The 113298-nt window shown below is 67.7% G+C and carries 102 protein-coding genes and 1 pseudogene (2 of these 103 running past the window's edge); 54 read left to right on the top strand and 49 right to left on the bottom strand.

The window, feature by feature from the left end:
- The 3 genes from C3E99_RS14510 to C3E99_RS14500 all read right to left on the bottom strand — a co-directional run.
- Nucleotides 1-9 carry the 5' portion of a primosomal protein N' gene (locus C3E99_RS14510; RefSeq protein ID WP_067186228.1) on the bottom strand. 2160 nt of this gene lie to the left of the window's left edge, so the window shows 9 of its 2169 coding nt (coding positions 1-9); it begins with the start codon at nt 7-9; its stop codon lies off the left edge, out of view.
- 229 nt (nt 10-238) lie between these two features.
- Entirely contained in the window at nt 239-1342 is a 1104-nt protein-coding gene (locus C3E99_RS14505; RefSeq protein ID WP_067187186.1) for a PepSY-associated TM helix domain-containing protein, read from the bottom strand.
- 16 nt (nt 1343-1358) lie between these two features.
- Nucleotides 1359-3563, bottom strand: coding sequence for a TonB-dependent receptor (locus tag C3E99_RS14500; protein ID WP_067186226.1), 2205 nt, complete (start codon nt 3561-3563; stop codon nt 1359-1361).
- Between the two features lie 143 nt (nt 3564-3706).
- On the opposite strand from C3E99_RS14500, the gene C3E99_RS14495 reads away from it, so the two are divergent.
- Complete coding sequence (locus tag C3E99_RS14495) at nt 3707-6022, top strand: patatin-like protein (RefSeq protein ID WP_067186224.1); 2316 nt, start codon at nt 3707-3709, stop codon at nt 6020-6022.
- A gap of 30 nt (nt 6023-6052) precedes the next feature.
- On the opposite strand, the gene dnaJ is transcribed toward C3E99_RS14495, so the two are convergent.
- The gene (gene dnaJ, locus C3E99_RS14490; protein ID WP_067108657.1) at nt 6053-7171 is read right to left on the bottom strand and encodes a molecular chaperone DnaJ; all 1119 of its coding nucleotides are present in this window, start codon (nt 7169-7171) and stop codon (nt 6053-6055) included.
- Between the two features lie 120 nt (nt 7172-7291).
- Nucleotides 7292-9208: a molecular chaperone DnaK gene (dnaK, locus tag C3E99_RS14485; RefSeq protein WP_067186222.1), complete on the bottom strand. Its 1917-nt coding sequence runs from the start codon at nt 9206-9208 to the stop codon at nt 7292-7294.
- 153 nt (nt 9209-9361) lie between these two features.
- Here dnaK and C3E99_RS14480 point away from each other — a divergent pair, with 153 nt between their 5' ends.
- Entirely contained in the window at nt 9362-9871 is a 510-nt protein-coding gene (locus tag C3E99_RS14480) for a copper chaperone PCu(A)C (protein ID WP_067186220.1), read from the top strand.
- 39 nt (nt 9872-9910) lie between these two features.
- On the opposite strand, the gene C3E99_RS14475 is transcribed toward C3E99_RS14480, so the two are convergent.
- Nucleotides 9911-10375, bottom strand: a complete 465-nt coding sequence (locus C3E99_RS14475) for a vgr related protein (RefSeq protein ID WP_067186218.1) — start codon at nt 10373-10375, stop codon at nt 9911-9913.
- A gap of 117 nt (nt 10376-10492) precedes the next feature.
- Between C3E99_RS14475 and C3E99_RS14470 the strand changes: the two genes are divergently transcribed.
- The 4 genes from C3E99_RS14470 to C3E99_RS14455 all read left to right on the top strand — a co-directional run bounded on the left by C3E99_RS14470 (nt 10493) and on the right by C3E99_RS14455 (nt 17079).
- Nucleotides 10493-11002 (top strand): RNA polymerase sigma factor, encoded by a 510-nt coding sequence (locus C3E99_RS14470; protein ID WP_067186216.1) that lies wholly within the window; start codon nt 10493-10495, stop codon nt 11000-11002.
- Nucleotides 10999-12057, top strand: a complete 1059-nt coding sequence (locus tag C3E99_RS14465; RefSeq protein ID WP_067108671.1) for a FecR family protein — start codon at nt 10999-11001, stop codon at nt 12055-12057. The genes C3E99_RS14470 and C3E99_RS14465 overlap by 4 nt, the downstream gene beginning before the upstream one ends.
- 80 nt (nt 12058-12137) lie before the next feature.
- A complete protein-coding gene (locus C3E99_RS14460; protein WP_076077110.1) occupies nt 12138-15473 on the top strand; it encodes a TonB-dependent receptor domain-containing protein in 3336 nt (1111 codons plus the stop codon).
- A gap of 250 nt (nt 15474-15723) precedes the next feature.
- Nucleotides 15724-17079, top strand: coding sequence for a DNA recombination protein RmuC (locus C3E99_RS14455; protein ID WP_067186214.1), 1356 nt, complete (start codon nt 15724-15726; stop codon nt 17077-17079).
- A 121-nt stretch (nt 17080-17200) separates the two neighbouring features.
- On the opposite strand, the gene C3E99_RS14450 is transcribed toward C3E99_RS14455, so the two are convergent.
- The 8 genes from C3E99_RS14450 to C3E99_RS14415 all read right to left on the bottom strand — a co-directional run bounded on the left by C3E99_RS14450 (nt 17201) and on the right by C3E99_RS14415 (nt 24088).
- A complete protein-coding gene (locus C3E99_RS14450; protein WP_067186212.1) occupies nt 17201-17914 on the bottom strand; it encodes an META domain-containing protein in 714 nt (237 codons plus the stop codon).
- A 152-nt stretch (nt 17915-18066) separates the two neighbouring features.
- Nucleotides 18067-18882, bottom strand: a complete 816-nt coding sequence (locus tag C3E99_RS14445; protein WP_404950384.1) for a TrmH family RNA methyltransferase — start codon at nt 18880-18882, stop codon at nt 18067-18069.
- A gap of 220 nt (nt 18883-19102) precedes the next feature.
- Nucleotides 19103-19381: an HPr family phosphocarrier protein gene (locus tag C3E99_RS14440; protein ID WP_067108681.1), complete on the bottom strand. Its 279-nt coding sequence runs from the start codon at nt 19379-19381 to the stop codon at nt 19103-19105.
- On the bottom strand, nt 19378-19782 hold the full coding sequence (locus C3E99_RS14435; protein WP_067187185.1) for a PTS sugar transporter subunit IIA: 405 nt from the start codon (nt 19780-19782) through the stop codon (nt 19378-19380). Before C3E99_RS14435 ends, C3E99_RS14440 begins: the two co-directional genes overlap by 4 nt.
- Nucleotides 19783-19820: 38 nt before the next feature.
- Entirely contained in the window at nt 19821-20759 is a 939-nt protein-coding gene (gene rapZ, locus C3E99_RS14430; protein WP_067186209.1) for an RNase adapter RapZ, read from the bottom strand.
- Nucleotides 20756-21202: an HPr kinase/phosphorylase gene (locus C3E99_RS14425; protein ID WP_067186207.1), complete on the bottom strand. Its 447-nt coding sequence runs from the start codon at nt 21200-21202 to the stop codon at nt 20756-20758. The genes rapZ and C3E99_RS14425 overlap by 4 nt, the downstream gene beginning before the upstream one ends.
- Nucleotides 21203-21759: 557 nt before the next feature.
- Nucleotides 21760-23373 carry a sensor histidine kinase gene (locus C3E99_RS14420; protein ID WP_067112302.1) on the bottom strand — a complete coding sequence of 538 codons (1614 nt, stop codon included), beginning with the start codon at nt 23371-23373 and terminating at the stop codon, nt 21760-21762.
- Nucleotides 23374-23377: 4 nt separating this feature from the next.
- The gene (locus C3E99_RS14415) at nt 23378-24088 is read right to left on the bottom strand and encodes a response regulator transcription factor (RefSeq protein ID WP_067112304.1); all 711 of its coding nucleotides are present in this window, start codon (nt 24086-24088) and stop codon (nt 23378-23380) included.
- Nucleotides 24089-24338: 250 nt separating this feature from the next.
- Between C3E99_RS14415 and C3E99_RS14410 the strand changes: the two genes are divergently transcribed.
- Nucleotides 24339-25940, top strand: a complete 1602-nt coding sequence (locus tag C3E99_RS14410; RefSeq protein WP_067186205.1) for a phosphoenolpyruvate carboxykinase — start codon at nt 24339-24341, stop codon at nt 25938-25940.
- A gap of 7 nt (nt 25941-25947) precedes the next feature.
- Here C3E99_RS14410 and C3E99_RS14405 read toward each other — a convergent pair whose 3' ends face one another.
- The gene (locus C3E99_RS14405) at nt 25948-26433 is read right to left on the bottom strand and encodes a hypothetical protein (RefSeq protein ID WP_324787680.1); all 486 of its coding nucleotides are present in this window, start codon (nt 26431-26433) and stop codon (nt 25948-25950) included.
- On the bottom strand, nt 26430-26876 hold the full coding sequence (locus C3E99_RS14400) for a hypothetical protein (RefSeq protein ID WP_076077104.1): 447 nt from the start codon (nt 26874-26876) through the stop codon (nt 26430-26432). The genes C3E99_RS14405 and C3E99_RS14400 overlap by 4 nt, the downstream gene beginning before the upstream one ends.
- Before the next feature lie 187 nt (nt 26877-27063).
- Between C3E99_RS14400 and C3E99_RS14395 the strand changes: the two genes are divergently transcribed.
- The 6 genes from C3E99_RS14395 (at nt 27064) to C3E99_RS14370 (ending at nt 35765) form a co-directional block, all read left to right on the top strand.
- Complete coding sequence (locus C3E99_RS14395; RefSeq protein WP_207797322.1) at nt 27064-27765, top strand: Crp/Fnr family transcriptional regulator; 702 nt, start codon at nt 27064-27066, stop codon at nt 27763-27765.
- A gap of 350 nt (nt 27766-28115) precedes the next feature.
- A complete protein-coding gene (locus C3E99_RS14390; RefSeq protein ID WP_067186200.1) occupies nt 28116-28469 on the top strand; it encodes a hypothetical protein in 354 nt (117 codons plus the stop codon).
- Between the two features lie 32 nt (nt 28470-28501).
- The gene (locus C3E99_RS14385; RefSeq protein WP_067186199.1) at nt 28502-30751 is read left to right on the top strand and encodes a nitric-oxide reductase large subunit; all 2250 of its coding nucleotides are present in this window, start codon (nt 28502-28504) and stop codon (nt 30749-30751) included.
- Nucleotides 30748-31953, top strand: coding sequence for an NnrS family protein (locus C3E99_RS14380; RefSeq protein WP_082737361.1), 1206 nt, complete (start codon nt 30748-30750; stop codon nt 31951-31953). Before C3E99_RS14385 ends, C3E99_RS14380 begins: the two co-directional genes overlap by 4 nt.
- Before the next feature lie 196 nt (nt 31954-32149).
- Nucleotides 32150-34477 carry a glycosyltransferase family 4 protein gene (locus C3E99_RS14375; protein ID WP_083675164.1) on the top strand — a complete coding sequence of 776 codons (2328 nt, stop codon included), beginning with the start codon at nt 32150-32152 and terminating at the stop codon, nt 34475-34477.
- Nucleotides 34478-34568: 91 nt separating this feature from the next.
- Nucleotides 34569-35765, top strand: a complete 1197-nt coding sequence (locus C3E99_RS14370) for a glycoside hydrolase family 130 protein (RefSeq protein WP_442800474.1) — start codon at nt 34569-34571, stop codon at nt 35763-35765.
- A gap of 551 nt (nt 35766-36316) precedes the next feature.
- Here the strand turns inward: C3E99_RS14370 and C3E99_RS14365 are convergent.
- Complete coding sequence (locus C3E99_RS14365) at nt 36317-37093, bottom strand: Crp/Fnr family transcriptional regulator (RefSeq protein WP_104959985.1); 777 nt, start codon at nt 37091-37093, stop codon at nt 36317-36319.
- A gap of 474 nt (nt 37094-37567) precedes the next feature.
- Entirely contained in the window at nt 37568-37864 is a 297-nt protein-coding gene (locus C3E99_RS14360) for a plasmid stabilization protein (protein WP_076077100.1), read from the bottom strand.
- A gap of 272 nt (nt 37865-38136) precedes the next feature.
- On the opposite strand from C3E99_RS14360, the gene C3E99_RS14355 reads away from it, so the two are divergent.
- The 3 genes from C3E99_RS14355 (at nt 38137) to C3E99_RS14345 (ending at nt 40234) form a co-directional block, all read left to right on the top strand.
- A complete protein-coding gene (locus C3E99_RS14355; RefSeq protein WP_104959984.1) occupies nt 38137-38784 on the top strand; it encodes a DUF4142 domain-containing protein in 648 nt (215 codons plus the stop codon).
- A gap of 159 nt (nt 38785-38943) precedes the next feature.
- The gene (locus tag C3E99_RS14350) at nt 38944-39765 is read left to right on the top strand and encodes a Crp/Fnr family transcriptional regulator (RefSeq protein WP_076077097.1); all 822 of its coding nucleotides are present in this window, start codon (nt 38944-38946) and stop codon (nt 39763-39765) included.
- Nucleotides 39766-39799: 34 nt separating this feature from the next.
- Nucleotides 39800-40234 carry a CBS domain-containing protein gene (locus tag C3E99_RS14345; RefSeq protein ID WP_076077095.1) on the top strand — a complete coding sequence of 145 codons (435 nt, stop codon included), beginning with the start codon at nt 39800-39802 and terminating at the stop codon, nt 40232-40234.
- A 15-nt stretch (nt 40235-40249) separates the two neighbouring features.
- On the opposite strand, the gene C3E99_RS14340 is transcribed toward C3E99_RS14345, so the two are convergent.
- The 3 genes from C3E99_RS14340 to C3E99_RS14330 all read right to left on the bottom strand — a co-directional run bounded on the left by C3E99_RS14340 (nt 40250) and on the right by C3E99_RS14330 (nt 43243).
- Nucleotides 40250-40981 carry a hypothetical protein gene (locus C3E99_RS14340; RefSeq protein ID WP_076077094.1) on the bottom strand — a complete coding sequence of 244 codons (732 nt, stop codon included), beginning with the start codon at nt 40979-40981 and terminating at the stop codon, nt 40250-40252.
- Nucleotides 40982-40997: 16 nt separating this feature from the next.
- Entirely contained in the window at nt 40998-42209 is a 1212-nt protein-coding gene (locus tag C3E99_RS14335; RefSeq protein ID WP_076077092.1) for a toxic anion resistance protein, read from the bottom strand.
- A 74-nt stretch (nt 42210-42283) separates the two neighbouring features.
- Nucleotides 42284-43243 (bottom strand): bile acid:sodium symporter family protein, encoded by a 960-nt coding sequence (locus tag C3E99_RS14330; protein ID WP_076077091.1) that lies wholly within the window; start codon nt 43241-43243, stop codon nt 42284-42286.
- A gap of 316 nt (nt 43244-43559) precedes the next feature.
- Here C3E99_RS14330 and C3E99_RS14325 point away from each other — a divergent pair, with 316 nt between their 5' ends.
- The 4 genes from C3E99_RS14325 (at nt 43560) to C3E99_RS14310 (ending at nt 46989) form a co-directional block, all read left to right on the top strand.
- Nucleotides 43560-44216 (top strand): 5'-methylthioadenosine/S-adenosylhomocysteine nucleosidase family protein, encoded by a 657-nt coding sequence (locus C3E99_RS14325; RefSeq protein WP_076077089.1) that lies wholly within the window; start codon nt 43560-43562, stop codon nt 44214-44216.
- Between the two features lie 95 nt (nt 44217-44311).
- On the top strand, nt 44312-46144 hold the full coding sequence (gene typA, locus C3E99_RS14320) for a translational GTPase TypA (RefSeq protein WP_104959982.1): 1833 nt from the start codon (nt 44312-44314) through the stop codon (nt 46142-46144).
- 95 nt (nt 46145-46239) lie between these two features.
- Entirely contained in the window at nt 46240-46653 is a 414-nt protein-coding gene (locus C3E99_RS14315; RefSeq protein ID WP_067186181.1) for a hemerythrin domain-containing protein, read from the top strand.
- A 75-nt stretch (nt 46654-46728) separates the two neighbouring features.
- Nucleotides 46729-46989 carry a DUF3297 family protein gene (locus C3E99_RS14310; RefSeq protein WP_067186179.1) on the top strand — a complete coding sequence of 87 codons (261 nt, stop codon included), beginning with the start codon at nt 46729-46731 and terminating at the stop codon, nt 46987-46989.
- A 31-nt stretch (nt 46990-47020) separates the two neighbouring features.
- Here C3E99_RS14310 and C3E99_RS14305 read toward each other — a convergent pair whose 3' ends face one another.
- The 3 genes from C3E99_RS14305 to C3E99_RS14295 form a co-directional block, all read right to left on the bottom strand.
- Nucleotides 47021-47587, bottom strand: a complete 567-nt coding sequence (locus C3E99_RS14305) for a CHAP domain-containing protein (RefSeq protein ID WP_067186177.1) — start codon at nt 47585-47587, stop codon at nt 47021-47023.
- 190 nt (nt 47588-47777) lie between these two features.
- Complete coding sequence (locus C3E99_RS14300; RefSeq protein WP_067186174.1) at nt 47778-50132, bottom strand: putative bifunctional diguanylate cyclase/phosphodiesterase; 2355 nt, start codon at nt 50130-50132, stop codon at nt 47778-47780.
- Nucleotides 50133-50237: 105 nt separating this feature from the next.
- The gene (locus C3E99_RS14295; RefSeq protein ID WP_067186173.1) at nt 50238-51998 is read right to left on the bottom strand and encodes a fatty acyl-AMP ligase; all 1761 of its coding nucleotides are present in this window, start codon (nt 51996-51998) and stop codon (nt 50238-50240) included.
- Nucleotides 51999-52221: 223 nt separating this feature from the next.
- Between C3E99_RS14295 and C3E99_RS14290 the strand changes: the two genes are divergently transcribed.
- The 4 genes and pseudogenes from C3E99_RS14290 to C3E99_RS20135 all read left to right on the top strand — a co-directional run.
- Nucleotides 52222-52752 (top strand): RecX family transcriptional regulator, encoded by a 531-nt coding sequence (locus C3E99_RS14290; RefSeq protein ID WP_234002490.1) that lies wholly within the window; start codon nt 52222-52224, stop codon nt 52750-52752.
- Between the two features lie 44 nt (nt 52753-52796).
- Complete coding sequence (locus C3E99_RS14285) at nt 52797-53243, top strand: DUF192 domain-containing protein (RefSeq protein ID WP_082737481.1); 447 nt, start codon at nt 52797-52799, stop codon at nt 53241-53243.
- Nucleotides 53244-53333: 90 nt separating this feature from the next.
- On the top strand, nt 53334-53720 hold the full coding sequence (locus C3E99_RS14280) for an NADH:ubiquinone oxidoreductase subunit NDUFA12 (protein WP_067111910.1): 387 nt from the start codon (nt 53334-53336) through the stop codon (nt 53718-53720).
- Nucleotides 53721-53884: 164 nt separating this feature from the next.
- A pseudogene (locus C3E99_RS20135) lies at nt 53885-54121 on the top strand (DUF2155 domain-containing protein); the annotation flags it as partial.
- Between the two features lie 44 nt (nt 54122-54165).
- On the opposite strand, the gene aat reads toward C3E99_RS20135, so the two are convergent.
- Nucleotides 54166-54951, bottom strand: coding sequence for a leucyl/phenylalanyl-tRNA--protein transferase (aat, locus tag C3E99_RS14270; RefSeq protein WP_082737480.1), 786 nt, complete (start codon nt 54949-54951; stop codon nt 54166-54168).
- Nucleotides 54948-55781, bottom strand: a complete 834-nt coding sequence (locus C3E99_RS14265; RefSeq protein ID WP_067186168.1) for a class I SAM-dependent methyltransferase — start codon at nt 55779-55781, stop codon at nt 54948-54950. The genes aat and C3E99_RS14265 overlap by 4 nt, the downstream gene beginning before the upstream one ends.
- Before the next feature lie 79 nt (nt 55782-55860).
- Between C3E99_RS14265 and C3E99_RS19845 the strand changes: the two genes are divergently transcribed.
- Entirely contained in the window at nt 55861-56046 is a 186-nt protein-coding gene (locus C3E99_RS19845; protein ID WP_148650926.1) for a hypothetical protein, read from the top strand.
- Nucleotides 56047-56494: 448 nt separating this feature from the next.
- On the opposite strand, the gene C3E99_RS14260 is transcribed toward C3E99_RS19845, so the two are convergent.
- The 6 genes from C3E99_RS14260 to C3E99_RS14235 all read right to left on the bottom strand — a co-directional run bounded on the left by C3E99_RS14260 (nt 56495) and on the right by C3E99_RS14235 (nt 63418).
- Nucleotides 56495-57988: a CpaF family protein gene (locus C3E99_RS14260; protein ID WP_067113816.1), complete on the bottom strand. Its 1494-nt coding sequence runs from the start codon at nt 57986-57988 to the stop codon at nt 56495-56497.
- Nucleotides 57989-58464: 476 nt separating this feature from the next.
- Nucleotides 58465-58722, bottom strand: coding sequence for an ATP synthase F1 subunit epsilon (locus tag C3E99_RS14255; RefSeq protein ID WP_067112951.1), 258 nt, complete (start codon nt 58720-58722; stop codon nt 58465-58467).
- Between the two features lie 108 nt (nt 58723-58830).
- A complete protein-coding gene (atpD, locus tag C3E99_RS14250; RefSeq protein ID WP_076077081.1) occupies nt 58831-60372 on the bottom strand; it encodes a F0F1 ATP synthase subunit beta in 1542 nt (513 codons plus the stop codon).
- 14 nt (nt 60373-60386) lie between these two features.
- A complete protein-coding gene (locus C3E99_RS14245; protein ID WP_076077079.1) occupies nt 60387-61262 on the bottom strand; it encodes a F0F1 ATP synthase subunit gamma in 876 nt (291 codons plus the stop codon).
- A 56-nt stretch (nt 61263-61318) separates the two neighbouring features.
- Complete coding sequence (gene atpA, locus C3E99_RS14240; RefSeq protein ID WP_076077076.1) at nt 61319-62848, bottom strand: F0F1 ATP synthase subunit alpha; 1530 nt, start codon at nt 62846-62848, stop codon at nt 61319-61321.
- Nucleotides 62849-62851: 3 nt separating this feature from the next.
- Complete coding sequence (locus C3E99_RS14235; RefSeq protein ID WP_076077074.1) at nt 62852-63418, bottom strand: F0F1 ATP synthase subunit delta; 567 nt, start codon at nt 63416-63418, stop codon at nt 62852-62854.
- Nucleotides 63419-63683: 265 nt separating this feature from the next.
- Here C3E99_RS14235 and C3E99_RS14230 point away from each other — a divergent pair, with 265 nt between their 5' ends.
- Nucleotides 63684-64373: a dienelactone hydrolase family protein gene (locus tag C3E99_RS14230; RefSeq protein WP_104959981.1), complete on the top strand. Its 690-nt coding sequence runs from the start codon at nt 63684-63686 to the stop codon at nt 64371-64373.
- A gap of 18 nt (nt 64374-64391) precedes the next feature.
- Nucleotides 64392-64868: a DUF6790 family protein gene (locus C3E99_RS14225; protein ID WP_104959980.1), complete on the top strand. Its 477-nt coding sequence runs from the start codon at nt 64392-64394 to the stop codon at nt 64866-64868.
- 180 nt (nt 64869-65048) lie between these two features.
- Here the strand turns inward: C3E99_RS14225 and C3E99_RS14220 are convergent, their stop codons facing one another.
- Nucleotides 65049-65297, bottom strand: a complete 249-nt coding sequence (locus C3E99_RS14220) for a type II toxin-antitoxin system Phd/YefM family antitoxin (protein WP_104959979.1) — start codon at nt 65295-65297, stop codon at nt 65049-65051.
- Between the two features lie 31 nt (nt 65298-65328).
- Entirely contained in the window at nt 65329-66864 is a 1536-nt protein-coding gene (locus C3E99_RS14215) for a S1C family serine protease (protein ID WP_076077066.1), read from the bottom strand.
- A gap of 99 nt (nt 66865-66963) precedes the next feature.
- Between C3E99_RS14215 and C3E99_RS14210 the strand changes: the two genes are divergently transcribed.
- The 9 genes from C3E99_RS14210 to C3E99_RS14170 all read left to right on the top strand — a co-directional run bounded on the left by C3E99_RS14210 (nt 66964) and on the right by C3E99_RS14170 (nt 79112).
- Nucleotides 66964-67434: a DUF1203 domain-containing protein gene (locus C3E99_RS14210; protein WP_104959978.1), complete on the top strand. Its 471-nt coding sequence runs from the start codon at nt 66964-66966 to the stop codon at nt 67432-67434.
- On the top strand, nt 67431-68465 hold the full coding sequence (ada, locus tag C3E99_RS14205) for a bifunctional DNA-binding transcriptional regulator/O6-methylguanine-DNA methyltransferase Ada (RefSeq protein ID WP_076077063.1): 1035 nt from the start codon (nt 67431-67433) through the stop codon (nt 68463-68465). The genes C3E99_RS14210 and ada overlap by 4 nt, the downstream gene beginning before the upstream one ends.
- Nucleotides 68462-69232: an isocitrate lyase/PEP mutase family protein gene (locus tag C3E99_RS14200; protein ID WP_104959977.1), complete on the top strand. Its 771-nt coding sequence runs from the start codon at nt 68462-68464 to the stop codon at nt 69230-69232. The genes ada and C3E99_RS14200 overlap by 4 nt, the downstream gene beginning before the upstream one ends.
- Before the next feature lie 623 nt (nt 69233-69855).
- On the top strand, nt 69856-70314 hold the full coding sequence (locus C3E99_RS14195; RefSeq protein ID WP_076078161.1) for a hypothetical protein: 459 nt from the start codon (nt 69856-69858) through the stop codon (nt 70312-70314).
- On the top strand, nt 70311-71126 hold the full coding sequence (locus C3E99_RS14190) for a ferredoxin--NADP reductase (RefSeq protein ID WP_067186150.1): 816 nt from the start codon (nt 70311-70313) through the stop codon (nt 71124-71126). The genes C3E99_RS14195 and C3E99_RS14190 overlap by 4 nt, the downstream gene beginning before the upstream one ends.
- A 181-nt stretch (nt 71127-71307) precedes the next feature.
- Nucleotides 71308-71688 carry an OsmC family protein gene (locus C3E99_RS14185; RefSeq protein ID WP_076077057.1) on the top strand — a complete coding sequence of 127 codons (381 nt, stop codon included), beginning with the start codon at nt 71308-71310 and terminating at the stop codon, nt 71686-71688.
- 77 nt (nt 71689-71765) lie between these two features.
- Nucleotides 71766-73127: a PAS domain-containing protein gene (locus tag C3E99_RS14180; RefSeq protein WP_234002488.1), complete on the top strand. Its 1362-nt coding sequence runs from the start codon at nt 71766-71768 to the stop codon at nt 73125-73127.
- A 232-nt stretch (nt 73128-73359) separates the two neighbouring features.
- Complete coding sequence (locus C3E99_RS14175; protein WP_082737357.1) at nt 73360-78081, top strand: NAD-glutamate dehydrogenase; 4722 nt, start codon at nt 73360-73362, stop codon at nt 78079-78081.
- Nucleotides 78082-78200: 119 nt separating this feature from the next.
- A complete protein-coding gene (locus C3E99_RS14170) occupies nt 78201-79112 on the top strand; it encodes an ATP-grasp domain-containing protein (protein WP_234002487.1) in 912 nt (303 codons plus the stop codon).
- On the opposite strand, the gene C3E99_RS14165 is transcribed toward C3E99_RS14170, so the two are convergent.
- Complete coding sequence (locus C3E99_RS14165) at nt 79082-79315, bottom strand: ribbon-helix-helix domain-containing protein (protein WP_104959976.1); 234 nt, start codon at nt 79313-79315, stop codon at nt 79082-79084. The two genes, C3E99_RS14170 and C3E99_RS14165, sit on opposite strands and share 31 nt — an antisense overlap.
- 113 nt (nt 79316-79428) lie before the next feature.
- Between C3E99_RS14165 and C3E99_RS14160 the strand changes: the two genes are divergently transcribed.
- The gene (locus C3E99_RS14160) at nt 79429-80187 is read left to right on the top strand and encodes a helix-turn-helix domain-containing protein (protein ID WP_104959975.1); all 759 of its coding nucleotides are present in this window, start codon (nt 79429-79431) and stop codon (nt 80185-80187) included.
- A 43-nt stretch (nt 80188-80230) separates the two neighbouring features.
- On the opposite strand, the gene phbB is transcribed toward C3E99_RS14160, so the two are convergent.
- The 7 genes from phbB to C3E99_RS14125 all read right to left on the bottom strand — a co-directional run bounded on the left by phbB (nt 80231) and on the right by C3E99_RS14125 (nt 87985).
- Nucleotides 80231-80953 (bottom strand): acetoacetyl-CoA reductase, encoded by a 723-nt coding sequence (phbB, locus tag C3E99_RS14155; RefSeq protein WP_076077047.1) that lies wholly within the window; start codon nt 80951-80953, stop codon nt 80231-80233.
- A gap of 101 nt (nt 80954-81054) precedes the next feature.
- Nucleotides 81055-82515: a DUF1963 domain-containing protein gene (locus C3E99_RS14150; RefSeq protein ID WP_104959974.1), complete on the bottom strand. Its 1461-nt coding sequence runs from the start codon at nt 82513-82515 to the stop codon at nt 81055-81057.
- A 97-nt stretch (nt 82516-82612) separates the two neighbouring features.
- A complete protein-coding gene (gene hemH / locus C3E99_RS14145) occupies nt 82613-83605 on the bottom strand; it encodes a ferrochelatase (RefSeq protein ID WP_076077044.1) in 993 nt (330 codons plus the stop codon).
- Nucleotides 83602-85890: a xanthine dehydrogenase family protein molybdopterin-binding subunit gene (locus C3E99_RS14140; protein WP_076077042.1), complete on the bottom strand. Its 2289-nt coding sequence runs from the start codon at nt 85888-85890 to the stop codon at nt 83602-83604. The genes hemH and C3E99_RS14140 overlap by 4 nt, the downstream gene beginning before the upstream one ends.
- Before the next feature lie 54 nt (nt 85891-85944).
- On the bottom strand, nt 85945-86547 hold the full coding sequence (locus tag C3E99_RS14135; protein WP_076077039.1) for a hypothetical protein: 603 nt from the start codon (nt 86545-86547) through the stop codon (nt 85945-85947).
- A 25-nt stretch (nt 86548-86572) separates the two neighbouring features.
- On the bottom strand, nt 86573-86995 hold the full coding sequence (locus C3E99_RS14130) for a CoA-binding protein (RefSeq protein WP_076077036.1): 423 nt from the start codon (nt 86993-86995) through the stop codon (nt 86573-86575).
- Nucleotides 86996-87985 (bottom strand): Mrp/NBP35 family ATP-binding protein, encoded by a 990-nt coding sequence (locus tag C3E99_RS14125; protein ID WP_076077033.1) that lies wholly within the window; start codon nt 87983-87985, stop codon nt 86996-86998. It abuts the gene before it with no gap.
- A gap of 93 nt (nt 87986-88078) precedes the next feature.
- On the opposite strand from C3E99_RS14125, the gene hflK reads away from it, so the two are divergent.
- From hflK to C3E99_RS14095, 6 genes are all read left to right on the top strand, one after another.
- Nucleotides 88079-89245 (top strand): protease modulator HflK, encoded by a 1167-nt coding sequence (gene hflK / locus C3E99_RS14120; RefSeq protein ID WP_104959973.1) that lies wholly within the window; start codon nt 88079-88081, stop codon nt 89243-89245.
- Nucleotides 89245-90096, top strand: a complete 852-nt coding sequence (hflC, locus tag C3E99_RS14115) for a protease modulator HflC (protein WP_076077031.1) — start codon at nt 89245-89247, stop codon at nt 90094-90096. Before hflK ends, hflC begins: the two co-directional genes overlap by 1 nt.
- A 140-nt stretch (nt 90097-90236) precedes the next feature.
- Nucleotides 90237-91736, top strand: coding sequence for a trypsin-like peptidase domain-containing protein (locus C3E99_RS14110; RefSeq protein ID WP_076077029.1), 1500 nt, complete (start codon nt 90237-90239; stop codon nt 91734-91736).
- Between the two features lie 121 nt (nt 91737-91857).
- Nucleotides 91858-92226, top strand: a complete 369-nt coding sequence (locus tag C3E99_RS14105) for a VOC family protein (RefSeq protein WP_076077028.1) — start codon at nt 91858-91860, stop codon at nt 92224-92226.
- Nucleotides 92227-92837: 611 nt separating this feature from the next.
- On the top strand, nt 92838-94433 hold the full coding sequence (locus C3E99_RS14100; RefSeq protein ID WP_076077026.1) for a helicase HerA-like domain-containing protein: 1596 nt from the start codon (nt 92838-92840) through the stop codon (nt 94431-94433).
- 61 nt (nt 94434-94494) lie between these two features.
- Entirely contained in the window at nt 94495-95781 is a 1287-nt protein-coding gene (locus C3E99_RS14095; protein WP_076077025.1) for a cytochrome P450, read from the top strand.
- A gap of 154 nt (nt 95782-95935) precedes the next feature.
- Here the strand turns inward: C3E99_RS14095 and C3E99_RS14090 are convergent, their stop codons facing one another.
- Both C3E99_RS14090 and queF read right to left on the bottom strand, forming a co-directional pair.
- On the bottom strand, nt 95936-96346 hold the full coding sequence (locus C3E99_RS14090) for an acyl-CoA thioesterase (protein ID WP_076077023.1): 411 nt from the start codon (nt 96344-96346) through the stop codon (nt 95936-95938).
- A 69-nt stretch (nt 96347-96415) separates the two neighbouring features.
- The gene (gene queF, locus C3E99_RS14085) at nt 96416-96886 is read right to left on the bottom strand and encodes a preQ(1) synthase (protein ID WP_067110738.1); all 471 of its coding nucleotides are present in this window, start codon (nt 96884-96886) and stop codon (nt 96416-96418) included.
- A gap of 180 nt (nt 96887-97066) precedes the next feature.
- Between queF and C3E99_RS14080 the strand changes: the two genes are divergently transcribed.
- The 4 genes from C3E99_RS14080 to C3E99_RS14065 all read left to right on the top strand — a co-directional run bounded on the left by C3E99_RS14080 (nt 97067) and on the right by C3E99_RS14065 (nt 101715).
- Nucleotides 97067-98401, top strand: coding sequence for a hypothetical protein (locus C3E99_RS14080; protein WP_158682317.1), 1335 nt, complete (start codon nt 97067-97069; stop codon nt 98399-98401).
- Between the two features lie 177 nt (nt 98402-98578).
- The gene (gene sseA / locus C3E99_RS14075; RefSeq protein ID WP_067110746.1) at nt 98579-99421 is read left to right on the top strand and encodes a 3-mercaptopyruvate sulfurtransferase; all 843 of its coding nucleotides are present in this window, start codon (nt 98579-98581) and stop codon (nt 99419-99421) included.
- A gap of 171 nt (nt 99422-99592) precedes the next feature.
- Nucleotides 99593-100798: a cystathionine beta-lyase gene (metC, locus tag C3E99_RS14070; RefSeq protein ID WP_076077020.1), complete on the top strand. Its 1206-nt coding sequence runs from the start codon at nt 99593-99595 to the stop codon at nt 100796-100798.
- A complete protein-coding gene (locus C3E99_RS14065; protein WP_076077018.1) occupies nt 100795-101715 on the top strand; it encodes a mechanosensitive ion channel family protein in 921 nt (306 codons plus the stop codon). The genes metC and C3E99_RS14065 overlap by 4 nt, the downstream gene beginning before the upstream one ends.
- Before the next feature lie 20 nt (nt 101716-101735).
- On the opposite strand, the gene ppa is transcribed toward C3E99_RS14065, so the two are convergent.
- Both ppa and C3E99_RS14055 read right to left on the bottom strand, forming a co-directional pair.
- Nucleotides 101736-102272, bottom strand: coding sequence for an inorganic diphosphatase (ppa, locus tag C3E99_RS14060; RefSeq protein WP_067110754.1), 537 nt, complete (start codon nt 102270-102272; stop codon nt 101736-101738).
- A 105-nt stretch (nt 102273-102377) separates the two neighbouring features.
- Entirely contained in the window at nt 102378-104315 is a 1938-nt protein-coding gene (locus C3E99_RS14055) for a M61 family metallopeptidase (protein WP_076078159.1), read from the bottom strand.
- Between the two features lie 94 nt (nt 104316-104409).
- Between C3E99_RS14055 and hisS the strand changes: the two genes are divergently transcribed.
- The 6 genes from hisS (at nt 104410) to C3E99_RS14025 (ending at nt 111780) form a co-directional block, all read left to right on the top strand.
- Nucleotides 104410-105663, top strand: a complete 1254-nt coding sequence (gene hisS, locus C3E99_RS14050; protein ID WP_067110757.1) for a histidine--tRNA ligase — start codon at nt 104410-104412, stop codon at nt 105661-105663.
- The gene (gene prfA, locus C3E99_RS14045) at nt 105663-106730 is read left to right on the top strand and encodes a peptide chain release factor 1 (RefSeq protein WP_076077017.1); all 1068 of its coding nucleotides are present in this window, start codon (nt 105663-105665) and stop codon (nt 106728-106730) included. The genes hisS and prfA overlap by 1 nt, the downstream gene beginning before the upstream one ends.
- A 117-nt stretch (nt 106731-106847) precedes the next feature.
- The gene (gene prmC, locus C3E99_RS14040; RefSeq protein WP_076077015.1) at nt 106848-107675 is read left to right on the top strand and encodes a peptide chain release factor N(5)-glutamine methyltransferase; all 828 of its coding nucleotides are present in this window, start codon (nt 106848-106850) and stop codon (nt 107673-107675) included.
- Between the two features lie 257 nt (nt 107676-107932).
- Entirely contained in the window at nt 107933-108721 is a 789-nt protein-coding gene (locus tag C3E99_RS14035) for a DUF4167 domain-containing protein (protein WP_076077013.1), read from the top strand.
- 75 nt (nt 108722-108796) lie between these two features.
- The gene (locus C3E99_RS14030) at nt 108797-110215 is read left to right on the top strand and encodes a DUF4139 domain-containing protein (RefSeq protein ID WP_076077010.1); all 1419 of its coding nucleotides are present in this window, start codon (nt 108797-108799) and stop codon (nt 110213-110215) included.
- Between the two features lie 74 nt (nt 110216-110289).
- Nucleotides 110290-111780: a DUF4139 domain-containing protein gene (locus C3E99_RS14025; protein ID WP_234002486.1), complete on the top strand. Its 1491-nt coding sequence runs from the start codon at nt 110290-110292 to the stop codon at nt 111778-111780.
- 3 nt (nt 111781-111783) lie between these two features.
- On the opposite strand, the gene C3E99_RS14020 is transcribed toward C3E99_RS14025, so the two are convergent.
- On the bottom strand, nt 111784-112161 hold the full coding sequence (locus C3E99_RS14020) for an acyl-CoA thioesterase (RefSeq protein ID WP_076077007.1): 378 nt from the start codon (nt 112159-112161) through the stop codon (nt 111784-111786).
- A complete protein-coding gene (locus C3E99_RS14015) occupies nt 112151-112459 on the bottom strand; it encodes a hypothetical protein (protein ID WP_076077006.1) in 309 nt (102 codons plus the stop codon). The genes C3E99_RS14020 and C3E99_RS14015 overlap by 11 nt, the downstream gene beginning before the upstream one ends.
- A 127-nt stretch (nt 112460-112586) precedes the next feature.
- Between C3E99_RS14015 and C3E99_RS14010 the strand changes: the two genes are divergently transcribed.
- Nucleotides 112587-113012 carry a CBS domain-containing protein gene (locus C3E99_RS14010; RefSeq protein WP_067110775.1) on the top strand — a complete coding sequence of 142 codons (426 nt, stop codon included), beginning with the start codon at nt 112587-112589 and terminating at the stop codon, nt 113010-113012.
- Nucleotides 113013-113027: 15 nt separating this feature from the next.
- On the opposite strand, the gene C3E99_RS14005 is transcribed toward C3E99_RS14010, so the two are convergent.
- Nucleotides 113028-113298 carry the final stretch of a lipopolysaccharide biosynthesis protein gene (locus tag C3E99_RS14005; protein ID WP_082737352.1) on the bottom strand. The gene runs 1253 nt beyond the window's last position, so the window shows 271 of its 1524 coding nt (coding positions 1254-1524); its start codon lies beyond the right edge, outside the window — the gene reads right to left on this strand; it ends in the stop codon at nt 113028-113030.

Raw genomic sequence — 113298 nt, 5'->3', positions numbered from 1 at the left:
GCGGGTCATCTGTGGGGAGGATATAGGGCGGCCGGTAAAATAGGAAAGCGGACGCGGCTCCGCGTGAACCGAAATCTCTGCGCCTCTGCGCGAATCCTGGAGCGGCGAACCATGATCTGCACCGTTCGCCCTGAGCTTGTCGAAGGGCCGTTCTTTCTCTTTGGCGCCGCAAGAAGAACAGTGCTTCCCCCGGACTTGATCCGGGGTCAGCACGAACGAAAACAGCGGTGATCCAGATTTAACGCGCGGCGTTTTGGAAAGCGGCTAACGCCGCTTCCTTCACCCGCGGTTTCGCCGGCTTCGAGCGCCGGAACCAGAAGGTCCAGACCGCGAGGCTTCCCAGCATCGTCATCGACAGGCCCGAGATCGTCAGGACGAGCCGCCACAAAAGGCCGCCGACCTTGCCCGAATGGATCGGATAGGCCTTGTTGAACGCCTGCGCGCCCGCGGGCATCGCGAGCGCGTCGCGCGCGCCGAGCAGCTTGCCCGTCGCAGCGTCGAACCACAGGGTCGAGCGGCCGTTGGGCAACCATTCGGCCTGCTGGCGCATCCGCAGCATGATCGGGCCGCCGTCCTTCGCGGGCAGGCTGAGGATGCGGAACTCGGCATCGGGGAAGCGGCGGCGCGCCTCGCCCAGCATTGCCGCGTAATCGGGCCTGGCGGCTAGGGGGCCGCCCTGGTATTTCGGCGGCTTCATCGCCCTGGCGGCTTCGGCGGGCGAGCCGAAAGGCGCAATCATCGCCATTGCGAAAGGCTGAAAGATCATCATCGTGCCGGTGACGACCGACAGCAGCAGCAACGGTGCGACGACGATGCCGAGGTCGCGGTGGTGCATGACGATCGCCGGCCGGCTCATCCGTTTCGGCCACAGCCGGAAGCGGAAGGTGCGGCGCGTGCGCCACCACAGGATGACGCCCGAGAGGATGAAGAACAGGCCGCACAGCCCCGCGGTGCCGATCACCCATTCGCCGGTGTCGCCGGTGAACAGATGATGGTGGAAATCGAAGATCCACAGCTCGGGCCGCTCCCACTGGCTCGCCCACTGCGTAGCGACTCGCCCCGTCTGGTCGGCGTAGAGGCCGGCGCCGTCGCCGAAGCGCGCCTGGTGCAACCCGAAGCCGTCGCTGGCATAGATGATGCCCTGCGGCGCCTGCGGCAGCGCCATGATCCGCTCGGTCGCGGCGACGGTGCTCGCAAGGTCGGTACGCAGCGGATCGCCGGCATGCGCGACGCCGATCCACGCATATTTGTGCAGCAGGATGGTGCCCGACAGGCCGAGCAGCGCCAGCACGAGGCCGATCAGGCCGCCGGTCCAGCGGTGCAGCGTGTCGAGCAGTTTCATCATCGGTGGGCCATGCCTAGAAACGATAATCCCAGCCGAGCGTGAAGGTACGTCCGCGGCCGGCGAAGTTGAAGAAATTGTCCGTCGGTCGCTGGGTGTCGCTCGCATAGCTGATATATTGCCGGTCGAACAGATTCTGCACCGCAAGGCTGATGCCGCCGAGCCGGGTCTGATAGCGCAGGATGGCGTCGGTCAGATTATAGCCCTCGAAATCGTTGCGCGCGTCGCGGCCCGGCCCCCGGAAGGTGCGCGCGAGATAGAATTGCGTCTGGACGCGCGCGGACAGCGGGCCCTTCGCATAGGCGGCGGCAAGGTTGAGCCGGTCGGGCGAGATGTTGGCGCCGTCGAGGTCGGTGTCGACCGCCCCGTCGCCGTCATTATCGAACCGGCCTTCGATATGCGCATAGCCCGCCGACAGCGTGAGCCCGTCGATCGGCATCCGCACTGCCAGGTTGAGTTCGAGCCCCTCGATCTCGACGCGCTGGCGCACGACGTCGAAAATGCCGTCGGGACGCGCGATCAGAAGCTGCCCCTTGGTGCTCGTCGACCAGAAATAGGTCGCGGTCGCGTCGAGCGGTCCGCGCTTCACCTCGACCCCGATCTCGCGGTTGTTCGAGACGATCGGCGCGATATCGAGATAATTGTCGATATCGACCCCTGTCCTGCTCACCGCGCGGGTGATGCGGCCGACGTCGGGGACGGTATAGCCCTCGGCATAGCTGGCATAGGCTCGGATGCCCGGCGTCGGCTCGACGATCAGGCCGCCGTTGACCAGAACGTCGTCGAAGCTCGGGCTGCCGCCCCCGACGTCGACGCCGCCATAGGTCGAGGGACCGCAAGGTCCGGTCGGCACCGCCGGGGGCGTGGGGCACGCGACGAAGGTGTTGGCGGCGAGCGTGTGATAATCGGCAATGCTGATCTTCACATCCTCATAGCGCGCGCCGCCGGCCAGACGGACGATGCCGTCGAACAATTTGAGGTTCGCCTGGCCGAAGGGCGCGAAGCTGCGGAACCTGGTCGGTGGCACCCATGCGCGATTCGTGGCGATCAGCCGCTGCTCGCTTTCGTCCCACAGCGCGTCGAAGCCCGCGATCAGCGTCAGTGCCTCGAAACCCGGAACCGCGCGTTCATAGCTGATTTTGGCGCCGACCTTGCGGCTGCGGTTCTGCGACTGGTCGAACAGCGTGCCGACGGGCGCGATCACCGGGTCCTGAAAGCTGGCGATCGGATTGGGTTCGCCGCCGAACGTGTCGCGGGTGCGGTTCCAGAACAGCTGGCTGACGAAATTGCCGCCGCCCAGTTGCGGGTCGGTCAGCGACAGCGCGACGCTTTCGGTCCGGCTTGCGGCGGGAACGCCCGGCGGCGTTCCGCGCGTCTGGGTGGTGGGGATGCCCCCCGCTTTGTTGCCCGCGACCGGCGCATAGTCGCCGTCGCCCTTCATCTCATAGCGGCTGGCGATCAGGTCGAGCCGCATCGTGTCGGTGACGGCATAGCCGAAGCGGCCGAAGAGCGAGAGCGTCTTCGAATCCATCGTTTCGCCCTGCGTCAGGTTGATGCCGACCGGACGTCCCTCGCCGTCGCGAAAGATGCCGCGGATTTCATAGGCGGCACCGACCGTGGCGTCGAAGCGTCCCGCCTTGTACTGGACGAGCCCGGCCGCCTTGCCGCCCATGCCGGCGCCCGAAAATTCGTCGTCGGCGGTGCCCTGGAGCAGGAAGCGGCCGGACACGCCGTCGGCCTTCGGCGCGCCCACCGTCACCTGGTTGACGATGCCGCCGGTGCCGCCGATCCCCTGCAACGCGTTCGAGCCGTAGATGACCTCGACCCGGTCGATGAAGAAGCCGTCGATCGTGAAGCCGTCGCGGCTGCCGTCGCGCAGCGGGTTCGACTGCGGAATGCCGTTGATCGCATAGAGCGGCGCGCGCCCGCGCAGCGTTTCGCCGGCGCCCGACAATTTCTGCCGGGTGGGGGAGAAGCTGGGGGTCAGCGTCGCCACCGCGTCGGCGATCGACCCCGAAATCGCGATCTGCTGCTCCAGCGCCTGCTTGTCGATCAGGTCGATCGTCAGCGGCAGCGCGTTGGGCGGCAGGACGGTGCGCGCCGCGGTGACGATGATGGCCTCGTCGGCGTCGGCGCTGTCGGGCGCTGCGGCACTTTGGGCATGGGCGGGCGACGAAAGCGCGGTGCAGGCCAGCGCTGCGGCGAAATATCTGCGATTCATTCTTGGCTCCTGTTCCGGATGCGCTGCTAATGCGAGCCATTCGCAGACGCAAGGGCAAAGCAGGATCGGTGCCGCTTCGGTTCGCTTTCGGACCCGGTGTGGAAAATTCGCCACAGTGCGCAAAGCGCGCTATCACCGCCGCCATGCGCGAGAAGGAACTGCGTTTCGCCCTGATCTGCTATGGCGGCATCAGCCTTGCCGTCTATATGCACGGGATCACCAAGGAGATATGGCGCCTCGCCGCGGCGTCGCGCGCCTTTCACGACGGCACCGACGCCGCCGGGTCGGGCGTCGTCTATCGCGAGCTGCTCGCCGCGATCCAGGAGAAGAGCGGGGTGCGGCTGCGCGTGCTCGCCGACATCGTCGCGGGGGCCAGCGCGGGGGGGATCAACGGCGTTTTCCTGGCGCGCGCGCTCGCCGAGGGCCTGTCGCTCGATCCGCTGACCGAATTGTGGCTCGACGATGCCGATGTCGATCGCCTGCTCGACCCCGACGCGCGGCCGCTGTCCGCCGCGACCAAATTCTGGGCGGTGCCGATCGCCGGCTGGGCGATGAAGCGGCGCGGCAATGTGATCGACCGCACCGTGGGCGGGAGCGCGCAGGACGAGGTGCGCGCGAAGCTGTCGCGCTTCGTGCGCGCGCGCTGGTTCGAACCGCCCTTTGGCGGCGCGATCTTCTCCAACCTGCTGCTTGACGCGTTCGACGCGATGGACAAGGCGCCGCGCGGCCCGACGCTGGTTCCGGCGGGGCAGCCGGTCGACCTGTTCGTCTCGGCCACCGATTTCGCGGGGCACAGCATGCCGCTGGCGCTCAACAGCCCGCCGCGCGTTACCGAGCAGGAGCATCGGCTGGTGATGCATTTCCGGCAGGACGGGCGCATGGGCAAGCGGCTCGACGATGTTCCGGGCCTTGCCGCGGCGGCGCGGGCGACCGCCAGCTTTCCCGGCGCCTTTCCGCCCTTCACGCTGCGCGAACTCGACGGCGTCCTTGCCCAGCGCGGCATCGACTGGCCGCACCGCGACGCTTTCATCAAGGTGCAGCTTCCCGCCGGCAGCGAAGCCGATCCCGCCGATCGGGTGCTGATCGACGGATCGGTGCTCGCCAACGCGCCCTTCCGCCCGGCCATCGCCGCGCTCAAGCAGCGGCCGGCGCGGCGCGAGATCGACAGGCGCTTCGTCTATATCGACCCCAAGCCCGATTATCGTTCGATCCGCTTCGGCCGGCACGGCGAGCCGGTCGAGGGCGCCGAAAAGCGGCTGCCGGGCTTTCTGACGACGATCCTGGGCTCGCTTTCCGAAATCCCGCGCGAACAGCCGATCCGCGACAATGTCGAGGTGATCGAGAGCATGTCGCGGCGCATCCGCCGCATGCAGCATATCGTCGACGCGATGAAGGTCGAGGTCGAGGAACAGGTGGCGGCGCTGTTCGGCACCACCTTCTTCCTCGACAGCCCGACCCCGGCGCGCCTCGGCAAGTGGCGCGCCAAGGCGCAGACCGAAGCGGCGGCGCGCGCGGGCTTCGCTTTCGCGCCCTACGGCCACCTCAAGCTGTCGGCGGTGGTCGAGGAACTGGTGGCGCTGGTCGAGCGGTTGGCGCCCTCCGAAGGCGCGATCCACCGCGCGCGGCGGCGCGAAGCGCTGTGGGAGGAGGTGCGGCGGCGCGGGCTCGACCGCATCTCGGGCAAGCGCGGCGCGGGGGCGAGCGGCGACGCCATCGCCTTCTTCCGCATCCACGACCTCGGCTTTCGCATCCGGCGGCTGCGCTTCCTCGCGCGCGAGCTTGACGCGATCGAGGCGACGCGCGACGCGCCCGACCCGGCGTGCGAGGCGATGCACGAGGCGATCTTCGCCGCGCTCGGCCTCTATCTGGAGCGCGAAGGTGACAACTGGCTCGCCGACCTCGACGTCGCCGAGGATGCCGGGATGGGGGAATGGATCGACGCGATCGGCGACCGGCGCGACCTCGTCGACGTCGATGCCGAGACCGACGAGCTGATCGCCGCGGCGCTCGCGGCGCTGCCCAAGGACGACCGGCGGACGATGCTGCTCGCCTATCTCGGCTATCCCTTTTTCGACATCGCGACGCTGCCGCTGCTGCAGGGCGAGGGATTCGACGAATTCGACCCGATCAAGATCGACCGCATCTCGCCCTCCGACGCGACCGCGATCCGTCCCGGCGGTGCGGCAGCGATGCTAAAGGGGATCGAGTTCAACAGCTTCGGCGCCTTCTTCAGCCGCGCCTACCGCGAGAACGACTATCTGTGGGGGCGGCTCCACGGCGCCGACCGCCTGATCGACATCGTGGCGTCGAGCGTGACCGGCGACGGCGCGCTGACGAGCGAGGAACTGGCGGCGATCAAGCGCCGCGCCTTCCACGCGATACTCGACGAGGAGGACGGCCGGTTGCCGCGGGTGCAGGCGCTGGTCGACGAGATACGGGGAGAGATCGGAGCCATCTGAGCCCTTCCGCAAGAGGAAGGGACAGGATGATCATTCGGTCAGGTCGTCCCACATTTCCTTGATGCGGCCGAAGAAGCCCTGGCTCGCGGGGCATTCGTCGCCGGTCTCGGTCTCGCGAAAGGCTTCGAGCAGTTCCTTCTGCTTCGCGTTGAGCTTCGTCGGCGTCTCGACGTCGATCTGGATGACGAGGTCGCCGTTGCCGCGGCCGTTGAGCACGGGCATGCCGGCGCCGCGCTGACGCAACTGCTTGCCCGACTGGATGCCGGCGGGAATGGTGATGTCGTGCTTGCGGCCGTCGAGGCCGGGGATAGTGATGCAGCCGCCGAGCGCCGCCGTGGTGAAGCTGATCGGCGCGCGCGTGAACAGCGTCGTCCCCTCGCGTTCGAACAGCCGGTGCCGCGCGATGTGGAGGAAGATGTAGAGGTCGCCCGGCGCCGCGCCGCGCGCACCCGACTCGCCCTCGCCCGACAGGCGGATGCGCGTCCCTTCGTCGACCCCGGCGGGGACGTTGACGGTCAGCGTCTTGCGCCGGTCGACGCGGCCCTCGCCATGGCACTGGTCGCACGGATCGGTGATGACCTCGCCCGATCCCTGGCAATGCGGGCAGGTGCGCTCGACCATGAAGAAGCCCTGCTGCGCGCGCACCTTGCCGTGGCCGCCGCACGTCGTGCAGCGATGGGTCGAGGTGCCGGGCCGGGCGCCCGATCCGTCGCACGCATCGCAGCGCGCCGCGACATCGACCTGAATCTCGCGCACGCAGCCCGAAAAGGCGTCCTCGAGCCTGATTTCCATGTCGTAGCGCAGATCGGCGCCGCGCGCCGGGCCGCGCTGCTGCCGCCCGCCGCCGCCGAAGGCCGAACCGAAGATCGATTCGAAGATGTCGCCGATGTCGCCGAAATCGGCATGGCCGCCGAAGCCGCCCTGCGGCATGCTCTTGCCGAAACGATCGTAGGCCGCGCGCTTTTGCGGGTCCTTCAGCACCTCATAGGCTTCGTTGATCGCCTTGAAGCGCGCTTCGCTGTCCTGGCACCCCGGATTGCGGTCGGGGTGATATTTCATCGCCAGCTTGCGATAACTCGCCTTGAGCGTCGCATCGTCGGCGGTCCGCTCGCATTCGAGCAGTTCATAATAATCGATGTCGAGCGACATGCTGCAAAGCCCCTTACTTCAACCCGTCGCCCCGGCGAAGGCCGGGGCCGCTATCGGTTCGGCGGAGCCTTGCCGGGAGCGATGCCGGCCTTCGCCGGCATGACGGGTGAAGCCCATTCCTTACTTCTTGTCGTCCTCGACTTCCGAGAATTCGGCGTCGACGACATCCTCGTCGGCCTTGGCGCCGTCCGTATCCGGGCCGGCCTCGGCGCCGGGCGACGCCGCGGTCTGCTGTTCCTTCTCGTAGATCGCCTGGCCCAGCTTCATCGCGACCTGCGCGAGCGCCTGCGCCTTTTCGGTCATCGCGGCGGCATCGCCGCCCTCGACCGCCGTCTTGGCTTCGGCGACCGCGGCCTCGATCTCGGACTTCAGCCCCGCATCGACCTTGTCGCCATGCTCTTCGAGCTGGCGCTCGGTCGTGTGGATCAGGCTTTCGGCGTTGTTCTTCGCCTCGGCCGCCTCGCGACGCTTCTTGTCCTCTTCGGCGAACTGTTCGGCGTCCTTGACCATCTGGTCGATGTCGGCATCCGACAGGCCGCCGCTGGCCTGGATCTTGATCTGCTGTTCCTTGCCGGTGCCCTTGTCCTTCGCCGAGACGTTGACGATGCCGTTGGCGTCGATGTCGAAGGTCACCTCGATCTGCGGCACGCCGCGCGGCGCCGGCGGGATGCCGACGAGATCGAACTGGCCGAGCATCTTGTTGTCGGCCGCCATCTCGCGCTCGCCCTGGAAGACGCGGATCGTCACCGCCGACTGATTGTCGTCGGCGGTCGAATAGACCTGCGACTTCTTGGTCGGGATGGTGGTGTTGCGGTCGATCATGCGCGTGAACACGCCGCCCAGCGTCTCGATGCCCAGCGACAGCGGCGTCACGTCGAGCAGCAGCACGTCCTTGACGTCGCCCTGCAGAACGCCTGCCTGGATCGCGGCGCCGATCGCGACCACCTCGTCGGGGTTGACGCCGGTGTGCGGTTCCTTGCCGAAGAAGTCCTTCACCACTTCGCGCACGCGCGGCATGCGGGTCATGCCGCCGACCAGCACGACCTCGTCGATGTCGCTCGCGCTGACGCCGGCGTCCTTGATCGCCTTCTTGCACGGTTCGAGCGTCCGCTTGATCAGCTCTTCGACCAGCTTTTCGAGGTCGGCGCGGGTGATCGTCTTGACGAGGTGCTTCGGCCCGTTGGCATCGGCGGTGATGAAGGGCAGGTTGACCTCGGTCGACTGCGCCGACGACAGTTCGATCTTCGCCTTTTCGGCGGCTTCCTTGAGCCGCTGGAGCGCCAGCTTGTCGCCGCGCAGGTCGATGCCTTCGTCCTTCTTGAAGCCGTCGGCCAGATATTCGACGATCTTCGAGTCGAAATCCTCGCCGCCGAGGAAGGTGTCGCCGTTGGTCGACTTCACCTCGAACACGCCATCGCCGACTTCGAGCACCGAAATGTCGAAGGTGCCGCCGCCGAGGTCATAGACCGCGATCGTCTTGTTCTCCGACTTGTCGAGCCCGTAAGCGAGCGCGGCCGCGGTTGGCTCGTTGATGATACGCAGCACTTCGAGACCGGCGATCTTACCGGCATCCTTGGTCGCCTGCCGCTGCGCGTCGTTGAAATAGGCCGGGACGGTGATCACCGCCTGCTCGACCTTCTCGCCGAGATAGGATTCGGCGGTTTCCTTCATCTTCTGAAGGATGAAGGCCGAAATCTGCGACGGCGAATAATCCTCGCCGCCCGCGCGGACCCAGGCGTCGCCGTTCGCGCCCTTGACGATGTTGTAGGGAACGAGTTCCATGTCCTTCTTGGTCATGGGGTCGTCGAAACGGCGGCCGATCAGGCGCTTCACCGCGAAAATCGTGTTTTCGGGATTGGTGACGGCCTGGCGCTTCGCCGGCTGGCCGATCAGCCGCTCGCCGTCCTTGGCGAAGGCGACGATCGACGGCGTCGTGCGCGTGCCTTCGACATTTTCGATAACCTTGGGCTTGCCGCCCTCCATGACCGCGACACAGCTGTTCGTGGTGCCGAGGTCGATCCCGATCACTTTGGCCATAATCTCAACGTCCTTGTTGCTTCTTCGGCGCCCTGATGCGGCACGCCTGATGTTCGTCTGATGGGCGCGATATAGGTGCGCTGATCCTTGGCACAAGGGTTTCCAGAGCGTATCTGGGACAGGAAATTGCAGCTTTTCGGGAGTCCGCACATCATGAAAGCCCTTGCCATCGCCGCGCTTGCCGCCGCCACCTTCGCCATCGGGGGGTGCCAGGAAAATCTTGGCGCCGGTCCGCAGCTCAATGTCGTCTCCGGCTATATCCAGATGGGCGCGACCCCCGATCGGCCCGCGGTCGGCTATTTCACCGTCGAGGGCGGGCCGCAGCCGGTCGAACTGGTCGCGGTGACCGCCGACCTCGCGCAGCGCGTCGAGATGCACGAAAGCGTGCGCGAGAACGGCGTGGTGACGATGAAGCCGCTCGCGAGCGCCGCGGTGCCCGCCAAGGGCAAGCTCGAATTCAAGCCCGGCGGCAAGCATCTGATGATCTGGCACATCAACGGCGCCGCGGTGCGCGCGGGCAAGCTGCCGATGGCCTTCGTCTTCACCAACAACAACAACGACCGCATCCTGTTCGACATGCCGATCAAGCCGGCACCCGATGCCGGCGCGGCGAACCATGACGGCATGGACCATGATGCGGGCGAAGGCGCCGCGAAGAAGTAGTCCCGGCCGCCTTCCGTTTCGCCGAAGGGCCGGCCCGGATCAGGCGGTGCCGAACGGCAGGATGCTTTCGAGCGTTGCGAGCGGCGGTGCGCCGGGAACGACGAGCTTGTGGCGAAGCAGGAAGGTGTGGCGGACGATTTCCGCCTGCTGCTCGATCCCGTAGCGCTCCAGTTTCCAGCCGGGCTTGATGGTGTAGCTGTACCGGCAGAATGGGTGTCGGCGCAGGACGAGGTTCATGCCGTGCTGGAACTGCCAGACGTGAACCAGTTCGTGGATCAGATGCCCCTGCCAGCCGAGCGTGGCATGGGCGAAACAGTCGCAATAGCCCGGTCCCTTCGGGTGGAAATGGATGCGGCCGCGCGGGGCCATCGTGATCCGGCGCGGCTGGAACGGCCACCATTTCCGATGGACGATGCGAACGGCGTCGAGATCGAGCGCATCGCCGAACATGCCCTGCGCCATCGTGCGTTCTGCGTCGGTCAGCGGTCGTCCCTCGTCCAGCATGGCGCCACCATAGAGGCAAATGGACGGGAGGAAAGACGGTGTGCGCCGCGTCCCGATTTTTCGGGGCGCCAACTTCCCACCCATGCGTCATATAGACAGGGGAGGAAGAATTAGCGGATGGCTGCGGAAGCTGCCTCTGATCTGGAACGCTTGAGCCGGAAGTTCCGGCCGGCCCTTGTCGCGTTTTTCTCGCGGAGAATATCGAGCCATGCCGAGGCCGAAGACATGACGCAGGAAGTGTTCATCCGCCTGGCCCAGACGCAGACAGACCATTTCGATTCCACCGAGGCGTTCATCTTTCGCATCGCGACGAACCTGCTGCGCGACCGCTCGCGCCGCGACCGCGTGCGCAATGCCTACCGCCAGTCCGTCGAGCAGGATGATGCGGGCGAGGTCGATCCCCTCGACCCGCACCGCATCGCCGCCGCGCGCGAAACCATCGGCAAGCTGTGGGCGGCGATCCAGGCGCTGCCCGAGCCGACCCAGCAGATTTTCATCCTCTACCGCGTCGAGAATATGGACAAGCAGACGATTGCCGACAATTTCGCCTATAATGTGCGGACAGTCGAAAAGCATATTTCTCGCGCGCTGGTCTTTCTCGCTCGCCGGGTAGGGGGAAGGCCATGATCCATTCGGCAGACGACGACATGCCGCTCGCCCATGAGGAGCAGGCTGCCGAATGGTGCTGGCGCATCGCCGATCGCGCCCTGAGCGAAAGCGAGCGCGACGAGTTCGATGCATGGCTCCGCGCGGATCCGCGTCACCGCGAGGCGTTCGACGAGATGGTAACGGTCTGGAAAGGCACCGACGCCATCGCCGAGATGCCGGGCTTCCTCTCGCTCCGCGCCAAGGCGCTGACGACGATGGAAGCCGCGCGCGGCGCGGGCGATCCGCGATCTGGCTGGCGCAGAAGCCGACAGCGCGTTCTCGCCCTTGCGGCGGTTCTGGTGCTGATGGTGATCAGCGGCGCATGGTATCTGGCGAGCGGCCCCGACGTCTATGCCACCGGCATCGGCGAGCGGCGCGTCGTTCGGCTCGACGACGGGTCGCGCGTGTCGCTCGACGCGTCGAGCCGGGTCACGGTCGCCTATTCGGGCGACAGGCGCACGCTCGTCCTCGAACGCGGGCGCGCGAAATTCGACGTGGCGAAAGACCCGCTGCGTCCCTTCACCGTCACCGCCGGGCAAAAGACGGTGGTCGCGACCGGCACGGCATTCAGCGTCGAACTGCTGCGAGACCAGATGCGCGTCCTGCTCTACGAGGGCCATGTCGCGGTGCTGGCGCATCCCGCGGGTCAGGCGCGGGCGCCAGAGCGCATCGGCGGACGTACCGACGCGGGATCGCGGCTCAGGCCGGGGCAGGAACTGACCCTGATTCTGTCGTCGGGCGCGGCGAGCATCGCTCCCGCCGACGCCGTTCGGTCGCTGTCGTGGGAGGGCGGACGGCTGACCTTCATCGACGAACCGCTGGCGCGCGCGGTCGAGCGCGTGAATCGCTACGCCGACACGCCGATCGTCGTCGGCGACGCGACGGCGGGCGGCTATCCGGTCAACGGCGTGTTCGACGCAGGCGACACCCGCGGCTTCATCAGCGGCGTGACCGCGATCTTCCCGGTTTCGGCCCGCGCCGAGGGCGGCAGTATCCGGCTCGATAGCGCGGCAAGGGCCGCACCGGAAAAATAGAGGGGCGCAAATCCGGCGGCCGTGCGTCTCATTTTACAGGGGGGCGTGAATCGACCCCTCGTAACTTGGGGGAGTATCTCATGTCTTTCAGGCCGCACCTGCTGTCCGGGCTTGCCACCGCCGCTATCGTCGTTTCCGCCCTTCCGGCGCCCGCCTTTGCGCAACAGGCCGTCGCGTTCGACATCCCGGCGCAGGACCTTGGCGGCGCATTGCGCGCCTTGGCGCAGGCCAGCGGCATTCAGGTTGTCTTCGATGGCGCCGCGCTGCGCGGCAAGCGCAGCCCAGCCTTGAAGGGTAGCTATTCGGTCGATGCCGCCCTGACGGCGTTGTTGCGCGGCAGCGGGATGAGCGCGCATCGCAATGCCGAGGGTGTGTATGTGATCGCTCGGGCCGCGGCGGAAAACAACAGCGCCGAAGGCTTCCGGCCCGAGGAAATCGTCGTCACCGCGCAAAAGCGCAAGGAGGCGGTTCAGGACGTTCCGATCGCCATTTCCGCGTTCAGCGAAAAGGCACTCGAGGAACAGAAGATCGAAGGCGGCTTCGACCTGCTGAAAGCGATCCCCAACGTCACCTTCTCGAAGAATAATTTCACGGGCTATAATTTCTCGATCCGCGGCGTCGGGACCAAGGCGGTGTCGGCGACGACTGACCCCGGCGTTGCCGTGGCGTTCAACAATACGACGCTGATCCACAATCGCCTGTTCGAGCAGGAATATCTGGACGTCGAGCGGGTCGAGGTGCTGCGCGGACCGCAAGGTACGCTCTACGGTCGCAATGCGACCAGCGGCGTCATCAACCTGATCCCGCGCCGTCCGAAAATGGGTGTGTTCGAAGGGTCGATCAAGGGCGAGGTCGGCAACTACGATACCAAGCGCCTGAATGCGACCCTGAACGTCCCGCTGGTCGGCGACGTGCTCGCGCTGCGCCTTGCCGGGTCGATGACGACGCGCGACGGCTTCGACTATAACGACACCACGAAGAACCGCATAAACGGCCGCGATTTGTGGACAGGCCGCGCATCGCTCGCATTTGAACCGGAGCCCTGGTTCCGGGCCAATCTGATCTGGGAACGCTTCAACGAGGATGACAATCGGTCCCGCACCGGCAAGCAGCTTTGCCATCGCGACGATGGACCGACGCATGTCGGCGGCGTCGATCTGGCCGACAATGTGAATGTGTATACGGGCGTGGAAATCCGTCGTGCCTTGTTCGGTCAGGGATGTAAGCCCGGCAGCCTCTTTGATGACGCCGCCTTTGGGACGCCCAATGGTTTATCGTACGGCTTCATTCTAGGTGCGGTGGGCCTGAAGGATGCTGGAACCGGCCTTGGATTTTTGAATGCCGAACAGAGCGGAGGATTACAGGCCATCATCCAACCGGTTGATCCGTACGGTGGGCTTATGCAGAATCGTGACCTGCGCGTGATCAACTCGATCCGTGATCCTCGCTACCGTGCAAAGGCCGATCTTCTCCAGTTCAACTTTGACATTGACTTCACGCCCGCTCTGACCTTCACTTCCCAGACGGCGTACAATGAAGATAAAACTTATTCATTTCAGGATTACAATAGATTTAATAGTTTTCCTGTCTTCACAAATACGTCAAATTTAATTCAGCATACTGGGGAGCCAAGTCAATATCGTGACTTGGCTCCGGGAGGAATATTCTGCGATCCGCAGGTGGGATGTACTGACAAGGTGGCCGGTTTTGATATAAGCCAAGCAAAATCAAAGCAGTTCAGTCAGGAACTTCGCCTACAGTCATCATTTAATGGGCCTTTTAACTTTAGCGCAGGCGTCAACTATACCCATTTTAAGACTGTAGATGACTATTATGTCATGTACAATGTGTTGACGGCATTGGCTTGGGGGCCAGGGTTTTTCTCGATCCCGGACCTTGCAACTCCGTGGGATCCAGCCGTGTGCCCCGGATCCAATACGATAGGCGGCCCCGCGGTTTCACCATCCGATCCGCTAGCGACTTGTCCTTATGTTGATCCAAATCCTGTTGATAGCATTGATGGGAATGGCCACAATTACTTTCGATCCAAGAATCCCTATAGGCTTGCATCTTCAGCGATTTTTGGCGAGGCCTATTGGAATATCCGCGACGATCTGAAGCTGACAGCCGGTTTTCGCTACACGGATGACCGCAAAACATTCACGCCGGTTCCTTCGCAGGCCTTGCTGGCAAGGTCGATGTGGGCAGGTGGAACGGTCTCCTCTGGCTATCCGGAACTCGCACCCATCAAACAGACTTGGCGCGAGTGGACGGGCAGGATAGGCCTCGACTGGAAACCGGAACTAGGTTTCACTGACGATACCATGCTCTACGCCTTTTATTCCCGTGGTTACAAAGGGGGCGGAGCAAACCCGCCGAGCCCCGGCTTCGCAACTGGGGAAGAGTTTCTAGCTAACGCTTTGGCTGACGGCGTTAATCCACTAGTTCTCGATTTTTATACGGGTATGTATCCTGTATTGACTCTTAATTCCGTAGAATATGATTCGACATTTAATCCAGAATTCGTGAACTCTTTTGAAATAGGTGCCAAGAATACGTTGCTAAATGGCGCGCTGACATTCAACGCTACGGCATTCCTATACGACTATAAAGATTATCAGGTTTCGCAAATTCGGGACCGTACGGCTGTAAACGAGAATTTCGACGCCAAGGTATGGGGTCTGGAATTCGAGACGGTGTTCGCGCCGACGCGGAATCTGCGGATCAATGCCAATCTTGGCTATCTCCGCACAAAGATCGGCAAAGGTGAGAGCTCGATCGACATCATGAACCGCACGCAAGGCAATCCCGATTACACTTTGGTCAAGCCGTGGATGCAATTGCCGTCCAACTGTGTCGTTCCGACTCATGTCGCAGCGGAATGGGCGCGCGCGCGTTCCGGTCTTATGCAATATTATGGCCTGTGCGGCGGCGTCAGGGGCCTGATCGCCGGATTCTTTCCTCCGGTCATCACGGACCCTGCCTTTGGCGGCACCGAATATGATCCCGCCAACTATCCCGAACTGAATGGCGGCGCTGGTCTCCGGGCCGACTTGAGCGGCAACGAATTGCCCAACGCACCCCGCTGGACGGCCAACATCGGCGCTCAATATACGATCGACTTCGATGCCGACTGGAGTGCGACCCTTCGGGGCGACGCTTATTGGCAGGCCAAAAGCTGGCACCGCGTCTATAATCTCGACCCTTATGATCGCCTGAAAAGTTGGTCTAACGTCAACATTTCGCTGCGCGTCGATGGGCCCGAGGATCTGACGTTCGAAGCTTATGTGAAGAATGTCTTCAACAAGTCGCCGATCACCGACGCCTTCCTGAACTCGGACGATACGGGCCTGACGACCAACGTCTTCACGCTCGATCCGCGCGTCATCGGGTTCAGCATCGCAAAGAAATTCTGACGTCCTCTCCACCCACCACTGGGGGAAACCTTGGGTCGATGCCTCCTTGCTCCCGGGCAAGCATCGGCCCAGCTTTTTTGGGAGGGCCGACGGGATATGGGCTCTCGCGCCCGCCGAGCGTGCCGATCGGCGGTGCGGCGCGGGTGGAGGCCTGTCGGGCGGTGCTGCCGTTCGGGCCGATGCGTTGATCGGAGCCGGCTGCCGCCGAAACCTCTGGCCAAAGGCGCAGCGTTCATTCTATGTTCCGTGCATGGATATGCTCTCGCTGATCGCCGCTCTTGTCGCGCTCGTCCTAGGCGCTCTGATCGGCTGGTTGTTTGCCGGGCGGCAGGCGGGGGCGCTGCGGGCCGAGCGTGACGGGTTGGCCGAGCGGTTCAAGATCGCCGTGACCGACCTTGCCGCAGAGGCCGACGCGCGCAAGGCCGCCGACCTGCAATTGTCGGCGCTGCTCGCCGAGCAGAAGGCGCGCGATGCCGCGCATGACGCGCAGATCGCCCAGCTTCGCGAGGCGCAGGCGGCACTTACCGCGCAGTTCCGCGAGGTTGGGCAGGCGATGCTCGGCGAGGCGCAGAAGGCGTTCCTCGAACGCGCCGAGGCGCGCTTCCGGCAGAGCGAGGAAAGCGCGGGGCAGAATCTGAAGGCGCTGCTGTCGCCCGTCCACGAGCGGCTCGAAAAATATGAGCGGGCGGTGACGAAGGTCGAGGCCGACCGGCAGAGCGCCTTCGGCATCCTGCAGGGGCAGATCGAATCGATGCGCGCGCAGAACGAGCGCGTGTCGAGCGAGGCGGCGAAGCTGGTCAACGCGCTGCGCAACGCGCCCAAGGCGCGCGGCCGCTGGGGCGAGCAGCAGCTTCGCAATGTCCTCGAAAGCTGCGGTCTTTCCGAACATGCCGATTTCCAGACCGAGGTCAGCGTCGCCGACGGCGAGGGCGGGCGGCTGCGCCCCGACGTGGTGGTGCGGGTGCCGGGCGGGCAGAATCTGGTCATCGACGCCAAGGTGTCGCTCAACGCCTATCAGGACGCGTTCGGCGCGGTCGATGAGGGGGAAAAGACGGCGCATCTGGCGGCGCACGCCGCGGCGATGAAGGCGCATGTCAACGCGCTCGGCGCCAAGGCCTATTGGAACCAGTTCGACGACACGCCCGACTATGTCGTGATGTTCGTCCCCGGCGAGCATTTCCTCGCCGCCGCGCTCGACCAGGATACGGGGCTGTGGGACTATGCGTTCGAGCGCAAGGTGCTGCTCGCGACCCCGACCAACCTGATCGCGATCGCGCGCACCGTCGCCGCGGTGTGGCGGCAGGAAAAGCTCGCGGGACAGGCGCGCGAGATCGCGGCGCTCGGCAAGGAACTGTACGCGCGCATGGCGACGATGGGCGGGCATATCGCGCGGGTCGGCAAGAATCTCGACCAGGCGACGGGCGCCTACAACGCCTTCGTCGGCAGCTTCGAATCGCAGGTGCTGACGCAGGCGAAGCGTTTCGAGGCGCTCGATATCGAGACCGGCGGCAAGGAAATCCCGACGCTGCCGGTCGCCGAACAGGCCGCGCGCCCGCTCGCCAAGCTGGCGGCAGCGCCGAACGCGGTGAACGACGCGGGCGAATGAGTCGCCATTGCTGCGTAGGCGGCATGTCGGCTTGGAGGCGCATGCCCGACCGGCATCGCTCCCCCGATCCCCGATCCCCGCTCGCCAACGGGGCGATGGTTCGGATTTTACGCCCGCGGTTCTATATCGCCCGCTTGAGCACGGCCGTCTTGCCGTCCCTGCCGGTCAGCACCATCGTGCCGTCCGCCGGGAAATCGACGCGCACCGGCGCCTCCATCAGGGCGAAGAAGCCGCGTTCCTGTTCCATCGCGGGGCCGGGGCAGGCCATCAGCGTTGCCGCGAGTCGCCCCGCGGTCAGCATTCCGTCCTTGACCGAATAGCTGCCGCCGAAGCGGTTGCAGCCGGCGCTGCCGCTCATCCGGTCACCGTCGAATTGCAGCTCGGCCGGCCGGTCGCCGGCGATCGCGACGCCGCCGATCGACACGAAGGTCCAGTGGGTGCCGGCCAGTTCGCCCGGCGGCAGGATCGCGCCGCCGCAGCCCTTCACCGTCTTGCCGTCGGCGGTCACCGTCACCGTGTCGCGATAGCGCCGGTCGCTCATCCCGTCGCTGCACGCGGCGTGGGCGACGTCGACCGTCAGGCGTGGCGTGACATAGCGTTCGCCGCCCGACGACGCGCGCGCGCCGGGGTTCGGCACGACGATATTCGTATCGCCGTAATCGCCGGCATAGTTCAGCCTTTCGGGGGTGATCTCCAGCGTCCAGCCGGGCTCGGTGCCGACCGCCATATAGGCGCCGGCGGGCGGCGGCGCATCGCCGGGCGCCTGCGGCGTCCCGGTGGACGCGCAGGCGGAGAGGGCGAGGGAAAGGGCGAGCAGGGGCAGCGTTTTCGTCATGGTCGTCTCCAGGAACGCGTTCGTGTCGGGTGGAGCCGGGATAGTCCGCGTCCTGTTCGGCACGCGCCCCGGTTCCGCTCGACTCGAACGGAAAGGCGGGCGTCTAGTTGCATGGGACTGGCGCTTTTCTGAACGATCCGGCCAAGCGCCGTTCATCTTCGCCGCTGGTTCAGCACCTCATAGGCCATCACCGCCGCGGCGACCGCGGCGTTCAGGCTGTCGGCCTTGCCCAGCATCGGCATCTTCACGCGCACGTCGGCGGCGGCGGCATAGGCGGGCGGTAGCCCCTGCGATTCGTTGCCGATCAGCAGGAAGGTCGGCGCGGCATAGCGCACCGCCTGATAATCCTTGCTGTCGTCGCCCAGCCAGGTCGCGACCAGCTCGCCGCGGCCGGCGCGCAGCCAGGGCAGGAATTCGTCCCAGCGCGCCTGCACCAGCCGCTGGGTGAAGATCGCCCCCATGCTCGCGCGCACCGCTTCCACCGACCAGGGATCGGTGCTGTCGTCGAGCAGGATCAGCCCGCCCGCCCCGACCGCATCGCCGGTGCGCAGCATCGTGCCGAGGTTGCCGGGGTCGCGCAGCCGCTCGGCGACCAGCCAGATCGGCGCGGCGTCGCGGTCGATGTCGGCCAGTGCGGTCTGCGGCTCGGCATAGATGCCGACGACGGTCTGCGGATTGTCCTTGCCGGAGAGTTTGGAAAGGATCGCGGGCGTCGTGTCGATCACCTCGCCGCCCGCCGCCAGCGTCGCCTCGACCAGCGCCTTCGCCAGCGGATGCCCGGCGGCGCCTTCGTCGGCGAGGAACAGCCACTGCGGCAGCACCCCCGCCTCGCGCGCCTCGGTCGCGATCCGCAGCCCTTCGGCGAGGAAGAGGCCTTCGGCGCGGCGGTGCCGTTTCTCGCGCAGCAGCCGCATCCGCTTGACCAGCGGGTTGGAGAGACTTTCGATGCGGGAACGGCGAGTGGTCAACGATGGACGTCCCTTAGAGCGTGATAATGTTTGGATAAACCATGTCGTGTCCCCGCGTAGGCGGGGACCCAGAGTGATGTGGCACCGACCTTGACTCTCCCCGCTTCTGGACTCCCGCCTGCGCGGGAGCACTCGGCTTTGCAAGCTAAGATAATCATGCCTCAGGGCACGCAAACTTTTATATTCGCTCGACACGAACGGGAATGCGGAATGGCGCCCGTCAATCCTCGCCGAAGCTGTCCTTGACGAGGCCGACCAGCTTGAGCAGCGCGGTGTCGGCGCCATCGCCGCTAGTGTGGATGGTGATGCTGTCGCCTTTCGCCGCGCCGAGCATCATCAGCCCCATGATCGATGTGCCGTTGACGCGCGATCCGCCTTTTTCGACCTCGACCGTCACGGTTTCGGGCAGGCGGCTGACGAAGGTGACGAACTTGGCGCTGGCGCGCGCGTGGAGCCCGCGCTGGTTGGTGATCTCGACGGTCTCCGACGCTTCGCTCATGGCCCCACTCCCAGCATTTCCGACGCGACGGAGATATATTTCTGGCCGGCTTCCTTCGCCGCGATCACCGCGGCGCGCAGGTCCATCGCCTTGCGCGCGCTTTCGAGCCGGATCAGCATCGGCAGGTTGACCCCCGCGATCACCTCGGTCCGCCCCTGTTCGAGCAGGCTGATCGCGAGGTTCGACGGCGTGCCCCCGAACAGGTCGGTCAGCATGATGACGCCGCGTCCCTCGTCGACCTTGCGGATCGCCTCGGCGATTTCCTTGCGCCGCATTTCCATATTGTCGTTGGGGCCGATGCACACGGTCGCGATCGCGCGCTGCGGGCCGACGACATGCTCCATCGCCGTCACCATTTCCTCGGCGAGCCGGCCATGCGTGACGAGGACCATACCAAGCAGCGGCAGCGCTTTATCGGTGGGCATGAAATCGACGACCCTTATGCTTGTCCGCCGGATGCGGGAGATGCGGGCGGGGGCTTGCCCTCAAGCCCATCTTGCGGGGCGGAGTCAAGGTTGCGGTGGGTGACGGTCGGAAGGTGGCCCGCGGCCTGCAGCGTCCCGGCGACGCGTTCGGCGACATGGACCGACCGGTGGCGCCCGCCGGTGCAGCCGAAGGCGATGGTGACATAGCTCTTCCCCTCGGCGCGGTAGCGCGGCAGCAGCGTCAGCAGCAGCGTCTCGATCTGCGACACCGTCGCCTCATAGGCGGGGTCGGCGGCGACATAGGCGGCGACCGCGGGGTCGAGCCCGGTGCCGGGGCGCAGCGCCGGGTCCCAGTGCGGATTGCGCAGATAGCGCATATCGAAGACGAGATCGGCGTTGCGCGGCAGGCCGCGCGCGAAGCCGAAGCTCAATATGTTGAGCGCCGGTTCGTTGTCGCCGTCGTCACCGAACCGGTGGCGGATCTCTTCCTGCAGGTCGTTGCTCGAATAATTGGTCGTGTCGACGACATGCTCGGCCCAGCGACGCAGCGATTCCATCATCTCGCGCTCGCGCGCGATGCCGTCGGCGGCGGGGCGATCCTCGGCGAGCGGATGGCGGCGGCGCGTCTCGGAAAAGCGGCGTTCAAGTTCGGCGCCCGCGCAGTCGAGGAACAGCGTCTGGATGTCGCGCCCGCCCGCGGCGCGCAGGTCCTTGATATGACGGACGAGCAGCGAGGGGCGGAAGCCGCGGCTGCGGCTGTCGATGCCGACCGCGAGCGGCCGGTGCGCCTCGCTGCGCTTGACCGGCGCATCGATCAGCGGTTCGAGCAGCGACAGCGGCAGATTGTCGACCACCTCCCAACCGAGGTCCTCGAGCACCTTGAGCGCGGTCGACTTGCCGGCGCCCGCGAGGCCGGTGACGAGCAGCAGGCGCGGTTCGGCCGGGGCGGTCATGCCGGGGTCGCCAGGCGGTCGAGCGCGAGCATGACCTTGATCGGTGCCGACGCCTCGAAGGCCGAAAGCCGCAGGGCGGGCAGCGGATGGCCCGCGACCGTCTCGACCTCGCCCGGGTTGGGCATGCGGTCGTAGCGGTCGGCCAGCCGTACCGCGAGCGCGAGCGGCACCGGCGCGGCGAAGGGCTGTTCGACGATGCCGATCCCGCGCACCTCCAGCTTGCCCTCCAGCGCCTCGGGCGGCCGGCACCACAGCGCGCCGTCCTGGCGCCAGACGTCGCAGCGATCGTCGGCGACCAGCCGCGCGCCCCGGTCGATCAGCCGTAGCGCGAGGTCGGACTTGCCCAGCCCGGACGGGCCGAGCAGCAGGATGCCGCGGCGCCCGGCGGCGACGCAGCTCGCATGGATGTTGACGATCTCTGGCACGGTCCGGCTCGAAAGCATCGCCTAGGCTTAGCTGCGGCGGGGTAGGGTAGCAAGGGCGGCAAACCGGCGGGTAGCGGGTTTGCGCCAACTCTGGATTGCCGCGTCGCTTCGCTCCCCGCAATGACGATTCCAACGCATGGCATCAGGCTTTATGGTCCTTGGGGATTCGGCGTTCGGCGCACCGCCTCATCCGTTCGTCATGCTGAACTCGTTTCAGCATCCATGACCGGACGTTGCCCTTTGCGCCGCCTTTCAGGCGAGGGCAGACCATGGACCACCGGATCGGGTCCGGGGCAGGCTCTGAAACAAGTTGGCACATATGTCCTTCAGGCAAGTCAGGCGCCGTTCCCCGGCGAAAGCCGGGGTCCAGATGGCACAGCGCTGCCTCGCATGGACCCCGGCTTTCGCCGGGGAACAGTGACTTGTCGAAAAGGGATCATTGCCAGACAAGTTCAGCGTGACGGAAGGGAAAAACCGTGCCGAAACCCGAATCCCCACAGATTATAACGAACAAGTTCGCAGGCCTCGCTGCCCCTCCCGCTTGCGGGAGGGAAGATTGGTGAATGCCGCCGGACTCAGGCGACCGTTTCGTTTCCGTCGCCGGCCGGCAGGGTGATCAGCAGGCTCGCGCCGCGCCGGCCGTCCTCGCGGTCTCGCGCGGCGATGGTGCCGCTGTGACCCTCGATGATCGTGCGCGCGATGGCGAGACCCAGCCCGCTGTGGCGGCCGAAGGCCTCGCCATCGGGGCGCTCGCTGTGAAAGCGGCGGAAGATCGCCTCGCGCTGCGCCGGATCGATGCCGGGACCGTCGTCGTCGACGCGCACATGCACCTCGTCGCCCAGCCGCGTCGCGGCGATGCAGACGAGACCGTCCGGCGGCGAGAAGCTGATCGCATTGTCGATGACATTGTCGATCGCGCGTTCGATCCGGTGTCCGTCGCCCATCACCATCGTCGTGCCGCGGCGTGGGCGCGCGAAGGCGATGCGCGGCCCGTTCGCCTTCTGTCCGTCCGCCCCCTGCTCGGCGCGCGCGGCGCGGCCCGCGAGCATCGATTCGATCATCAGCCCGATGTCGATCGGCTCGAAATGGGTGCGCGAAAGCTGCGCGTCGATGCGGCTCGCGTCGCTGATGTCGGTGACGAGCCGGTCGAGTCGGCGCACATCCTCGTCGGCGATGGCGAGCAGCTGCGCGCGCTGTTCGTCGGTCCGGACGCGGCCCAGCCCCTCGATCGCCGAGCGGACCGAGGCGATCGGATTCTTGAGCTCGTGCGTTACGTCGGCGGCGAAATGCTCGCCCGCGTCGATGCGTTCGCGCAGCGCCTGCGTCATGTCGCTCAGCGCGCGGGCAAGGGTGCCGATCTCGTCGCGGCGGCTCGGCAGGCGGGGGACGACGACCTCGCGCGCGCGGCCGAGGCGGACGCGCACCGCCGCGCGCGCCAGCCTGCGCAGCGGGCGGACGATCGTGCGCGCCAGGAACAGCGACAGCAGCACCGATGCGACCAGCACCATCGCCATCACCACCGCGAGGCGGAAGCGTTCGGCGCGCACGGTGCGCGTGATGTCGCGCGCGTTGAGCGTCATCAGCATCACCTCGGGCGTTTCGAGGTCGACGACGCGCGTCGCGCTGAGCAGCGGCGTGCGTTCGGGCGCATAGCGGAACCGCGTCGCTTCCACTCCGCTGCGCAGCGCTTCCACCACCTCGGGCCACGCAGCGGCGCGATCGTCCAGCGGCTCCTCGAAATCGGGATAGGTCGGCGCGCCGACGATCCAGTCGATGCCGCGGTCCATCGCGCGCGCGGCGTCGCGTTTCCACGGCTGCAGTTCGGGGTCGCGCAGCGTATAGGTCGGCGGGGCGTGCGCGAAGCTGTCGTCGACCTTGCGCCCCGCGGCATCGTAGAAGCGCAGCCGCGATTCGGTCGCACGGGTGAATTCGCCGATCAGCCGCTGGCGCTGGTCGGGGCGCGCCGCCTCGAGCGCGCTGTCGAGCATCGCGAGCTGGTCCTCCATCACCGCGATGCGCGTGTCGACCAGCCGGGTGCGATAGGTGTCGAGATAGAAGAAGCCGCCGGCAAGCAGCGCGACCGCCAGGATGTTGACCGCCAGGATGCGCGTCGTCAGCGACCAGCGCGCCGACCAGACGAGCGGCGCCTCTTCCTGCTCGGCTGCGGATGCCTCCTCCGACCTGCGCATCGCCCTAAGCATCGTCGGAGAAGCGGTAACCCGCGCCATAGAGGGTTTCGATCGCGTCGAATTCGGAATCGACCTCGCGGAACTTGCGGCGCAGGCGCTTGATGTGACTGTCGATCGTGCGGTCGTCGATATAGACATCGTCCTGATAGGCCGCGTCCATCAGCTGGTTGCGGCTGCGGACGATCCCGGGGCGGCTGGCGAGCGTTTCCAGGATCAGGAATTCGGTGACGGTCAGCGTCACGTCGCGCCCGTCCCAGCTCACCTTGTGACGCGCCGGGTCCATCGTCAGCCGCCCGCGCGAAATGGGTTCGGCGACCGGCTCGTCGTCGGCGCCGGCGCTGCTCCGGTTGAGTTCGACGCGGCGCAGGATCGCGCGGATGCGCGCGATCACCAGCCGCTGCGAAAAGGGCTTGGCGATATAATCGTCGGCGCCCATCGCCAGACCCAGCGCCTCGTCGATCTCGTCGTCCTTGCTGGTCAGGAAGATGACCGGAAGCTGGCTTTTCTCGCGCAGCCGGCGCAGCAGTTCGAGCCCGTCCATGCGCGGCATCTTGACGTCGAAGACGGCGAGGTCGGGGGGATTGTCGATCAGCGGCTTCAGCGCCGCCTCGCCGTCCGAATAGACGCGCGTCGCAAAGCCTTCGGCCTGGAGCGCGATCGACAGGGATTGCAGGATGTTGCGGTCGTCGTCGACCAGCGCGATGGTTGCCGTCATGCTCTTTCCAATGGCTGGGCGCCCCGCAGGCGAACTAGCCGATCCGGCGGCCATCGACAACCGCGCACGGCCCGGCCGCGATTCACCCTTTAATCTTTTGACCTGCCCCGTCATCCTCGCTAACGCGACTGGATATCTACGGAATCGGCGTCACGTCGGCACCCATGACGCATGCGGGCCAGCCCTTCTGCTCGGCAGGCCGCGCATCGCGAACCAGGCGGGCCGCAGCGCCAGGGAAAGGCGAAGATAGATGACCAGGATTGCGATCGGCGATGCGACCGTCGAAACGAAAGCGGACGTCGCCGACAATTGGGGCACGGCCCGGCTCGTCGAGGATGCCGTCCGCCATGGCGAAGGCCTGCTGGCCAAGGACGGCCCGCTCGTCGTCGCCACCGGCAAGCACACCGGGCGCAGCGCCAAGGACAAGTTCATCGTCCAGGACGACGAAACCCGCGACACCATCTGGTGGGGCAAGACCAACGTCGCGATGACGCCCGATCATTTCGCGGCGCTGAAGGCCGATTTCCTCGCGCATCTCGCCGCGTCCGGCCGCCTCTATCGCCAGCAGCTGTTCGGCGGCTCGCAGCCCGAATATCGCGTCGGCGTGCAGGTGCTCACCGAATATGCGTGGCACAGCCAGTTCATCCGCACCCTGCTTTGCCGCCCGACCGCCGACGAGCTGGCGGCGTTCCAGACCGACTATACCGTCATCGACCTGCCCAGCTTCCGCGCCGACCCGGCGAAGCACGGGACGCGGAGCGAGACGGTGGTCGCGGTCAATTTCGCGGAGAAGCTCGTGCTGATCGGCGGCACCGCCTACGCCGGCGAGATGAAGAAGTCGGTGTTCGGCATCCTCAACTATCTGCTCCCCGCGCAGGGCGTGATGCCGATGCATTGTTCGGCGAACATCGGCCCCGACGGCGACACCGCGGTCTTCTTCGGCCTGTCGGGTACCGGCAAGACGACGCTGTCGGCCGATGCGTCGCGCACGCTGATCGGCGATGACGAGCATGGCTGGTCCGACACCGCGGTCTTCAATTTCGAGGGCGGCTGCTATGCCAAGATGATCCGCCTGTCCGAAGAGGCCGAACCCGAAATCTATGCGACGACGCGGCGCTTCGGCACCGTGCTCGAAAATGTCGTGATCGACCCCGAAACGCGCGCGCTCGACCTTGACGACAACAGCCTCGCGGAAAACACCCGCGGCGCCTATCCGATCGACTTCATCCCGAACGCGTCGGACGCGAACATGGGGCCGGTGCCGAAGACGGTGATCTTCCTCACCGCCGATGCCTTCGGCGTGCTGCCGCCGATCGCGCGGCTGACCCCCGACCAGGCGATGTATCATTTCCTGTCGGGTTACACCGCCAAGGTCGCCGGCACGGAGATCGGCGTGACCGAGCCCGAGGCAACCTTCTCGACCTGCTTCGGCGCCCCCTTCATGCCGCGCCACCCGAGCGTCTACGGCAATCTACTCAAGGACCGCATCGCGAAGGGCGGCGTCAGATGCTGGCTCGTCAACACCGGCTGGACCGGCGGCATGGCGACGATGGACGGCATCAAGCGCATGCCGATCAAGGCGACGCGCGCGCTGCTCAACGCCGCGCTCGACGGCAGCCTGAACGACGCCGAATTCCGCCGGGACCCGAACTTCGGTTTCGAATATCCGGTCGCGGTGGCGGGCGTCGACAGCGCGATCCTCGACCCGCGCGAAGCCTGGGTCGACAAGGCCGCCTATGACCGCACGGCGCAGTTGCTGGTGCAGCAGTTCATCGACAATTTCGCGCAGTTCGCGGACCATGTCGACGAAGGCGTCCGCCGGGCCGCCCCGCAGGCCGCCGTCGCCGCCTGACGCCGGATCAGAAGGGAAGCCATCCGTGGCTTCCCGCCACGGCCCCCAGGATCGTCGCCATCGCGAGCACCAGCAGCACCACGTGCACGCGGTGCAGCGCGGTGAAGGCGCGCTGCGGGTCGCGCCGTGCCCATGCCGGGAAATAGCGGTGCAGCACGAACGGCTCGCCGACGAACAGCAGCAGCGCGAACAGCGACCAGACGATCACCATCGCGTGCATCCACCAGAAGCGGGCCTCGGCGAAGCGGTCCCACAGATCGAGGCGCTCGATCATGTAGAAGCCGGTGAGCCCGACCAGCAGCACCGCCGCGCGCGCCTGCCATACGAAGCGGCTCTCGAAGGCGTGGAATGCCGCGACGCGGTCTTCGCCGAACGTGCCGCGCCGCACCGCGGGCAGCGCGACGGTGGTCGCCATCGACACGCCGCCGATCCAGACGACGACGCCCAGGACATGAAGCGCACGGGCGAGCGCGAGATCGTCGATGCCGGTCATCGCGCCACCTGCGCCGCCGCCGCGGGTGACAGCGCCCCGTTCCGCACCAGCACGACCTGAAGCAGCACGTCGCCGTCGCGGGCCGCGGCCCAATGCTCGCCGCCCTCCGCGGGGATGACGATCACGCTGCCCGGGCCGAAGCGGCGCTCGGCCGCCTCGTCGAGACTGGCCCCGTCGCCCCAGGACAGCGTGCCCGACAGCACGGTCAGCAGGCGCACCGGACCGGTCGCGCCGTGCGGCGGCAGAGTCTTTCCCTTGTCGATCCGCAGCAGGAAGCTGAGCGGCCGGCCGTCGGCGTCGGTCGCGAGTACCGCCTGCTGCGCGGTGCCGTGAACGACGGCATAGGCCAATCGGTCGAGATCGAGTCGCGTCGATTGCGCCGACGCGGACCCCGGTATCGCGATCGACGCGGCGGCGGCGAGAAGCGGAAGAAGACGGTGCATTGGCGGATCCTTTCCCGGTGTCGAACGATCGGCCGGCGCCATGCGTCGGCGCGGAGCATATGATTGCTGTTGCGAATGGATTGCATATAAGCGGTGTCGGCGGCGCCGGCTTTGTGCCAGCGCAAATCGCGGTCGCATCGGGCCGGCCGCCGCCGTGATGCATGAGAGAGTAAGGCAGAGGATGGACATGGAGCCCGCAGTGTCGCTCGACCGGATCGGCGCGCTCGAACTGTTCGCCTCGCTGCCGGCCGAGGCGCTCGAGCCGGTCCGCGCCGCGATGCGCACGGCGCGGGTGGAGAAGGATGCGGTCATCTTCCGGCAGGGCGATCCGGTGTCGCGCGCCTATGCGCTGGCGTCCGGCAGCGTCCGCATCGTGCAGGGCGGCGCCGACGGCGGGCAGGCGATCGTCCGCTTCATCGCGCCCGGCGAGATGTTCGGCACGGTACCGCTGTTCACCGATCACCGTTTTCCGGCCGATGCCGTCGCCGTTGAGCCATCGACGGTGCTGACATGGTCCGAGCCGCAGCTCCTCGATCTGATGACCCGCTATCCGGCGATCGCGATCAACCTGATCCGGGCGCTCGGCGAGCGCATGGCGCAGCTTCAGGAGCGCGTCCGCGAACTCACCACCTGGCGCGCCGAACAGCGCATCGCTCAGGCCGTCCTGCGGCTCGCTGCCCAGTCGGGGCGCGACGGCTTGCGCGGCACGACGATCGAGATACCGCTGCGCCGCAAGGACCTCGCCGAATTCGCGGGGACCACGCTGCATACCGCCAGCCGGACCGTCGCGGCCTGGGAAAAGGCGGGGCTTCTGGAAAGCCGCGGCCAGCGCCTGACCATCCACGACCTCGAAGCGATCCGCCGCTTGGCCGAGGGCGACGAGGATTAAGGCGTCCCGTCCAGACGACGCCGCGCTCCGGCGCCCGTTCCGGCTCGATCCCGCAAACCGCCGGACAGTTTGATCCAGCGCAAACCCATTGCCCCGAACTCTGCTATCGTCTCTCATAGTCGAATGCGCGTCCGGCGGTCCGGGTCGCGCGGATGGAGGATGGGCGATGCTCTGTCCCGAATGTGGTGAAGTAACCGGCCCCGGGCCGCTCGATGCCCGGCGCGGCGCACGCGAAGGCGCGCGCGGGGCAGGAGCGGTGCGGCGCTGGTGCGTCGCGGCGCTGCGGGGCGTCGGACGCGGCCTCTGCCTTGCGCGGCGCGGCGATTCGCCGTCCGCGGGGGAGGCCTGACATGGCGCTCCATCATTGCCGATCGGGCGAAGTGGCGCGCCTGGGCACGCTCGACGATCCGGCGACACGGACCGCGGCGCTCGCCAGGAATGCGTCGTTCGAGGCGGTCCATCTGGTCGTGCGGGCCGGCGAGTCGATCGCCCCGCATCAGGTCGCCGGGTCGATGACGCTTTACTGCATCGCGGGGCATGTGCGCTTCGAGGGCGGCTCGCCGGCCGAACTGCGTACCGGCGACTGGCTGTTCCTCGAACCCGGCGCGCGGCACGCGGTCGAGGCGGTGGCGGACAGCTCGCTGCTGCTGACGATCCTGTTCGACGAATCCGACAAACGTCAGGCGCCCGACGGGGCCGCCTGACGCACATGCTTTTCATATAGACGGGGGCTCTCGTGGGCGAATATCGCAAGCTTTGGTGGACGTTGATCGCGGTCCTGACGGTGACGTTCGCGATCCTGGGGATTTCCGGGGTAGAGGTCTATCGCAAGGCACCGCCGATTCCCGAACGGGTGACGACCGCCTCGGGCGAGGTGCTGATGACCCGCGACGACATCATGGCGGGGCAGGCCGCGTGGCAGAGCACCGGCGGAATGCAGCTCGGCTCGATCTGGGGGCATGGCGCCTATCAGGCGCCCGACTGGTCGGCCGACTGGTTGCACCGCGAACTGACCGCGTGGCTGAGCCTCGCGGCGCAGGAAAGCTATGGCAAGGCGTTCGACGCGCTCGACATCGCGCAGAAGGCGGCGCTGACCCATTGGCTGAAGGAGGAATATCGCCGCAACACGCTCGATCCGGCGACGGGCGTCGTCACCGTGTCGGACCTGCGCGCCCGCGCGATCGACCAGACCGCCGACCATTATGACCGGCTGTACGGAAACGACCCGGCGCTGCGCGAGATGCGCGACAATTACGCGATGAAGGAAGCGACGCTGCCCGACGCGGCGAAGCGTGCGGCGCTGACCGACTTCTTCTTCTGGACCGCCTGGGCCGCATCGACCGAGCGGCCGGGGACGGTCGCCACCTATACCAACAACTGGCCGCCCGAACCGCTGATCGGCAACCAGCCGACGCCGGAGAATATCCTCTGGTCGCTCGCCTGCGTCGTGATCCTGATCGCGGGCGTGGGCGCGCTGATCTGGGGCTGGGCCTTCCTGCGCCGCCACGACGACACGCCGCTCGTCGCCGCGGACAAAGACCCGCTGACGCTCGCGGCGCTTACCCCGTCGCAGCGCGCGCTCGGCAAATATCTATTCGTGGTGCTGGCGCTGTTCATCTTCCAGGTGTTCATCGGCGGCTTCACCGCGCACTACACGATCGAGGGGCAGAGCTTCTACGGCGTGGATGTGTCGCAGTGGTTCCCCTATGCGCTGACCCGGACCTGGCACGTGCAAAGCGCGGTGCTGTGGATCGCGACGGCCTTCCTCGCCGCCGGGCTGTTCCTCGCGCCGGTCATCCACGGCAGCGATCCCAAATATCAGAAGCTGGGGGTCGACCTGCTGTTCTGGGCGCTGATCCTCGTCGTCGTCGGGTCGTTCGTCGGCAATTACCTGTCGATCGCCCAGACGATGCCCGACGGGCTCGGTTTCTGGCTCGGGCATCAGGGCTATGAATTCCTCGACCTCGGCCGCGTCTGGCAACTCGCGCTGTTCGCGGGCCTGCTCTTCTGGCTGGTGCTGATGCTGCGCTGCATGCTGCCGGCGCTGCGCCGCCACGAAGGCGACAAGAGCCTGCTCGCGCTGCTCACCGTTTCGACGATCGCGATCGGCCTCTTCTATGGGACCGGCCTCTTCTATGGCGAGCGCACCCACATCACGATCATGGAATATTGGCGCTGGTGGGTCGTTCACCTGTGGGTGGAGGGCATTTTCGAAGTGTTCGCCACCGCCGCCATCGCTTTCATCTTCGCGTCGATGGGACTGGTGTCGAAACGGATCGCGACCGCCGCCAGCCTCGCCTCCGCCTCGCTGTTCATGGTCGGCGGCGTGCCGGGCACCTTCCACCACCTCTATTTCTCGGGAACGACGACTCCCGTCATGGCGGTCGGCGCGGCGTTCAGCGCGCTCGAGGTCGTGCCGCTGATCGTGCTCGGTTACGAGGCGTGGGAACATTGGAGCCTGCGCGACCGCGCGCCGTGGATGCGCGCGCTGCGCTGGCCGCTGATGTGCTTCGTCGCGGTCGCCTTCTGGAACATGCTCGGCGCCGGGGTGTTCGGCTTCATGATCAACACGCCGGTCGCGCTCTTCTATCTCCAGGGGCTCAACACCACCGCGGTTCACGCCCATGCGGCGCTGTTCGGGGTCTACGGCTTCCTCGCCCTCGGCTTCACGCTGCTGGTGCTGCGCTACATCCGGCCGGAGATCGCGTTCAACGAGCGGCTGATGCGCGTCGGTTTCTGGGGGCTCAACGCAGGGCTGGTGCTGATGATCTTCACCAGCCTGCTGCCGGTCGGCCTGTTCCAGTTCGAGGCGAGCGTGACCACCGGCATGTGGTACGCGCGCAGCGATGAATTCCTGCAGCAGGGCTTCCTCGAAACGCTGCGCTGGATCCGCACCTTCGGCGACGTGGTGTTCATCGTCGGCGCGATCGCCGTCGCGTGGCAGGTCGTGATCCTCGGCCTGGCGCGCCGGGGCGCGCGGGCATGACGATCGCGGCGGCCACTGGCGGGGCGCGGAGCGGCGCAGGCTCGCCGCTCTGGCTGCGTGGCGCCTACCGCCTGTTCTTCGGGGCGGGCGCGCTGTGGGCGGTCATCGTCGTCACCCTGTGGGTCGGCGCGCTGGGCGGCCGCTGGGTCTTGCCCACCGCGATGGAACCGCTCGCCTGGCATCAGCATGAAATGCTGTTCGGCTATCTGAGCGCGATCATCGCCGGTTTCCTCAGCGCCGCCATCCCCAACTGGACCGGGCGGCCGACGGTGACCGGATGGCGCGTCGCCGCGGTCGTCGGCCTGTGGCTCGCGGCGCGGCTCGCGATCCTCTTTTCCGCGACGGTGCCGCCACTGGTCGGCGTCGCGCTCGACGTCGGCTTCCTGGCCGTTCTGCTCGCCTATGCGACGCGGGAAATCGTCGCGTCGGGCAACCGCAACAAGCCGATCCTGCTCATCCTGCTCCTGTTCGCCGCCGCTTCCGCGCTCGATCATGCCGGGGCGATGGGGATGCTCGCCGATCCGGCGCTGGGGATGCGGACCGGCTTCGCGCTGATCCTGCTGCTGATCTCGATCATCGGCGGCCGGATCACCCCGGCCTTCACCCGCAACTGGCTGATGCGGCAGGGCCGGACCGATCGGCTGCCGACAATGGCCAACCGCTTCGACACGGCGGTGATCGGGGCAACGGCGCTTGCGCTCGCGCTGTGGAGCACCCGACCCGACAGCATCGTTTCCGCAGCCCTTCTGCTGGTCGCAGGAGCCCTTCAGGCCGCCCGGCTCTCCCGCTGGGCCGGCCTGAAGGCGCGGGACGACGCGCTGGTCTTCGTCCTTCACCTGTCCTACGCTTGGCTGCCGCTCGGGCTGGTGCTGCTCGGCTGCGCGATCATCCACCCGTTCATCCCGGTATCCAGCGCGATCCACGCGCTCGGCGCCGGCGCGATGGCGGCGATGACGCTGGCGGTGATGACGCGCGCGACGCGCGGCCACACCGGCCGGCCGCTGGAGGCCGACCGGCTCACCGTCGGCATCTATATTCTCGTTCATCTGGGGGCGCTGCTGCGCGTGGCGGCGCCGTTGCTGCCGATCGATTACATGCTCGCGATCCGCATCGCGGGCGGGTTGTGGAGCGCGGCCTTCCTGCTGTTCGTCCTCGCCTATGTGCCGATGGCGGTGCGCCCGCCCCCGGGCGCCCGGCGCTGATCCGGCGGCCCGCGCCGCCGCTTTCATAACCTGGATCAGGAAACCGGACGCGTCCGCGGCTGGCGGCGCGCAACCTGTCGACCGGCCGGGCGTTGCCATGACGGGACCGCCGTCCGACGAATGCGGAAGGACGGCGGCTCTTTGTTGCTTGCGGGGGGAGACGGTTTCAATCGGGGGAACGGACGGAAGGCCTGCCATGAAATATGATGCCGAGGACAGCTTCTTCGCTCGCTTGCTCGACGACGATCACGCCATCGCCGAAACGCCTGCCTCGTGGACGCATCCCCGCACCCGCCGCATCGCGCTGATCGGCTGTTTCCGGCCGCGGCGTTGCGGGATCGCGACCTATACCGCCGACGTTCACGATCATCTGCGGCGCGAGCATCCCGAAATCGGCATCGACGTCTATGCGATGCGCGCCGATCCCGAACAGCCGGACGATGCCGACGTCGTGGCGGCGATCGACGCCGACGATCCCGAATCCTATGCCGCCGCCGCCGCCGCCATCAACCGCAGCGGCGCCGACGCCGTCTGGCTGCAGCATGAATTCGGCATCTTCGGCGGCCGGGCGGGCGCGATGGTGCTCGAACTGGTCGAGCGGCTCGCGGCCCCACTCGTCGTCACGCTGCATACGGTGCTTGCCGCGCCCGATGCCGATCAGCGCCGGGTGATGGACGCGCTCGTCGCGCGGGCTTCGCGGCTGATGGTGATGAGCGATCACGGCCGCCAGACGCTTGTCGACGTCTATGGCGCGCCGCCCGGCAAGGTCGCGCTGATCGAGCATGGCACGCCGGTGCGCCCCTTCGCCGCGCGGTCGCCGCTGCGCGACCGGCTCGGCATCGGCGATCGTCCGATCCTTTCGACCTTCGGGCTGCTCGGGCCGGGCAAGGGGCTCGAAACCGCGATCCGCGCGCTGCCCGCCATCGCCGAACGGCACCCCGACATCCTCTATCGCATCGTCGGCGCGACCCATCCCAACCTGATCGCCGCCGAGGGCGAGGCTTATCGCGAAAGCCTCGAACATCTTGCCGCGACGCTGGGCGTCGGTGACCATATCGCCTGGGACAATCGCTTCCTCGATGCCGAGGAGCTGCTCGACCAGATCGAGCTGTGCGACATCTATCTCGCTCCCTATCCCAATCTTGCGCAGGTCACGTCGGGGACGCTTTCCTATGCTGTGGCGCTGGGCCGCGCGGTGGTGTCAACGCCCTTCATCCACGCGCGCGAACTGCTGGCGAACGACGTCGGCGTGCTCGTCGCGCAGGGCGACAGCAGCGCGATCGCCGATGCCGTCCTCGCGCTGCTCGCCTCGCCCGAAGAGCGGCATGCGCTCCAGATGCGGGCCTATGAGCGCGGCCGCCGCACCGCCTGGCCGCAGATCGTCCGCCAGAGCGCCGCGCTGCTCGACCAGGTGATCGCCGCGCCGCCGCGCCTGCTTTCGACGCCGCGGACGGCCCCGTCGCTGTCGGGCGTGTGGGCGATGTGCGACGACGTCGGCATCCTCCAGCACGGCCGCGGCCCAGTCGCCGACCGCGATCACGGCTATTGCATCGACGACAATGCACGCGCGCTGATGCTCGCCGACAGCGTGCGCTTCGACACGGTGCAGGCCTATGAGGAGCGGGCCTTCCGCTTCGCCTCCTTCATCCAGCATGGCTGGAACCCGGAGCTGCGGGCCTTTCGCAACTTCATGGGCTACGACCGGCGCTGGCTGGAGGATCGCGGGTCGGCGGACAGCAACGGCCGCGCGATCTGGGCGCTCGGCCATTGCGCCGCGCATTCGCCCTCGAACGACCTCGCGCGCTGGGCGCGCGAATGGTTCGACCGCGCCGCGCAGAGCGCGGCCAGCGTCGAAAGCCCGCGCGCGGTCGCCTTCGCGATGCTCGGCGCCGACGAACTGCTCGCGCGCTTCCCCTCCGATGCGCTGGCGGGGGAGATATTGGGGTGCGGCGCCGCCTTCCTCGAGCAATTGTGGTCCCGCTGGGGCACCGAGGGGTGGAACTGGTTCGAACCGACGCTGACCTATGACAACGCCCGCCTGTGCGAGGCGCTGCTGCGCGCCGGGCGCACGCTCGGCGTCGCGGCGTGGCAGCAGGCGGGGCTGACCACGCTGGCGTGGCTCTGCGACCGCCAGACGGCCGCCGCCGGCCATTTCCGCCCGGTCGGCTCCGACGGCTTCGGCCGCCTCTACCAGGCGCTGCCCTTCGACCAGCAGCCGCTCGAAGCCTGGGCGTCGATCGAAGCCTGCGGAGCGGCGCTGGCGATCAGCCGCGACGCACGCTGGCGCCGCCACGCCGACGCCGCGTGGCGCTGGTTCTTCGGCGCCAACGACCGCGGCGAAGCGCTGGCGAGCATCGAGACGGGCCGCTGCTGCGACGGACTGACCCCGCGCGGCGTCAACACGAATGCCGGGGCCGAATCGACGCTGGCTTTTCACCTTGCCTATCATGCGATGGACGCCCTAGTCTGGCCGGGGGGTGCCAGGAAGGACGCCGGCTTCACGCATGCTGATATGCAGACCTGATCAATCGCCGCTACATATCCTCGATGAAAAGCTGAACGCGGACCCTTCGCGGGTCGTGCTTCGGCCCTTTCACCTCGCCTGGCAGGCAAGCGTGTCCGAACCCTCGCGCGCCGCGCAACTCGTCAGCGACATATTGACGCTCGACGACGATCAGGCGGAGGCCGAACTGGACATCGTCTGGCAGGATTTTTCGGAACGCCACTGGCAGATCGGGCGCATCTTCGACCAGCGTTTTGCCGAGATCGCGGAGGACGTCCGGCTGGCCCGGGCGTCGGTGTCGCCGGTCAAGCAGCGGCTGATCGGCGCCTATTTCTGCCACGAATACAGCTATGCCGCCGCGGCGCTGATGAACCCCAGCGTCGTGCCCCATCCCGACCAGAGCGGGCTGAGCGGCGGGCAGCAGCGCTTCCTGATGTCGCTGCGCGCGGTGGGCGAGGGGCATATCAGCTCGATCGCCTTTCGCGAGGGCATGATCGGGCCGGGCGGCGATTTCCGGCTGTGGCCGCAATCGGGGCCGGCGATGGCCGCGGTGGTCGACGACCGCCACCGGATGGAGGCGGACGAGGCGGTGACCGTGCACCGCCAGCCCGACAGCGCCATATCGAACAGCGTGCTGTTCCCCGTGACCGAGGCACAGCGCAACGGGCTGGAGGATCTGCGCCTCGTTTCCTTCACCCACGACGACGGCCGGCGCGAATATATCGGCACCTATACCGCCTATTCGGGCCGGGCGATCCGGTCGGAAATGCTGCGCACGACCGATTTCGCGAGCTTCTGCCTCGAACCCTTCACCGGCCGCGCCGCGCGCAACAAGGGCATGGCGCTCTTCCCGCGCAAGATCGGCGGCCGCTACCTGATGGTCGGGCGGCAGGACGGCAAGAATGTCACCCTGCTGTCGTCCGACAGCCTGACGCACTGGGACGACGAGGGCGAACTGCTGCTCAGCCCTGAATTCCCGTGGGAATTCGTCCAGATGGGCAATTGCGGCAGCCCGATCGAATGCGACGAGGGGTGGCTCCTGCTGACCCACGGCGTCGGCGCGATGCGAAAATACAGCCTGGGCGCCGCGCTGCTCGATCGCGACGATCCGTCGCGCGTGATCGGCCGCACCGCCTGTCCGATCCTGACCGCGGCGGAAAGCGACCGCGAGGGCTATGTCCCGAATGTCGTCTACACCTGCGGCGCGATGTGCGTCGGCGACGAACTGTTCATCCCCTACGGGATTTCGGACAGCGCCATCGGTTTCGCCACCGCCTCGCTCGACGACCTGCTCGACCTGCTGCTTTAGGGCGTGATGACATCGAGTGGAATCGTCATTGCGAGCGGCGAAGCCGCGCGGCAATCCAGAGTGTGCGGTAACCGCTCCGGATTGCTTCCCCCGGATCAGGCCCGGGGTCGCAATGACGAAGTGAGTCAATCCAAAGTCATCAGAGTCTATGGCCTGTGGGGATTCGGGTTTCGGCGCGGTTTCTCCCTTCCGCCACCCTGATTCCTCCCATTTCGTCACCCTGAACTTGTTTCAGGGTCCATGGTCTGACCTCGAATGAAAAGCGGCACAAAAGGGAAGGTCCGGCCTGGATGCTGAAACGAGTTCAGCATGACGAAGGATGAGGCCGCGCGCCAAAACCCGAATCCCCACAGACCGTAGGCTGTTTCAAGTCAGGTGGAATCACCTGGCGACCCGGAAAACAGGACAAAACAAGAATCCGGAGTGCCGGTTTTGATCAATCAAAACCGAACGCACTCTACAGCGACGTGCCATAAATCTGGAACGCCCCTTATCCGAACGGGACGATGGGTCAGATTTAAAGCTCAATGCTCCAGGGGTCAGTCCCGATCTCAGTCCTTCGCCTCGCGGCGGTGGAGATAGATGTCCGAATAATGGGCGATGCGGCGCAGCACCTCGACATCGCCGATCGTCAGGCGGCGTCCGCTTCGCCGGATGCCGCCGGCTTCCTCGAGCGTCTTCAGCGTGCGGTTGATGTGGACGGGGGTCAGGCCCAGGAAATCGGCGAGCTGTTCCTGCGTCATCGGCACGTCGATGACGCCCAGCGGTTCGAGCGCGGTCTGGCGCAGCCGATAGACGAGTTCGCACAGGAAATGGGCCAGCCGGTCGAGCGCATTGCGGCGGCCGATGTTGAGCAGCCATTCGCGGCCGATCGACGCCTCGATCAATATGTCGACGAGGGTCGCCCGCGCGATCGCCGGGCGCTCCTTCACCAGGTTTTCCAGCGCCGCGATGGGGACGATGGCCAGGTCGACCGTGGTCAGCGCCTGAAGATTATGGTCGACGACGTGGAGGAACAGCGACTGAAGGTCGAGCGGGTCGCCGGGAATCTTCAGCGCGACGATCTGCCGGCCCCCGTCGGCCGCGAGCTTCTGGCGGTAGGCGAAACCCGACAGCAGCATCGGGCAGACCGTCGAACGCTCGCCCTCGCGCAGGATGTAATCGCCCGGCTCATGGCGCCGGATCGCGTGCGGAAGCGCCAGCAGCGCCTGCTGGTCGCCTTGCGCCAGCAGGCTGTGGCCGAGCAGCTTGCGCACGACGACGTCCAGCCGCCGATCGTCGGGACCGGTCGGCGGCGTCCGGACTGGCATGTCCCGATCCACGGTCATTTCTCTCGCCCTTTCCGCATATCGCGATCGAATGCGGCCCCGGTTGCGCCATCCCCCGGCGCGGCTTTCACGACGCGCCGGCTTCGCAGGGCTCGTCGCGTGAACGTCCCTTCCGGCCTTTCGTTCCCGCGCCATGCGCGAATGACGAGGGGGCGTGCGGCCGCGGAGCGATCGCGTTCCAGACCCTTTCCGATCCGGATGGATGCACCAAAATCCTCCTTCGGGGCAGGGCGATTCCCTCCTGAACGGAGGGAGTCTATGGCCTGTGAGAGATTCGGATATCGGAACAGTTTCTCTTTTCCGTCACCCTGACCATGTTTGGCCCATATGTCCTTCAGGCAAGCAAGAAGCTGTTCCCCGGCGAAAGCCGGGGTCCAGATGGCACAGCACTGCCCTACGTGGACCCCGGCTTTCGCCGGGGACCGGTTCCTTGTCGAAAAGGGATCATTGCCGACTTGTTTCGGGGGCCATGGCTTAGCCTCCGGCGCGGCGGCGGCGCGTTTCCCAACCCTTTTTCGCGGCCGCCGATCGCTTCTCCGCGCTCTGGCTCGAACCGCCCTTATGGCCGCCCTTGCGCGATGAAGCGTGGCTTTCCTTCTTGCCGCGGCCCGACCCCGATTTCTTGCCGCCGCCCGATTCCTTGTTCACCGTCGCCCAGACGCGGCGCTCGGCCTCGGCGTGACCGACACCGCGCTTCTCATAACCTTCCTCGATATGCTCGGCCTTGCGTTTCTGCTTGCCGGTATAGCTCGATTTATCGCCGCGGGGCATGATCGCTCTCCTTCGCCTTCTCTTCCCCGACAACCGTTCGATCAAGACGAGGTTCCGCGCGTGGAGGAACGCATTTCGGTGCCCGCCAAACGGACGGACGGCGGCGCATCGTGCAAAAAAACGGGACGATCCAGAGGGTTGCCGGTGGCGCCGCAAAGGGCCGCTCGCATTCTTATAATTTGGATCAAGTTTATGAAAAATAAAAATAATCCTCGGCAGGAACCCGGCCGGGTCGCGCGGCGTCGAGCCTGCATAGACACGGGAGACTGAACATGGCCTATTCACGTATGACCGGGCTTGCGGCCCTCGCGCTTCTCGCTGCCTGCGGCAGCCCCGACACGGCGCGGCAGGACGATAGCGGCGCCATGCCCGACGGAGAGGTGACCCCGACCGAAGGAAGCATCGCGGCCGTCGATCCCCAGACATTCGCCAACCGCATCGCCGCCAGCGACCAGTTCGAAATCGAATCCGCCAAGCTCGCGCAGAGCAAGGCGAAGTCCAAGGCGCTTCGCGATTTCGCGGCGAAGATGGTCACCGACCACACCGCATCGAGCGCCAAGCTGAAGGCCGCCGCGACGACGCAGGGGCTGACGGTGGACGCGTCGCCCGATGCCCAGCACCGCACCGACCTCGCCGCGCTGCGGGCGGCAACGGCCGACGATTTCGACAGCCTCTACAAGGAACAGCAGATGCGGGCGCACGAGGCGGCGCTCGCCGAACTCAACGCCTATGTCGACAGCGGGACGCAGGATGCGTTGCGCGATTTCGCGCAGGCGACCGCGACGGTGGTCGACGGGCATCTCTCGATGCTGCGCGGCATCGACGTTCCGGCCAGCAGTGCCGCGGCGACGGGCACCATTCCGTCGGCCCCCGCAGCGCCGCCGCCGGCCGCGCCGGTCGACAAGACCCCGGCGCAGTAGCACCGCGCTGCGCAGGCCCCGTCCTTCGCGGCGGGCGGGGCCGGAATCGTCGAACGGACCGGGTGCGAATCGCGACGAAGCGAGCGCCCGGCTAACATGGGTGAGGGACCCCCGTACATCGGGGGTTCATCATCCGGACCGGTTCCGAGGTACCATTCCATGCCTTTCCGCGAAATTCTCGACAGTCTGCTGACGCCGCGCGAACGCATCGCATGGGAGGCCTGTCTGGCGCGCAACGCCCGCGACCACGGCAAGGGCGCCGATCTGATCCGCGAGGGCGAACGGCCGCGGGCGCTGCATGTCGTGCTCGACGGGTGGGCGCAGAAATACAAGCAGCTTCCCGACGGCCGGCGCCAGATACTGGCGCTCTATCTGCCCGGCCAGCTTTGCGACCTCGACCTGTTCACCGTCAGCCGCAGCGATCATTCGCTCGCCGCGGTCCGCCACCTGTGCGTGGCGGAGATCGGGCGTGCCGAGGCGTGCGACCTGCTGCACCGCTGCCCCAGCCTTTCGCAGATATTCTGCTGGAGCGAGCTTGTCGCCGGCGCGATCCAGCGCGAATGGATGATCAGCATCGGGCAGCGCAACGCGCAGGAGCGCGTCGCGCATCTGCTGTGCGAGCTGTATGTCCGCCAGCGCGGCAAGACGCCGCCGAATGCCGGCGCGTGCGATTTCCTGCTCACCCAGTGGCAGATCGCGGAGGCGACCGGCCTGACCCAGGTCCATGTCAACCGCACGATCCAGGAACTGCGCCGGTGCTGCGGGGTCGAGATCCGCCAGCTGCGGCTGGAGCTTTCCGACTTCGAGGGGCTGGCGGCGCTCGCGTCATTCAACGCAAACTACCTCCATTTCGGCGAAGCCACCTCCGCCGCCGAGCGCGTCGCGCCGCTGTTCGAGCCCGTCGAGACGATGGCGCCGCTGGGCCGCTTGCCGCTGGCGGCTCCTATCCTGCAGGCGTCCGTGCCGGCGCGCAGGATGTGATTTTGGTTCCGGGGGCGGCACGAAGGAGAGAGACATGAAGGTCGCCGATTGCATGAGCCGGGACATATGCGTCCTGTCGCTCGACAATTCGCTCCAGTCCGCGGCGCAACTGATGGCGGAAATGGATTCGGGATTCCTGCCCGTCGCCGACAAGGATGAGCTGATCGGCATCGTCACCGACCGCGACATCGCCATTCGCGGCGTCGGCATGGGGCTCGCTCCGTCGGCGGGCGTCGAGGAGGTGATGAGCGACGAGGTGCGCTATTGCTTCGCCGATGATGAGGTCGAGAAGGTGCTCCACACGATGGGCACGCTGCAGGTGCGCCGGCTGCCCGTTCTCGACCGCGACAAGCGGCTGGTCGGCGTGGTGTCGCTCAGCGATCTTGCGACGAACGGCGCGGCGCCTGCGGCCGGCGCGGCGCTCGGCGATATCGCGCAGCCCAGCGACCACCATTCGCAGCGCCTGTAAGGCGCCGGGGTTCGGTCAGGATGTCGGCGCGTCGCCCCCGTCTTCCGCCTCCAGCCCCTGATATTTGAGCTGGAGATAGCGCTCGCGCGTCGCGAGCTTGTCGAGTTCGCCCGCGGCCAGGCTGCGCGCCGCCTCGCCGATCTCGCGTTCGAGCATCTTGAGACCGCCGACCAGCGTTTCATCGGGGGTGCGGCCGGCATGCGCCTCGCCGCGCAGCCCTGCGGGGATGCGCTGATAGCCCGCAACCAGCTCGGGCAGATCCTCGCCGACGAGCTTGCGGATGTTGCCGGCCGCCGGGGTCGCGGGGTCGAGCGTCTGGAGCTGCGGCGCGAGCAGGTCGAGCTGGACGCCGATGCCGTCGACGAGTTGGCGCGCCGGGGCGGGAAGCGCGGGGCGCTGCGCCTCCAGCCATATCTCGGTACGCCCGGCGAGCTGCTTGAGGTCGGCCTTGGGCAGGTCGGCCTGGCGCGGTTCGGGGAAGGGCGGCCATTTGCCGAACAGGATCGCGACGCCGATCAGCAGCAGCGTGACCGCCATCACCCCGGCGAAGCCGAGCGGCTGGATCAACATGCCGAACAGCGCCGCCGCGATCAGCACCGCGCCGCCTGCCATGCAGATGCGGCCAATCTTCCGGAACAGATGCTGGCGGCGCAGCGCCATGCTCTTGGTGCCGATCGGCCGCCGGCGTTCGCGCGACCGCTCGATCGCGGCATTGCCGAGCATGATCGTCTGGTCGGTCTCGCTCATCGCCATCGCCGCCTCGTCAGCCCTCGAGCGCCGCGAGCGGGCTGTCGGCGCCGCCGACGCTCGCCTGCGCCTGGCTCGCGCCCTCGGCGCGCGCGATATAGCCCTTCGACTTGGCGACCTCGCCCTCCAGCGCCGTCACCGTCGTCTTCATCGTGTCGAGCGCCTTCAGCTTGAAGGTGTCGATCGCGTCCATCGTGTCGTAGATGTTCTGGAAGGCGCGGCTCAGCGTCTCCATCGGGATCGTGCTCGACGCCGCCTGTTCGTGGATGCGCGCGGTATTGTCCTTGAGCATCTTCGACGTGCCGTCGATGATGTTCGCGGTCGTCGTGTTGAGCGCGGTGATCTGTTCGAGCACCAGCTTCTGGTTGGTCATCGCCTGCGCGACGGTGATCGCGGTCTTGAGTGCCCCGACGGTGGTCGTGCTCGCGCGGTCGACCCCCTTCACCAGCTCGACATTGTTCTTCTTGACCAAGTCGAGCGCGAGATAGCCCTGCACCGTCACCGCCATCTGGGTCAGCAAATCCTGCGTGCGCTGGCGGGCATAGAAAAGCGCATTTTCGCGCAGGATCTTCGCCTTGGCCGGGTCGCTGCCGTCGAGTTCGTTCGCCTTTGCCTCGAGCCGCTGGTCGAGCGTGTTCGCGATGTGGACCATCTGCTCCAGCTTGCCCATCGCTTCCCACATCTTGCGGCGCTCGACGTCGATGGCGGCATTGTCCATCAGCAGTTCGTCCTTGCCGTTGGCGAGCGCGGTCAGGATGCCGCTGATGTGAGTCTGGGCGCTGCGATACTGTGCGAAATAATTGCTGACCTTGCTGCCGAAGATCTTGTCGAGGAAACCGCGCTTGGTCAGCAGCTTGCCGTTCGCCGATGGGTCGAGCCGTTCGACGGTGGTGCGCAGTTCGATCAGATTCTGGCCGATGTCGGTGTCGCGGTCCATCGCCCGGACCGGGCGGTCGAGGAAGCGGTTGCTGTGGCTCGCCGCCTCCAGCATCTCCTTGCGGCCCATGTTGGTGATCTGGTCGATGCGCTTGCCGAACTCGGGCGAATTCTCGTCCTGCGCGACGAGGTCGTCGATGAAGCTGTCGACGCGTTCCTCCAGCTTCGATTTCTGCTCGGTCGACAGCGGAACCAGCCCGGCGGCCTTTTCGGGCGACACGGCGGGGACGGGTTCGGGCGGCGTCAGCTTCAGTTCGTCGGTGGCGGTCGCCGTCGCGGTGTCTTCGCTCATTCCACTTCCTTCCAGCCCTCAAGTCGGCTCTGGGCCGAAGCCTATATGGCACGCGGCACTGTGTTATTCAAGCATCACACCTCTTGCGGCCGATTCAGAACCGGTGCGATCCACGCGGAGAGGATGAGCTGCGCCATATGATAGACGAGGATCGGCACCAGCACCACGCCCGCGATGGCCGGGGGAAAGAGCGTCGCGGCGAGCGGCGCGCCCACCGCGATGCTTTTCTGCGCGCCCGCGAAGAGCAGGGTGATGCGGTCGGGCCGGCGCAGGCGCAGCAGCCCGCCCAGGGCCCAGGCAGCCGCGAAGGCCAGCGCGAGCAGCGCCGCGACCGCGGCGAAGGTGATGCCGATCTCGCGGCCGTCGAGCCGGGTCCAGATGCCGCCGACCACCGCCGCGGAAAAGGCGACATAGACCGCGATGGCGATCGAGGTGCGATCCATGAAGGTCGCCAGTTCGCGATGCCGCAGCACCCAGGGGCGCAGCCAGCGCTGCGCCGCCTGCCCCGCGACGAAGGGCAGCAGCAGGATCAGGGCGATGCGCAGCGCCGCCGCGCCGCTGATCGCGCCCGCGCTCCCCGCGAGCGCGGCGAAGAGGAGCGGGGAGGCGACGACCCCGGTCAGGTTGAGCAGCGCGGCGGCGACGACGCTCGCCGCGACATTGCCGCCCGCCATGCTGCTCGATGCGGTTGCCGACTGGACGGTCGAGGGCAGGATACCGAGGAAGAGGAAGCCAAGCGCCAGCGTCGCGGGCAGGAAGGGCGCGGTCGCCGCCTGCGCGACAACGCCGAGCAGCGCCATGCCGCCGAAGCAGAAGGCGAGGCCCGCGCCCTGCAGCTTCCAGTTGCGGACGCCGTGCAGCACCTCGTCGCGCGGCAGCCGCACGCCGTTGAGGAAGAAGAGCAGGACGATCGCCGCGGTCGACACGCCCTGCGCCACGGGCACCGCCTCGCCGCGCACCGGCAGCAGGCTGGCGATCAGGATCGTTGCAAGCAGGACGGGGACGAAGCGATCGGGGAAAATGCGTGCGAGCATGATCCGGGCGATGGCGGGATGCGCTGGGATTGGCAAGACTCGTCAACGGGCGCTTCCCCCCGCGGGAAGATGAATCGGGTACAGGACCTGGCGCTCCGCGCCGGGACGGGGACGCGGGTGCCCTTTGTAGCTTTGGCCGTTGCCGGGCGAGCGTGGCCTCATGGGCACGCGAGGGGACAGGCGGCGCGGCGAGAGCGGGATTTTCGGCATCGAGTGGAGAGGCTAGCGCCGCGCGGTTTTGTGTAGGACAGTGATTTCCTGCGCGCCTCTGCGCGAATCCTTTTCCATCCGACGATGCCGTCGCTACAGGGCGTCCATGTCCCGCATCCTCATCCTCGCCGCGCTTCCCGAAGAGGCCGACGCCCTTTTTCCCGGCGAGGGCGTGCGCACCGCCGGTGGCTTCGCCATCCGTCACCTTGCGGTGCGGGGGCACGCCCTCGCCGTTGCGACCTGTGGGCTCGGCAAGGTCCATGCGGCGCTTGCCGCCGGCCTGTTCGGTGGCGACGCCGACCTGTTGCTGATGAGCGGAACCTGCGGCGCGCTCGATGCCGAAGCGGGGCGCGCCTATTGGCTCGCCGAGGCGGTGCAGCATGATTACGGCACGGTGCGTCCCGACCGCTTCGACCGCTATCGCGCGGGCGAATGGCCGGCGGGGGAGGTGGGCGAGGCGCATTTCGCCGCCATGCCCGATCCCGGGCTGGGCCTGCCGCATGCGCGAATCGCGAGCGGCGACAGCTTCATCGCCTGCCCCGACGTGGCGGCCGGCCTGGTGCGCGGCCTTGGCGCGACGCTCGTCGACATGGAGGTGGGCGCCGTCGCGCAGGTCGCCGCGCGGCTCGGCAAGCCGTGGGCGGCGGTCAAGGCCGTCACCGATACGGCGGACGAGGGAAGCAGCCGCGACTTTCACGCGAACCTCGTCCGTGCCGCCCGCGCGGCGGCGATCGAGGTCGAGCGGCTGATCGCGATGCTGTGACATCGGCAATTTTGTTGCGCCGCAGCAGCAAATTCGCTAGGCGCGCCGCCGAAGTGCGGCGCAGCGCCGCCATACCCCCGTTAAGGTATTTTCTGATGTCATTGCGTAATATCGCCATTATCGCGCACGTCGATCATGGCAAGACAACCCTTGTCGACCAGCTTTTCCGCCAGTCGGGCACCTTCCGCGACAATCAGCGCGTCGAGGAGCGCGCGATGGATTCGGGCGACATCGAAAAGGAGCGCGGGATCACCATCCTCGCCAAATGCACCTCGGTCGAATGGGGTGAGGGCGAAGGCATGACCCGAATCAATATCGTCGACACGCCGGGTCACGCCGACTTCGGCGGCGAGGTCGAGCGCATCCTGTCGATGGTCGACGGCGTCATCCTGCTCGTCGATGCCGCCGAAGGCCCGATGCCGCAGACCAAGTTCGTCACCGGCAAGGCGCTGGCGCTCGGCCTGCGTCCGATCGTCGTCGTCAACAAGATCGACCGCAGCGACGCGCGTCCCGCCGAAGTGCTCGACGAGGTGTTCGAGCTGTTCCTGACGCTCGACGCGAGCGACGAGCAGCTCGATTTTCCGATTCTCTATGCCTCGGGCCGCTCGGGCTTCGCCTCGCCGGACCCCGATGCGCGCGACGGCGACTTCAAGCCGCTGTTCGAAACGATCGTCGGCCATGTTCCCGCGCCGGGCCTCGACCCCGACGGACCGTTCAGCTTCCTCGCGACGCTGCTCGACCGCGACAATTTCATCGGCCGCGTGCTCACCGGGCGCGTCCAGTCGGGCACGGTCAGGGTCAACCAGCCGATCCACGCGCTCGACGCCGACGGCAAGGTGATCGAGACCGGCCGCGCGTCGAAGCTGCTGGCCTTCCGCGGGCTCGACCGCGTGCCGGTCGAGGAAGCGCGCGCGGGCGACATCGTGGCGATCGCGGGGCTGACCAACGCGACCGTCGCGAACACCATCGCCGACCCGAGCGTCAGCGAACCGATCGCCGCGCAGCCGATCGATCCGCCGACGCTGTCGATGCGTTTCGCGGTCAATGATTCGCCGATGGCGGGGCGCGAGGGCAGCAAGGTGACGAGCCGGATGATCCGCGACCGCCTGATGCGCGAGGCCGAGACCAACGTCGCGATCCGCATCACCGAAAGCGCCGACAAGGACAGCTTCGAGGTCGCCGGGCGCGGCGAGCTTCAGCTCGGCGTGCTGATCGAGACGATGCGCCGCGAAGGCTTCGAACTGGGCATCAGCCGCCCGAAGGTGCTGTATCAGACCGACGAGAACGGCCAGCGCACCGAGCCCTATGAAACCGTGGTCATCGACGTCGACGACGAGCACAGCGGCACGGTGGTCGAGAAGATGCAGGTGCGCAAGGCCGAGCTGACCGACATGCGTCCGTCGGGCGGCGGCAAGACGCGCATCACCTTCAGCGGCCCGTCGCGCGGCCTGATCGGCTATCACGGCGAATTCCTGTCCGACACGCGCGGCACCGGCATCATGAACCGCCTGTTCGACCGATACGGCCCCTACAAGGGCGCGATCGAGGGCCGCAAGAACGGCGTCCTGATCTCGAACGGCGCGGGCGAGGCGGTGGCCTATGCGCTCGGCCCGCTCGAAGAACGCGGCATCCTCTTCGTCTCGCCCGGCGAGGCGCTCTATGAGGGGATGATCATCGGCGAGAATGCGAAGCCCGACGACCTCGAGGTCAACCCGATGAAGTCGAAGCAGCTCACCAACTTCCGCTCGACGGGCAAGGACGACGCGATCCGCCTGACACCGCCGCGCCGGATGACGCTCGAACAGGCGATCGCTTATATCGACGACGACGAGATGGTCGAGGTGACGCCGAAGAACATCCGCCTGCGCAAGGCGATCCTCGACCCGCACGAGCGCAAGAAGGCGGCGCGCAAGAAGGAAGCGGCATAGGCGGCAGGACAGGCCGGCGAGGCTTGCGTTAACCGTCTTTTCACGGCGGCGGTCTAGGGCCGAATGCGAGGGACCGCTCGGTAAAAGAGGGGCCCATGCATATCGCCGGGGAGACGCGCCGCCTGCGGGACGAGCATACCGCGCTGGCCACTTTGTCGCACTATCTGCTCGATCTGGTAGCCGCGCCCGAACCGCCGCGGCCGACCGAGATCGAGGCGGTGCGCGGCCTGTTCCACGATACGCTGGTCCGCCACCTGAAATGCGAGGATTGGGCGCTCTATCCGCGCCTGCGCGACAGCGGCGATCCCGCGCTTGCCGATCTGGCGCAGCTTTTCGTGGCGGAGATCGGCACCCTCGCCGACGAATATGCGCGCTATGACGGCCTGTGGCCCACCGGGCGAATCGCGGCCGAATGGCCGCGGTTTCGCCGCGAGACGCGGGCGATCCTCGCCGCGCTGCGGCGGCGCATGGCGCGCGAGGAACGGGAGCTTTATCCCGTCGCAGAATAGGGGCAATTTCTGGCGACAATGCTTGATTTGCCGGCCATCCTCGCCTAGCCGCGCGGCAGTTTCTGGAGATTGACGATGACCGATACGCCCCCCGACCGCCTGTCGACCAACCCGCGCTCGCCGCATTTCGACATGGAGGTGCTGCAGCGCGGCATCGGCATCCGCTTCAAGGGCAAGGAACGCACCGACGTCGAGGAATATTCGATCTCCGAAAGCTGGATCCGCGTCGCGGCGGGCAAATCGAAGGACCGTTTCGGCCAGCCGATGACGATCAAGCTGTCGGGCGAGGTCGAAGCGTGGTTCGAGGATGACGCCGACGAGAGCGGCGAGGAATAAGTCGAGCCCCTCCCCGCAGGGGAGGGCCGGCTCAGCCGCCGAGCGAGGCGGCGACGATGTCGAGGCCGTTGCCGGGCTTCCAGTCGTTCTGCGTCCACACCGGGGTATCGAACGCCTTGCGCTCGGGCTGGGCGGCGCCGTCCGCATAGATGAAGCCCTGCACCGGATTGGCGCGCAGCCCGAGGTCGCCGATCGGCGCATACCAGACGCGGACCATGCTCCAGTCGCCGGCGTCGCTGACGTCGATGACACGGACGTTGCGCTCGATCTGGCCGCGGCGGCCGTTGATCGGCGACCAGTTGGCATGATCGATCAGGATTTCGCGGTCGCTGACGACCTTCTTGACCACCGCGACGTGGCCCGACGGCATGCCGCGTGTGCCGGCAAAGGCCATCACCGCGCCCTTGCGGGGTTCGTGGCCGCGATCGTAGCTGCCCGCCGCTTGCGACCACCAGGTCTTGGCGTTGCCGCGGATCTCGACGCCCGATTCGGCGCGGGCGAAGGGGACGCACTGAAGATAGTCGGCGGCGATCGCGGGGACGCTGGCGATCAGCGAGGTGCACAGCGCGACGGCACCCAGAAAGCGGCGATGGAGCATGAAAGGCGACCCCCATTTGGCTTGTCTTCAAGCGTTGCAGCGTCCCTGCCGCAGCTTTCGGGCGCCACCAACCGCCTAGCGACGAATCGCGCTACTGCTGCGGTGGGTGGGGGAACCTTTTGTTAAGGCTTTCGATTCGTCGCGGCACGCCATCGGATCGTCGCCGATCCAGCCCGGCCGGAACGGCCCGTCACGCCGCGGCTGTGGCCAGATTCTCGGGCGGGCGGAACAGCGTCAGTACGTCGGCGGCGGGCATCGGGCGCCCGTAATAATAGCCCTGGATGTTGCTGCAGCCGAGTGCGCGCAACGTGTCGACTTCGATCTCGGTCTCCGCCCCCTCGGCGGTGGTCGACATGCCCAGGCTGTCGGCGAGCGCGACGACGGCACGGATGATCGCGATCGATTCGATGCTGCCCTTTGCGGCGCCGACGACGAAGCTGCGATCGACCTTGATCGTCGAGAATTGCGTCTTGCGAAGATAGCCGAGCGACGAATAGCCGGTGCCGAAATCGTCGAGGCTGAGGCGGATGCCGAGCCCGATGAGCTGGTCGAGAAGCTGCGCCGCGCCGCCGCCATCGCGCAGGAAGACGCTTTCGGTCACCTCGATCTCTAGCCGGTGCGGCGGCAGTCCCGACTGCGCGAGCGCCGAGACGACGACCGAGGCGAAATTGGGGTCGGTGAGCTGTTCAGCCGACACGTTGATCGCGACCTTCAGGTTCGCGGGCCAGCGCATCGCCTCGTGGCACGCGGTACGCAGCACCCATTCGCCGATCGGCGCGATCAGCCGCGAATCCTCGGCCAGCGGGATGAAACGGCCGGGCGGGACGGAGCCGAGTTTCTGGTTGGTCCAGCGGATCAGCGCCTCGAAGCCGTTCAGCGTCCCGTCCTCTGCGGTGACGACGGGCTGGTAATAGAGTTCGAATTCCCCGCGATCGAGTGCGCCGCGCAGTTCCTGCTCCATCACGCGCCGCTCTTCGGCCTGCGCGTGGAGCGAGGCGACATAGGCGGCGACGACGTTGCCGCCCTTGTCCTTCGACTTGTAGAGCGCGAGGTCGGCGTTGCGCGTCAGCGTCTCGACCGTCGCGCCGTCCTGCGGGCCGATCGCATAGCCGACGCTGGCACCGACGAAGAGCTGGTGGTTGTCCACGACATAGGGGCGGCTGAGCGTCGCGATGATCCGCCGCGCCATCTCCTCGGCCTCGTCGGCGGACGGGGCCTGGTGAAGCACCACCGCGAATTCGTCGCCGCCGAGGCGGCCGCAGGTCATGCTGCGGTCCATCATCCCCTTGAGCCGCGCCGCGACCTGCGCGAGCAGCTTGTCGCCGATGGGGTGTCCCAGCGTATCGTTCACCGCCTTGAAGCGGTCGAGGTCGATCATCAGCAGCGCGCAGCGCGACCGGGCGCTCTGCGCCTGGTCGAGCGCGCGGGCCAGCGCCTCGTTGAGGCTGAGGCGATTGGGCAGGCCTGTCAGATTGTCGAAGCGCGCCATCTTGGCGATCTGCTCGGCCGAAACCCGCTGTTCGGTCACGTCCGATCCGACGCCGCGAAAGCCGAGGAATTTGCCCGCCTCGTCGAGGCGCGGAGAGGCCGACAATTCCCACCAGCGCGGCTTGCCGCCGATCGTCACCGGGACGATCAGGTTGGAAAAGCTTTCGCGCCGTTTCATCCGCTCGGCCATATCGTGCAGACTGCGGGGGAAATTCCCCGTCTCCCACGCGTCCCCCGACAGCGCCTGGACCAGCGGCTGTCCCTCGAGCGCGTCGGCCGCCGCGCCGAGCGCATAGGCGAGGCGCGGCGAGACGTGGACGAGGCGGCGGTTGCTGTCGGTCTGCCACAGCCAGTCGGCCGAGGTTTCCTCGAATTCGCGCAGCAGCAGGCTGACCGTCTCGCTCTTTTCATGCAGCACCTCTTCGGCGCGGCGGAAACGGATATGGTTCTGCGCGAACCGAATGCAGAAGAAGCTTAGGAGCAGGCCCGCGGCGACCGCGACGACGGCGAGCTGGGGCGCGCCGGCGCGGACGAGCGCAACGGCCGCCGACAGGCTGACCGGCGCGATATAGAGGATGCACACGGTTGGAAGGCTGTGCGCGATCATTGCCAGCGTCAGCATCATCAGCAGGGTGGTGGCCCACATCGCAAGCGCATGGTCGGTGCCGGGCGACAGCCCCTGCAGCCAGAAAGGCACTGTCCAGAGCAGCGCCGAATAGAAGGCGTGCCGGTTGCACAGCGCGAATTCGGCGGGCCCCGCGATCCGCGCTTCCCCCAGCGGCCGGGTGGCGAACGAACGATAGGACCACAGGCTGAAGCTCAGCGCGCAGGTGAGCCAGCCGGCGACGATCACCGAGCGGACGTGGGGCACCATGGTGAAGGCGGCGATCAGCGCCATCGCGACGCCCATCCACAGCCGCAGCGAGCCCCGGCCGCGAAGCGGCGCAAGCTGGAGCTGGCGAAGGTGCGCGATGTCCCGGTGCGACGCCCCCAGCCCCAACAGGGTGCGCACGGAAACGTCATCGGCCGGATTCTGGTCGGTCAACAGGCTTTTCACGCCGCCTGTGTAGCGGGGCGGGGTTACCCGAAGGTAACTGCGCCCGCTCCGTCCCGGCGCTTTCGTGTCGGGATGGAGCGAATCGGGCGCCGAACGGGCCCGCCGTCAGGCGGCGATGGCAAAGGGCTGAATCTCGCCCGCCAGATATTGCGCGCGCGCCTTCGACCGGCTGAGCTTGCCCGAGCTGGTGCGCGGCAGGGTGCGCGGCGGGATCAGCTCGACGAGGCAGTTCATGCCGGTGATCGCGCGGACGCGGTCGCGGATCGCCTCGCGCAGCGCGACACGCTCGGCCTCGTCGCTGGTGCGGCACTGGACGAGCACGGCGGGCGTTTCCTCGCCTCCGGGGGCGGTGATCGCGAAGGCGGCGATGTCGCCGGACTTGAAGCCGGGCAGCTGCTCGACCGCCCATTCGATATCCTGCGGCCAGTGATTCTTGCCGTTGATGATGATCATGTCCTTGGCCCGGCCGACGATATAGATGTAGCCGTCGGACAGATAACCCATGTCGCCGGTGTCGAGCCAGCCGTCCTGCATGCAGGCGGCGGTCGCATCGGGATCGCGGTAATAGCCGGTCATCAGCGACGGACCGGTGCACCACACCTTGCCGACCGTCTGGTCGGGCAGGACATGGCCTTCCTCGTCGCGCACCTCGATCGTCATGTCGCGCACCGCGCGGCCGCAATTGACGATCGCGCGATAGCGGGTCGGGCGGTCGCCGTTGCCCGCGGCGCCCGACAGTTCGGTCTCCTCGACCAACTCGACGACGATCCCTTCGCCCGGCGGCATGATGCTGACCGCGAGCGTCGCCTCGGCGAGGCCATAGCTCGGCAGGAAGGCGCCGGCCTGGAAACCCGCTTCGGCAAAGGCGTCGACGAAGGCCTGCATCACGTCGGGGCGGATCATGTCGGCGCCGTTGCCCGCGACGCGCCAGCGCGACAGGTCGAAGCGGTCGGCGACATTGGTCTGGCTGGAGATGCGGCGGGCGCAGATGTCGTAGCCGAAGGTCGGCGAATAGCTGAGCGTCGTACCCTCGTTGCGGCTGATGAGGTCGAGCCAGGCGAGCGGCCGGCGCGCGAAATCCTCGGTCTTGAGATAATCGACCGACACCTGGTTGGCGACCGGCGACAGGAAGCAGCCGACGAGCCCCATGTCGTGATACCAGGGCAGCCACGACACGCAGCGGTCGCTGTCCTGCAATTTCATGCCGTGCGCATGCGCGGCGAGATTGTTGAGCAGCGCGGCATGGGTGACCGCCACGCCATGCGGGAATCGCGTCGAGCCGCTGCTGTATTGAAGGTAGCAGGTTTCGTCGCTCTTCTGTTCGGGCAGCGGGGCGACCGGCGCCGGGCGCGCGGCGAATTCGTCCCAGTCGACGGGCGTCACGCCCTTCGCCTTGGCCGCCTCGATCGCCATCGCGGCGATGTCGGGCGGGAAGAAGAGCAGCGCGGGGTCGCAGCTTTCGAGCTGGACGACGAGCTGGCCGACATAGGAATCGCGGCCGCCGAAACTGGTGGGCAGCGGCAGCGGCACCGGCCAGGCGCCGGCGTGGATGGTGCCGAAGAACAGCGCGGCGAATTCGGCGCCGGTCTCGGCGATCAGCGCGATGCGGTCGCCGGGCTGGACGCCCGCCGCGATCAGCCGATAGGCGGTGGCGATCGCGTCGTCGCGCAGCTCGCGATAGCTGTAGGCGCGCACGAGGCGCCCGCGCGGATCGTGGAAATTGAGCCCGCGCGTGCCCGCGGCGGCATAGGCGAGCGCTTCGCCGACGGTGGCGAAATCCGAAAAACGGCGCGGCTGCGCGCATTCGGTGGGCGTCGGGGTCGGCGCGACGGTATCATTCGGTGCGACGTTGTTTTTTTGGGTCATAGGGGGTGCGAGGTCCCGGGATGCGGGACGCGCGGCAACAAGCATGTCATCTTTTTCGGCCATGACGGGGCTGCGCGATCCCTTGCAGTTCGAACAAATCGCCCATTTTCGGGCCTTATCGGCCCGATATGGCGGCGCTGGTCGTTCTCAATCGGGCCCGACTGTGGCATAAACATGGCATATGTCGCACAGCCGCGTTCCATCCGACCGTCGGAAAAAGCCGTTGGACGCAGCCCGGCTCGACGAACTGGCGCTCGCCTATGTCGCGCGATTCGCGACGAGCCGCGCCAAATTGACGCGCTATCTGGCCCGCAAGGTCCGCGAATCCGAATGGCAGGGCGATGCCGACGCCATGGCGGCGTGCGATGCGGTCGCCGACCGGATGGAGCGGCTGCGCTTCCTCGATGACCGCCAATATGCCGCGATGCGCGCGGGGGCGATGACGCGCCGCGGGTTGGGCGTGCGGCGGGTGAAGGCGCAGCTTTTCGTCGACGGCATCGCGGACGAGGACAGCGGCGAGGCGATCGCCGAGGCCGAGGAGCGCGCGATGGCGGCGGCGGTCGGTTTCGCGCGGCGGCGGCGCTTCGGCCCTTTTGCGACGCGCGCGGCCGACGATCCGGCGCAGCGCGAGCGGCAGGTCGCGGCTTTCGTCCGCGCGGGGCATGCGCCGGCGCTGGCGCGGCGCATCCTTGCGATTGCGCCCGGCGACGATGCGGCACTCGCGGCGCTGGACGGCGAGGCGGCGCTCGATTAGGAAAAGCCCGATTGGCCGGCGAAAGGAACTGCCGAATGCGTGCGATGATGACCGCTTTTGCCCTGGTGCTGGCGCTGCCGGTGACGGCCTGTGCCAAGGATTCGGACGCCCAGTCGCAGAGCGCGACGGTCCCGCTGACCGTCGCGATGATGGGCGTGCAGCACAAGTTCCAGGTCGAGGTCGCGCGCACCGCCGAGGAGCAGGCGCGCGGCCTGATGTTCCGTACCAGCCTGCCCGCCGACGGCGGCATGATCTTTCCCTTCACTCCCCCGCGCCCGGCGAGCTTCTGGATGAAGAACACGCTGATCCCGCTCGACATGATCTTCATCCGCGCCGACGGCAGCATCGACCGCATTGCCGAGAACACGATCCCCGAATCGCTCGAACCGGTGGTCAGCGGCGGCGACGTCGCGGCGGTACTCGAACTCGCGGGCGGAACGGCCGCCCGGCTCGGGATCGACGAGACCGCCACGGTGACGTGGAAGAATTGACGCTCTGACCCTCATTGGGGACCGGATTCTCGGTCTTCCCGACCTTTCGCGCTTGCGAAGCGCGGCGGCTTGCCTGTAAACGCCACGGCCATGAGCATCCTCGGCAAGATTTTCACCTGGTGGGACGGCGCGACCGTCGGCACGCTGCTGAACAGCTGGAAAAATGGCGAGAAGGTCGGCGAGGACAGCCTCGGCAACCGCTATTACCGCGCGCGCAAGGGGAATCGCCGCTGGGTGATCTACAACGGATCGAACGACGCGAGCCGCGTGCCCCCCGAATGGCACGGCTGGCTGCACGGCACGCTCGACGAACTGCCGTCGGAGGCGCTGCCCGCGCCGCGCCCGTGGCAGGCCGAGCCGACGCCGAACCTGACCGGCAGCCTCGGCGCCTATCGCCCAGCGGGCGCGCTCGAGCGCGGCGGGCGCCGCGCCGCCGCGACCGGCGACTATGAGGCCTGGCGCCCCGGCGCCGAGTGACCCGCGCGGTGGTGCGCCCGCTTCCGATCGCGCTTGCGGCGCTGCTCGCGGCGACGGGGCTCGCCGCCTGCGACCGCGGCCCGGCGAAAAAGGTCGACAAGGCCGAGGCGGTGCGCTCCGAAAGCGTGCCGCAGGAAGTCGGCGGGATCGAGGGGGCGACCCCGATGGCCGAACGCGTCGCGGTGCTCGGCCTGCTCAACAAGCGCAACGGGCTGGTCCGCGAGCTGGAGATGAAGCCGGGCGATTCGGCGCGCGTGGGCCGTGCGATCGTCCGCCTGCGCGCCTGCGAGCAGACCGCGCCGTGGGAAGACCCGCCCGAAACCGGCGCCTTCGTCCAGCTGTCGGTGCAGGATCAGCGCGACGACAAATGGTATCGCGTCTTTTCAGGCTGGATTTTCCGCGAGCGGCCCGAACGCAACGTGATCCAGCACCCGATCTTCGACGTCTACGTCAAAAGCTGCGCGATGACATATCCCGGCGGCGAGCCGGTCGCGCGGGCGGCTCCCAAGTCGGATGCGGCGCCCAAGGCGTCGAGCGCGCCCCAGTCGCCCGCCACGAACGGCGGCGAAGGGACGACCGCTGCACCCGCCCCGCCGTCGCCGCCACCTGCACCGGCGACCCCGCCCGCCGCTCCGCCCTCGACCCCTGACAACACCGAATAGAGCCGCGCGAGATAGGCGGCCTGCGGGATTTCGATCGCGCCGAGGCTCGCCAGGTGCGGGGTGATGAACTGGCAGTCGAGCAATTGCCAGCCGCCCGCCTTCAGCCGCGCGACGAGATGCGCCAGCGCGACCTTCGATGCGTCGCGCACGCGGCTGACCATCGATTCGCCGAAGAAGGCGCGCCCCAGCGACACGCCATAGAGGCCGCCGACCAGCGCGTCGCCCAGCCAGCATTCGACGCTGTGCGCGTGGCCAAGGCGGAACAGCCGTTCGTAGCTCGCCTTGATGATCGGGTTGATCCACGTCGTCGGCCGGTCGGGTGCCGGCTCGGCGCACAGCGCCATCATCGCTGGAAAGGCGGTATCGGTCGTCACTCGAAAGCGGTCGGCGACGATCACCTTCCGCAAGCTGTGCGACAGATGGAAGCCGTCGAGCGGCAGGATCGCGCGCAGCCGCGGCTCGACCCAATGCACTGACGGATCGTCCGCCCCGTCGGCCATCGGGAACAGGCCCTGCGCATAGGCGCTGAGCAGCAGCGCGGGGTCGATGGTTTCGAGCGGCTTGGTCAGCTTGCGGGCTTCACGAATTTCAGCGTCATGCGGTCCGATTCGCCGATCGCCAGATATTTGTCCTTGTCCTTCTCGCCCTCGGTCAGCGTCGGCGGCAGCGTCCACACGCCCTTTTCATAATCGTGCGTGTCCTTGGGGTTGGCGTTGATGTCGCTCTCACCGGCGAGGCGGAAGCCCGCGGCTTCGGCAAAGGCGACGATCGACGAGCGCTTCATGTAGCCGCTCTTTTCCTCGCGTGCCGAATCCATCTCCTCGGGCAGGCGATGCTCGACGACGCCCAGCACGCCGCCGGGTTTCAGCATCGCATAAATCTGCTTGAACGCGTCGGCGGTCTTGTCGGCGCCGCCGAAGCGCCAGTTGTGGACGTTGCGGAAGGTCAGCACGACGTCGGCGCTGCCGTCGGGTACCTTCGGACCCGCGCCGGTCGCCGGAAATTCGGCGAGCCTGACCGCGCCATAGACGTCGGGGTGTGCGCCCTGCCACTCCTTGATCTTGTTGAGGCCGCGTTCCCACGGCGCAGCGGCATAGAGCGTGCCGCCGCCTGCCCTGGCGAGCGGCGCGAGGATTTCGGTGTACCAGCCGCCGCCCGGCCACAGCTCGACGACGGTGTCGCGGCCGGTGACGCCGAAGAAGGCCAGCGTCTCGGCGGGGTGGCGATAGGCGTCGCGCGGCAGGTTCGCCGCAGTGCGTGTCGGTGCCGCGACCGCCGCCGCGATCGCATCCGACGGCTGCGCTGCCGCCTCGCCCGCGGCCGCGTTGGACGATGGGGCGCTGCAAGCAGCCGAGGCGGCGAGCAGGGCGGCTATTGCAACGGGACGAAAATGACGCATATCGGCACCTTTCGGCTGGCAGGGGCCGGTGGGGCCGATCCTGCTGGGGAAGGTCCATAGTGCGAAGGGAAGCGCGTCGATGCAAGTGTCCATGCTGTCGGTCAGCATCGGGGCGGTGGTACTGTTCGGCATTGCCGAAATTGCCGAATGGCGCCGCAAGCACCGGCATGACGTTGACCGGGTCGGCTTCATGCCGTGGCGCGGCATCGCGCTCGCCAGCATCGCGGTGGCGCTGTTCGCAGCGGCGTTCGCGCTCAAGGGCTGATTCCCCTTGCCGCAAAGCGGCTAGGCGTAGTTGGATGAGGGTGTCTGCGTGGCGTGTTTGCGCGCCGTCGATACCCTCCCCAGCTTCGACTAGGCCATGATGACATGAGACGGACTCGTCATTGCGAGCGGCGAAGCCGCGCGGCAATCCAGAGTCGCGAAAACCGCCCTGGATTGCTTCGCTCCGCTCGCAATGACGAAGTGGGTCAATCCAAAGTCATCGGGGTCTAGGACGGGTCGACATTCAGAAGATGGCGAGCCGGAGTCGAAGACGACCACAGGTCAAAATGGTGGATTTCCGGGACCCGGAGCGCAGCGTGCTGACGGCACGTGAGCACCGGAAGCGCGAAAAGCCGCCATTTGCAGGCCGCCAGAGCTGAATGTCGATCCGTCCTAGGCGGCAGGCCGCCAAGTCTGCGCAACCCTCTCCCCCAAGGGGAGAGGGGTTTCTAGAGGCACGCCTCCAGATAGGGCTGGTCGAAACCGAACTGGCGCGCCTTTTCCAGCGTATAGGGGCGCAGGCCCATCGAGCGATATTCGCCGACGATCTTGCCGTCCTTGTCCTCGTCCAGATATTCGAACTTGAACAATTCCTGGGTGACGATGACGTCGCCCTCCATGCCGATCACCTCGGTGACGTTGGTGACGCGGCGCGAGCCGTCGCGCAGACGCTTGATCTGGACGATCAGGTCGACCGAATCGGCGATCTGCTTGGAAATCGCCTCCTTCGGAATCTTGATGTCGCCCATCAGCACCATATTCTCCATACGGCCGAGGCATTCGCGCGGGCTGTTCGAGTGGAGCGTGCACATCGAGCCGTCGTGGCCGGTGTTCATCGCGGCGAGCAGGTCGAAACATTCGGCGCCGCGGACTTCGCCCATGATGATGCGGTCGGGACGCATACGCAGGGCGTTCTTGACGAGGTCGCCCATGTGGATCGCGCCATTGCCTTCGAGATTCGCCGGGCGCGTTTCGAGCGGCAGCCAGTGTGGCTGCTGCAACCGGAGTTCGGCGGCGTCCTCGATCGTCAGCACGCGCTCACCGGGGTCGATCATCTTCGACAGCGCGTTGAGCATCGTCGTCTTACCCGAGCCGGTGCCGCCCGAGATGACGATGTTGAAGCGGCTCGCGCCCGCGATCTTCAGCGCGGTGCACATCTTCTGGCTCATCGCGCCCCATTGGCACAGCATGTCGAGCGTGATCGGCTTGGCCGAGAATTTACGAATCGAGATGGCCGTGCCGCGCAGGGACAGCGGCGGCACGATGACGTTGACGCGGCTGCCGTCCTTCAGGCGGGCGTCGGCGAGCGGCGTCGTCTGGTCGACGCGGCGGCCGACCTGGTTGCAGATGCGCTGCGCGATCTGGAACAGATGCTGTTCGTCGCGGAACTGGATCGGCGCGATGACGAGCTGGCCCTTGCGTTCGACATAGGTCTGGTAGGGCCCGTTGACCATGATGTCGGAAATATCGGGGTCGGCGAGCAATTCCTCGAGCGGGCCGAAGCCCAGCAGTTCGTCGACGAGCACCTTTTCGAGCGCGAACTGTTCGCGGCGATTGAGCGTGATGCGCAGTTCGGCGAGCACCTCAAGGATGATCGGACGGAATTCCTCGGTCAGCTCGTCCTTGCTCAGCGTCGCCGCGGCCTCCGGATCGACGCGTTCGAGCAGGCGCGGCAACACCTGTTCCTTGATCTTGTGGACGCTCGCCTCGAACCCCTGCGCCCGTTCGGGTTCCATATTTTCGGCCGACGATCGCTGGTTCAGCCGTTCCATCGCCTCCAGCTCGGGGCTCAGGGGCGAGGGCGCCGGATCGTGCGCGGCGGGCGCGGGCTCGATGGGCGGGAACTGGCTTCCACCGGGCACGCCGGGCCCAGTCTGCATCGGCTTCGCCACGCCAAAGGCGGGGCGGCCAGCGGTTCCGGGACGACGTCCGAATGCACTCATCGCTTCATCCTGCTTCTCGTTCGGGGTGAGCGCGGCTTTCGCCAGCAGACCCCCCATCAAGCAGGGTGAATAAAAGGGAAACTTTGATAATCTCCTAATAGCCCGACAGGGTACGTGGAGGATGACGATGCGCTTTGCGATGGTATCCGCGGCGTATCCGCTACTGGCGCGAAGCCGGACGGTTGAGGGCGCGCATTTCGCTGATGGATGGCAGCAAAGCGCGAGAGTGGAACTATGCGCCGACGGGCGGTAGCCAAGGGAGCTTTCGACCGGAAGGCGCCATCCGATCTTTCGTCACCCTGAACTTGGTTCAGGGTCCATGGTCTGCCGCTTCCTCATGGCGCCGTGTTGGATGAGAGGGCAGGCCATGGATGCTGAAACAAGTTCAGCATGACGGGGGGAGCGACGGATTCCCAGCCCGAAGCCGCCAATAAAAAGGGGCCCGAAGGCCCCTTTGATCCGGCGATATCGCGGCGTCAGCCCGCGATGCGCTCGGCGAGCACGGTCAAACCGGCCTCGTTCACTTCGGCGAAGCCGCCTTCGACCTCGATCGTCTCGGGCGCGGCACCGGCGCTGGCATAGATGGTCAGCGGACCGTTGCGCAGCGTCGTCATGAAGGGCGCATGGCCCTCGAGCACCGAGAAGTCACCTTCGCTGCCCGGCACGGTGACCATATGGACGTCGCTCGACCTTTCGAGGCGGGCGGGGGTGACGAGTTCGAACTTCAGGGCCATTCTCTAATCTCCCCCCTCCCGCTTGCGGGAGGGGTCGGGGGTGGGCTCGTTCCGGGCAGGCCGCTGGCCCGCCCCTAACCCCTCCCGCAAGCGGGAAGGGACCTTTTATTACGCCGCTTCCGCTGCCAGCTTGGCGGCCTTGGCGACCGCTTCCTCGATGCCACCGACCATGTAGAAGGCGGCTTCGGGCAGATGGTCGTACTCGCCATCGACGACCGCCTTGAACGACTTGATCGTGTCCTCGATCTGCACGAACTTGCCGGGGATGTTGGTGAACACCTCGGCGACGTGGAAGGGCTGCGACAGGAAGCGCTGGATCTTGCGGGCACGGGCGACGGTCAGCTTATCTTCCTCGCTGAGTTCGTCCATGCCGAGGATCGCGATGATGTCCTGCAGCGACTTGTACTTCTGCAGCGTTTCCTGAACGCGGCGGGCGGTCTCGTAATGCTCCTGCCCGACGACGCGCGGTTCGAGAACGCGGCTGGTCGAATCGAGCGGGTCGACCGCCGGATAGATGCCGAGTTCCGAGATCGCGCGCGACAGCACGGTCGTCGCGTCGAGGTGGGCGAACGAGGTTGCCGGCGCCGGGTCGGTCAAGTCGTCCGCAGGGACGTAAATCGCCTGCACCGAGGTGATCGAGCCCTTGGTGGTCGAGGTGATGCGTTCCTGCAGCGCGCCCATGTCGGTCGACAGCGTCGGCTGATAGCCCACGGCCGAAGGGATACGGCCGAGCAGCGCCGACACTTCCGAACCCGCCTGCGTGAAGCGGAAGATGTTGTCGACGAAGAAGAGCACGTCCTGCCCTTCCTGGTCGCGGAAATATTCGGCCATGGTCAGACCCGACAGCGCGACGCGCGCGCGGGCGCCCGGCGGTTCGTTCATCTGGCCGAACACCAGCGCCACCTTCGACCCGTCGGGCGTCGGGTTGCCGTCGGCGTCCTTGGCGATGACGCCCGCGTCGAGGAATTCATGATAGAGGTCGTTGCCTTCGCGGGTGCGTTCGCCGACGCCCGCGAACACCGACACGCCGCCATGGCCCTTGGCGATATTGTTGATCAGTTCCTGGATGAGCACGGTCTTGCCGACGCCCGCGCCGCCGAACAGGCCGATCTTGCCGCCGCGCGCATAGGGCGCGAGCAGGTCGATGACCTTGATGCCGGTGACGAGGATCGCCGCCTCGGTCGACTGGTCGACGAATTCGGGGGCCTTGGCGTGGATCGGCGCGGTCATGTCGCTGTTGATGGGGCCGCGTTCGTCGATCGGATCGCCGATGACGTTGAGGATGCGGCCGAGCGTCTGCGGGCCGACGGGCACCGAAATCTGCGCGCCGGTGTCGGTGACGGGCTGGCCGCGGGTCAGGCCGTCGGTCGCGTCCATCGCGATCGTGCGGACGGTGTTCTCGCCGAGGTGCTGCGCGACTTCGAGGACCAGGCGGTTGCCGCCGTTGTCGGTTTCGAGCGCGTTCAGAATCGCGGGCAGCGCACCGTCGAACTGGACGTCGACGACGGCGCCGATCACCTGCGCGACGCGGCCGGTCGCGGCGCCGGCCGCGGCCTTCTTCGGCGCGGCGGCCTTGCTCGCGGCCGGCTTCTTGGGCGCGGCGGCCTTTTTGGCGGGAGCCTTCTTTTCAGGGGCGGGTGCGGTGGCCATGTGCTTCTTCCTGCTTACAGCGCTTCGGCGCCGGAGATGATTTCGACGAGTTCGGTGGTGATCGCGGCCTGGCGGCTGCGGTTATACTGGATGGTCAGCTTGTTGATCAGGTCGCCCGCGTTGCGCGTCGCATTATCCATCGCGGTCATCGACGCGCCCTGTTCCGACGCGGCGTTTTCGAGCAGGCCCTTGAAGACCTGGATCGTCACGTTGCGCGGCAGCAGGTCGGCGAGGATCGCCTCCTCGTCGGGCTCATATTCGACCGCTGCGCCGCTCGAAGCCGGGGCTTCGTCGGGGGCGGGGACGGGGATCAGTTGCTGGCCGGTCGCTTCCTGCACCAGCGCCGAGCGGAACTTCGAATAGAAGAGGTGCGCGACGTCGAACGCGCCCGCCTCGAACAATTCGCTGATCTTCTCCGCGACCTCGCGTGCCTGCTCGAAGCCGATCTCGCGGATGCCGGTCGTCTCGTAATTCTCGATGATCTGGCCGGGGAACAGGCGGTTGATCACCGGGCGGCCCTTGCGGCCGACGAGGAAGAAGCGAACCGTCTTGCCCGCGGCCTGCAGTTCGTGCGCCTTGTCGCGCGCCGCCTTGACGATGTTGCTGTTGAACGCACCCGCGAGGCCGCGGTCGCTGTTCAGCACCAGCAGCAGGTGGGTGTCGCTCTTGCCGGTGCCCGACAGCAGCTTCGGCGCGCCGTCGGCGGCGCCGACCTTCGACGCGAGGCTCGCGACGACGCCTTCGAGCCGCTCGGCATAGGGACGCGCGGCCTCGGCCGCGGCCTGTGCCTTGCGCAGCTTGGCGGCGGCGACCATCTTCTTGGCCTTGGTGATCTTCTGGGTCGACTTGACCGAGTTGATCCGCCCTTTGAGTTCCTTAAGCGATGCCATTACGGCCCCTTTAGTTCGTCAGCCCGGCGCGATGGCCGGGCTGGCGGTAACTGGCTTCAAGCGAAGATCTTGGCGAAGGCGTCGAGCGCGGCGACCAGGCCCTTCTTGGCGTCGTCGCCCAGGTCCTTGGTGTCGCGGATCGTCCCCAGGACATCCGCATGGTCGCTGCGCAGATAGGCGAGCATCGCCGCTTCGTAGCGGGTGACGTCGTTCACCGCGACGCTGTCGAGATAGCCGTTGGTGCCGGCGAAGATCGACGCGGTCTGCTCCTCGAATGGCATCGGGTGGAACTGCGGCTGCTTCAGCAGCTGCGTCAGGCGCGCGCCGCGGTTGAGAAGCTTCTGCGTCGCGGCGTCGAGGTCCGAGCCGAACTGCGCGAAGGCTTCCATCTCGCGATACTGCGCGAGCTCGAGCTTGATCGAGCCCGACACCTTCTTCATCGCCTTGGTCTGTGCGGCCGAGCCGACGCGGCTCACCGAAAGACCCACGTTGATGGCGGGGCGGATGCCCTGGTAGAAGAGGTTGGTTTCGAGGAAGATCTGGCCGTCGGTGATCGAAATCACGTTGGTGGGAATATAGGCCGACACGTCGCCCGCCTGCGTCTCGATGATCGGCAGCGCGGTCAGCGAGCCCGAGCCGTTGTCGGCGTTCATCTTCGCCGCGCGCTCGAGCAGGCGGCTGTGCAGGTAGAAGACGTCGCCCGGATAGGCTTCGCGGCCCGGCGGGCGGCGCAGCAGCAGCGACATCTGGCGATAGGCGACCGCCTGCTTGGACAGGTCGTCATAGACGATCACGGCGTGCATGCCGTTGTCGCGGAAGAATTCGCCCATCGTCACGCCGGTGTAGGGCGCGAGATACTGCAGCGGCGCGGGCTCCGACGCGGTCGCGGCGACGACGATAGAATATTCCATCGCGCCATTCTCTTCGAGCTGGCGGACGATCTGCGCGACGGTCGAGCGCTTCTGGCCGACGGCGACATAGATGCAATAGAGCTTCTTGCTCTCGTCGTCGCCCTTGTTGACTTCGCGCTGGTTGATGAAGGTGTCGATCGCGACGGCGGTCTTGCCGGTCTGACGGTCGCCGATGATCAGTTCGCGCTGGCCGCGGCCGACGGGAACAAGCGCGTCGAGCGCCTTGAGGCCGGTCTGCACTGGCTCGTGCACCGACTGGCGCGGGATGATGCCGGGCGCCTTGACCTCGACGCGCATGCGCTTGTCGGCCTTGATCGGCCCCTTGCCGTCGATCGGGTTGCCAAGACCGTCGACGACGCGGCCGAGCAGGCCCTTGCCGACGGGGACGTCGACGATCGTGCCGGTGCGCTTGACGGTGTCGCCTTCCTTGATCTCGGCGTCCGAGCCGAAGATCACGATGCCGACGTTGTCGGCTTCGAGGTTGAGCGCCATGCCCTTCACGCCGTTGGCGAATTCGACCATCTCGCCGGCCTGGACATTGTCGAGTCCGTGGACGCGGGCGATGCCGTCGCCGACCGACAGGACCGAGCCGATCTCGCTGACCGTGGCGTCGGTTCCGAAATTGGCGATCTGGTCCTTGATGACCTTGCTGATTTCAGCAGCGCGGATTTCCATTGTTTAGCCTTTCATCGCCTGTGCGAAGCCATTGAGACGGGTACGGATGCTGCCGTCGATCAGCTGGCTGCCCAGCTGGACGACGAGGCCGCCGAGGATGGCGGGGTCGACGGTCGTCGCGATCTGAACGTCGCGGCCGACACGGGTCTTGAGGTTGGCGGCAAGCGCCTTGAGCTGCTCGGCGCTGAGCGGATGCGCGCTCGTCACCTTCGCGGTCACTTCGCCGCGATGCGCGGAGACGATCGCGTCGAACGCGTCGATCATCCCGCCCAGATCGGCGAGGCGACGATTCTCGGCGAGCACGCCCAGAAATTTGGTGGTCAGCGAATCCAGCCCGAGCGATTTCGCAACCGCCGCGACCGCCTTTGCGGCGTCGGCGCGGCCGACGACCGGGCTCTGGGTCAGCGCGGCGAGGTCAGCCGATTCGGCGAGCCCGGCCTTGAGGGTCGCCAGGCTCTGGCGGACGCCGTCGATGGCGTCCGATTCGCGCGCCAGATCGAACAGCGCGCTGGCATAACGGCCCGCGAGGCCCGCCGTGATGTTGCCCTGAATGCCGCCGGAATTCTCCACGCGCGAAAGTCCTTCTTTAACGATCCCGAGGGGGATGGCTGCGCGGGTTTCCGGCATCCGAAAATGCCCCCGCTGCAAAGTCGCGGCGCGCGTAGCAACGATTTTGCTGCAATGCAAGGCGAGGGTGGGGAATCGAGCACCCTGCTACGTCCGTTCGCACCGAGCTTGTCGAAGTGCCGTTCTTTCTTCAAACACCGGTCAAGGAAGAACGGCCCTTCGACAACCCCGGATCAGGTCCGGGGACGAACGGAAGAGAGGGAAGCGTATGGGCGAGATGATCCGCATGACGATGGACGATGGCGCCGAGATCGCCGTCTATCACGCGCAGCCCGAGGGCGAGCGCCGGGGCGGGCTCGTCCTGATCCAGGAGATATTCGGCGTCACCGACCATATCCGCGAGCTGTGCGACGAATATGCCGCCGACGGCTATGAGGTGCTGGCGCCCGCGCTGTTCGACCGCGAGCATCCGGGGTTCGAGAGCGACTATTCGGGGCCGCAGTTCGAACGCGCGGTCGAACTGGCGCGGCAGCTCCACCCGTTCGAGCAGAGCCTGAAGGACGCGCAGACCTGCATCGACGCGCTGAAGGGCGCCAATGGTTCCGGGGGGCCGGTCTTCATCACCGGCTATTGTTATGGCGGGTCGGTCGCGTGGCGGATGGCGCAGACCAGCCCCGACCTCGCCGCGGCATCCTGCTATTACGGCAGCCTCGTCCCGACGCAGTTCGCCGACCAGGCGCCGCAATGCGCGGCCATCGCCCATTTCGGCCGCTTTGATGCGGGGATTCCGATGGAGGGCGTGGAGGCGCTGATCACTCGCGAGCATCCGACCGCGCAGATCTTCGTCTATGAGGCCGGACACGGTTTCAACAGCGACCGCCGCAAGGATTATCACGAAACGAGCGCGGAGCTCGCGCGCGAGCGGACGCTGATGCTGTTCAAGGCGTGCGGGGGCTAAGCATGGGGGGGTAGGGCGATGCATCTGACGGTTGTTCTGCTGACTATGCTGATATTGCCGGCCGCGTCGGTGCTGGTCGAACGCTGGACCGGTAGCGGGACCATCAATCTGTGGTGGCTGATCGGGAAATGGTTCGTCTTCTGGGGCGTCGGTGTCCGGCTGTTCATCGCGGGCGCGCGGCAGATCGTGAAGCCGGAGTTGACCGCGACGGGCATTTTCGGCGTCACCGACAGGGCGGCCTTCCCGCTCGCGCAGGAACTCGGCTTCTGGAACCTCACGATCGGGTTGATTTCGATCGCTTCGATCAGGCGTCCCGAATGGGTGGCGCCGATGGCGATCGCGGGGATGCTCTTTTATGCGATGGCGGGCGCGCTGCACGTCGCCGGCAAGGACCGCGGCTTTTCGGAAAATGTCGCGATGATCTCCGACCTCGGCATGGCGGGCCTGCTGCTGGCGTCCCTGGTCGCGGCCTTTCCGCTGTGGGCGCGTTCTTGAGGCGCGCTGGATGGCGCGGGTCAGAGGCGTGCGAGAGTTGAAGGGCGATCAACTAGTGAAGGAAAAAACCGTGTGCTCCCGCGAAGGCGGGAGCCCATCTCCGGTCGGCTCCATTTTACGCGGATCGGAGATGGGTCCCCGCCTTCGCGGGGACACGTTCCTATTTGCTCGCAGCCTTTGTTATAGATCGTCGATATCGACTCTTATCGATCTTTGACCCTGACGCTCCCTGACGATCCGCGCCAGTTCGATGTCGTCGAGCGCATCGAGGATCGCTTCCCACGCGTCGGCGGGGACCAGATAGGCTTCGGGCGTGTTGCGGTTCAGGATCGCGACGGGGGCGCCATCGGCGGCGCGGATGGCGGCGGACGGATTCTTCTTGAGTTCCGAGATGCTGATGCCGAAGTCGGCGAGAAGCGGCTTTCCCATGACCTGTTAATAGGTCGTTTAACAGGTCACGTCAAGGTGCGGCCGCCGCCGAACCGGCGACCTTCTGGCAGCGATAGACGAGCCGCTCGTTCGGCGTCGGCGGCAGCGCGCCCTTGATTGCGTCCTGCTGGGTCGCGAAGGCGGCGAGCGCCTGCGTGTCGGCGGCGCAGCCCTTGATCTCCGCCGCGGCGCGCAGCGCGCGCGCCTTCGCCATCGTCTCGGCGTCGAGCAGATAGCGTTCGACGCGATATTCGTGGGCGCCGTCGTCGATCGAGGCGATCGTCACCGTCGCCTCCTCGTTCGGGACGAGGATGCGCTGCCAGCGGCCGTCCGCCCCCTGCGCATATTGGGTCCGCCGGTTGATGCAGCCGTCGCCGCCGATCTCGACCGGCACGTCGACGGTCGAGGACACGGTGATGCGGCTGCGGTCGGGCTGGATCGTGCAGAGAAAATTCCCCTGCGCCAGCTTCGGCGCGGCATCGGGCGCCGGCGCCTGGTCCGCTTCTCCAGCAATTTCGGCATGCGCGTCGGGGCGCGTCACGAACAGGATCGCGGCGCCGATCATCAGCACCGCGCCCGCACCGCCGGCGATCTTCGCGTTGCGCATCGCCTTCTGGCTGTAGAAGAGCAGCCCGGCCCCGGCGGCGAGCGCGCCGATCACGAACAGGACCCCGGCCAGCGCGATGCGGTTCTCGCGCGACGCGAGCGCCGCTTCTTCGGCGCGCGCCTGTTTCAGTTCGCGGTCGAGCCGCGCCGCCGCCGTCTTCGCGGCATCGGCCTCGGCCGCCGCGCGGGTTTCGGCGTCGAGCGCCGCCCGGTCGCGCGCGGTCGCCTCCGCCATCGACAGGCAGGCGGTGCCGACGCTCGTATATTGCTGTCCGGCGTCGGCGAGGAAGCGCGCGATCTCGCGCACCGAGATGGCGAAGGCGAAGGGCGAATCGCCGTCGTCGGCGCGGGTGATGAAGGTGTTGATCCCGACGACGCGCCCGCAGGCGTCGACGAGCGGGCCGCCCGAATTGCCGCGCGAGATCTTGGCGGTGTGGACCAGAGTCGCGATGCCGTCGACCGCCTGGACGTTCGACATGTTGCCTTCGCTGCGTACCGGGGTGCGCGGGGTAATATAGTCGGCGGCGCTGCGCGCGGTCGCGAGGTCGACGTTGCCTGGATAGCCGAGCGCGACGACATCGGTCCCGGCTTCGAGCGGCCCGGTATAGATGGCGGCGGCGGGCAGCCGGCCCTCGCCCATCTCGATCAGCGCGAGGTCGCGCGCGGTGTCGATCGCGATCAGCCTGGCGGGATAGCTTTTCTGCCCCTCCGACGGGACGACGCCGAGCGCGACATTGTTCGGATAGCGGACCGCCGATTCGACGACATGCGCGTTGGTCAGGATGCGCGTCGGGGTGATCGCGATGCCGCTGCCGTGGCCGAAGCCGACCACCTCGCCCTCCATCATCGCGACGGTGACGACGCGCACGACGCTGCGCGAGGCTGCGCTGATGTCGTCGGCGGCCCGCGCGGGCAGGACGATGGCGAAAAAGGCGAGCAGCAGCGGAAGGAGGCGGGTCATGGCGCGGCAGATTAGTGAGGCGCGCTTTGAACGCAAGCATCGGGACGCGCCCCGCGGCGGCGCATGGCAGACGGGTGCGACACGAAGAAAGGACGGTCCATGACCTATGCCATCACCGGGCTCGACCCCGAACCCTTTGCGCCGCTGTTCGCAATGAACGACGCAAAGCTGGCGGCGCACAACGCCCGCCGCGTCACCGCGACCGCCGACCGCGGCTTTCCCTGTCGCGTCAGCCTGTGCGATGCGCGGGCGGGCGAGGAACTGATCCTGCTCCATCACGTCAGCCACGCTGTCGCGACGCCCTATCGCAGCGCCTATGCCATCTATGTCCGCGCCGGCGTGCCGGCGGCCTCCTATCGCGATGCGCTGCCCCCGGTGTTCGAGGGACGAACGCTTGCGCTGCGCGCCTTCGATGCCGGCTGCATGCTGCGAACGGCGCGGCTGGCGGGACCGGGCGAGGTCGACGGTGCGATCCGCGCCCTGTTCGCCGACGATGCGACCGCCTATATCGACGCGCATAACGCCGCCTACGGCTGTTTCGCCGCGCGGATCGAAAGGGACGCGACATGAGCGCCGGGACCATGACCGACGACGAATGCTGGGCCGCGGTGCAGCGCCGCGACCGGGCGCTCGACGGGCGCTTCGTCACCGGGGTGCTGACGACGGGCATCTATTGCCGGCCGAGTTGCGCGGCGCGGCATCCGGCGCGCGCCAATGTCCGTTTCTTTGCCGATGGCGCGGCGGCGCGCGCGGCGGGGCTGCGCCCCTGCAGGCGCTGCCTGCCCGATGATGTCGCGCGCGACGAGGGCGCGGTGATCGCCGCGATCGCGGCGATCAAGGGTAGCGAGGAGCCGCTCGCGCTCGCCGATCTCGCCGCGCGCATCGGCTATTCGCCGACGCATTTCCAGCGCGTTTTCACCCGCCACACCGGCCTGTCGCCCGCCGCCTATGCCCGCGCGCTGCGCGAGGAGCGTGCGCGGACGGCGCTGAGCGAGGGCGCGCGCGTGACCGACGCGATCTACGACGCCGGCTTTTCGGGGCCGTCGCGATTCTACGACAATATGGAGGGACGCATGGGAATGACGGCTTCGGCGTGGGTGAACGGGGGCAAGGGCGTGACGATCCACTGGGCGGTGGTGCCGACCAGCCTGGGCGACATGCTCGTCGCGGCGACCGAGAGGGGCGTGTGCCGCCTGTCCTTCGCCGAGGGATGCGAGGCGCTGGAGGAGCGCTTCCCCGCGGCGACGCTCGTCGAGGGCGGCGCGTCCTTCGCGGCGCTGCTGACGCAGGTGGTCGAAGCGGTCGAGACGCCAGCGGCCGGCTTCGATCATATTCCGATCGACGTGAAGGGCACTGCCTTTCAGGAAGCGGTGTGGCGCGAGCTTCGGAAGATTCCGGCGGGCGAGACGCGCAGCTATGCCGACATCGCTGCTGCGGTCGGCAAACCGAAGGCGGTGCGCGCGGCGGGAAGCGCCAACGGCGCCAACAATGTCGCGGTGCTGATCCCCTGTCACCGGGTGGTGCGTAGCGACGGCTCGCTCGGCGGCTATGCCTATGGCCTGCCGATCAAGCGCGAACTTCTGAAAAGGGAAATCCCATGACGCCGGTATCATCAAGCGCGATTGCCGCATTCCGGGCGCTGCACGTTCCCGGCAACCCGCTGATCCTCGTCAACATCTGGGACGCGGGCAGCGCGAAGGCGGTCGCGGCGGCGGGCGCCAAGGCGATCGCGACGGGGAGCTATGGCGTCGCGGGCGCGCAGGGCTGCGCCGACGGAGAGGATTTTCCGCTCGAGGACGTTTTCGAAAATCTGCGCCGCATTCTCGCCGTCACCGACCTGCCGGTGACGATCGACATGGAATCGGGCTACGGCGCCGACCCGGCGGCGGTCGGCGCCTCGATCGCCCGGGCGCGAGAGGCGGGCGCCGCGGGGGTCAATATCGAGGATCGACTGCCCGGTGCGTCGGAACTGCTGCCGATCGCCGCGGCGCAGGCACGCTATCGCGCCGCCGCCGATACCGGCCTTTTCGTCAACGCGCGCTGCGACAGCTTCCGGGGCCGTGATGCGGCGGTGGACGGCGCCGCGCTCGTCGCCGTGACGCTCGAACGCGCGCGCGCCTATGCCGACGCGGGCGCGGGGTCGCTGTTCGTGCCCTTCCTTGCCGACGTGCGGTGCATCGGTGCGATCTGCGAAACCTCGCCGCTGCCGGTCAACATCCTTCGCTCGTCCGCCGGACCGACGCATGCCGAACTGGCGGCGCTCGGCGTGGCGCGGATCAGCCACGGCCATCAACCCTGGGCCGCGGCGATGGCCTGGCTGACCGCGCAGGCGGAAACGGTGCTGGGCGGTGGCGAGCCTGCCTATTAGGATTCCCGCGAAGGTGGGTGGGTGATGAAAGGCCGGCGTTGGCGTCCCGACGCTCCGGGTTCCCGCCTTCGCGGGACAGGGGTTTCGGGAAGCGCGCAATATTATTCCAAAGTATACGAAAGTCACACTACGTATCCCCCTTTTCCCCCTTTTTGGATTATGCTCCCATCTGACCTCTCTTCCAGCTTGCAGGAAGGGTCGGAGTAGGCCGGCGGTGTGACCAAGGCCCACCCCGCTGCGGCTAGCGAACAAGTTCGCAAGCCTCGCTGCCCCTCCCGCTTGCGGGAGGTGGAGTCGCCTACATTCACGAAATGACGAAGGTCATGCGCTGAGGCTGGCATGCCGCGATAATGTGGAGAAGGCCTTTCGACGCGGGCCGGGAACGGCGCGGAGCGTGAACCCGAATGCTAGACCTGATGGCTTTGAATCGACCCGCTTCGTTATTGCGAACCCAGACCTGATCGGGGCTCGCAATGGACGAGTCCAACCGATGGCATCGCGCTCCAATGAGCGGTTCGGCCGCAATTATCTCGCAACGGGTCAATCTGTAATTGCAAATGACTCTCAATAGTATGTATGGCGATCCGCGACCGCCGGCCTGCGCCCGGCCGCAGGAGGAACAGATGTACGCGCTTGTCGATCGTCCGGTGGAAAGCCTCTGCAACGGCGGGCGCCTTCTGCTGTGGGCGATGCGCGGGTGGGCACTGGCGATCGAGCGCGGATGCTGCCCGGCGCGGGCGCTGCACCGCGGCTTCGCGGGCGTCGGCGCGCTCGCCGCGCTGCCCGATGTCCACGTCGCCTTCGCGCTGCTCGTCAGCGGCTCGCGCACCCGGCTGGCGTTCGCGCCGATGGGCTGCGCGCGCATCGGCGAGGTCGAGGCGGTCCTGCTCCGCCTGTGGAGCGACGCGGCGTCGGGCGGGACGGACACGGCGCGCGCGACGCTCGGCCTGCTGGTCGACGAGGCGAGCGTTGCGCCCGCGCTCGCGGCGATCGACGCCGCCGCCTCGCAACTCGCAGCAGCCGGATTCGACCTTTCGCACCTCACCACACCCTCTCCCAGCCTGTCAGGACCATCGACATGAGCGATCGCATCGCCGCCGCCGCGAAACTCGCGCCTTCCGCCTCGCTGACCGTGGAGGAGGTATTACGCGTGCGGCACTGGAACGACCATTTGTTCAGCTTCTCGATCACCCGCCCGCCGAGCTTCCGTTTCCGGTCGGGCGAGTTCGTGCTGCTCGGCCTGCCGGGCGAAGGGCGGCCGCTGCTGCGGGCCTATTCGATCGCCAGCCCTGCCTATGCCGACGAGCTCGAGTTCCTGTCGATCAAGGTGCCCGACGGGCCGCTGACCTCGCGCCTTCAGGCGATCGCGCCGGGCGATCCGCTCTATCTCGGCCGCAAGCCGACGGGGACACTGGTCGCCGACGCGCTGCTACCGGGGCGGCGGCTGTTCCTGCTGTCGACGGGCACCGGCCTCGCGCCTTTCCTCAGCCTCGCGCGCGACCCCGACATCTACGAACGCTTCAACGAGATACTGCTCGTCCATTGCGCGCGGCAAGTCAGCGACCTCGCCTTCCGCGAGGAACTGGAGAGCCAGCTTGCCGGCGACCCGCTGGTGCAGGACCAGGCGCTGCTGCAGTTCCACTATCTGCCCACCGTGACGCGCGAGGCGTTCCGGTCGACCGGACGGATCGGCGCACTGATCGACAGCGGCCGCCTGTTCGGCCATCCGCTGACCGGCGCGCCGCATTTCGATCCGGCGACCGACCGCATCATGATGTGCGGCAGCATGGCGATGATCCGCGACCTCCAGGCGCGCTTCGAGGCGCTGGGATTCCGGGAAGGGTCGAACGCGGCGCCGGGCGATTTCGTGATCGAACGCGCCTTCGTCGGATAGGGGCTTTTCGGGCGCGTGCGGGAATCATCGGGCGTCGCGGTGGCGCCGAGCGGTCCCGCGCCAACCCCTCCCGCTTGCGGGAAGGCAGATCGGGCGGCGAAAGTATTCGGCCGGACGCCGCGCATTGATCGGGGCTACACCCGGCTGATAGCATGGGGGCGCACCGGACAGGGAGACTCGCATGGCGCAGGGCATCGCACGCATCGGCAGGGACCGCTATCGCACCGCGATCGAGGTGGGCGGCCGCGCGCTCGTCGCCGACGAGCCGCCGGCGTTGGGCGGGCAGGGGCTGGGCTTCGCGCCCTATGACCTGCTGCTTGCCAGCCTCGGCGCCTGCACCGCGATCACGCTGCGCATGTACGCCGACCGCAAGGGCTGGCCGCTCGAATCGGTCGAGGTCTCGCTGCGCCTCCACGGCCAGGAGGAACGGCGCATCGACCGCCGGCTGGCGATTGTCGGCCTTGACGCTGACCAGCAGGCGCGGCTTGCCGACATTGCCGAGCGCACGCCGGTGACGCTGACGCTGAAGGCGGGTCTGCCGATCGACACCAGCCTCGCCTGACAGCGGCGGCGCATCGTTTACGCCGCTTTTACCAGTCCCGGTGCATGAATCCGCGGAATGATTGCGACTGGGGACAGATGATGGACAGCATGCGCGGCCTGCTTTCGGGCAGCCATGACCAGGACGACGGCGCCATCGATGCGCCGCCGGCCGTCGGGGTCGACGAGCGGCGGATGCAGGTCCGGGCCTATAATCACTGGGCGTCGCTGCTCGGCGACCGCTCCTATCCGTCGGCCGAGGACCTCGACCTCGACCATGTCGGCGATTTCGGGCCGCATGCGGTGCTGCTCGACTTCACTGCCGGCGTCGAGAATCCGGCGGTCGCCTTTCTGGGCGAGCGGCTGCGCGCCGAATCCGAAATCGACGAGGACGTCCAGTATATCAGCCAGATCCCCGGCCGGTCGCTGCTGTCGCGGTTGACCGACCATTATCTCCAGATCATCGCCAACCGCGCCCCGATCGGTTTCGAGGCCGAGTTCGTCAACGACCGCGGCATCACCATCATGTATCGCGGCATCCTGCTGCCCTTCTCGTCCGACGACGACACGATCGACTTCATCCTCGGCGTGATCAACTGGAAGGAAGCGGCGCCCGCCGACCAGGCGGAGGAACTGCAATTGTCGGTCGAACAGGCGCTGCGCAGCGCGCCGCCGCTCACCGCGCCGGTGCCCGTCTGGGCCGACGGCCCCGATTCGGGTCATATGGACGACGCGGCCGAGCCGGGCTTCGCGGCGCTGGCGCCCGATGCCGCCGCCAGCGTTCGTGCGCGCCGCCCGCTGACGCTCGACGGCGCCGGGGACGCGGACGAAGGCGCGCCAGCCGCGCTCGACGAGACGGCGGACCTCGCCGACTGGCTGGCGCGTGCCCGCGAAACCGCGGAGCGCGCGCAGAGCGCCGACAGCCGCAGCCGCCACGCGCTCTACGCGGCGGTCGAGCGCGCCTGGGATTTCGCGCTGGCTGCCGAGGCGCAGCCGCAGGCCTTTGCTGCGCTAATCGAGGATGCGGGCATCCGGGCCCAGCCGCGCGCGCCGATGACGCCGGTGGTCAAGCTCGTCTTCGGCGCCGGCTACGACAAGACGCGGCTCGCTGAATATGCCTGTGTGCTGGGACATGCGCGCGAGGAGGGCGTCGGGCGGGGCGCGCTTGCCGCCTATCTCGACCGCTATCCGGGCGGGCTCAAGGGACTGGTCAAGGATGCGCGCGCCAGCCGCCGCCCGCGCCGCGAGACGGCGGATGCCGGCGGTGCGCGGCTCGAAGCGCTGCGCGCCGCGCCGCCCGCGGTGCTGCTAGAGCATGATGCGGGCGATGCCGAGTTCGTCGTGCTGATCGCGCGGACGATGCCCGGCGGCCATATCGGCGTCGTCGCCAAGGCGGCCGACGATCCGGCGTTGGTTGCGCGGCTTGCGAAGAAGGCGATCGCCATCGCTCCGGCCGCCTGACGCCCGCTCCGTCCGCCGGCGAAACTTCGATGAAAGCTGGGATTTGACGGGGGTGCGGGAGGCTGGCCGACCGCGCCTCGCGTAACAGACAAACCGAAGCTTGAAATTATTTTACGCTAGGGCGGGGGAGGGCTTGAGCCGCGCGCGCCGGAGGCGCATAGGGATCGGATCGAGCGGACCGGCCGGTTCCCGGCGAGGCCTGCCAACCTTGGCTCGGGGATACGACACCATCATGCCTCTTACCGATACCGAAGCGCCGGAAGCCTCTATTGCGCCGGCGGCGCAGGCGCCTGCAAAAATTTCCAAAGCCTATCAAGCCGCGCTGCACGGCAGCGCCCTCCCCGGCGAAGGGGACGACCTTGACGCCAAGGCGCTTGCCGCGGCGGGCGAGTTCGTCGCGCGGGCCTCGCTCGAACGCGCGCCCGGCAAGCCGTCGCTGCTGATCGAACCGATCGCGACCGACGGAATCGACCGGCGGATGCGCCTCGCGGTCGTCAACGACGACATGCCCTTCCTCGTCGATTCGACCTCGCAGATCGTTGGGGCGCAGGGGCTGGTCATCCACCGTATCCTCCACCCCGTCGTCTCGGTCGACCGCGATGCGAAAGGCAAGCTGACCGGGGTCGATTCGGGCAAGGCGGGCGCGACGCGCGAATCGGTCATCTACATGGAGCTGGAGCGCGGCGACGCACGCGCGCGCCGGCGCCTGATCGACGGGCTCGAAGCGGCGCTCGCCGACGTGCGTGCCGCAGTCGCCGACTGGAAGGCGATGCGCGCCGCGATGCTCGCCGATGCCGCGATGCGCGCCGACGGCGAGGGCGCCGAACTGCTGCGCTGGTTCGAGGGCGGCGCGATGACGCAGCTCGGCCACGAATGGCGCACGCGCGACGGCGCGGTCCACGATCCGCTCGGCATTTCGGCAAGCGGCAGTTCGCAGCTCGTGTCGGCCAACGCGCTCGCCGCGGCCTTCCAGTGGTTCGATGCGAAGGCGAAGGCGGGCACCGGCCATGCGCCGCTGCTGATCAAGTCGAACCGGCTGTCGTCAGTGCATCGCCGCGTGCTGCTCGATCTGGTCATCGTCCCCGAATATAAGGGCAAGAAGGCGGAGCGGCTGTCGATCCACGCCGGCCTGTGGACCAGCCAGGCGCTGTCGACCCCGCCCGCCAAGGTGCCGATGCTGCGCGCGCAACTCGACGCGCTGATGACGAAATTCGGCTTCGATCCCGCAGGGCACGCCGGCAAGGCGCTCGCGCATGCGCTGACCGCGTTGCCGCACGACCTGCTGATCGCGTTCGACGGCTCCGCGCTCGAGGAACTGGTGCTCACTTCGATGTCGATCACCGATCGGCCGCGCCCGAAGATCGTGATGGTGCAGAGCGCGCTCGGCCGCCACCTGTTCGCTTTCGTCTGGCTGCCCCGCGACGAGGTGTCGACGGGCCGCCGTCTCGCGGTCGAATCGCTGCTCGCGCGCGAAGCGAAGGCCGGCGTGATCGGCTGGACGATGGTGCTCGAAGACGGCGGCGCGGCGCTGCTCCGCTACACGCTCGACCTGCGCGGCGACGGCGTCGTGCCCGATGCGGCGGCGCTCAACGCCCAGCTCGAACAGATGGTGCGCGGCTGGCAGCCGGAGGTCGAGGCGGCGCTCGCGCGGCACGGCGACGCCGGGCGCGCGGCGGCGCTCGCGGCGCGCTTCGCCCCGCTGTTCCCGCCCAATTACCGCAACCTCTATGACCCCGAAGAGGCGGCGCGCGATATCCTGCGCCTGCGCGACCTCGATGCCGACCGGCCGCGCAGCGTCCGCCTCGCGAGGAAGAGCCTCGACGGCGACGACCGCCTGCGGCTCAAGGTCTATAGCGCCGCCGGCCCGCTGGCGCTGTCCGACGTCGTGCCGGCGCTCGAGCATTTCGGCTTCGAGGTGCTCGAGGAACTGCCGACCGAACTGCACGTCCGCTCGGGCGGCGACGAGGAGGGGGAAGGCGAGCCGACCTTCATCCACGATTTCACGCTGCGCCTTCCCGCCAATGTCGACGAACTGGCGTTGCTGCCGCATGTCGAGACGATCGAGGGCGCGATCGCCGCGGTGCTCGACGGCCGGGCGGAGAATGACGCGTTCAACGAACTGGTGCTGGTCACGCAGACCGAACCGCAGGCGATCGTCTGGCTGCGCGCCTGGTTCCGCTATCTGCGCCAGGGCGGGTCGAGCTATGGCATGGACACCGTCGTCGCGGCGCTGCGCCACGCGCCCGCGCTGACCGCGGCGCTGATCGAGCGGTTCTGCGCGCTCCACGATCCGAAGAGCAGGGACGCTGCGCGCGCCGAGGCGCTCGATGCGCAGATCAGGGCGGGCTTCGCGGGCATCAAGTCGATCGACGACGACCGCATCTTGCGGCTGTTCCACGCGGTGATCGGCGCGACGCTGCGCACCAACGCCTTCGCCCCCGCGGCGGCCGAGGCGCTGGCGTTCAAGATCGACAGCGCGCAGGTTCCCGGCCTGCCCAAGCCGCTGCCGTGGCGCGAGGTGTGGGTATACAGCCCCCGCGTCGAGGGCGTCCATCTGCGCGCCGGCCCGGTCGCGCGCGGCGGGCTGCGCTGGTCCGACCGGCGCGACGACTTCCGCACCGAGATTCTCGGCCTGATGAAGGCGCAGCGCGTCAAGAACGCCGTGATCGTGCCGACCGGCGCGAAGGGCGGCTTCTATCCGAAGGCGCTGCCCAACCCGGCGGAGGACCGCGATGCCTGGTTCGCCGAAGGCAAGGAATGCTATCGCATCTTCATCCGTTCGCTGCTGTCGATCACCGACAATCTCGTGGGCGGCAAGGTCGTGCATCCGAAGGATGTGGTGATCCGCGACGGCGAGGACCCTTATTTCGTCGTCGCCGCCGACAAGGGCACCGCGACCTTCTCCGACGTCGCCAATGCGCTGGCGATGGAGCGCGACTTCTGGTTGGGCGACGCGTTCGCGAGCGGCGGGTCGCACGGCTATGACCACAAGGGCATGGGCATCACCGCGCGCGGCGCCTGGGTTTCGGTCCAGCGCCATTTCGCCGAGATGGGCGTTGATGTGCAGACCGACACGGTGCGCGTCGTCGGCTGCGGCGACATGTCGGGCGACGTGTTCGGCAACGGCATGCTGCTGTCGAAGGCGATCAAGCTGGTCGCCGCCTTCGACCATCGCCACATCTTCCTCGACCCCGATCCCGATCCGACCAAAAGCTGGAAGGAGCGCGAGCGGCTGTTCAGGCTGCCGCGGTCGAGTTGGGACGATTATGACCGCAAGCTGATCTCGAAGGGCGGCGGCGTCTTCCCGCGCAGCCAGAAGAGCATCGCGCTGACCCCCGAGGTGCAGGCGGCGCTCGGCCTGTCGGTGTCGGAGATCGAACCGACGGCGCTGATCTCCGCGATCCTCAAGGCGCCGGTCGACCTGCTGTGGTTCGGCGGCATCGGCACCTATCTGAAGGCGGCGAGCCAGAACAATGCCGAGGTCGGCGACCCCGCCAACGATGCGCTGCGCGTCGATGCGGAGGACCTGCGCGTCCGCGTCGTCGGCGAGGGCGCCAACCTAGGCGTGACACAGGCGGCGCGCATCGCCTTCGCGATGCGGGGCGGGCGGATCAACGCCGACTTCGTGGACAACAGCGCCGGCGTCGACTGCTCGGACAACGAGGTCAACATCAAGATCGCGCTCAACCGCGAGATGGCCGAGGGCCGGCTGGCGCAGGCCGATCGCGACGCGCTGCTCGTCCGCATGACCGACGATGTCGCAGCGCTGGTGCTCGAGGACAACCGGCTCCAGGCGCTTGCGCTGTCGATCGCCGAAAAGGGCGGTGCCGGCGCGGTGCCGTCGCTGGTGCGAATCATGGAGACGTTCGAGGCGTCGGGGCGGCTCGACCGCAAGGTCGAAGGGCTCGCCGCGAACGACGAACTGCTTCGCCGCGCGCAGGAAGGGCGCGGGCTGACCCGGCCCGAACTCGCGATCCTGATCTCGACCGCGAAGCTCGCGCTTCAGGACGCGATTGAGGCGAGCGACCTGCCCGACGATCCGGCGCTAGCGGGCGATCTCGCGGCGGCCTTCCCGGCCGAGATGCAGCGCGATTTCGGCAAGGCGATCGCCGAGCACCAGCTGCGGCGTGAGATCATCGCGACCAAGCTCGCCAACCGCATCGTCAACCGCATGGGCGTCGTTCATCCCTTCGAACTGGTCGAGGAGGAGGGACGCTCGCTCGGCGACATCGCGGCGGCCTTCGTCGCGGTCGAGCGTCTGCTCGACGTGCGCGAGATCTGGGCGTCGCTCGACACTGCGAAGATCGACGAATCGATCCGCCTGTCGCTGTTCAGCCAAGCTGCGTCGGCGATGACCTCGCAGATGGCGGACCTGCTGCGGATCAGCCCGACGCTCACCCAGCCGGGACCGGTGGTCGCGCGCCTGGAGCCCGGCGTCGACCGGCTGACGATGACGGTCGACACGCTGCTCAGCGAATCGGTCCGGCGCCAGTGGGACATGCTCAGCAAGCAGTTGCTTGATGCCGGCGCGCCCGAGGCGCTGACTGCCGCGGTAGTGCGTCTGTTCAAGACCGACGGCGCGATCGGCATCGTCGACCTCGCCGAACGGCGCGGCGACGACGAGGTCGGGGTGACGACCGCCTTTACCCATCTGGGCGAGGCGCTGGGGCTCGACTGGGCGCAGACGCTCGCCGCGCACATGAGCCCCGCCGATCCGTGGGAGCGGCTGCTTGTCAACAGCCTCGCGCGCGATTTCCAGCAGATGCGCCTCGGCTTCCTCGCCGGGCTGCCGAAGGGCGATCTCGACGCGGCGGTGACGAAATGGCTCGCCGAGCATGCGGCGCGCGTCGCGCAGTTCCGCAGCGTCGTCGACCGTGCGCGGACGATTCCCAGCCCGAACGGCGCCATGCTCTCGCACATCGCCGGGCAGGCGCGCGGATTGTTGGGGCGATAGGTCGATGACAGGCCCGCGTCGTCATTGCGAGCGGAGCGAAGCAATCCGGAGCGGTTATGGCCCGCTCGGGATTGCCGCGTCGCTTCGCTCCTCGCAATGACGGAGCGGCGGACGTCGTCATGCCCTATCAGCCGCGCGTCGCGATCCTCGTCCCGGCCGCCGACTATGGCGAACATTGGCATCCGGCGCTCGCGCGCAAGACCGCGGCGCTGACCGCCGCCGGGCTGGCGGTCGAGCCGCGGGTGTGGACCGATCCGGGCGATCTTTCGGGATTCGGCCTGATCCTGCCGCTGCTCGCCTGGGGCTATCCGCGCGCATCCGCCCGCTGGTATGCGCTGCTCGACCGGCTCGAAGCCGAGGGGCTGCGGGTCGTCAATCCGGTGCTGGTGCTGCGCTGGAACAGCGACAAGGCCTATCTCGCCGAACTGGGCGCGAAGGGTGTCGCCGTGGTGCCGACGATCGAGGTCACGGCGCTCGACGACGACGCATTGGCCGCCGCGCGCGCGGCGCTCGGCGCCGAAGAGCTGGTCGTGAAGCCGCCGGTGTCGGCGGGGTCAGACGGCACGCACCGGCTGGCGGCGGACGCCACCGTCCCGCCCGATGCGCGCGGGCAGCGGCGGCTGATTCAGCCCTTCATGCCCGGCGTGCTTGCCGAGGGGGAATATTCGCTTTTCCTGTTCGGCGGCCGTTACAGCCACGCGATCGTCAAGCGCCCGGCCGCGGGCGACTTTCGCGTCCAGCCGCAATTCGGCGGGCGGGAAGAGATATGGGCGGCGAGCGCGGCGGCGCGTTCGCTGGCCGAAAGCGCGCTGGCGGCGGCGCCGGCGGCGACCGTCTATGCCCGCGTCGACATGATCGGCGACGGCCACGGCGGGCTCGCGATCATGGAACTCGAACTGATCGAGCCGCAGCTCTTCCTGAATTTCGCGCCCGACGGCGGCGCGGCGTTCGGGGCAGCGGTGGCGGGGCGCTGCTCACCGGCCAATCATGAGCGGCCAGTTCACCAGCCTCTTTCCCGCCATAGCCACTGACGGATCGCCGAGGTCAGGTTCGGCGGATCGTCGGCCTCCATCCGCTCGACGTCGATCCGCGCGACGAGGGCGTTGACGGGCAGCGCCTGCCGCCGTGCTTCGGCCTCGAGTGCATCCCAGAACATCGGTTCGAGGCTGATCGAGGTCGGATGGCCGGCGATGGTCACCGATCGTTTGACGGGGGGCTGATAGGAAAAGGCCATGACGGCAGCCTATCGCTTGTGGGGTCGTTGCGGGTACGATTTTTTCGGGGTGGATCGCGATTCGAGCGCTCCGTACACCGGCGGGCCGACCCCCGCGCAAATGCAGGCATGCCATGACCCCAGGATTTCAGGCCCTCACCGAAAAGGAAAAGGAGACGCTGCGTCTGCTGGTGGACGGCCATGACGCGAAATCCATGGCCCGGCATCTAGGGCTGTCGGTGCATACCGTCAACGAACGGTTGCGCGATGCGCGGCGCAAGATGGCGGTTTCGAGCAGCCGCGAAGCCGCCCGGAAATTGCGCGCGATCGAGCAGCGGGACGCCGAATATCGCGGGGACAGGCTTTCTGGGGATGCCTTCGCCGTCGCGGACCGGGATGAATCTGCGGCACCGGTGGATGCGTCCCGCATGGTGCGCCGCATCGGCTGGGTCTTCGGAGGAATCGTCATGTCTCTGTCTCTCGCCCTGTTCGCTCTCGCATCCTGGTCCGGTCCCACGGATGCGCCCGCCGCACCGCAGTCGGCGGCCCAGCCCGCGGCTTCCCCCGAAACCGCCGTGGTCGAAACCGCGCGGGCGTGGCTGGCGCTCGTCGACGGGGAGGATTGGAACGGAAGCTGGAACGCCACCGGCCAGGCGTTCAAGGCGCTGAACACCAGCGACCGATGGGCCGAGGTGTCGCGGTCGGTGCGTCCGCCTCTCGGCGCCGTCCTGTCGCGCGAGGCGGCCAGCGAAGAGGCGGTGCCGGCGCCGCCCTACGGCTATCGGATGGTGAAGTTCCGGACCCGCTTCGCGAACAAGGCCGGTGCGGTCGAAACGCTCTCGCTGGTCCGCGAAGGCGGCGCGTGGCGCGTGGTCGGTTACACGATCGACTGAGGCGCTAGGGCGGACGGCGAAGCGCCTTCCGCCCCGGTCCGCCTCAATACATATGCTGCCCGCCGTTGATGCTCATTGTCGATCCGGTCACGAAGCCGGCGTCCTCGCTGCACAGGAAGGCGACGCCGCGCGCGATCTCGTCGGCTTGGCCGAGGCGGCCGACGGGGATCTTGGCGACGATCTTCTCCAGCACCGGCGCGGGCACCGCGGCGACCATGTCGGTGTCGATGTAGCCGGGCGCGATCGCGTTGACCGTCACGCCCTTCTTCGCGCCTTCCTGCGCCAGCGCCTTGGTGAAGCCGTGGATGCCCGATTTGGCGGCGGCATAGTTGACCTGGCCATATTGCCCCGCCTGACCGTTGATCGACCCGATGTTGACGATGCGGCCCCAGCCGCGCTCGACCATGCCGGGAAAGGTCGCCTTCGCCATGTTGAAGCAGCCGCCGAGGTTGATGCGCATCACGTCGTGCCAGTCGTCGTAGCTCATGCGGGCGAGCGTGCCGTCGCGGGTGATGCCGGCATTGTTGACGACGATGTCGACCGGCCCGACCTCGTCGGTGACCCGCGCGCAGCCATCGAGGCACGCCTGATGGTCGCCGACGTCCCATTTATAGGCCGCTATCCCGGTGCGCTCGGTAAAGGCGCGCGCCTTTTCGTCATTGCCGGCATAGTTGGCGACGACGGTGATGCCCATACCCTGCAGCTTCAGCGAAATGGCTTCGCCTATGCCGCGGGTGCCGCCGGTGACGATTGCGACGCGTGTCATGTCTGTTGCTCTCCCACAGATGTTCTACCCCTTGATTAGGACGGGGCGGGGAGCGTCGCAAGTTGACCGGAACGTCAATCGCGCATCGTTTCGGGCACGCGTCAGCCGGCGCGGACGCGCGAGACATCGCCGACTGCGAGCTCGGCGCCGGCGACGGTCAGCACAAGGTCCGCGCCGCCGCCCGCGAGCCCCGGCAGCAGCCCGTTCGCCGGCAAAGTCAGCAGCCGCAGTATGCACGGCTCCCGCCCCGGATCGCCGCCGCCCATCGTCGGCGCGGCGCGCTCTGCCAGGTCGCGCCACAGCGGCTCGAAGAAGGCGCGCGCGGGGGCGGACAGAAGGCCGGGGTCGCGGCACCAGCCGCGCTGCGCCTGTTTGAACGCCTGCCGCAGATAGGCGCCGACCCACAGATCGGCCCGCGCGTTGTGGCGGGTCAGCGCCAGCGTGAGGATGTCGGCACGTGCCTCGCCCGTCTCCGGATCGGTCGCGTGCGTTACGTGCGTCCAGCGGATCGCGTGCAGCGCCGCCATCACCGCGCCGGCATCGGCGGCGGAAAAATCCTGTCGCCCCGCCGTGTCTCGGATAATCGCGATAATCTCCTCGGCGCGCGCGTGGGCGTCGCGATTGGTGCGCGCCGCCTCGGCCAGTTCGTCGCTGGCGCCGGTGGCCAGGGCGGCGTCGGTTACCAGCCCGCCGAGTCGCGCTTCGAGCAGGTCAGCCATCGCCAGCATGCTCTGCCAGTCAAAGGGGTGGAAGGCCGGGTCGGCGATGTCATAGCCCTCGGCGCCCAGCGCGGCGACCCAATCCTCCGGCGCATCCGCTGCTTCGCTTTCCGGTTCGCCCGGTGCGGCTTCGATCACGTCGACCGGCCATTCGGGAAAGGGTTCGTCGTGCGGCGGGTCGCGCGGCGGGCCGTCCTCGGCAAGGTGCAGGATGAGCGGCGCGTTCGTGGCCGGATGGCGAAAGAAGGCGAGCGAGCCGTGCCGCGGCCCGAGCCCGCCCCACAGCGCGGCGGGTAGCGCGTCGCAGGCGATCTGCGCGACGAAGACGGCGTCGGCGCCATCGATCCGCGGCCAGTCGAACGACGCGGGCAGGCGCGGGCGGCCGCCGATGCGGCTGTTGGTCGAAATCGCGTCGCGCAGCGGAATCTGAGGGACGAGGCGCACGATGACGCCGGCGGTGGTGGGGGTCGCATCTTCCGGCACGTCCGGCATCGGCGTTTCGCGCGTGGCCGGGCCGTCGGCGGCGCGCTGCTCGACCGCGGCGATCTGCGCTTCGAGCGCGGCCGCGTCGAAATGGTCGGACGGCGCGCTTTCGTCGTCGGCTTCGGTCGCGTGCGTCGATTTGATTCGCGCGAGGCGCGACGGCGCCATCGCGATCGCCGGCTCGTCGTCGCGGGTCCGGCCCCGCTTCGCGAACGGCCGTTCGCGCGGCTCGCGCAGTACGGGCGCACGAGGCGCGGGCTCGGTCTGCGGCCGCCGCGCGCGCAGGATCAGGAACAGGATCAGCAGGAAGACCAGCGTGACGCCGGCCAGCGTCAGCGCCGCCGATTGCAGGTCGCTCATGGCCTATCTCCACATCAAACGCCCGGCCGGCCGCGGGGCCGCGACAGCTTAGGCGAAGGAGTTAAACAGGAGGTAAGCGCTTTCCCCGACCGCCCGTTTACCCCGGCAGCCAGCCGGCCAGTTCGCGCCGGACGAGCGCGGTCAGCATTTCGAGGCCCGCCGCGTCGGCGTTGAGGCAGGGCAGATAGGCGAAATCGCGGCCGCCCGCGCGCTCGAAGGCCTGCTTGCCGCGAATCGCCAGCTCCTCCAGCGTTTCGAGGCAGTCGGCGGCGAAGCCGGGGGCGAAGACCGCGATGCTGCGACCTTCGCCGCCCAGCCGCACGAGCGTCGCCTCGGTCGCGGGTTCGAGCCAGCGGGCGCGGCCGAAGCGCGACTGGAAGGCGACCTCGACCGGGCGGCCGAGCGCGTCGGACAGCAGCCGCGCCGTCGTCTGGCACTGGTCGTGATAGGGATCGCCGAGCGCGCGCGTCCGCTCAGGCATGCCGTGGAAGCTCGCGAGTAGTACGTCGGGCGCGAAGTCGAGCGCCGCCAGCCCCGCTTCGACCGATGCCTTCAGCGCGCCGATATAGGCGGGGTCGTCGGGATAGGGCGGCAGGAAACGCAGGCTCGGCTGCGCGCGTAGCGTCGCCAGATGCGCGCCGACGGCATCGACCGCGGTCGCGGTCGTCGCGCCGCAATATTGGGGATAGAGCGGCACGACGAGGATGCGATCGCACCCTGCGGCGATCAGCGCGTCGATCGCCGGGCCGATCGCCGGATCGCCATAGCGCATCGCATAAGTGACCCGCGCCGCCCGGCCGAGGTCGGCCTGCAGCGCGTCGGTCTGTGCCCGCGTGATCGCGGCGAGCGGCGAGCCCGCATCGCTCCATATTAGCCGATAGGCGCGCGCCGATTTCGCGGGCCGCGTGGTCAACACCGCACCGCGCAGGATCGGCTGCCACAGGAGGGGCGGGATTTCGACGACGCGGCGGTCGGACAAGAATTCGGCCAGATAGCGGCGCACCGCCCCCGGCTCGGGCGCGTCGGGGGTGCCGAGGTTGACGAGCAGCACGCCGATGCGCGCGCCGATAGGCTCGGGCGGCGGCGTCACAGCGGATGCGCCGACAGCGGCAAGCGGCGGATGCGGCGGCCCGTGGCGGCGAACATCGCGTTGGCGACCGCAGGGGCGACGACCGGCACCCCGATCTCGCCGATCCCGCCGGGGTCGCGGTCGCTGTCGATGAACTCGATCAGGATCTGCGGCGTCTGCGACAGGCGCGGCAGACCGATCTGGTGCAGCTTGCGCGCAGTGGCGATACCGCCCTCGTAATCGGTCGTCGCGCCGATCGCGGCGGCGAGGCCGAAGATCAGCCCGCCCTCGACCTGCTGCCGCGCGATCGCGGGGTTCACCAGCCGCCCGGCATCGACCACCGCGACGAGCTGTTCGACCTGCAATCCCCTGTCGCTGGCGCGCGCGGTCGCCATCAGCGCGATATGGCTGCCGCGCATCGAATGGCAGGCCAGCCCCTGCGCGGTGCCGGCAAGGCCTCCCTCCCAGCCGCCGAGGCTGGTCGCGGTGAGCAGGCAGCGCGCGAGCAGCGGCGCCTGCCCCAGCATCGCCATGCGATAGGATAACGCGTCGGCCCCGGCGCGCGCCGCCATCTCGTCGACGAAGCATTCGGTGAAGAAGGCGGTGTAACTGTCGGCGTTGCCGCGCCAGCGCGCGGTCGGCAGGCCGATGTCGGCTGGGCAATGATCGACCGCGCGGTGCGGGATGGCATAGACGCCGCCCGCGCCCTCGACCGCCGCCGCGTCGACCCGCCCCGCGGCGTCGCGCTGCGCGACGTCGGCGGGCGTGCCGTCGAACAGGCGGGCGCGGACCTCGTGATTCGTGGCGGGCACGGCGATCCGCGCGACGAGCGCATCGATGCCGCCCGCCGCGTTGAGGGTCGCGGTCATCTTCGCGCGCGCCGGGGCGCGCGGGATGTCGCGCATGATTTCTTCGGCGCGCGACCAGCAAAGCTGGATGGGACGCTTCACCTGCCGCGCGATGATCGCCGCCTGCACCGCGACGCTGTGGTCGAGGCAGGCGTCGAACGATCCGCCCGCCATCATCGGGAACAATGTCACTGCGGCGGGGGACAGGCCCGTGGCGCGCGCGATCGCATCGCGGCACTGCGCGGGCGCCTGCGTCGCGACCCAGACGCGCAGCCGGTCGCCCGAAGGCGCGGCGGTCGCGGTCCGCGTCTCGATCGGGGCGTGGAGCGCCGGGGCGACGAGATAGTCGGCGGCGATCCGCTCGCGGCCCGCCATCGCGTCCTCGACGTCGCCCTTGTGCGCGATGCGATAGCCGTCGCCCTTCAGCGCGGCGGCGAGCGCGCGGTCGATGCCGTCGCTGGAAATCGGGGTTCCGCCGGTCTCGAATTCGGGGGCGAAGCGGTCGAGCGCGCGGTTCGCGGCCCACCAGTTGCGCGCGACCGCGGCGACCCAGCGCTCGTGCTCAACGACCGCAAGCACGCCGGGCGACGCGAGCCCCGCCTTGCGGTCGATGCGCTTCAGCCGCGTCGCGCCGAACGGCCCCTGACGGATCGCGGCATAGACCATGTCGGGCAGGCGGATGTCGCCGGCATAATTGGCCGACCCGTCGACCTTCGCCGGCAGGTCGAGCCGGGTGAGGTCCTTGCCATAGAGCGGGTCGGCGCTCGACGCGCGATAGACGGGCTCGGCGGGCGGTTCGAGCAAAGCGGCGGCGGCGGCCAGCTCTCCGAAGGACAGTTTCCGGGCGCCGAGGGTGACGAAGCCGTCCTGCGTGTCGCATTGCTGCCAGTCGGCATCCCAGCGCCGCGCCGCCGCCATCATCAGCAGCGCGCGCGCCTGCGCCGCGGCGTCGCGGCATGGCGCTTCGAACATGCGAACCGACGAACTGTTGGCGGTCAGCATCACCGCGTGGCGCACCGCCCATTCGCGCCGCGCCCAGCTGCGCACGTCGGCGACGAAATCGGGGACGCCGGCGCGCGGCAAGAAGGCGGCGCTATCCTCGTCGACGACCAGCGTGTTGGTGTAGAGCGCGTTGATCGGCGCGGTCTCGACCGCGACCGTGCGCCAGTCAGCGCCCAGTTCGTCGGCCATGATCTGCGGCAGCAGCGTGGTGACTCCCTGGCCCATCTCGCATTGCGGGACGATCGCGCTGATATGCCCGTCGTCGCCGATCTTCAGGAAGGCGTTGAAGACATGCTCGTCGGGCGCGGCGGTCAGGTTGGGGCGATAATCGCGCGGCCACACCGACCAGGCGAGCGCCAGCCCGCCCGCCGCGGTGGCGCCGACCAGCAGCGAACGGCGGCTGACCGGCGGCAGGCGCCGCCTTTTCGTGCCGATCGTGTCGCGAATGCCCGCCATCGCCGCTGCTGATAAGCGGGGCGCGGCGGGGAGGCAAAGGCTTTCGGGTGGCTGCTATTCCGGCCAGCCCCACGGCGCGGGGGGCGGGGACACCGGCCGGTCATAGTCGAAGGCGACGCGGAACAGGCGGCCCTCGCGCCGCAGTTCATAGACATAGCCCGAATCGCTGGTCTCGATGGCCCAGACGTTGGTCATCGACGCGCGGCTTCCGGTGCGTTTGAACAGCGCGATCGATTCGGCGTCGACGGGAAATTCCTGCCGCGTCGCGGTGCCGGGGGCCGCGGTGTCGCCGCCGTACATCGTCGTCTCGTCCTTCGATCCGTCGGCGTGGCGATGGTCGTGCTTTAGGCGCAGGCCGGCATCGGTGCGGGTGATGATCCAGGTGCGCGAACGGTCCCAGCCGCCATCCTCGGCCAGCCCCTCGATATGGAAGGGGATTTCGATCCGGTCGGGAGTACAGCTCCGGAAATGGACGATCATCGCCTTGTCGCGCATCGCGGCGTCGGCCTGCTGGTCGCTGACGAGGCGCCCGGCATAGGCCTTGCCGCAATGGTCGCCGAGCGCGGCGAAGAAGGCATCCTGCGGGTCCGCCTGCGCGGGCGAGGCAGCGCAGGCCGCGAGCGCGGCGGCGGCCGTGGCGGCAAAGAACGGCTTCATGTTGGCGAATCCCCCTGTCCGGATTTTATCTCAGCAGCCCCAGTCGCGGAATCTCGACCTTCGGGCAGCGATCCATGACCACGGTCAGCCCCGCTGCCTCGGCGCGCCGCGCGGCGTCGTGGTCGATCACGCCGATCTGCATCCACACCGCCTTCGCGCCGTGAACGATCGCCTCGTCGACCGCGGCGCCGGCTTCGGCGCTGTTGCGGAAGATGTCGACGATCTCGGCCGGCGGCTCGACATTGGCGAGCGTCGCGACGACCGGCGCGCCGTGGATCGTCGCGCCCGCGTGGCCGGGGTTGACCGCGATCACGTCATGCCCCTGGCGGACGAGGAAGCCGAGCACCTCGTTCGAGGCGCGCGCCGGGTTGGGGGAGGCGCCGACCATCGCGATACGGCGCGGCCGGCTCAGCAGTTCGCGGATTTCGCCTTCGTCGTTGATCGCCATCTAGCGGCCTTTCCGTGCTTGGAGCCATGCGGCAACGCGCGCTGCTATCGCATGGAACGGCTCGCCCTGCGGGTCGGTTCCGGCGGCGGGCGGGACGCCGCCGTCGCTGGCGAGGCGGATGCCCATCGCCAGCGGCACCCGGCCCAGGAAGTCGAGCCCCATCTCCTTCGCCGCCGCTTCGGCGCCGCCGCTGCCGAACGGATCGCTGACCCCGCCGCAATGCGGGCAGACATAGCCCGCCATATTCTCGACGAGGCCAATGATCGGTACCTCGGCCTGTTCGAACAGCGACACGGCGCGCGCCGCGTCCATCAGCGCGAGGTCCTGCGGGGTCGAAACGATCACCGCGCCCGCCGGCTTGTGCTTCTGGATCATGGTCAGCTGGACGTCGCCGGTGCCGGGGGGCAGGTCGACAACCAGCGTGTCGACCGCGCCCCAGCTCGCGTCGATGAGCTGTTCGAGCGCGCGTCCGGCCATCGGCCCGCGCCACGCGATCGCCTGCCCCGGCGCGGCGATCTGCCCGGTCGACAGCATCGGCACGCCATAGGCATTGTCGACCGGCACCAGCTTCGACCCGCGCGACGCGGGCTTGGCATCCTCGCTATCCATCAGCCGGGGCAGCGACGGGCCGTGGATGTCGGCATCGACCAGCCCGACCTTGACCCCCAGCCGCCGCAGTGCGACCGCCAGATTGGCCGCGAGGGTCGACTTGCCGACGCCGCCCTTGCCGCTGCCGACCGCGATGATGGTGAGCGTTTTCTTCTCCGCGGTCATCGCGACGCGGACCTCGCGCACCTCCGCTTCGTTCAGCAGCGCGGCGCGCACGTTGTCCTCGAGCGGCTGGCGTTCGTCGGCGGCGAGGCCGGTGACGTCGAGCACGACCGCGAGCAGCCCCTTGTCGTCGAGCAGTCGCAGCCCTGACGTGCGCCCCGCCGACGCCTCCGCGGCGGTGGCGATCAGGCGGGCGATGTCGGGGGCTGGGTCGGTCATGTCCAGCGCAGATAGGCATGATGGGCCGGATTGCCAGCCATTTTATCCAGACCCCCCCTGTTAATCGCGCCCGCCGCCCCTATAAATGCAGGCATGAGCAATGGCAGCGATGGCAACATGGAAGGCCGCGCCCCCGGGGGAGTGCGGCAATTTTTCCATCAGATCAGTCAGATGGCGAACAGTCCCTGGGGCAATGGCCCCAAGGGGGGCAAGGATGACGGCGGCGACGGCAAGCGGCCCGGCCCGCGCAATCCGTGGGTGACCCCCGACCCGACCGACCCGCTGCGCGGACGCAAGCCGCGCGGTCCCTCGGCGCTCGACGAGCTGCTGCGCAAGGGACGCGGCTTCGGTGGCGGTGGCGGCTCGGGCGGCGGCGGCTTTGACGTCGCGATGGCGGCGCGGCGCTGGAAATGGGCGATCGTCGCGGTCGTGCTGGTCATGGTGCTGCTGTCGATGGTGCATATCGTGCCGCCCGAAAAGGAAGGCGTCGTCACGCGGCTCGGCAGCTATTCGCGGACGGTCGGCCCGGGCGTCAAATGGACGCTGCCGCCGCCGCTCGAGCGGATTCGGCTGGAGGACGTGCGCGCGATCCGCACCATGCCGATCGGTTCGCCCAACGCGACCGACGAGAATTTCGTGCTGACCCGTGACCAGAGCCTTGTCGACCTCGCCTATGAGGTCCGCTGGTCGGTGCGCGATCCCGAACTCTATTTCTTCCAGCTCGCCGACCCCGACGGGACGATCCGCGAGGTGGCCGAAAGCTCGATGCGCGCGACGGTCGCCAATTTCGACCTCGTCCAGGCGATCGGTCCGGGCCGCGTCGAGATCGAGGCGCAGGTGCAGCGGCGGATGCAGGACCTGCTCGACCAGTATCGCGCCGGGGTGACGATCCAGGGCATCGCGATCCGGCAGGCCGACCCGCCAAGCCAGGTCGACGAGGCGTTCAAGGAGGTCACCGCGGCACGGCAGGAGCGCGAATCGGCGATCAACCGCTCGCGCGCCTATCAGCAGCAGGTGCTCGAACGCGCGCGCGGCGACACCGCGGCGTTCGACCAAATCTACGAACAGTACAGGCTCGCGCCGGGCGTAACCCGCAAGCGGCTCTATTACGAAACCATGGAGAGCATTTTGTCGAACGTCGACAAGACGATCGTCGAGGCGCGCGGGGTGACGCCCTATCTGCCGCTCAACGAGGTGCAGCGGCGCCTGAACAGCAGCGAGGCCGACGCGGCCGCGGCGCCTGCGAAGGGAGGCCAGTGATGTTCGAATCGCTGCTCCGCAATCCGCTCCGCCTGCTCGTCGGGCTGCTCGCCTTCCTCGTCCTGCTGTCGCAGACGCTCGCGATCGTGCCCGAGGACAAGCAGGCGCTGATCCTGCGCTTCGGCGAGATTGAACGCACCGTGAACCGCTACAAGCCCGGCGAACAGTTCGGCCGGTCGGGTGCCGGGCTCGTCGTGCGCGTGCCCTTTATCGACGGCATCCAGTATATCGACAAGCGCGTGCTGGGCGTGAACATGGAGCGTCAGCAGGTGCTCTCGACCGACCAGCAGCGCTTGCAGGTCGACGCCTTCGCGCGCTTCCGCATCACCAATCCGGTGCGCATGTACACCGCGATCCGCTCCGAGGAACGGCTGCAGCAGCAACTCGCGACGATCCTTGGCTCGTCGCTGCGCAACGAACTGGGCAAGCGGACCTTCGCGACGCTGCTGTCGCCCGAGCGCGGCGCGGTGATGGACAATATCCAGATCGCGCTCAATCGCGAGGCGCAGAAATATGGCGCGGAGATTATCGACGTCCGCATCAAGCGCGCCGACCTGCCCGAGGGGGCGACGCTGGTCGCGGCCTACAACCGCATGCGGTCGGCCCGGCAGCAGGAAGCGATCGCGATCCGTGCCGAGGGCGAGAAGGAAGCGCAGATCATCCGCGGTAACGCCGACGGCGAGGCGGCGCGCATCTATGCCGCCAGCTTCGGCAAGGACCCCGAATTCTACGATTTCTATCGGGCGATGCAAAGCTATCGGCAGACCTTCCTGGGCGAGAACAACCAAGGCGGATCGTCCTTGATCCTGTCGCCCGACAATGAATATCTGAAGCGGTTCCGAGGGGGCTGACACCCGGCCCCCCGGCGGCGGGACGGCCGATGAACGGGACGTGCAACCGCCGTTCATGTTCAATTGCCGTTCAGCCACGCGGTCGCAGACAACCGCCGCCGGGGCCACGGGTTTTTCGTGAGAGAAGAGGATTTGCGATCGTGCGATATGTTTATGGCATCACTTCGGCCTTGCTGGTCGGCGGCACGGCGCTGGCGCTGGTCACCCAGTCGCCCGTCGGGGCACAGGTTGCGCAGAACGAGCGCAGCGAAATCGCCAAGGCCGTTCCGCGCGCCGGCGCGCCCGAAAGCTTCGCCGACCTCGTCGAGCAGCTGCAGCCCGCGGTGGTCAACATCTCGACCAAGCAGGAGGTGACGCTCGGCGTCCGGCTCAACCCCTTCGCGGGCACGCGCGAGCCGATTACGCAGGAACAGCAGGGCGGCGGCTCGGGCTTCCTGATCTCGACCGACGGCTATATCGTCACCAATAACCACGTCATTTCCGGCGGCCCGCGCGGCGAGGAAGTCAACCAGGTCACGGTGACGCTGACCAACCAGAAGGAATATAAGGCGCGGATCGTCGGCCGCGACGTTGCATCCGATCTCGCCCTGCTCAAGATCGACGCGACGGGCCTGCCCTTCGTCAAGTTCGCAGACGGCAGTTCGGCGCGCGTCGGCGACTGGGTTATCGCGATCGGCAATCCGCTCGGCCTCGGCTCGACGGTCACCGCCGGCATCATCTCGGCGGTCCAGCGCAACCTGGGTCAGGGCGGCGCCTATGACCGCTATATCCAGACCGACACCGCGATCAACCGCGGCAATTCTGGCGGCCCGCTGTTCGACCTCAATGGCAATGTCGTCGGCATCAACAACATGCTGATCTCGCCGGTGGGTGCGAACATCGGCGTCAACTTCGCGATTCCCGCCGAAGCGGCGATCCCGGTGATCAACGCGCTGCGCTCGGGCGAGAAGATCGAGCGCGGCTATCTCGGCATCGGCATCGCGCCGGTCGACGAGGACCTCGCCTCGGCGCTCGGCCTGCCCAAGGATCGCGGCGAGTTCGTCCAGCGCGTCGAGGAAGACGGTGCGGCGGCGAAGGCCGGGCTCAAGCGCGGCGACGTCGTGACCAAGGTCAACGGCAAGGATGTGACGCCGCAGCAGACGCTGTCCTACATCGTCGCCAACACCAAGCCGGGGACGCGCATTCCGATCGAGGTGGTGCGCGAGGGCAAGACGATGACCCTGACCGCCGTCGTCGGCACCCGCCCGCCCGAATCGGAGCTTGCCGGTGCCAATTTCGATCCCGAGGACGATCAGGCGCTGCCCGACGATCCCAAGGGAACCGCCGACCAGACGGTGCAGGACACGCTCGGCCTCGCGGTGCAGCCGCTGACCTCGGACATCGCGCGCGCGGTCGGCGTCGACGCCGGCACCAAGGGGCTGGTGATCGTCGCCGCCGCCGGCAGCAGCGACGCCGGCCGCAAAGGTCTGCGCCGCGGTGACGTGATCGTCAGCGCCAACCGCACGCCGGTAACGTCGAGCGAGGCGCTAGCGAAGGTGTTGAGCGATGCGAAGAAGGCGGGCCGCGATGCGGTGCTGCTCGAAGTCCTGCGTCGCGGCGGCCCCTCGGCCTTCATCGCGATCCGCCTCAAGGGCAATTGACCGGCCTGTCCGGGCCATCGAAAGGGGCGCCGCGATCCTCGGATCCGGCGCCCTTTTTCTTTGCGCTCGCTACGCAATGTTCCTATTATGTTCTCATAATCACGAATCGGGAGATGACAAGATGATCGGATATGTGACGCTGGGCACGAACGACTTGGCGAGGGCCGCGACCTTTTACGATGCGATCGCGGCCGAACTCGGCGTGTCGCGGATGATGGAGTTCGACAATTTCATCGCGTGGGGCAAGGAAGGCGGCGGCGCCGGGATCGGCCTGACCCGGCCTTTCGACGGCAACCCCGCGACCGTCGGCAACGGCGTGATGGTCGCGCTGGAGGCGCGCGACGAGGAGCAGGTCCAGCGCCTCCACGCCATCGCGCTCGCCAACGGCGGCACCTGCGAAGGCCCGCCCGGACCGCGCGGCGAAGGCTTCTACGCCGGCTATTTCCGCGACCCTGACGGGAACAAGCTCAACGCCTTCATTATGGGGTGAGGAACGTCCGGGGCGGGGGTGGATTCCGGACATTTCCTGTTCTCATCGTCCCCGCTTTCTTTTCCGTCATCCTCGCCTCTATCTTCGTCATTCCCGCGAAAGCGGGGGTCCAGCGCGCGCGTCGGCTGGCCTTCCCCTGGGTTCCCGCTTTCGCGGGAACGACGAAGTGAAAATGAGGGCGGCCCTCAGCCGATAATCCGTCGGTTCCGCGCCGCCCGAAATCGCTTTCCTATTATGCGCGGCCATGATCTGTCCTTTCGGATGCCATATCGCGCATGACGATCTTCGACGGCCGCCCGATCCGTGCCTTTCCACGGCTGTTTGAAGCGCCGTGCCTTGAATGCACCATCTCAATCCGGTGGGTCGGATAAAGGCTCGATGTTCCAAAGCCACAAAAGCCACAATCCGGGGGTCGTGATGCGGGGCTTTTGTGGCTCTAAGCACCCCCAGCCCGCGCCGCGCTTTTGCGATTTGCGCTTGAAGTTGCGCGGTTTCCTGCGCCTTTTGCCTCGGCGTTCGAATCGAGCCCGAACCGCCGACAGGTTTGCCGATTGCCTGATTTCCGCCTCCGCTCTAGACCCGGCAGGGTGTCCAATGGGAAGGAAGAGACAGTGAGCGACGGCAGCGAAGCGACCGAAATCTATATCGGCCTCGGCGGCGGCGGGGCGCCCGACGGGCCGCGCCAGTCGCTCGTGCTCAAGCGCGCCAACCGCCACGGGCTGATCGCCGGCGCGACCGGCACCGGCAAGACGGTAACGCTGCAGGGGCTCGCCGAAAGTTTCTCCGCCGTCGGCGTGCCCGTCTTCGTTGCCGACGTGAAGGGCGACCTGTCGGGCATGGCGATGGCGGGCAGCCCTACCGCCAAGACGCACGAACCCTTCGCCAAGCGCGCGGCGGAGATCGGCGACAGCGGCTGGGCCTATCGCGACAATCCGGTGATCTTCTGGGACCTGTTCGGCGAGCAGGGACATCCGGTGCGCACCACCGTGTCCGAAATGGGGCCGCTGCTGCTCGCACGGCTGATGGGGCTCAACGAGGTGCAGGAGGGGGTGCTGACGATCGCCTTCCGCGTCGCCGACGAACAGAATCTGCTGCTGCTCGACATGGGCGACCTGCAGGCGATGCTCGCTTGGTGCGCGCAGAATGCCGACGAGCTGACGACGAAATACGGCAATGTGTCGAAGGCGACGGTCGGGACGATCCAGCGCCAGTTGCTGACGCTCGAAAGCCAGGGCGGCAATCATTTCTTCGGCGAGCCCGCGCTCGACATTCAGGACATGATCCGCACCGACGATCAGGGGCGCGGTTATGTCAGCATCCTCGCCGCCGACAAGCTGATGGCGAGCCCGAAGCTCTATGCGACCTTCCTGCTCTGGCTGCTGTCGGAGATGTTCGAGACGCTGCCCGAGGTCGGCGACCCCGACAAGCCGACGCTGATCTTCTTCTTCGACGAGGCGCACCTGCTGTTCGACGACGCGCCCAAGGCGCTCGTCGACAAGATCGAGCAGGTCGTGCGCCTGATCCGCTCGAAGGGCGTCGGCGTCTATTTCGTCACTCAGAACCCGATCGACGTGCCCGAAGCGGTCGCGGGCCAGCTCGGCAACCGCGTCCAGCACGCGCTGCGCGCCTTCACCCCGCGCGATCAGAAAGCGGTGAAGGCTGCCGCCGACACATTCCGCCCCAACCCCAAGGTCGACGTCGCGCGCGAGATCACTGAGCTCAAGGTCGGCGAGGCGCTGGTGTCGCTGCTGATGGCCGACGGCGCGCCGTCGCCGGTCGAGCGCACGCTGATCAAGCCGCCCTGCTCGCGCGCCGGCCCGCTCGAGGTCAAGGAGCGCGCGATCATCCAGTCGATCTCCCCGGTCGCGGGCAAGTATGACGAAGCGGTGAATCGCGAGAGCGCCGAGGAACTGCTCGCCGCCAAGGCCGAACAGGCGCAGGCCGCCGCGATCGAGGCGAAGGCGCAGGCTGAGGCCGACAAGCAGGCGGCGCTCGCCGCGAAGGAGGAGGCGAAGCGCAAGGCGGCCGAGGAGCGCGAACGGCTGCGGCTGGAGAAGGCGGCGGCGCGCGAGGCGGCGAAACCCAGCTTCACGGAAAAGATGGTGCAATCGGCCGCGCGCTCCGCCGCGACCAGCCTTGGCCGTCAGGTCGCGGGCAAGTTCGGCGGGCAACTGATGCGCGGGATTCTGGGCGGGCTGTTCAAGTAGAGCAGGCCCGCCGCTTCCATCCCTCTCGACACCGCCCGCGACATGAGGCAGCTTGGGTTTCATGACAAAACCCATATTGCCTGGAGAGGTAGCCGCCGCCGTCGTCGATCCCGTCGCTTATGGCGAATGGGACGGGCTGCATCAGCAACTGGCGTGGGCGCGGGCCCATGCGCCGCTCGCGGTCGCGGAAAACCCCGATCACGATCCCTTCTGGCTGGTGACGCGCCACGCCGACATCATGGCGATCAGCCGCGATCCGCAGCGTTTCGCAAACGGCGTCCGCCAGACGGTGCTGACCAACCGCGAGGGCGAGGCGCTGGCGCGCGCGGCGACGCCCGGCAATGACGGCCATCTCATCCGCTCGCTGGTGCAGATGGACGCCCCCGACCATATGAAATATCGCCTGCTGACGCAGGCCTGGTTCGCACCCAAGAATCTGCGCATCGTCGAGGACCGCGTCCGCAAGCTGGCGCGCGAGGCGGTCGATCATATGCTGTCCTTCGACGGGGAATGCGATTTCGCACGCGACGTCGCGGCGCATTATCCGCTGCGCGTCATCATGGACATATTGGGCGTGCCGCCACAGGACGAACCGCGGATGCTGATGCTGACGCAGCAATTGTTCGGATCGACCGACCCCGACCTCAATCGCAACCGCGAGGCGATTACCAGCGCCGAACAGGCGATCGCGATGCTCCATTATGTGATCGCCGATTTCGAGACCTATTTCCGCGAACTGACCGCCGACCGCCGCGCCAGCCCGCGCGAGGACATCGCGACGGTGATCGCCAATGCGACGATCGACGACGGGCCGATCCCCGACCGCGAACTGGCGGGCTATTATATGATCGTCGCGACCGCGGGACACGACACCACCAGCGCCTCGACAGCCGGGGCGATGATGGAACTGGCGAAGAATCCGGCGCTGTTCGAACGCTTCCGCGACGCGGAAACGGAGAAGGCCGGGCTGATCGAGGAGGCGATCCGCTGGACGACGCCCGTGCAGCATTTCATGCGCAGCGCGAAAGCGGATGTCGAGGTCGGCGGGCAGACGATCCGCGAAGGCGACTGGCTGATGCTCAACTATGTCTCCGCCAACCGCGACGAGGCGGTGTTCGACGACCCGTTCACTTTCGATCCCGACCGCCGCAAGAACCAGCAGATCGCCTTCGGCTTCGGCGCGCATGTCTGTCTGGGCCAATATCTCGCGCGGATGGAGATGCGCATCCTGATGGAGGAACTGCTGCCGCGGCTGAAGAAAATCGAACTCGCGGGCGAACCGGCGCGCGTCGAATCGGTGTTCGTCGGCGGCCTGAAGCGCCTGCCGATCCGGTTCGAGGCGGCGTGAACGGTAAGGGAGGCCAGATCAAGCTCCATGGCTCGTCACCCTGAACTTGTTTCAGGGCCCATGGCCGAACCTGTCCTGTGATGCTGCGTCGAATGAGAGGTTTGGGCCATGGATGCTGAAACGAGTTCAGCATGACGGAGATTGGAAGGGCAGCTTAGCTTTTTTCGCCCGGGAAGAAGCGCGCCACCACCTCGCTCGCCAGCCGCGCCGGGCGGAGTGTTTCGGCGTCGATGCAGCACCAGCTCGACTTGACTTCGGCCAGCACCTCTTCGCCGCGCCGGATGACCGTTTCGTAGAAGGCACGCGCGCCCTGAACCTTTTCGAGGATCACCGTCGCGATCACCCGGTCGTCGAGGAAGGCGGGGCGGCGATAGGTGATCTCGTGCTTCAGCGCGACCCACAGATGCTGCGACACCGCCTCGGGCGGCGCGATCTTGCGCCAGTGGGCAAGCACCGCTTCCTGCACCCAGCTCAGATAATGGGCATTGTTGACGTGCCCCATGAAGTCGATGGCGTCGGGGCCGACGGTGATGTCGTGGTCGTGGGGGCGGGCGGTGGCGGTCATGCGCTGACAATAATGTAAGGGTCGTGTAACGGGAAGATGAAATCCCACCTTTTTTGTTGAAATATCGGGTCAGCCCCGCCCGCGATAGGGGGCGACACCCTGATCGGGGAGCCACAGCCCCTCGGGCGGCGGTCCCGATTGCCAGAAGACGTCGATCGGGATGCCGCCGCGGGGATACCAATAGCCGCCGATGCGCAGCCAGCGCGGGCGCATCTCGTCGAACAGGCGACGCCCGATGCCGACGGTGCAATCCTCGTGGAAGCCGGCATGGTTGCGGAAGCTGGCGAGAAACAGCTTGAGGCTCTTCGATTCGACGATCGTCTCGCCCGGCGCATAGTCGATGACCAGATGCGCGAAATCGGGCTGGCCGGTGACCGGGCAGAGCGAGGTGAATTCGGGCGCCGCGAAGCGCACCAGATAGAGTTCGCCGCTGCGTGGATTGGGGACGTAGTCGAGCACCGCCGCCTCCGGCGCGGCGGGCAGTTGGCTGGGCTGGCCGAGATGTTTGGGGGCGAGCGGGGGATGGCTGGAATCGGTCATGGCTTTCGTCTAGAGCCTCATCGCCCCGCGCGGAAGCGCTTTGCGGACCGCCGGCCCCATCGGCTCGCGATCGACCGGGCCGCATCGAGGGGCAGGGAACGATATTCGAGTGTCACGGACGGTTTGGCGATGACGGGCAGCAGGTTGGATCGGCGACGCAAGGCAGCAGCGCTGCCATTGATGGCACTCGCCCTGGGGCTGGGCGGGCCCGCCCCGGCCGCGGCGCAGCAGGCCGAGACGCCCGAGCCCGCGCCGTCGCAGACTCCGTCGTCACCCGCTCCGTCGGGACCGTCGGTCGATTTCCGTCTGCCGCCTGCCGACGATGGCCGCGCGGCCGGGGTGCAGGGGCCGTCGAACAATGGCCTGCCGCCGATCGCCCCCGGCGAGCGCGTCACACCCGCGCCTACGCCCTCCCCGGCACCCCGTCCAACACCGCCGCGGGTGGCACCGACGCTGCCCGCAACCGGCGGCACGACCGCATCCGAAACCCCGCGCCGCACCGCGCCTGCGGGGCCGCGCGCGGCTGAGGTATCGCCGCGCGCCGCATCGCCTGCACCGACCGGCGGCGAAGCTCCCGTGCCGGTGCTCGTCGCACCGACCGGCGACGCATCGACATTGCCCGCCGGGCCGGAACCGTCGGCATCCACGCCCGCCCCGGAGGCGCCCAGTCCGGTGGCCGATGATGTGGCGCCGCCTGCGTCCTCTTCCGCTCCCGCGCCGGACACGCCGCTCTGGGCCTGGCTGCTGGCAGCACTGGCCGCGCTGGCTGCCGGTATCTGGTATTGGCGCCGTCGTCCGCTTCCAGAGGGCGCAGCGCCTTTCGAGGCGCCGGAAACCCCGGCGCCGTCGCCGACCGCTCCGCAGACCCCGGCGCCCTTGCCGACACCGCCGCCGGCACCTGCGCCTTCGCCGCCCGTTCCGGCGACGCCCGACGTGGTTCCTCCGGCGCCCGCCGCGCCGCGCTCGCCGACGCCGCTCGTCACCCGGCCCGCGGCCGAGCGGCGGCCGGTGATCGGCATGACGCTGGAGATTCACTCGATTCGCGCCGCGCCCGACCAGATTCTTTTCGGCTTTTCGCTGAACCTGACGAACCAGGGATCGGTCGATGCCGTCGGGTTGATGGTCCGCATCGCGCTCAATCAGGGATCGGCGATGACCGAGCCGGTTCTCGCGCGCTTCTTCGACGGCGCTGGCGGCAGTGTGCTGCGCGATGACATGGCGCTGGCGCCGGGCGCGGGCGAGCGTCTCGATGGTGAGGTCGTGCTGCCGCGCGCGACGATCGAGCCGCTGCCGATGGGAGGCAAGCCGATGCTCGTCCCGGTGGTCGCCTTCGACGTTACCTATCATTGGGACGGGGCGGGCGACGGGTTCGGCCAGGTCGCGGGCAGCTTCGTGATCGGCCGCGAGACGGGGCCGAAGGAAAGCGACCGTCTTGCGCCGCTTCCGCTCGACCGCGCGACCTATGTCGTCAGCCAGCCGGGCGCCCGCGCCACCGCGATGCGGCGGAGCCTGTAGACATCATTTTTGTTGCGGCGCAGCATCGTCTGGGGCAGAGCGGCAGCGCGCTTGAAAAAGGGCAAGCGGGGGCATAGGCTGGCGACTTCCCCGGAAAGACAAGAGCCATAGCAGGATGGCCGGCGGGCGGGGCAGGACAACGCAGGTTCCACCGTCGGGTCGTAACAGGAGCATGACATGGACGCCTTGGTGTCAACCGACTGGCTGGAACGCGAACTGGGGGCATCGGACCTGCGGGTCGTCGATGCGACGAAATTCATGGTGGGGACCGACCGCGACGCGCGCGCGGAATATGAGGCGGGTCACATCCCCGGCGCGGTCTTCATGGACCTGACAGAGTTGGCCGATTCGCACAGCGATGTCGAGAATATGGCGCCGCCGCCCGAGAAGTTCGCGAGCCGGATGCAGTCGCTCGGCCTCGGCGACGGCAGCCGCATCGTGCTTTATGACGACAGCCCGCTGAAAAGCGCGGCGCGCGCCTGGTGGCTGCTCAAGCTGTTCGGCGCGCACGACGTCGCGCTCCTCGACGGCGGGCTCGCCAAGTGGAAGGCCGAAGGGCGCCCGCTCGAAATGGGCAAGCAGACGCTGCGCCACCGCCACTTCACGGTGTGGCGCGATGCGAAGGCGGTGCGCAGCAAGGACCAGATGCTCGCGAACGTCGACAGCGGCGCCGAACAGGTCGTCGACGCGCGCCCCGCGGCGCGCTTCACCGGCGAAGAGCGCGATCCGCGCCCCGGCATGGCGCCGGGCCACATCCCGGGCTCGCGCAGCCTGCCGCACAGCCAGCTTTTCAACGCCGACGGCACCTGGAAGCAGGGCGACGAACTGAAGGCGGCCTTCGACGCCGCGGGAATCGATCTCGACAAGCCGCTCGTCACGACCTGCGGCAGCGGCATGACCGCGACCGTCGTCGCCTTCGGCGCGCACCTGCTCGGCAAGGAGGATGTCGCGGTCTATGACGGAAGCTGGACCGAATGGGGCGCCGACCCGGCAACCCCGAAGGCGACCGGCGCGGCCTGAGGCCGCGCCATTTTGACTCACACGAAGACACGAAGAGGGCAGTTCATGCGCGCATGGTTCGCGCGTGGGCTGCCCTCTTCGTGTCTTCGTTTGAGAATTTGAAAGCCCGCCGCGCGGGTCGGAAGGTGCCGACTACTGGATTTTGCGCCCCGCTCGGTTAACAAGGCGCGGATGAGCAAGAGCGACGACAGCAATCTCCGCCCCGCGACGAAACTGGCGCAGGGCGGGCGGCGGCCCGAATGGACCGGCGACCCGCGGCTCGGCGGCGGGGTCGTCAATCCGCCGGTCTGGCGCGCCTCGACGATCCTCTACGATTCGGTTGCCGATCTCCGCGCGCGGGGCCATGCGACGCACGACAAGCTCTATTACGGCCGGCGGGGGACGCCGACCGTCTGGGCGCTCGCCGACGCGCTGACCGACCTCGAGCGGGGGGCCGAGGGGACCTTGCTCTATCCGTCGGGCGTCGCGGCGATCACCGCCGGGCTGCTCGCGCTGCTCGCGCCCGGCGATCACCTGCTGATGGTCGACAGCGCCTATGAACCGACGCGGCTGTTCTGCGACGATATGCTGAAGCGCTATGGCGTGCGCACGACCTATTATGATCCGCTGATCGGCAAGGACATCGCCGCGCTGATCGAGCCCGCGACGAAGCTGATCTTCCTCGAATCGCCCGGCAGCCTGACCTTCGAGGTGCAGGACGTGCCCGCGATCACGGCCGTCGCGCGCGAGCGCGGCGTCGTGACGATGCTCGACAACACTTGGGCGACGCCGCTGCTGTTCCCGGCGCTGGCGCACGGCGTCGACGTGACGATGATGAGCCTCACCAAATATGTCGGCGGCCATTCGGATGCGATGATGGGCTCGCTTACCGCGACGCCCACGCTGTGGCCGCGGCTGCGCAAGGCGACCTATCAGCTCGGCCATTCGGTTTCGCCCGACGATTGCGCCCTGATGCTGCGTGGCCTGCGGACGCTCGACGTGCGGCTGGCGCGGCATGCGGAGAACGGCCTCGCCGTCGCGCGCTGGCTGGCCGAGCGGCCGGAAGTCGGGCGAGTGCTCCACCCCGCGCTGCCCGGCGATCCGGGCCATGCGCTGTGGGCGCGCGACTTTTCGGGGACGAGCGGGCTGTTCGGCTTCACGCTGGCGGATGCCGATGACGCGGCGCGCGCGCGCTTCGTCGATGCGCTGGCGTGCTTCGGGATCGGCTTCAGCTGGGGCGGCTACGAAAGCCTGATCGTGCCGAGCGATCCGGCGGGCATTCGCACCGCGACGACGTGGACCGACCGCGATGCGCTGGTGCGCCTGTCGATCGGACTCGAGGACCCGGCCGACCTGATCGCCGACCTCGAACGCGGCCTTGCGGCGCTCGCGGCATGAGCGTCGCGGCGAGCGCCCGGCACGGCGTCGCGGAGGTGATCGCGGCGATGAAGGCGATCGGGCTCGACATCGGCGACTATCGCCTGTCGCTCTATTCGCTGTTCGCGGCGCTGGTCGTCGCGGTGCTGCTCTATGTCGCGGTGCGCGTCGTGCTGCGCGCGATCAAGTGGGTCCTGCGCCGCAACCGGCAGATCGACGACACGCAGCGCATCCTCGCCGAAAAGCTGATCGCGATCGCGCTGTTCACGCTGGCGCTGCTGTTCGGGGTCGATCTGCTCGGCATCGACCTGACCGCGCTGGCGGTCTTTTCGGGGGCGGCGGGGCTGGCGATCGGCTTCGGCCTGCAGAAGACCGTCGGCAACCTGATCGCCGGGATCATCCTGCTGATGGACCGTTCGATCAAGCCGGGCGACGTGATCGTGGTGGGGGATGCCGCCTCGATGGGCGTCGCGACGCTCGGCGGCGTGCCCAATGTCGGCTATGTCGCGAAGATCGGGGTGCGTGCGGTCAGCGTCGTGACCCGCGACGGCAAGAAGCACCTGATCCCGAACGAGCTGCTGATGACGCAGGCGGTCGAGAACTGGAGCTATTCGAGCCGCGACGTGCGCGTGCGGATGCGGGTTCCGGTTCCCTATGACTGCGACCTGCGGCTGGCGCAGCAGTTGATGGTCGAAGCGGCGCGGACCAATCCGCGCATCCTGTCCGATCCCGAACCGGTGGTGTGGATCATCGGCTTTGGCGAGCGCGCGGTCGAGCACGAGTTGCGCTATTGGATATCGGACCCCGAGGCGGGGCTGGGCAATATCCAGGGCAGCGTGTTCCTCGACATATGGGACCGGTTCGGCGAAGCGGGAATCCGCATCCCCTATCCGCGCCAGGACATCCGCTTCGTTTCGGATGGCGACGCGCCGGAATAGGGCGCGTAGCCCGCTGCGGCTCAGACGCCGGCCTGCCTGGCGCGCTCGATCCCCTCGACGATGATCCGCTTGGCTTCGTCGACGTCGCCCCAGCCGTTGAGCTTGGCCCATTTGCCGGGTTCGAGATCCTTGTAGTGGGTGAAGAAATGCTCGATCTGCTGCATGACGATCGGCGGCATCGAGCGATAGCTCGCCACTTCGGCATAATAGGGAAAGGTCGCGTTGATCGGGACGCACAGCAGCTTTTCGTCGCCGCCCTTGTCGTCTTCCATCAAAAGCACGCCGATCGGGCGGCACTTGACCACCGCGCCGGCGATGACCGAGGTGCGCGCGACGACGAGCGCGTCGAGCGGATCGCCGTCCTCGCCCAGCGTGTGCGGGATGAAACCGTAGTTGGCGGGATAGCGCATCGGTGTGTGCAGGAAGCGGTCGACGAACAGCGCGCCCGACGCCTTGTCGAATTCATATTTCACCGGCTCGCCGCCGATCGGCACCTCGATCAGCACATTCAGGCTGTCGGGCGGATTGTCGCCGGCCGGGATCAGGTCGATACGCATGGGAGAGAATATCCTTCGGTCTTTTTTGAAATGGCGCGCGCCTTTAGCGCCTGACGGCGCGCAAAGTCGAGGGGGAGCTTACTCCTCCCGCAAGCGGGAGGGAAATCAGAGCGCGCGTTTCGCCGCGAGCAGCCGGTCGAACCAGTCCGGCCCGCTGCCGGTCTTTTCGAGGTGCGGCCAGCGCAGGCCGCCATGATAGGCGATCTCGATCGTGCGATAGCGGCCGCCGCGCTCGACCAGCAGGCGCACCGGAGTCCTGCCGTCGGCGGCGGCGCGGATCGCGGCCTCGATCCGCTCGCGGCTGTAGCCGAGGCCGTCGACCGCGAGAATCTTCGTGCCGTTGACGATGTCAGCGCGAAAGGCCGCGCCGTCCCACAGGATGCCGGTGGCAACGCCGTCCTTGTCGATCACCAGGCCGAGCGAGTGGGTGAGGTCGGCGGTCTTGGCGCGCGCCATCCGCGCCCGGTCATAGGCGTTGGGGGCGTCGCGCCAGACGAGCCGGTATCCCGCCTTCTCGATGCCGCCGGTCGGCGCTGGCTGGCCGGGGGTCTGGAGGCGGGTGCGCAGAAACTCGCTCCAGTCATAGGGGTGGATGGTGTTCAGCGCCGCGACGACGTCGCCGAAATCATAGGTGACCTCGCCCCAGTCTCCGCCGCGGCCGCCAAAGAAGGCCTTTGCGAAATCGTCGAGGCTCTTCGTATCGTTCGTCGCCTGCCGGATGATCATGTCGGCTTCCAGCCAGACGAGCGAGCCTTCGTTGTAATAATCCTCGGTCCGCGTCGCGCTGGGGAAGGGGCGCGGCTTGCGGCCGGCGATCACCGGGTCGAGCGTCGTGTCCTCGACCGATCGCCACGCCCGGCCGGCCTGCGCGGCAAAGAAGGCGGCGTTGGTCGCCCATTCGCCAAGCACCGTATCCTTGCTCTGCATGCCCGAACGGCCGGCGAGTACGAGGTCCCAGAAGCTCGTCTGGCCTTCATAGACCCACAGCAGATTGCCCTGCATCGGGGTCCGGAAATCGGGCGTCCACAGCTTGGCGGGGCGGCGGTATTTGCCGTTCCAGCTGTGGGTGAATTCGTGCGGCAACAGCCCGCGCTCCGAATCATTGTCGTCCCAGCGGGTGAAATAGTCGGTGGCGCGGCTGTTCTCGCTGCTGCGATGATGTTCGAGGCCGATGCCGCCGAGCTCGTCGGTGAGCGCGAGGAGGAATTCGTAGCGGTCGAAATGCTTCGTCCCGAACAGCGCCACCGTCTCGGCGACCAGCGCCGCGTGGCGCGCGATCTGGTCGGGGGTCGCCTCCAGATATTTGGCCTCGTCGGCGACGACGTTCAGCGTGACATTCTGCCCGAGGTCCCATTTGCGGAAGAACTTGCCGGCGAACATCGGGCTGTCGACCAGCGTCTCGTAGCTGGTGGGGGCATAGCTGTAGCGGTTGCCCGAAACCTTCAGCCCGTCGAGCGCCGCGGCACCGGTCCAGCCCTCGGGCAGTATCACCTCGAGCTGCACCGGGATGTTGCGCGTGAAATAGCCGGCCGGGTAGAGGCTGACCTGTTCCCACTGGAGGTTCATCATCGCGGGCGTGACGACGATGCGGCCCTCGCTCGGCCGCGTCGGCGACAGGAAGTCGAAGGCGACGTCGATGCTCTTGGTGCCCGCCGGTATGTCGATGTCGAAGGCATAGACGTCGGTCGGCTGGCGCACCCAGGTCAGCGGCGTCCCGCCGGCGCTGGGCCGGAACCCCGCGATCTCCGCGATCGCGCCGCGCGGCGCATGCTTGCCGGGCAGCCATTGCGGATAGAGGAGGGTCAGCTTGCCGCTCTTCGCGACCGGAATCGTCTGGCGGACGCGGAAGATTCCGCGCGCGACGTCGGTCGCATCGACGCGAAGCTGCAGCGTCCCCGGATAGGCCTTGTCGGCGGGCAGCGGCACGACATGCGGCTGGACGACCGGCTGCGGGCGGCTGTTGGCCTCCTCGGCGGCGGAGGAGGAGGCGAGGGCGAAGGGAGCGGCCAGCAGGGCCGCTGCGACGAACGGTGCCATTTTCATGGTCAGCCTGTTGCCGGGAAAAGCGGCGAAGGTCCAGCGCGGGGTCTGCGAGGACCCTTTGCGTTTCGACGAAAAGCCATTAGACGCCGCGGCCATGAGCAAGGACCGCGCGAAGAAAATCCCGACGCCGCAGCCGGTGCGCGGCACCCAGGACATGCTCGGCGATTTCGCCGACCGTTTCCAGCATGTCGTCGATACCTTCGACCGCGTGCGCCGCCTCTATGGCTTCAAGCGCGTCGAGGTGCCGGTGATCGAACCGACCGCGGTGTTCGCGCGCAGCCTGGGTGAGACGACCGACGTCGTGTCGAAGGAAATGTATTCTTTCGAGGATCGCGGCGGCGAATCGATCACGCTGCGCCCCGAATTCACCGCCGGAATCGCGCGCGCCTATATCTCCAATGGCTGGCAGCAGTTCGCGCCGCTGAAGGTCGCAACGCATGGTCCGCTGTTCCGCTACGAGCGGCCGCAGAAGGGCCGCTATCGGCAGTTCCACCAGCTCGATGCCGAAGTGCTCGGCAGCGACAGCCCGCTCGCCGACGCCGAACTGCTCGTCCTCGCCGACCAGCTGCTGAAGGAACTGGGGATCGCCGAGGGGGTGACGCTGACGCTCAACACGCTCGGCGACGCGGAAAGCCGCGAGGCGTGGCGTGCGGCGCTGGTCGAGCATTTCACCGTCCATCGCGGCGAGCTGTCCGAGGACAGCCTCGCGCGGCTAGACAAGAATCCGCTGCGCATCCTCGACAGCAAGGACCCGCGCGACCGGCCCATTGCCGACAGCGCGCCCGACATCGACGCCTTTCTGACCGGGGCGGCGCAGGATTTCTTCGGCGCGGTGACCGCGGGGCTCGACGCCGCCGGGGTGGCGTGGGAGCGCAACGCGCGGCTGGTGCGCGGGCTCGACTATTATCGCCACACCGCGTTCGAATTCGTCACCGACCGGCTTGGTGCGCAGGGCACGGTGCTGGGCGGCGGACGCTATGACGGATTGATCGAGGCGCTCGGCGGGCCGCCGACCGCGGCGGTCGGCTGGGCGGCGGGTATCGAGCGACTGGCGATGCTGCTCGCGGATAATGCCGTCGACACGCGGCTCGACGCGGTGATCGCGGTCGAGGACGATGCGATGTTCGATCTCGCGATGCGCGGACTTCGCCTTCTGCGCGACAATCGGGTGTCGGCGGACATCGTCGCGACGGGTTCGCCGCGCAAGCGCTTCGACAAGGCCGCGAAGATCGGCGCCCGCGCGCTGATTTCGATCAGCCTGCGCGACGGCGCTCCCTTCACCAACGCCAAGACCGATGGCAGCGAGGCCGCCGCCCGCGCCGAAGCGCTGTTTCGTTCGATCGGGTGATGGCGAGCGTTTCGGCCAGACAGATCGACGCGATCATCGAGCGCCATGCCGCGCTCCAGGCCCGCATGGCGACGGGCGACATGACGCCCGCCGATTTCGTCGCGGCCTCGAAGGAGTTCGCGGAGCTGGAGCCCGTCGCGGCGGCGGCGCGCGAGGTGGTGCGGCTGCGCGGCGAGCTGGCGGCGCTGGATGAAATGCTCTCCGACGCCGAGATGAAGGCGATGGCCGAGGAGGAGATCGCCGCGGTCAAGGAGGCCCTGCCCGCTGCCGAGCACGACCTCGCAGTCAGGCTGCTGCCGAAGGACGTTGCCGACGAGCGCGCGGCGATGCTCGAAATCCGCGCGGGGACAGGCGGCGACGAGGCGGCGCTGTTCGCGGGGGACCTGCTCCGCATGTACGGCCGCTACGCCGACGCGCAGGGCTGGAAGGTCGAGATCATCTCGGCGAACGAGGCCGAGGTCGGCGGCTACAAGGAGGTCGTCGCGTCGGTGACGGGGCAGGGGGTGTTCGCGAAGCTCAAGTTCGAGAGCGGCGTCCACCGCGTCCAGCGCGTTCCCGTCACCGAAAGCGGCGGACGCATTCACACCAGCGCCGCGACCGTCGCGGTGCTGCCGGAGGCCGAAGAGGTCGATGTCGCGATCGACGAAAAGGACCTGAAGGTCGACATCTATCGCTCCTCCGGCGCCGGCGGGCAGCACGTCAACACGACCGATTCGGCGATCCGCATCACCCATATCCCGACCGGCCTCGTCGTGATCCAGCAGGACCAGCGCAGCCAGCACAAGAATCGCGCGAAGGCGATGCAGGTGCTGCGCGCGCGGCTCTATGACCTCGAACGTGCGCGTGCGCACAGCGCCGAGGCGTCGGCGCGCAAGTCAATGGTCGGGTCGGGCGACCGGTCCGAACGCATCCGCACTTATAATTTCCCGCAGGGGCGCGTGACCGACCACCGCATCAACCTGACGCTCCACCGCCTGCCCGAGATACTGGAGGGGCAGATGGACGAACTGATCGATGCGCTGATCGCCGAGGATCAGGCGCAGCGGCTGGCAGGGCTGGGTGATTAGCCTCGGAGCACCCCGCCTGATCCGAATCCGTTCGCATCGAGCGAAGTCGAGATGCCCCTCGGCTCGATATCGTCTCGATGAGTGTCCCGACTTCGCTCGACACGAACGGAATTCGGCGTGAGTGAGGTCGGGCTGGCTCTCCGCGCCGCTGCGACCCGCCTCGCCGCCGTGTCCGAAACCCCGCGCCTCGATGCCGAACTGCTGATGGCGCATGCGCTGGGGGTGGAGCGCGCGGCGCTGCTGCTCGATCCCTCCCGCTACGCCGTGCCGGAGGCGTTCGCGATGCTCGTCGAGCGGCGGTTGGCGCACGAACCCGTCGCCTATATCGTCGGCTATCGCGATTTCTGGACGATCCGGCTCGCGGTGGGTCCCGGTGCGCTGATCCCGCGACCCGACAGCGAGACGCTGATCGAGGCGGCGCTCGATCATTTCGGTGCGCGGTCGCCGCATCATGTCCTCGACCTCGGCACCGGGCCGGGGACGCTGCTGCTGGCGGCGCTCGCCGAATGGCCAGCGGCGACCGGACTGGGGATCGACGCGAGCGAGGCCGCGCTGACCCTTGCGCGCGCCAATGCGGAGGCCCTCGGGCTCGCGGCCCGCGCCGCCTTCCGCGTCGGCGACTGGATGGCGGGCGTGGCGGGATCGTTCGACCTCATCCTGTGCAACCCCCCCTATATCGCCGACGGCGAGGCGCTGATGCCCGACGTCGTCCGATACGAACCGGCGAGCGCGCTGTTCGCGGGGGTGGACGGGCTCGACGATTATCGCCGGATCATTCCGATGCTGCCGGACTATCTCGCCCCCGGCGGCGCGGCGGTGCTTGAAATCGGGTCCACACAGCATATGTTGGTGGCAGAACTGGCCGAAGCGGCGGGATTTGCCGTACGGTACCGCCGGGATTTGGGTGGTCGCGACCGGGCGCTTTTGCTGACCCGCGTCGGATAGCGCCCCCATACAAGAATTTTCTTGGTTTCCGCCGCAAAGCGCTGTAGGGGGCGGCTCACAGGCCCGACCGGGGTCCCTTCATCGGGCCGGCTGGTCTGCTTCCCACTTGCGATGCCGGTGCGGGACCATGGGTCCGGCGCGGGCGACAGAGGGCTAGAACCGCGCAGCGAGCGCGGGTGCGGCACGCCGATTTGGTGCCGCCGGCCAAAAGGGGTTGGCATAGCTTATTAGCTTTCGACAGGATGTCTCAGTTGAACATGAACAACCGGCAGAGCGGTCGCCGTCGCGGCCGCAACAACAACAGCAACAACCGGTCGCAGTCGGGCGGGCGCGGGGGCGTCGACCAGGCCAACCGGATCGACAGCCGGGCGCGCGGCAATGCCGTCCAGATGATCGAGAAATACAAGAATCTCGCGCGCGACGCGCAGCTTTCGGGCGACCGGGTGCAGACCGAATATTATCTGCAGTTCGCCGACCATTATTTCCGCGTCCACAGCGATTTCCGCGCCCGCCAGGAGGAAAGGGCGGCGCAGAGCGGTCAGGAGCGCAGCCCCGACCGCCATCGCGAAGTACGCGGGGTCGAGGATTTCGACGGCCATGACGAGAGCGATCTCGACAGCGACGGCGAGCGGACCGAAACCGAGCAGGACGGCGAAACGCGCGGCAACCGCGACCGCCGCGACGACGAGGATGGGCGCGGCAATCGCCAGCCGCGCGCCCGCGGCCGTCGCGAGCGCGATCAGGATCGCAGCGAAGCCGGTACCGAAACGAAGGAAGGGGGCAGCGCCGAGCGCGAGACGCCCGAGGATGCGCCCCCCGCACCGCGCACCGCCCGCCGCGGCCCGCGCCGCACGCGCGAGCGTGAGGAGGATGCGCGCGAAACAGCGGGAATCGACAGCGCCGCACTGCCACCCGCGATCGGCCGCAGCGAACGCAATGCCGATGCCCCCGCCGGGGACAGCGCCGAAGAGGCGCCGGCGCCCAAGCCGCGGCGCACGCGCCGGACACTCGCCGCGCGCGACACCGGGGTCGAAGCGGCGGAATAAGTCCGCGATTCGACGCTGGTTTTTGCCATCGACATGCCATAGCCTCCCCCGGACCACCGTTCGGGGGAGTTTTTCATGCGAGCCTTGGCAAGCCTTTGCTGTCTGACCCTGGCGCTGGGCGCCGCTTCCGCCGCGGCGCAGGACCCCGCCGCCGGCAATGCACAGGGCGACCTGTCGGTCACCATCTACAATGGCGGCCAGTCGCTGGTGCAGGACATCCGGCAAATCTCCTTTCCCGCCGGTCGGACGCGGCAGGAATTTCCCGACGTGTCGGCGCAGATCCGGCCGCAGACGGTGTCGTTCAGCGCCGCGGGCACCGCGATCGTCGAGCAGAATTTCGATTATGACCTGCTGTCGCCCAACGCGCTGATGCAGAAGGCGGTCGGCGAGACGGTGACGCTGCTGCGCATCAATCCCGCGACCGGTGCCGAGACGCGCGAGCGCGCGAAGGTGCTCGCGGTCAACGGCGGCGTCGTGCTCGAGATCGGGTCGCGCATCGAGATATTGCGCGACGACGGGCTGCCGGTGCGGGTGATCTTCGACAAGATTCCGCCGAACCTGCGCGCCAAGCCGACGCTGTCGATCACGGTCGAGAGCAAGAGCACCGGAACGCGGCCGGCGACGCTGTCCTATCTGACCGGCGGGCTCGGCTGGGCGGCCGACTATGTGTCGCTCTACGACGAGAAGGCGGGGACGATCGACGTCCAGGGCTGGGTCACGCTGACCAACACCACCGGCACCACCTTCGACCGGGCGCGCACCCTGCTCGTCGCGGGCACGCCGTCGGCGGGTAATGCGGCGAGCAGTGGCGGCGTCTATCGTCCGCGGCCCGTGGCGCCGGGCGAATTGCGCCGCGCGGGCACCGAGACCGCGCCGCGCGAACAGCTGGGCGACTATTATCTCTATCCGCTGGCCGAGCGCACGACGATCGCCAACGCGCAGACGAAGCAGGTCAGCTTCCTCGACGTGGCGAAGGTGCCGGCGCAGAAGATCTACGAATATACAGTGGCTGGCTTCAACAATATGACCGAGCCGCAGAGCACGGCGAGCGTGATCAAGTTCAGTTCGAGCGCACAAGGCGGGCTGGGCGACGCGCTGCCCGCCGGAACGGTGCGCTTCTATCAGCGCGACCTGCGTGGCGATCCGCAGTTCATCGGCGAAAGCCGGATCGGCCATACGCCGATGGGCAGCGAACTCGGCCTCAAGACCGGCGACGCCTTCGACGTCAAGGTGAAGGCGACCGTGGTGTCGCGCGAGCGACGGTCGCCGTCGATCTGGCGCTCGTCGATGTCCTATCTGCTCACCAATGCGCGACCACAGCCGGTGACGATCGACCTCGTCCAGCGTGGGCTAGACTGGTATTGGGACGACACGCGCATCATCACCGAAAGCCGGAAGAGCGAACGACTCGACAGCGACGGGACGCGATGGCGCGTGACGGTTCCTGCCAATGGCGAGACGACGATCACCGCCACCTTCGAAACGCGCTATTGATCCGCGCCGCGATGCGCCGGTCGCTTGCTTTGCTACTGCTTCTGTCCGCATCGCCCGCGGCGGCGCAGAGCGTCGTGACTTCGACCGCCCCCGATTTGGTTTCGATCAGCGCGTTCCGCGATCCCGGACGCGGCGAAGGCGGCGAGATCGACCTCGACAGCCTCGCAGGCTTCGCGCTGATCTCCGAACAGCGCACGATCGACCTGCCGGCGGGCGAATCGCTGCTGCGCTTCGAGGGCGTGGCCGAAGGGATGGTCGCGGTATCGGCGATCGTCACAGGCCTGCCCGGCGGGGTGGTGCAGAAGAATCGCGATGCGGCGCTGCTGTCGCCCGCTAGCCTGCTCGACGGATCGCTCGGCAATCGCGTCCACCTCCGCCGCACCGATCGCGCGACGGGCAAGGTCACCGAAGAGAATGCCTTCATCCGCTCGGGTCCCGACGGCGCCGTCGTGCTGCGAACCGCCGCCGGCTATGAGGCGCTGCGCTGTTCGGGCCTTCCCGAAATGCTCCTTTACGACAGGGTGCCGAAGGGGCTGACCGCAAAGCCGACGCTGTCAGTGACGACGCGCAGTCCGGCCGCGCAGCGCGTGACGGTAACGCTCACCTATTTGTCGACGGGCTTCGACTGGGCGAGCAATTATGTCGCGCGCGTCGCGGGCGACGGGAAGACGCTCGATCTCTTCGCCTGGTTGACCGTCGCCAACAGCAATGGCGAGAGCTTTGCCGATGCCGATCTGTCGGCGCTTGCGGGGACGCTGAATGTCGAGCAGGATTTCGATGAGCTGGTCGAGGCGCCGCCGCAACCGCAGCTTCGCCTGTCCTGCTTCCCGACCGGCAGCGGGCGCAACGGCATCCGGCCTCCGCCACCGCCCTCTCCGCCGCCGGCGCCCGCCGCAATGGCGGGTTACGATATCGTCGTCACCGCGCAGCGGCGCGAGGCAAGCCTGATGGATTCGCCGATGGCGATCACCGCGTTCAGCACCGCGCAGCTCGAGGATATGGGCGATCTCAAGCTTTATCGCGTGCCGATGCGGGTGACGGTCGCGGCCAATGCGCAAAAGCAGGTCGCGCTGCTGGTGAAGGACAAGGTGCCGTTCCGCACCATCCATCGCCTGCGGACCTGTCCGACCTGCGAACCGAAAAACGAAGGTACCCAGATCGTGCTGCGGATGGAGAACAAGGAGGCGGGCAAGCTCGGCGTGCCCTTGCCGAGCGGACAGGTCGCGGTGTTCGAATCGGCGCTCGGCGAGGAACTGCTCGCGGGCGAGGGCGCGATGCGCGACCATGCGGTTGGCGAGACGGTCAACCTCGTCATCGGCGAAAGTCGCCAGGTCCTCGTCACCGCCGACAATCATCATGCGCCGGGCAAGCAGGGCGAAGATTATCGCGTGACCGTGACCAACGCGAACCCCTTTGCGGTCGTCCTCGAACTCGGGTTCGCCATCGACGACATGAAAGTGGTCGATTCGCGGCTCCGCAAACTGCCGCGTAAGGATGGTCTGCCCACCTGGATCGTCACCGTGCCGGCCAACGACAGCCGGACGCTCGATTATCGCGCTAAATAAGGTCTAGACCGGTGGCAGCGGGCGCGGGCGGTGATCCGCGTCGAGCGCGACGAAGGTGAACAGCCCCTCGGTCACCTTCACCTCGCGCTGGTCGCGGCCGCGGGTCGCGATCACCTCGATCCGGATGCCCATCGACGTGCGGCCGCGCCGCTCGAGATGCGCATAGACGGAGATGAGGTCGCGAAGCAGGATCGGCGCGATGAATTCCATCGCCTCGATCGCGACGGTCGCGGTCGGGCCCTGCGCGATACGCGCCGCGACGATGCCGCCCGCGATGTCCATCTGCGACAGCACCCAGCCGCCGAAGATATGGCCGTTGCTGTTGATGTCGGACGGCTGGGGCACGACCCGCAGGATTGGGTCGCGCGGGCTAGCGGTCATTCTTCATGTCCGGGTCGTCGGCGAAGGGATCGTCGATCGCTTCGTCGTGCCCGCTGCCGCTCGACAGAAAGACCAGCCCCATCAGCGCCGCGCCGAGCATCACCGACAGGCCGACGCCGGCGGCGGTCGCGATCATCATGTGAATCGTCAGCGCGTCGCCCATCGTATAGCGCAGCCAGCCGAGCGCGCCGACGACGGCGACCAGCGAGACGATCGCCATGCCGCGCATCAGCCGGCGATAGCGCGCCCAGGCGACTTTCGACGTGTCGCTATCGTCGAGGGGCGAATGTTTGACCATGCCCCCCCATGAACCAACCGCGCGCCGAGGCCAAGCCCGAATGACGGCATGCGGGCCTCTGGCGTTTCGGCTTTGGCGCGAATCATGATAGGCTTTGCCGCGACGATATATGGTGGGAGCGGCAGGAATGACGATTGGAGCCATCCTCTACGGGCGTACGGGCGCGGTGATTTCGGCGCGGCAGGACGACAGCGTGCGCGCGGTGATCGACCTGCTGGCGCAGCATCGCATCGGCGCGGTTCCGGTGCTCGACGGCGACATGATCGTCGGCATTTTTTCCGAGCGCGACCTGGTGCGGCTGATTTCCTCCTACGGCCCCGATGCGCTCGACCGCAAGATCGACGATGTGATGACCAAGTCGCCGGTGACGTGCGATTCGGGCATGGCGGTAATCGGCGCGCTGTCACAGATGACGCAGAAGCGGATTCGGCACCTGCCAGTGGTCGACGAAGGGCGACTCGTGGGATTCGTGTCGATCGGCGATCTCGTCAAATATCGCATCGACAAGATCGAGGCCGAGGCGGCCGCGATGCGCGACTATATCGCGTCCTGATCGCCGCGGCGGCGGTCACGGCGACTCGGGCGCCGACCGCCGCAACGCAACCCTTTGCACCTCGGCGAGCGCCTCGCGCGCGAACAACCACAGCAGCCCGCCATAGAGCAGCACGCCCAGCGCGACGAGCAGCGCGAGCCGGACCGGCGCGGCAAGCGCGAACGGCGCGAGCGCTTCGCCGGCGAGGGCGACTCCGACCGCCATCAGCAGCGCGGGGGCGAGGCCGGGCAGCATCGCACGCGCGACATCGCCCAGCGACACGCCGATCAGCGGTCCCGACAGGCGC

The organism is Sphingopyxis sp. MG, assembly GCF_002953155.1.
Taxonomy (GTDB): Bacteria; Pseudomonadota; Alphaproteobacteria; order Sphingomonadales; family Sphingomonadaceae; genus Sphingopyxis; species Sphingopyxis granuli.
This window is presented reverse-complemented; position numbering and strand designations above follow the sequence as displayed.

Bases quoted from the DNA above. Each gene is read 5' to 3' on its own strand.
- C3E99_RS14505 (WP_067187186.1), bottom strand. From the start codon at position 1,342: ATGAAACTGCTCGACACGCTGCACCGCTGGACCGGCGGCCTGATCGGC.
- C3E99_RS14500 (WP_067186226.1), bottom strand. From the start codon at position 3,563: ATGAATCGCAGATATTTCGCCGCAGCGCTGGCCTGCACCGCGCTTTCG.
- C3E99_RS14495 (WP_067186224.1), top strand. From the start codon at position 3,707: ATGCGCGAGAAGGAACTGCGTTTCGCCCTGATCTGCTATGGCGGCATC.
- dnaJ (WP_067108657.1), bottom strand. From the start codon at position 7,171: ATGTCGCTCGACATCGATTATTATGAACTGCTCGAATGCGAGCGGACC.
- dnaK (WP_067186222.1), bottom strand. From the start codon at position 9,208: ATGGCCAAAGTGATCGGGATCGACCTCGGCACCACGAACAGCTGTGTC.
- C3E99_RS14480 (WP_067186220.1), top strand. From the start codon at position 9,362: ATGAAAGCCCTTGCCATCGCCGCGCTTGCCGCCGCCACCTTCGCCATC.
- C3E99_RS14475 (WP_067186218.1), bottom strand. From the start codon at position 10,375: ATGCTGGACGAGGGACGACCGCTGACCGACGCAGAACGCACGATGGCG.
- C3E99_RS14470 (WP_067186216.1), top strand. From the start codon at position 10,493: ATGGCTGCGGAAGCTGCCTCTGATCTGGAACGCTTGAGCCGGAAGTTC.
- C3E99_RS14465 (WP_067108671.1), top strand. From the start codon at position 10,999: ATGATCCATTCGGCAGACGACGACATGCCGCTCGCCCATGAGGAGCAG.
- C3E99_RS14460 (WP_076077110.1), top strand. From the start codon at position 12,138: ATGTCTTTCAGGCCGCACCTGCTGTCCGGGCTTGCCACCGCCGCTATC.
- C3E99_RS14455 (WP_067186214.1), top strand. From the start codon at position 15,724: ATGGATATGCTCTCGCTGATCGCCGCTCTTGTCGCGCTCGTCCTAGGC.
- C3E99_RS14450 (WP_067186212.1), bottom strand. From the start codon at position 17,914: ATGACGAAAACGCTGCCCCTGCTCGCCCTTTCCCTCGCCCTCTCCGCC.
- C3E99_RS14440 (WP_067108681.1), bottom strand. From the start codon at position 19,381: ATGAGCGAAGCGTCGGAGACCGTCGAGATCACCAACCAGCGCGGGCTC.
- rapZ (WP_067186209.1), bottom strand. From the start codon at position 20,759: ATGACCGCCCCGGCCGAACCGCGCCTGCTGCTCGTCACCGGCCTCGCG.
- C3E99_RS14425 (WP_067186207.1), bottom strand. From the start codon at position 21,202: ATGCTTTCGAGCCGGACCGTGCCAGAGATCGTCAACATCCATGCGAGC.
- C3E99_RS14420 (WP_067112302.1), bottom strand. From the start codon at position 23,373: ATGCGCAGGTCGGAGGAGGCATCCGCAGCCGAGCAGGAAGAGGCGCCG.
- C3E99_RS14415 (WP_067112304.1), bottom strand. From the start codon at position 24,088: ATGACGGCAACCATCGCGCTGGTCGACGACGACCGCAACATCCTGCAA.
- C3E99_RS14410 (WP_067186205.1), top strand. From the start codon at position 24,339: ATGACCAGGATTGCGATCGGCGATGCGACCGTCGAAACGAAAGCGGAC.
- C3E99_RS14405 (WP_324787680.1), bottom strand. From the start codon at position 26,433: ATGACCGGCATCGACGATCTCGCGCTCGCCCGTGCGCTTCATGTCCTG.
- C3E99_RS14400 (WP_076077104.1), bottom strand. From the start codon at position 26,876: ATGCACCGTCTTCTTCCGCTTCTCGCCGCCGCCGCGTCGATCGCGATA.
- C3E99_RS14395 (WP_207797322.1), top strand. From the start codon at position 27,064: ATGGAGCCCGCAGTGTCGCTCGACCGGATCGGCGCGCTCGAACTGTTC.
- C3E99_RS14390 (WP_067186200.1), top strand. From the start codon at position 28,116: ATGGCGCTCCATCATTGCCGATCGGGCGAAGTGGCGCGCCTGGGCACG.
- C3E99_RS14380 (WP_082737361.1), top strand. From the start codon at position 30,748: ATGACGATCGCGGCGGCCACTGGCGGGGCGCGGAGCGGCGCAGGCTCG.
- C3E99_RS14375 (WP_083675164.1), top strand. From the start codon at position 32,150: ATGAAATATGATGCCGAGGACAGCTTCTTCGCTCGCTTGCTCGACGAC.
- C3E99_RS14365 (WP_104959985.1), bottom strand. From the start codon at position 37,093: ATGACCGTGGATCGGGACATGCCAGTCCGGACGCCGCCGACCGGTCCC.
- C3E99_RS14360 (WP_076077100.1), bottom strand. From the start codon at position 37,864: ATGCCCCGCGGCGATAAATCGAGCTATACCGGCAAGCAGAAACGCAAG.
- C3E99_RS14355 (WP_104959984.1), top strand. From the start codon at position 38,137: ATGGCCTATTCACGTATGACCGGGCTTGCGGCCCTCGCGCTTCTCGCT.
- C3E99_RS14350 (WP_076077097.1), top strand. From the start codon at position 38,944: ATGCCTTTCCGCGAAATTCTCGACAGTCTGCTGACGCCGCGCGAACGC.
- C3E99_RS14345 (WP_076077095.1), top strand. From the start codon at position 39,800: ATGAAGGTCGCCGATTGCATGAGCCGGGACATATGCGTCCTGTCGCTC.
- C3E99_RS14340 (WP_076077094.1), bottom strand. From the start codon at position 40,981: ATGAGCGAGACCGACCAGACGATCATGCTCGGCAATGCCGCGATCGAG.
- C3E99_RS14335 (WP_076077092.1), bottom strand. From the start codon at position 42,209: ATGAGCGAAGACACCGCGACGGCGACCGCCACCGACGAACTGAAGCTG.
- C3E99_RS14330 (WP_076077091.1), bottom strand. From the start codon at position 43,243: ATGCTCGCACGCATTTTCCCCGATCGCTTCGTCCCCGTCCTGCTTGCA.
- C3E99_RS14325 (WP_076077089.1), top strand. From the start codon at position 43,560: ATGTCCCGCATCCTCATCCTCGCCGCGCTTCCCGAAGAGGCCGACGCC.
- typA (WP_104959982.1), top strand. From the start codon at position 44,312: ATGTCATTGCGTAATATCGCCATTATCGCGCACGTCGATCATGGCAAG.
- C3E99_RS14315 (WP_067186181.1), top strand. From the start codon at position 46,240: ATGCATATCGCCGGGGAGACGCGCCGCCTGCGGGACGAGCATACCGCG.
- C3E99_RS14310 (WP_067186179.1), top strand. From the start codon at position 46,729: ATGACCGATACGCCCCCCGACCGCCTGTCGACCAACCCGCGCTCGCCG.
- C3E99_RS14305 (WP_067186177.1), bottom strand. From the start codon at position 47,587: ATGCTCCATCGCCGCTTTCTGGGTGCCGTCGCGCTGTGCACCTCGCTG.
- C3E99_RS14295 (WP_067186173.1), bottom strand. From the start codon at position 51,998: ATGACCCAAAAAAACAACGTCGCACCGAATGATACCGTCGCGCCGACC.
- C3E99_RS14285 (WP_082737481.1), top strand. From the start codon at position 52,797: ATGATGACCGCTTTTGCCCTGGTGCTGGCGCTGCCGGTGACGGCCTGT.
- C3E99_RS14280 (WP_067111910.1), top strand. From the start codon at position 53,334: ATGAGCATCCTCGGCAAGATTTTCACCTGGTGGGACGGCGCGACCGTC.
- C3E99_RS14265 (WP_067186168.1), bottom strand. From the start codon at position 55,781: ATGCGTCATTTTCGTCCCGTTGCAATAGCCGCCCTGCTCGCCGCCTCG.
- C3E99_RS19845 (WP_148650926.1), top strand. From the start codon at position 55,861: ATGCAAGTGTCCATGCTGTCGGTCAGCATCGGGGCGGTGGTACTGTTC.
- C3E99_RS14260 (WP_067113816.1), bottom strand. From the start codon at position 57,988: ATGAGTGCATTCGGACGTCGTCCCGGAACCGCTGGCCGCCCCGCCTTT.
- C3E99_RS14255 (WP_067112951.1), bottom strand. From the start codon at position 58,722: ATGGCCCTGAAGTTCGAACTCGTCACCCCCGCCCGCCTCGAAAGGTCG.
- atpD (WP_076077081.1), bottom strand. From the start codon at position 60,372: ATGGCCACCGCACCCGCCCCTGAAAAGAAGGCTCCCGCCAAAAAGGCC.
- C3E99_RS14245 (WP_076077079.1), bottom strand. From the start codon at position 61,262: ATGGCATCGCTTAAGGAACTCAAAGGGCGGATCAACTCGGTCAAGTCG.
- atpA (WP_076077076.1), bottom strand. From the start codon at position 62,848: ATGGAAATCCGCGCTGCTGAAATCAGCAAGGTCATCAAGGACCAGATC.
- C3E99_RS14230 (WP_104959981.1), top strand. From the start codon at position 63,684: ATGGGCGAGATGATCCGCATGACGATGGACGATGGCGCCGAGATCGCC.
- C3E99_RS14225 (WP_104959980.1), top strand. From the start codon at position 64,392: ATGCATCTGACGGTTGTTCTGCTGACTATGCTGATATTGCCGGCCGCG.
- C3E99_RS14220 (WP_104959979.1), bottom strand. From the start codon at position 65,297: ATGGGAAAGCCGCTTCTCGCCGACTTCGGCATCAGCATCTCGGAACTC.
- C3E99_RS14215 (WP_076077066.1), bottom strand. From the start codon at position 66,864: ATGACCCGCCTCCTTCCGCTGCTGCTCGCCTTTTTCGCCATCGTCCTG.
- C3E99_RS14210 (WP_104959978.1), top strand. From the start codon at position 66,964: ATGACCTATGCCATCACCGGGCTCGACCCCGAACCCTTTGCGCCGCTG.
- ada (WP_076077063.1), top strand. From the start codon at position 67,431: ATGAGCGCCGGGACCATGACCGACGACGAATGCTGGGCCGCGGTGCAG.
- C3E99_RS14200 (WP_104959977.1), top strand. From the start codon at position 68,462: ATGACGCCGGTATCATCAAGCGCGATTGCCGCATTCCGGGCGCTGCAC.
- C3E99_RS14195 (WP_076078161.1), top strand. From the start codon at position 69,856: ATGTACGCGCTTGTCGATCGTCCGGTGGAAAGCCTCTGCAACGGCGGG.
- C3E99_RS14190 (WP_067186150.1), top strand. From the start codon at position 70,311: ATGAGCGATCGCATCGCCGCCGCCGCGAAACTCGCGCCTTCCGCCTCG.
- C3E99_RS14185 (WP_076077057.1), top strand. From the start codon at position 71,308: ATGGCGCAGGGCATCGCACGCATCGGCAGGGACCGCTATCGCACCGCG.
- C3E99_RS14180 (WP_234002488.1), top strand. From the start codon at position 71,766: ATGATGGACAGCATGCGCGGCCTGCTTTCGGGCAGCCATGACCAGGAC.
- C3E99_RS14175 (WP_082737357.1), top strand. From the start codon at position 73,360: ATGCCTCTTACCGATACCGAAGCGCCGGAAGCCTCTATTGCGCCGGCG.
- C3E99_RS14170 (WP_234002487.1), top strand. From the start codon at position 78,201: ATGCCCTATCAGCCGCGCGTCGCGATCCTCGTCCCGGCCGCCGACTAT.
- C3E99_RS14165 (WP_104959976.1), bottom strand. From the start codon at position 79,315: ATGGCCTTTTCCTATCAGCCCCCCGTCAAACGATCGGTGACCATCGCC.
- C3E99_RS14160 (WP_104959975.1), top strand. From the start codon at position 79,429: ATGACCCCAGGATTTCAGGCCCTCACCGAAAAGGAAAAGGAGACGCTG.
- phbB (WP_076077047.1), bottom strand. From the start codon at position 80,953: ATGACACGCGTCGCAATCGTCACCGGCGGCACCCGCGGCATAGGCGAA.
- C3E99_RS14150 (WP_104959974.1), bottom strand. From the start codon at position 82,515: ATGAGCGACCTGCAATCGGCGGCGCTGACGCTGGCCGGCGTCACGCTG.
- C3E99_RS14140 (WP_076077042.1), bottom strand. From the start codon at position 85,890: ATGGCGGGCATTCGCGACACGATCGGCACGAAAAGGCGGCGCCTGCCG.
- C3E99_RS14135 (WP_076077039.1), bottom strand. From the start codon at position 86,547: ATGAAGCCGTTCTTTGCCGCCACGGCCGCCGCCGCGCTCGCGGCCTGC.
- C3E99_RS14130 (WP_076077036.1), bottom strand. From the start codon at position 86,995: ATGGCGATCAACGACGAAGGCGAAATCCGCGAACTGCTGAGCCGGCCG.
- C3E99_RS14125 (WP_076077033.1), bottom strand. From the start codon at position 87,985: ATGACCGACCCAGCCCCCGACATCGCCCGCCTGATCGCCACCGCCGCG.
- hflK (WP_104959973.1), top strand. From the start codon at position 88,079: ATGAGCAATGGCAGCGATGGCAACATGGAAGGCCGCGCCCCCGGGGGA.
- hflC (WP_076077031.1), top strand. From the start codon at position 89,245: ATGTTCGAATCGCTGCTCCGCAATCCGCTCCGCCTGCTCGTCGGGCTG.
- C3E99_RS14105 (WP_076077028.1), top strand. From the start codon at position 91,858: ATGATCGGATATGTGACGCTGGGCACGAACGACTTGGCGAGGGCCGCG.
- C3E99_RS14095 (WP_076077025.1), top strand. From the start codon at position 94,495: ATGACAAAACCCATATTGCCTGGAGAGGTAGCCGCCGCCGTCGTCGAT.
- C3E99_RS14090 (WP_076077023.1), bottom strand. From the start codon at position 96,346: ATGACCGCCACCGCCCGCCCCCACGACCACGACATCACCGTCGGCCCC.
- queF (WP_067110738.1), bottom strand. From the start codon at position 96,886: ATGACCGATTCCAGCCATCCCCCGCTCGCCCCCAAACATCTCGGCCAG.
- C3E99_RS14080 (WP_158682317.1), top strand. From the start codon at position 97,067: ATGGCACTCGCCCTGGGGCTGGGCGGGCCCGCCCCGGCCGCGGCGCAG.
- sseA (WP_067110746.1), top strand. From the start codon at position 98,579: ATGGACGCCTTGGTGTCAACCGACTGGCTGGAACGCGAACTGGGGGCA.
- metC (WP_076077020.1), top strand. From the start codon at position 99,593: ATGAGCAAGAGCGACGACAGCAATCTCCGCCCCGCGACGAAACTGGCG.
- C3E99_RS14065 (WP_076077018.1), top strand. From the start codon at position 100,795: ATGAGCGTCGCGGCGAGCGCCCGGCACGGCGTCGCGGAGGTGATCGCG.
- ppa (WP_067110754.1), bottom strand. From the start codon at position 102,272: ATGCGTATCGACCTGATCCCGGCCGGCGACAATCCGCCCGACAGCCTG.
- C3E99_RS14055 (WP_076078159.1), bottom strand. From the start codon at position 104,315: ATGAAAATGGCACCGTTCGTCGCAGCGGCCCTGCTGGCCGCTCCCTTC.
- hisS (WP_067110757.1), top strand. From the start codon at position 104,410: ATGAGCAAGGACCGCGCGAAGAAAATCCCGACGCCGCAGCCGGTGCGC.
- prfA (WP_076077017.1), top strand. From the start codon at position 105,663: ATGGCGAGCGTTTCGGCCAGACAGATCGACGCGATCATCGAGCGCCAT.
- C3E99_RS14035 (WP_076077013.1), top strand. From the start codon at position 107,933: ATGAACAACCGGCAGAGCGGTCGCCGTCGCGGCCGCAACAACAACAGC.
- C3E99_RS14030 (WP_076077010.1), top strand. From the start codon at position 108,797: ATGCGAGCCTTGGCAAGCCTTTGCTGTCTGACCCTGGCGCTGGGCGCC.
- C3E99_RS14020 (WP_076077007.1), bottom strand. From the start codon at position 112,161: ATGACCGCTAGCCCGCGCGACCCAATCCTGCGGGTCGTGCCCCAGCCG.
- C3E99_RS14015 (WP_076077006.1), bottom strand. From the start codon at position 112,459: ATGGTCAAACATTCGCCCCTCGACGATAGCGACACGTCGAAAGTCGCC.
- C3E99_RS14010 (WP_067110775.1), top strand. From the start codon at position 112,587: ATGACGATTGGAGCCATCCTCTACGGGCGTACGGGCGCGGTGATTTCG.